This window comes from Pseudoalteromonas rhizosphaerae (genome assembly GCF_902498845.1).
Lineage (GTDB): Bacteria > Pseudomonadota > Gammaproteobacteria > Enterobacterales > Alteromonadaceae > Pseudoalteromonas > Pseudoalteromonas rhizosphaerae.
In genome coordinates this window covers 171,965-287,307 of record NZ_CABVLM010000002.1, presented here as the reverse complement: position 1 = coordinate 287,307, position 115,343 = coordinate 171,965, and the positions used below count along the sequence as shown (strand labels likewise).

Here is a 115,343-nt window from a genome sequence, read left to right as displayed (position 1 = left end):
GCATCAGCCTCATCAGTAGTGAAGCTAGGCCAAGGAGAAAATGGGGTATTTAACATGATGTTCCTATTAATTTCATATAGAAATGAGTGTTTAATTTATTTTGCTACTGCAGGAGAGCCAAATGCAATAACATTATCAGGTATATTTTTTAAAACTGTACTACCAGCACCAATCAAACAATTGTTACCAATTGACACTAACTGTTTTACTTGACTACCAATACCAACCCAGCTTTTACTACCCACAGTAACACCGCCTGCTAAAGCAACATTCGGGCAAATATGAGCAAAATCATCAATAATGCAATCATGCTCAACAACCGCTCCAGTATTAATAATACAACCAGCACCCACTTTGGCAAATGCATTAATCACAGCGCCGGCAAAAACTACGGTGCCTGCTGCTATTGCCGCATATTTACTTATCACTGCAGCTGGGTGAATCAAAGTAATAAGATTAAAATTATTTTGTTGTAATAATTTTATTTTTTGCAGTCGGATTTCATTATTACCAATCGCTACAACCACATCATAACCAAACGAAGCATCCGCATTATTCAATGCAATTAAATCGGCACAGGTGCCGTGTATTGGCCAATGCTCAATGTGAGTTTTAGTGGGGTAAGCATCATCATAAAAGCCAACACTGAAGCCAAGTTGTTCGGCAATATCGGCAACAACCTTGCCATGGCCGCTTGCGCCAACTATGGCTAACTGTTTAGTCATTATTAGAGCCTTTAAACGGCTCAATCGTTACATGCCCATCAGCACTAATGCCTTCTCGAACAAATACCTTTTTGACCGTGAGTAATAATATTTTAAAGTCGAGCAACAAGCTTTGGTTATCAACATACCAAACATCAAATTTAAACTTTTGCTCCCAACTAATTGCGTTACGACCATTTACTTGTGCCCAACCAGTAATACCTGGCCGTACATTATGGCGACGTGCTTGCTCAGGGCTATAAAGCGGTAAATATTGCACAAGCAGAGGCCTTGGCCCTACTAAGCTCATATCGCCTTTAAGTACATTAAATAAACCTGGCAGCTCATCTAAACTAGTCGAACGCAAAAAAGCACCAAACTTGGTCATACGTTCATCATCTGGTAGTAAATTACCTTGTTTATCTTTGCCGTCAAGCATGGTTCTAAACTTCATCATTTTAAAAATTTTACCATGTAAACCAGGGCGGTCTTGAGTAAATAAAATAGGCGAGCCAAATTTAAAACGAATAAGCACTGTAACAATAATAATTACAGGTAATAAAGTGAGTATTGCACATAGAGCTACTAAAAAATCAAAGAAGCGTTTCATTTAAATAACTCCATAAACTTATTCCCTAATGTCGAAAAAACACGCTGTTCGACTAAAAACCTATGCCCGTTTCCACCAAGTTCATTAAGCTCAGCGGCACTCATTTTTTGGTATTTTTTAATAGCGTCAACAAATGATTGTACATCCTCTGCGGGGGTAAACTCGCCACTATTAGCTTCATTAATCATGGATGGATAGCCTGAAAACATACAGATAACTGGCTTCTTAGCGTACATATAATCAATAAATTTATTTAATGAAATGCCATATCTATATATTTTTTCATTTCTTACTGAAGCAACTAAGATATTAGATAGCCTTAGAACGTGCTGAACCTGCTCTTTTTTAATTGCTGGTGCAAAGGTAATGTTATTGATGCCCCTTGCTTGCTCAATTAACTGCTCTTTTAGGTAACCATCTCCGACTAGTAAAAAATGCACATTAACTAATTGTTCGCTCTGTAAAACTTTTGCGGCACTAACTATATATTCTAGTGCATTAGCATCACCCATAGTGCCTGTGTAAGTAACGATAAATTTATTTTTAGGTATATAATTTACTATAAAATCTGAAGATAACTCTTGTTGATTCTCTGTATAAAAATCTAAATTAACACCTTGCGGAATTGATACAACTTTACCGCCTAGCCCGACTTCATTTTCAACATGATCTTTCAGGCCCGGCATTGTACCAACTATTGAATCTGAGTATTTATAACCCAACTTTTCAACTTTTGACAAAAACCAAATTAATGGGTGATTATGGGTAAATCCTTTTAGATCAATAAGTGTTTGCGGCCAAATATCGCGCACCTCAAAAATAAATTTAGCTTTGTAAAAACGTTTATAAAAACAACCTGAAAGCACAGAGAGGATTGAAAGTGACGATGCTATAACTACATCTGGTTTTTCATATTGCTTACGAAACGCCATAATCAACACAAAAAACTCAAACCAAAGCCAACTTAAAATTCGTTTGATGCTCGTCGCTTTACTGTATTTTAAAGTGTTCACCCAAGTAACTGTATAGCCATCGTTTTCCATATCCTTGTAGCGAGACTCAAACTCAGGTAAAGAACTATAAAGGTGGGACGAGTTTGAAGTAATCAGCCGTACGTTATGACCAGCTTTTGCAAACTCTTTACAAAAACTAGCTTGTCGGGTATCTGCACCGTAAGCATTAATATTTGCATATTTTGAAATATACCATAATTTTTTTTTCATAAATATCAGCCAGTTGAAAATTTCAATATTTTATATTGCTCAAAATAAAAGCTAAGGTAAATAATAACCTTGTTTCTATATTAATTTTGAATAAAGTTGAAACAATTTTTCCTCTTCAACATGCCAATTGTACTTTTTAAGAACAGCTTCTCGCCCTCTAGCCCCCATAGCCTTGGCTACTTCAAGATTACTAGCAAGGTAATTCATTGCATCAGATATCTCTTTACTTGAATAAGGGTTAACACAAATGCCGCAATCCTCACTAACAACTATCTCTTCCCATAATGTGATATTTGAGGCTATTACTGGGATACCTGAAGCCATATATTCAAACATTTTGACTGGTAATGCATCTTTATAATTTTCAATCGGATGCAATGTCACTAAACCAGCAAAAGAACGTCCTAAAACACTTTGAATGTCTTCACGGTTTAGCCAACCAAGATCATCAACCTTTTTCCAGCCACTAAGCCCTACAACATCACTTCGTACCTGCTTTTCTAAAAAGTTACCAGCTAACAATAAATCACCACGAGCTCGACTTAAATCCATCGCATCCACAATTTCATAGATACCTCGAACTTTGGTAATTCCTCCTATATAACAACAAGACTCACGTTGAGTAAAATTAGCTGTTTCTATATTGATAAATTCTTCAACCTTAGGGAAATTATTAATATCAACTGTAGTAGAGTTTATCTTTAGAAACTTATCTCGAATAAAAGGAGTTGCAGCAATAACAGCATCAATACGTTTACATAGAAAACGCTCATAAATTTCTGCTATTTTTGATATTACTTTAGCTACTCTTGACGATAAATAAGGCTTACTAAGTATTTGAATGGGCAAATCTTCATGTGCATCAAAAATTACCTTTTTACCTTTTCTTTTTAAAAGTAAAGCTACTAAAAGCAATTCCGGATCATGCATATGGTATATATCAGCGTCCAACTTAAGTGCAGTTTTATAAACCTTAAGAACTGTTTGTGTCATTCGATTAAAACGACCACCTCTTTTCGCACCAACATCTATAATTGCAACTCCGTTTTTTAATTCAGAACCTTTCCCATCAGCTACAACTAATGAAACATCATACCCTGCAGAATATAGAGAGGTACACATTTTTACAAATATTCGCGTATCGAACCTTGGATGAGCGGATGTTAAATGAACAACTTTATTATTAAGCATTAACTTCTATTTCCTTTAGCCAGTTCAAATATAATAAAAATAAAGCCAACTCCAAATAAAAAAGGAGTCGCTCCCCAAAGAAAATTTACTAGCATTGTTGAATCTACCTTAGGATAAATAAAAATGAAGCGAGCTAAGAATATAGAGTAAATCAGGAGTAATAATGGGCTACCAGACTTCATTACATGTTTATATATAAACGTAAATGCCAAACCTACGAAAAACATAAAAAGTGGGCCTGCAATATTAAAATTCACGAAAGCCTCACCAATTGCACCTGGTGTTGGCGCTCCTGAACTTTCAGGAATATAAAGTTGTTTTATTGTTAATCCTATAGAGGAAGGCTCCATACCAAAAAATTGCCCTATAGTATTTCTAATCCAATCAAAGTAAGTTAATCCTACAGCAGCCTCATTTATACTGTATGTATGAAATATAATAACTAATTGTTGAAGGTCTGCAACATTCCCACCACCGATTATAACGTCAAAAATATTTTTATCGAAAGCATCGCCCTCAACACCAATAAACAAGCTATTACTTAGCATTCTTAAAAAGTAGACCAAAAATGCAAATGACATTAGGGATACAAAATATATAAAAACCTTTTTCCGTAAATTCTCATCTTTTAGCGCGAAGAAAAACATTTGAGAAAACAAAAATGTAATAGCTAAAGTTATCCGGCCTTGTGATAGATTTATAATCAACCCTACGACACTACAAAATAAGAAAAACTTTGTTACACGCTCACCTTTTATATGAATTGCTAAAAGCCATAAATAAATACCGGCATAATAAAAGTGGTATGGGAGTGTACTAACCTTTGCATCTTCAACTAAATGCCTGAATGCTTGAAAATACATTAGCATATTAAGCATCCCGCCAGCTGTCACATGTGCTATCCAATACCAGTAAACTAGCCCCACAATTAAAAAAGGAATAACTAAATAATGATAATACCTTGTATAAAAACACCAAAATCCATTCGCATCGAAACTATCTTTAAATTTCACTCTTTCTTTGAATATAGTGTAACCCAAGCCAAAACAAAGAAAACAAATGATCGCGTAAACTAAACTAACCCTCATCAAATCTACAACAGTCGATGGCTGTAAATTAAGAAAGCCCACAAATTTACCAAAATAATTAGTTGCTTCAGAATAATAAAAACCGCCAATAGCATAACCAAGATACATAATAGAAAACATGGATAAAGGTGAATAGAAATCATCATTATTTAGGTAAAGGTTAAAAGTAATAATGGAGACAATAAGAATAAAACTTAATGTTGGCAAAAATAGATTTAGTGCATAAAACTCCATATAAATGGTAAGTAGAGCTATCCCCATTACAGAAGCGAGAAAAAAAACATGCTTATTATTCATTCTTATCATTTCACGGTTTCCTATAAGTACTTATAAAGCCCAAGAAAAGTTTAACCTCTTTCCAAAATAATATAATAGTGAACAATGTAAGTCCTAAATATGAAAGCAGCCTAAACTCTAAAGATATTCCTGCATATATATTAAATGTTGAAGCTAACAAAATATGTAATGATATTATTAAATACATTCTAACACGTTCAAAACGAATCCAGATGTGACTGGAGTACTCAGTTTTTATGATAAAGAAAATAAAAAACGCTAAAGCAGACGAAATCGCCGCTCCCCCGGATTGGAGTATAGGTATAAGTAAATAATTCCCGAATACATTTACAACCAAAGCCATGAATGTAGCTAGTAATGCATATATTGTTTTTCGTTTAACCCCTATACCTACACCTGTAGCCTCAGATAAGGTATATAGCAATGGGTATGCAATTACCGCAATGATTAACACATCAACTTTTGCGTATTTATCAGGTAAAATAAATAAACTTAACCACGATAGCAATCCAGTTAAAGACCATACAAGACAAATTAAAAGAGCTAGAATTTGCACTAAATTTTTGACCTTTTCTTCTCCTTCACCTTTTGCAGCCCATTTATATACTTGCGGTGCCCAAACAGTTGAAAAAATAGCTTGTAATACTAACGCAGCTCCAGAAAAGCTATAAGCCATTGAATAAATACCAAGCTCTTCAAAAGTTGATAACAACCTTAAAAAGAACTTATCTGTTGCAGCCAAGCCCCAAAACGTTAGCCCACTTCCTATCAAAGGAATTGTATATACTAAAACTCTTTTTAACAAAGTAAGATCAAAGCTTGCTTTCGCCGCCTGTATTAAAGATTCTCGAGTATTAATAATAAGAATCACAAAGGCACTACTAACTCCAACCAGTTGAGCTAAAATTAAGTATTCAAACTTAGATGACACCTCAAAGTACAAATATACTAGCAAAACTAATAAGAACACTAGTTTAGGAAGGAGTTGGCTCAATGAATATGCTAAAGCTTTTTCATTCATTCTTAGTATTAGCGCAAAAAATCGAGATGAAAATGCTAGCATAACTCCCAGTGCTATATATAAGCTAATCCATCCTGATTTGATCCCGGTAATAAGAAATGACAAATCAACAGGAAGCAAAAAAATTGCTAAAACAATGAAAAGTAGTAGCGCTACAGCTGAAAGGAATAATGTTTTAAATAATGTATCTTTTTGTCTACCAGGAGAGTCATGATATTCTCGTACATAGCCCTGATCGAGCCCCATCCCAAATAAAATAATTGAAAAGCTAACTACGAGTTGATACATAGAGAGGCGGCCAATATCCTCAGTTGTAAAAAACCATGCTGAGATAGGTAATATAAATAAACCTAAAACCGCATTACCTAATGGCCCCAGAGAAAATAGTAAAATTTTACGAAGATTCATTTACTAGTACACATTTTTTGATATATGCCGTTAAAACTAGCTACGACGCTATCGATACTATATTTTGATTTTAACCTTGATAATGCCAAGCTATTATCTATTTCAGAAGTATCTGTGACTTTATCATAAATAATATTCAACCCTGCAGACGAATAGTCAGTTAGCAGCAATCCATCATTTTCTTTTAAGAAGTCTCTGTACGATGGAAGATCACTAAGCACCGGCAAACTACCAGCTAAAGCAGGCTCAATAACACCACCGCCTAAACTATCAGAGTGTGGAATAGAAAAATGCATGTAAGTATTCTTATATAATGCATATAACTCTTGAGGGCTTAATAGTCGATTAATAAAAGTTATATTATCTATGTCAACTAAACTAGCAAACTTCCTAACACTTTCATCATTTGCAAAGCCACGAAGTACCACAAGACGCTTTGCTAAGATACCTTTAGTAATTAAATAATTAATAATTTTAGCAGCGCCTTCCGGATTGTAAACGCTCCCGAGCCCGCGTGGGAATACAATATTTTTATCTGAGGTTAATTCAAATTCATCACTCAATTTTTGGTAAGTGCTATTTAATAAGTCTAATTCAAGCTCTGGAAGTGGAAAGCCCCAATAGAAAGTAGTTATTTTTTTATGCACTTCTTTATATTGATTTTCTGCCTCTTTTGCTACGTGATTACCCGATGTATGAATAAAGTCAGCACGCTTTAAAACAAACCAATTAATTACTCTAAAAAGCTTTCTTTTGATAAATGACCCTGTTTTGGTCGAGAGCATCACATCAGATCCCCACAACGCAACTAAAAGTGGTTTTTTCTGAAAAGCAGCCATCAAACCATAATGATTCAATACATGCGCATGCACAATATCGGGCTGGTGCTCTTTAACCAATTTGTTTATTTTCCAAAAACAAAGGTAAGAAAACATTGAGCGACATGGCCCTAAGTCAATTACTCCATCTTCATTTGCTGCATCATGAGATGCAACAATAAGTTCTATACCTGCATTTTTTAATGCCGCGATTAAACTTCTTACAATTGGAGAATGTATCGGCGCTACAATTAAAACTTTCATGATAGTTATAAATATGGGTGCATAGGTAAACTAAAAACAGACTTTGCCAACTTTTCAGCAATAGGGAAGTCCCCAGCTTGATAGCCCAACAAGCTAAATGCAGTCTGCTCGTGCATACATGTGCCATAATAAATCATGGTTGGTATACCTTGCTCTTTATAGGCGGCCATATCTGCATCACGGTTCGTCGACACCAATGTATACTGTGCCCATGAGCTTACATAACCAGTAGGCACTTGTGGGGTTTGATGTTTATCTGACAGTGTTTTTTCATAGTTATCAGCCGCTTTATTACGATTAACAAGCTCGGTCGGAAATTCAGCTAATTTTTCAAGTAATATGGCAGCTTGAATGGTATCTAAGCGGCTATTCATGCCGATGCGAATGTTGTCGTATTTATCTTTACCTTTGCCGTGCACTCGGTATGACTTTAATAGTTCAGCGTATTCGTCATTGTTAGTAAAAACAGCACCGCCATCGCCATAACAGCCAAGGGGTTTTGCTGGGAAAAAGCTGGTTGTGGCAATATCACCAAAGCTACCTGCGCGCTTGCCATCAATACTGCCGCCAAACCCTTGCGCGGCATCTTCAATCAATTTTAGGTTATATTTATCGGCAATCTTTTGGATCTCAGGGTAATTTGCAGGTAAACCAAATAGATCAACAGCAATAATCGCTTTAGGGATTAATTTACCTTCAGCTATTGTTGCTTGAATACGCTTTTCTAGATCGATTGGGCAAATATTAAACGTGGCTTCATCTGAATCAACAAATACAGGGGTTGCACCTTCGTAGGCTATGACCTCTGCTGTGGCAAAAAACGTAAAAGTTGGGCAAAAAACTGCATCGCCTTCTTTAATGCCAAGCACCATCATTGCCAGTGTTAGCGCATCAGTTCCGTTTGCACAGGTAATAGCGTGTTTAACACCCACGTATTTTGCGAGCTCATCCTCAAGCTCTTGCACTTCTGGCCCCATTATATAGTTGCCGTGGTCTAAAACTGTTTTAATTCGTGCGTCTATTTTTGTTTTTAAGTGTTGGTATTGCGCAGCTAAATCTATAAATTGTATGGTCATTTTAAATTCTTTACATTAGGTTATATATTTGGTTTGCAGAAGCTTATTAAATTACAGCCACCAAACCCTAAGGGTTTGATGGCTTAATCGGCTAAAGCCAGATCTACAATTAATAATTGGCGATGTTTGAAAAGTGTATGTTATTTAATAAACAACACATCTCCTTCTAAAACATATTCTTCACCAGTATGTTCACACGTGGTACTTTCATTACCAGTTAATGGCAAGTCAAGCTGCTCACCATATTTACTAATCCAACCAATTTGCTTAGCAGGTACACCGACCATCAATGCAAACGCAGGTACATTTTTATTAATAACAGCACCAGCACCTACTAAACAATACTCACCGATTGTAACACCACATACAATAGTGCAATTAGCACCCAGTGTTGCGCCTTTTTTTACTAATGTGTCGCGGTATTCTGTTTTTCGCTCAATAAATGAACGCGGATTATACACATTGGTAAATACCATACTTGGCCCACAAAATACATCGTCTTCAATATGAACGTTATCGTAAACCGATACATTATTTTGTATTTTAACATTATTACCGATAGTCACTTTATTACCGATAAATACATTTTGACCGAGCGAGCAGGCCTCGCCTATCTGAGCACCACCACACACGTGCACAAAATGCCAAACTCGTGTGTCAGAGCCTATTTTTGCGCCGGCATCAACAATGGCGCTTTCATGTACATGGTAATTCATGGTTATAATACCTTTGAAAGTAACGGATGCGCTTTACTACCCGCTTGAGCAAGTGGCATTTCACGGATTTTTTCGACGGTTTCAATCGCTACACGGTTTTCATCAATACCAAAACCGTTACCCGCTAAAATATTTTGATAACTTTGCGTATGTAAATCAGTGAAACCACCTGAGAACTCAAGCTCCTCGGTATTATTACCGTCGTTAATGGTAATACTGCGGTAGGTTAATTTTTCACCCTTAACTGCATTTTCAGGCAAGTTATTCGCATCAATTGACAAGAACCACTTAACGCGCGCACGCTCATACTCAAGGTAGCCGCTAGAGGTTTTTTCATCTCTAAAGTGGACTTCATTATGCTTAAGGTCACCAAAAATGAAATGCAACATATCGTAAAAATGTACACCGATATTAGTTGCTACACCGCCTGACTTATGATCAAAGCCTTTCCACGATTTCATGTACCATTTACCGCGAGATGTCATATACGTTAGGTCAACATCAAATATTTTATCTGCTGGTGCGGCTGCCACTTTTTCTTTTAAGGCAATGATTGATGGATGTAATCTTAATTGCAGTATTGAGTTTACGCTTGCGCCATATTTTTCTTCATATTCTTTTAGAATATCCATGTCTTCAGAGTGCAATACTAATGGCTTTTCACAAATTACATCAATACCATTTTTTAAAGCGTACTTCATATGTGGTGCATGCAGGTAGTTAGGGCTGCATATAGCAACATAGTCAAGTTTTTGACCTTTCATTGCGCAGTCTTCAACAAAGGCGGTAAAGTCTTCAAATTCGGTAAAAAACTCAGCGTCAGGGAAATGGCTATCCATAATGCCTACGGAATCATTTATATCCATTGCCACAAGTAGATTATGACCAGTTTCTTTAATTGCTTTTAAATGACGCGGTGCAATATAACCTGAGGCACCGATAAGGGCGAAATTCTTCATGTTACAATCCTTCATTATAGTCTAATGTCTGAGTCTTTAGGGCCAAATACATGTTTAACATCGTATAGCACATGCTTTTCTTTACCCAATTTGCGAATAGCTTCTACACCCATATTTTTGAATTCACTGTGATCTACCGCTAAAACGATACCATCATAATGATTTTCTTTTAATGAGCCAATTAGAGACAGACCGTATTCATGTTCAACTTCTGCTGGATTTGCCCAGCCATCGTATACATCAACACTCATATTAAAATCATTAAGCTCATTTACGATATCGATGATTTTTGTATTACGTACATCAGGACAATCGCCTTTAAAGGTAAAACCTAATACCAATACTTTTGCCTCATCAACATGGATTTTTTGGCTTGATAGTTTTTTAACTAATTGAGTTGCAACATATTCACCCATGCCATCATTAATGCGGCGACCAGCTAAGATAACTTCGGGACGATAACCAACCTCTTGCGCTTTGTGTGTTAAGTAATAAGGGTCAACACTAATACAATGTCCACCAACTAAACCCGGTTTAAACTTTAAGAAGTTCCACTTAGTCCCTGCGGCATTAAGCACTTCTTCAGTATCAATACCAAGACGATTAAATATCTTTGCAAATTCATTAATAATAGCGATATTCAAATCACGTTGAGTATTCTCAATCACTTTTGCCGCTTCTGCCACTTTCAGTGAACCAGCCAAGTGAGTGCCTGCTGTAATTATTGAACCATATAAGTTATTTACAAACTGACCGATTTCTGGAGTAGAGCCTGAGGTGATTTTCATTATTTTTGTTAAGGTATTAACTTTATCACCTGGGTTAATACGCTCAGGTGAGTAGCCGGCGAAAAAATCTTGGTTAAATATAAGCCCAGATACTTTTTCAATAATAGGTAAGCAAACTTCTTCTGTTGCTCCTGGGTATACTGTTGACTCATAAATAACAACATCGCCCTTTTTAACAAATTCACCTAGTAATTCAGAGGCTTTACGGAGGGGTGTTAAATCTGGTGCATTACTGTCATCAATCGGGGTTGGTACAGTTACTATATAAACATTACATTCAGCTAAATCTTGCTTGTTACAAGAGAAGGTTAGGTTTTTTACATCAGCGAGTTCGTTATCACTAACTTCTAATGTGGCGTCATGACCAGCATCTAATTCATCAACACGCTTTTGATTTATATCAAAACCTAATACCTGATATTTTTTACCGAATTCAACTGCTAATGGAAGGCCTACGTAACCTAAACCTATGATGCCAATCTTTAGGTCCGTTAATGAATCGTGCATTTTTAATACTCTCTTGATGTTAAATTTAAATTAGTTCTAGGTTCTAGGTTCTAGGTTCTAGGTTCTAGGTTCTAGGTTCTAGGTTCTAGGTTCTAGGTTAATCAGTTTTCAGGTAAAAGATGAAAGGTTAAAGTTTTTACGGCTATAACCCGACCTAAAAGTCATTTTACCACCGAGGGAACAGAAGCGCTTTGCTGCACCGAAAAACCATTCGTGGCTAAAGCCGACTCCTACGTACTATCTGTGGTGATTCTTTTACTTTTATCACAACTGCGCGGCATATAGCCCCGCCTTTAAAACAAGTTCTACCACCGAGGGAACAGAGGCGCTTTGCTGCACCGAAAAACCATTCGTGGCTAAAGCCGACTCCTACATGTTCTTTGTGGTGAACCTTTTACTTTTATCACAACTGCGCGGCATAAAGCCGCGCCTATAAAAAATTTTTACCACCGAGGCGTTCGCTACATCGAGAAAAGCTAGATAAAAGTTAATTTATTAGCTCTCTAATCTCTACCTCCGTGAACTCAGTGTCCTCTGTGGTGAATTTACTTAATTTTTTACCACCGAGAACACCGAGGCGCTTTGCTGCACCGAAAAACCATTCGTGGCTAAAGCCGACTCCTACGTGTTCTTTGTGGTAAACCTTTTACTTTAATTGCAACTGCGCTGCATAAAGCCCCGCCTACATTTGAAGCCAAAGGTTTTAGGTCCTAGTTACTTACCTAGCACCTATTTAACCTTTTTAGCGATATAAAATCGCCGCTACGTTTTACTTATCCGATTTATATTCGTAATTGTAGTAACCGTAATAGCCGTAAGCGTTACTGGCTTTTTTAACTACACCATTGAACACTACGCCTTTAACATCTGTGCCATTTTGTTCAAAACGATTACGGGTAAGTTCGATCTCTTTAATATGATTTTGGCCAAAACGTGTTACTAATAATGTAGTGCCAGTATGGGCGCTAACTATTGCCGGATCGGTTACCGCTAAAATAGGTGGTGTATCAACAATTATTATATCGTATGCGCTACTTACCTCGGCAACTAGCTTACTAAAATTACTGTGCATCAGTAACTCTGATGGGTTTGGTGGTATTTGCCCACGGGTAATAACACTCAACCCTTCTACAGTGGTTGGCTTGGTTACTTGCTCAAGGTTTAAACGCCCAGATAAGTAATCACTCAAGCCATCATCCCACTTTAAACCAAACTGGGTTTGTAAGTAGCCTTTACGCATATCGGCATCGATTATCAGTACTTTTTTACCGCTTTGTGCCAATACTGCTGCTAAGTTAACTGATACAAATGATTTACCCACACCCGGGCTTGGGCCGGAAATTGCAATTAGGTTATTTTTAGCTTCCATCATCGCAAAATGTAAACTAGTACGTAGGCTTCGCAGTGCCTCAATTGATAAATCCGCTGGGTTATCAAGCGCCAAGATGGATTTAGGTTTATTCGCTTTGTTTTTAAGTGATTTACTAAAACCAGTGAGTTTATCTTGATAATCTGAGTACGGTACGCTGGCATATACTGGCAGGCCAATTGCCTCAATCTCATTTGGGTCTTCAACGCCTTTGTGCATGGCTTTTTGCACCAGCACAATTGCAACAGCTAACATACCACCTAGCATAGTAGCCATCACGACTATCAAGGCTTTTTTAGGCTTAACCGGTTTTGAGGTGTTCACCTCTGCAAAGTCAATAATACGCACATTACCAACTGTGCCTGCGCGCACTATATCAAGCTCTTGGGTTTTGCTCAGTAGTAACGTATAAATTTGGTTACTTACTTCTACATCGCGCCTTAAACGCAGCAGCTCTTGTTGAGTCTCTGGTAGGTTACCTACTTCACCCACTAGTTCCTTTTTCTGCTCATTAACTGCGTTGATTTGCTCAATTAAGCCTTGGTAAGTTGGGTGATCTTTTTTAAACTTGCGGCTCATTTCTAAGCGTTTTAACTCAAGCTCTTGTAGTTTTGTTTCAAGTTTAACTACTTGCTCTAATACGCCTTGGGTTTCAAGGGTAATATTGATTGACTGACGTTTAATTTGGTAGTCGTTAAAACGTTGCTCAGCAAACTCTAACTGCTTTTTGATCTCTGGTAGCTGCACTTCTAAAAACTCAAGGGATTTTTGCGCTTCGGCTGAATTACGCTCTACATTACGGCGTACATAAATACCCGCGACTTTATCAAGTACTTTTTCAGCATAATCTGGTTGTTCGCTCTGCAGGCTTAAGTTAATAATACCGGAGTCTTTGCCCTTTTCGCTGGCATCAATGGCGGCCTGTAAGTCTAAAATAGTGTTTAAACGGTCTTTGCGTAGTATTGTAAACTCAGTACCAGCACGGGCATTTAAGCTACGTATCGTTAAGTTAAACTTACCATTAGTGAGCTCTTGCCCTACTTTACCCGCTAATATTTGCTCACCATCACCATTTAATAATGCCACAACATTATTTTTTTGTGCTACTAAAGTAAAAGCCGAACCAATCGCTGAAGGTGGTACATCGAACCTAAATACATCAATGCTCTCACCGCCCCACGCATACGAGCTAGCGCCAAAACTCGGTTCAGCTAATTCGCCGTCACTCATTGGGCTAAATTTACGAAACGCACGGCTACCTATAAACGGGAATAATTTAGGCTCTGCAACTACATCAAGGTGCAAGGTATCAACCGCTTCACCAATGACTGAGCGTGATTTTAGCAGTTCAATTTCAGTTACCGCAGCTGAAGTACTTTCAAACATGCCCGACATATCGTCAAAACCAGGCACTGAGCCACCGCTTTCTTCAACTTGGATCATCGCTGTAGCTTGGTATACTGGGGTCGAAAACACCGCGTAAACCACACCCACAGCCATAAACGCAGCTGTTAAGGCGATTATAAAAAATTTACGATCTATCAAAGCACCTAACAGCGCCATTAGGTCAATTTCTTGGCTTGCTTGCGTGTCTTGTCTATTTTGTTTGTTTGCTGCTAATGCAGTGGGCTGAGCATTCATGTACTAGCCTATCCTTATAAATACTTTTGCCAAGCGCTACAGGCGCTGTCGATTAATGCATAAACGTGTTCAAATGCTTCAAGACTCTGCCGATATGGATCTGGCACTTCTTTATCATCCAACCATTTACCGAGTAAAAAGGTTTTGCCGCGCGCTTCGGGGTAGCGACTACACAGGTCAGTTAAGTGGCGTTGTTCCATCACTAAAATAACACTGTTTTGCGCAACTAGGCTTGATGTTAACTGCCGACCTTGGTGCTCGTCCATATTTATACCATTCGTTGCAGCAATCTGCTTTGCTGTCGCGTCGGCAGCTTTACCTTCAAGCGCGGTTAAACCAGCAGACGATACTTTGATATTTTTACCAGCTAACTTACTTTTTAATACGTATTCAGCCGTTGGACTGCGGCAAATATTACCTGCGCACACTACTAAAATAGAATCAAACATCTTTTATTAACCCTTAATTAGTGTTGGCTACATCGTTAACAGCATCTACTGTTGATATTGATGGTAGTAATAGGCTAATTACACGGTTCCAACGAGCAAGCGGTGCCGATGTTACATATACGATATCGTGAGGTTGTAATTCAAATTGCTCGGCCAATACCAACGCTGCAACATTTTTTGCATGCAGCTGGTATACATCGGCAATCACACCATCGGTTTCAAGGTTACGTTTACGTAGCACAAACACACCATTCGCATCGGCGGTGTTTTCGTTTAGTCCACCGGAATTACTGAGTGCTTCAGCAAGGTTTAAACCATAACGGTTTACATCAACTGAACCCGCTTTTTTAACATCTCCTAAAACAAAAACACGCTGTAAATCATTACGGTTTACATGCACTATATCGCCATGTTGTAACAAACGGTTTTGCGAAATATCGCCATGCGCATAAAAATCATCAAGCTTAATTACTTCAGTTTTGTCGCCGCGAGTAAACGTTACTGTGCGCCAATCAGCATTCTCAGTCAGTCCGCCGGCTTGATTTAAGGCATCAATCAATGTGAGTGGTATTTCGGTTACTGGGTATACACCAGGCTTAGTTACTTCGCCAGTTACGTAAGCTTTTTGGCTGCGAAAACCAACCACTTTGATATCAACTTGCGGATCTTCAATCACCCGACTTAAGCGCTTAACTAACTCATTATGTACTTGTTGTACTGTTTTACCTGCAGCCTGAATATTCGGCGCATAAGCGTAAGTAATGGTACCGTCTGCTTGCACGCGAAAACCATCAAACTCAGCGGTACGTTGTACTGCAGCTGGTATGGTTAATTCTGGGTGATCCCATACACCAATGGTAAGTACATCACCTACACCAAGTATGTATTCGTAATTATTAACATTTAAACCATCAAGGCTTGAAGGTGGCTTAGTTTTTTTGCGCGATTGTTTTTGCTGATAAATTAAAGATGAGTCAATAATTTGAATATTTACTTTTTCAAGGTCTTGTTCAAGGTTTTTTGTTTGTTCACCCGATTCGATTCCTTCGAAATGGCTACCGGGGATGATTGTACAACCTGTCATTGTTAGCAACGTGAGTGATGCTACAAGTGTTTTACAGCTTAGCGCCATTGTTTATTCCCAAATAATATTAAATTCTAAAACTTTCAGCTTATTTTAAATATATTGCTGTTATTTTTTGCTGGCTAATTAAAGCATGGCTATCCTTGCTTCGCAAGGTTGCTTGCACGTTTACTGTGCAAGCAGTTAACTTTTTTGTTAATTTAGTGTTCTAGGTTAATCAGTTTTAAAGCTAAAGATGAAAGGTCAAACCTTTCGCGGCTAAAGCCGGCTCCTACGAAAACCATTTTTATCACCGAGCACTGAGTAAACATTCGCGGTGGCAAGCCACTCGCCTACAAAACCATTTTTGCACAAAGAGAAGACAATGAGGGTAAATGAGAAAACATACCTATTTATGTCTTACTCTTAAGCGCAGCGTCTCTTAACCTCTTTGTGAATAAATCACTTAAAATCTTTTGCTCGAGATAAACCCACGCCTACAAAACAATTTTTACCACCGAGGGCACCGAGTCGCTTTGCTGCACTGAGAAACCATTCGCGGCTAAAGCCCGCTCCTACGAAAACCACTTTTTGCACAAAGAGAAAACAATGAGGGTAAATGAGAAAACATACCTATTTATATCTTACTCTTAAGCGCAGCGTCTCTTAACCTCTTTGTGAATAAATCACTTAAAATCTTTTGCTTGTCTAGTCCTTCGGACACGCTTCCGCCCCTAGGTTACAGTTCCTACGTTCTGGTCAGTTTAATTCAAATTGTAAAATACAAGACCTTTCGCGGTGGCAAGCCACTCGCCTATAAAACTGTTTTACCACCGAGAGCGCAGAGATGCTTCGCAACACCGAGAAAACATTTATGAAACCCTTAGGTTAACTTATTATCCCTTCCTCTGTGATCTCGGTATTCTCTGTGGTGAATATTTATTCTTTTCGGGCTAAAGCCGGCTCCTACGAAAACCATTTTTATCACCAAGCACTGAGTAAATCTTTCGCGGTGGCAAGCCACTCGCCTACAAAACCATTTTTACCACCGAGAGCGCAGAGATGCTTCGCTGCACCGAGAAAACATTTATGCAACCCTTAGGTTAACTTATTATTCCTTCCTCTGTAATTTCGGTGTTCTCTGTGGTGAATCTTTATTCTTTTCGGGCTAAAGCCGGCTCTTACGAAAACCAATTTTATCACCGAGCACTGAGTAAATCTTTCGCGGTAGCAAGCTACTCGCCTACAAAACCATTTTTACCACCGAGCTTCGCAACACCGAGAAAACATTTATGAAGCCCTTAGGTTAACTTCTTATTCCTTCCTCTGTGATTTCGGTGTTCTCTGTGGTGAATATTTATTCTTTTAGGGCCAAAGCCGGCTCATACGAAAACCATTTTTATCACCGAGCACTGAGTAAATCTTTCGCGGTGGCAAGCCACTCGCCTACAAAACTGTTTTTACCACCGAGAGCGCAGAGATACTTCGTAACACCGAGAAAACATTTATGCAACCCTTAGGTTAACTTATTATTCCTTCCTCTGTGATCTCGGTATTCTCTGTGGTGAATCTTTATTCTTTTAGGGCCAAAGCCGGCTCATATGAAAACCATTTTTATCACCGAGCACTGAGTAAATCTTTCGCGACGGCAAGCCACTCGCCTGCACGTAATTAAACACCAGAATACAATTTAACACCGTAGGCGTTAAGCTTGCTGACGCGTGTTCATTAGGTCATTGTCACTTCACTAATGCCTTTAACCTTTAACTTTTACCCTACTTTTCTTACGTCGCTGTTATCTACGCTCATTTCTATTTGTTTATTGAGTAGGTTAATTAACAGTATGCTGCGCATCTCGCCATCTGGCTCTTTAAATATTGCTTGTACGTCTTTAAATGAGCCATTATTTAGGCACACTAAATCACCGGGTTGCGGTAAATTATTACTATCTTGCGCTAGCTCGAAATTTTTTAATTCTTTAATAAGTTGTGCAGGTACTAATTGATACGATGCACCATACGACACAAAACCACTAATACCGCGGGTGTTTTTTACCGCAGCAAAGTTGCCGGTGTAGGGATTTAAGCGAACAAATAAATAATTAGGAAACACAGCAGATTGCTTAAAAGTACGACGACCCTTAATTAGCTGTTGTTTTTGTAGCTGAGGAAAAAAAGCTTCAATCCCTTGGTTTTGTAAATTAACTTGGGCACGAGCTTCTTGCCTTGATTTACAAAATAATAAGTACCAACTATCCATATCAATCCCTAAAATAGTGACTTTGCGTCTAAGAGCTGCATATTCTCATTTCAGACGCGGGGGATTATACGTGCTACTTTAGGGTGGTGTCTATAAAAAAACCGATTAAAACTTTTCAAGTTAAAATAGGGTAGAAGATCAAACTCTACTTTTAATTGCATTGATGAAATAACACATAAAGTAATACCAAATATTTATTGGTGAAATGAATTTTTGCTTCTTTAGTATTTTAAAATGCCATATCGCAGCTTTAAATTTATTTGCAGACAGGCTATTAGTATGCACTCTATAATTTGCTAAGGGGCTAGATACTCCTACAGAATCAGTTTGTGTCAAAATTCTAAGCCACATATCATAATCCTCATGTCCAATAGGCTCCTGCATCACAACACCTAACTTGCTAACGCTATATATTCCAGTCAAATTGCCAATTTGATTTCCTTTTAGCATATCTTTATAAGTAACTAACTTTTTAGCTTTTTTAAAGCCTAAAAATGCCCCCACGCTATCAACTCGGTTATAAGCAGTATGAGATGCATACACACCGTTTTCGACCATTGCTTCCAATTGTAAAACTAGCTTCGAAGGTTCCCAAGTATCATCACTATCTAAAAAAGCAACATACTCACCAGAAATGTATTTCAAACTGTTATTTCGAGCCGACCAGGCACCTGATACACCATGATTAAGATAATATTTTATTCTGTCATCTTTAGCGGCATAATTTAAAATAATATCTTTTGTACCATCTGTTGAATTATCATCAGTAACTAACAATTCCCACTGTGTGTGAGTTTGTTTTAAAATTGATTCTATACTTTGAATAATTGTGTGTTGTGCGTTGTAAGCGGGCATAACTATAGATATTAACGACATATCAAAAACCTAAAAATTAGTTGCTTTATCATACTTTGGGGATTTAATCTTAGAGTTCAAGTTCGCTTATCAAGTGACGAATACCATCACGTAGACTAGTTTTCTTATGTTCAGTTACAACAGAGGTTAAGCGTGAAACATCTAAAATATTTGATTCAATCAATGGACTTGGGGGCTTTATATAATTAATTACATAATCACACCGCCCGCTTAATTCGCCGTCTATTACCTTGATGATATCCAATGTTGATAGACCTCCTCCAGATCCAATATTATATATTGAAAAAGGTAAGTCATTAGCTTCTAATAATTGGATGAACAAATTTACAAAGTCATCTATGTAAATGTAATCCCTCACTTCATTACCAGTTCCCCAAACCTCAATACTATTAGAGTTTTTAATTCGTCCCAAAAGTACAGCAATTAACCCTTGCGTTCCTTTAATATTTTGGTGCTTCCCGTATGGATTAGCAGGCCTAACAATTAAAAATTGTTTTCCTAAACGCATACTTTCTAATTTGATAAATTCTTCTAACTCAACTTTACTTTTACCGTAAGGGCATATAGGACCCAGCTCATCAATCTCATGGTGAGGATTCTTACTATCTTTGTAAACTCGCCCACCGGATGAAAAAAATATAACTCGCTCAACAATTATAAATAATGATGTTAAGGCAGCTTTATTATTAGCAATTTCTTGCTTATAGTTATCCAGACTCCCATTTACAGGTACTGTATTGACTAAATATATTGCATCATGTATTTCTTCTGGCGATAAAAAAGCTAATTTTTCAGATATCTCATGCAACTCCCCTTTGATAAAGGTTAAATTTTCTGAAATTATACTTGGCTCAGTACGCCCATAAACAAAAATCCTATATGAATCAGAAAGAAACTTTTCAATTAAATTTAAGCCAATAAAGCTCGCCCCCCCAACTAAAATAACTTTTTTCATATCATTTCATCTCTATTACTGAATTGTATAATTTTTCAGTTATTTTTGTTACTTGCTTCCAACTATGATTATCAATAACATATTCATGGGCTTTAAGTATTTTGACTGTTAAATCTTCACGAGTATAACTACTAATTTCTAAAAGGTGCTTTGCGATTGATTCTGGTGTTCCTTCTGCCAACCAGCCAATGTCGTTTTTATTTAATATTTCCGACATATTAGCACCCGGCGTAACTAAGCATGCAATACCAAAATATAACGCCTCAAGAATTGCCATGGGAAAACCTTCATATCTAGACGTTAAAACAAATACATCTGATTCTTTAAAAGCGTTAATTTTCTGCTCACCAAAAACACCACCTTTAAATTTTATGTAAGGTGAATCTAAACTTTTAATACAAGATCTAACAATTGCCTCTTCTTTCTCACTTCCGATTCCATAAATATCTAAATGTATACGGTCAATCAAACCTTTTTCTTTTATCAACATTAGAGCATCAAGCAAAATATCAGTGCCTTTATGATTAAAGTCAATTCTAGAAAGGTAAATGAATCGAATAGGCTCTTCTTTACTGACCGTCTTTTCAGTCGGATTTTCATAATTAAAATCTAAAGCATTTGGCTCAATATACTCGCTGTCATTCCAGGACAAAGAATTTTTTTTCTCATCTTCATTAGTAAATATCGTTCCAGCGGCTGAAGATATAAACTTTTTATAAAATACTCTATTTGCAATCATCTTCTTTAGCTTTGACTTTTTCTGAGCCGCTTTCATCAAACTTGAATGAGGTTTTACAATATATTTAATGTTTAGAGACTTTAATAGCTTATATAATGAATAATACTTTAGATAATAAATACCATGAAAAACTACCAAATCGAAGCTTTCTAAAAATAGTGAGGGTGTTTTAATGTCAAAGAAATTAAACACCTCAATTTCTTGTGAATCGAATGAGTTATCAAAAATCAAAAGTGATGGTTTTATTAATTCACTGTGTAGGCTGTGCATTTTGATCATCTCAGGGATCAATCGACCAATACCGTTCGATGGCTCTATTTCATTCCCAACAACATGTAAAACTTTCATTACTCTTCCTTTACCTTAGCCTTTTTCTTTAAAATAAAAAAGCCGGGCATTTTAACGACAATTAAAAACACTGACAAAATAATAAAACATAACCAAGACTTGAAATACAAGAAAAATGAAAAGTCATTATTGATTGGTAATGTAAGTAGCGTGACAATATAAACGGCATGGGCATAACCGTGCAGGTATCTGCTGAATACCCCCTTCAAAATATATAAACCAACGATATTCATAGTGACAATTAAAGGAGCTATTATAAGCGATATATCGCCAAAAATAGTCCATGCATGTGATTGCATATAAGTATTCGAGTTAACCCATGCACTACCAGCTGTAGGAAAAAATATTGTAATAATTTCAGCAGCAGGATCTATTGCCGCAAACCCAAACGAGCCAGCTAATGGCATACCATAAGTTATACGCTCAAAGTCTGGGGTCAGTACATCATACATCATGTATGCGCCTTCGGCTTGGCCAATAAACATTCTTCCAGCAACTGCGTTTAAAACCTCTCCAATGGGCGTTTCATGTAAAACCATGAAGCCACCTGCCAAAAACATTAATCCTATTAGTGGTGTAATTAATACATAAAAGTAGTTAATATTTTTTGCTTTTTTTAGATACAAAACAAATAACATAAAAAATACCATTACTAATTTAGACTTTTGTAGGTCATACAAGCAATAAAAAGTCATCAGGTAAAAATTAATATAAAATATCTTTGATGTGGAGGGTAGTATCTGTTTACATATGTAGGAATAAATTAGTGATACATAAGGGAAATACATAAAAATATACCCTATAAAAAGCCCACCCATTCCTGTTTCTTGTTTAAGTATTTTTGCCTTCAGCAGAGCAGCACCTATAGCATCTCCCTTTAGAGCCAGTAGGATCGGTAGCTGCCCTATAGAAGCAACCTTAATAAACACTACAACAATTGAAATTAGCAATAACCCTACACCCATTCCTTTTGAGACAGGCACCGTTTTTAGATTAATATCTAAATCAATGTATTTAGAACAAAAAGATAGCATGAGCAATAAAGTGGCAATTGAACATGTTGTATAGCGAAATGTTAATTCTAAAAGCTCTTGCGACATTCCAGTTTGAATATTCAAGACTAGAGGGAAGGCAAAAAATGAAACTAAAATTGTACCGGGTATAATTTGAACAAATAGTGTTAAAAAAAGATATGACCCTAAAATAGAGGGTCTAAAAGAGAAAATCCTCAGTTGATAATTTGCTACAAGCGTAGCAAAAATCAAAAATATAAAAATTAGTAGATTTTCTATCACAAAAATTGACCTCAAACACTTAATTATAAAAACTTTCTAATCATTTTATAAAGTCTATATGGCCTAAATAGGCATGTTATGTAATGATAAATTAAATATGTGTTACTTCTTTTAGTGCCAACAAATTTGAGCCACAATGTTTTTTCTTTGAAAATAATATAGTCGTCCCAAATTTTGAATACATCTTTATAACTCAGCTCAGGCCAAATACAATCCTTTTGAAAGCAATAGAGTGAATTCAAGTATTTAGCATTGCCAATAAACTCGCTATGTTGACTCAATGAGTCTCCGACTCGATAGTAGACAGTCTCTTTCTCAAAATAATCAAGACCAATACCCTGCTTTAAAATTTTATACCATAATGGATAATCTTCGAGCATAGCGTATCTCTCGTCAGCGAAGCCAACACTCTCTAGCGTTTTTTTACTCATAAACGATGTTGGTGCTAAAATATTGCAACCCTTCAAGAGCATATTAAACTGCTCAGCTTGCGTCATAGCAAAAAGTTTTTGATCATTTTTTACCACTTTTTGATTTTTTAAATCACCCGAAAATAAGATGGCGTCAGAGAATAAAACTTGCGCTTCAGGATGTTCTTTTATGTAGTTAAGATTATCGCAAATGCAGGTATCTACTAATATATCGTCGGCAGCAATCGTTTTAACCCATCGTCCAGTCGCATTTCGCCAAACAATATTGCAGTTTGCTGAAACTCCTTTATTTACTTTATTTTTATATAAGGCAGCTCTGTAGAAGTGATGCTGATTCGATTGCAACCAATCACTGGCAACTACGGTAGTATTATCACTAGAGCCATCATCGCTTATTAATAACTCTATATTTTTTGCTTGATAGGTTTGCGTTAACGCACTATTAAGTGTTTCGAGAATTGTGCTTGAAGAGTTATAGGCAACAATAGCAATTGTAATTACTTCTGACATATAAAGTCACTCATAATATTAGATTTAAAAAGGCAAGTTGAAAGGTTTATTTAAACATTAGAGCTGACTTTTTATTACGCAGGTAATTTAGAGTAATAAAAGCAACAACTATAAAGTATACTGAATAATTTAAAGCATAAGCGTAAGTAACACCATTTAGGCCGTATTGACTCACAAGGTATTTTGCTAAAAGTACAAAACCAATCGAAAACACTATTTCCGTTGTTATGAATAACTTTGTCATTGCCTTTGCCAACATTACGTAACTAAGAAGCCACGAAGCCAATTTAATTACATCACCTATAAGCTGCCATTTAAAAAGCTCAGCCATGGGTATAAACTCCTTCGAGAAGAGAACTTGTATAATAAGTTCTCTAAGAAAATATATTAACATAGCCATTAAAATCACTATTGGAAGTATTATTTTATAACCATTTATCAATTCTTTTTTAATTTCTTTTTTAGATGTTAATTCAGCAAGCTTAGGTAGGTAATAGATCCCTAATGTTGTAGTAACCACCATTAAATACATACTTGAAATATACCAGATAGCTTGCCAATAACCCGCCTCTTGCCAACTTAAATTATTACCTAAGTAGTCGCGAACGATAAGGTGAGAGATAGGAGCTACTGCAGCACTTGTTAAAGTCATTGCTGAAAATTTAAATAATTTTTTAGCTTCTATTTTATCAAAGCGCTTTCGAAATGCTGACAATTTAATCAGTGCATGGTGACGAATCGCCCAAACAAGTACCAATAATATTATTGATTGATTGGTTACCATAGCAATGAATACGCCTTCTAATCCTAGCCAATAGATCATCACTAAGGTAAAAATTAAACTAAAGACGCTTTGCACTATATTTATACTAATGAAAACTTTTATCTCTTTGAGACCATTTATTATTGATAAAAGCAGTTGGTTTAATACAAAGAAAATAATACTAAAACCAAAAAGTATAAATATGTAGGTGTAATCACGATTTTTTAAGAAGTAATCGGCCAATTGTCCTGAAAAAACGCATACGATTATTCCGGCACTAACAGCAGTGAAAAAACTAATAACTGTTGCGGTACTAAATAGCGCACTTGTTGTTTTATTTTCAACTGAATACTCAGCTGTATGCTTTACAACCCCTTGGTTAATACCACCTTGACCAGCAGTCATAGCAATCTGAATAAAATTTTGAAGTTGGCCCATCAATGCAAGCCCTGAAGGGCCAACTAAAACAGCTACAGCTTTATTTATCACTAGAGCAGCGAGCATTTTCACTGCGGTAGCAATAAAACTCAAAACAGATGTTTTAAGTAATGTCATATAAAGAAACAGCGTTGATTACTTGATCTAAATCTTCACTTTCCATAACAGGAGACAACGGAAGACTTATAACTTCTTTATGGATTAGCTCGGTAATTGGAAACGATTGATTACTCCAATCCGGATAAGCACTTTGCTTATGTGGTGGCTTAGGGTAATGAATTAAAGTTTGCACACCCAGATCGTTCATATAGGCTTGAAAAGTAACTCTATCAGTAGCCCTAATAACAAATAAATGCCACACATGTGTTTCTTCAGTTGTTATATCTGTATCATCTGCAAATGGAAGTATAAACTGAGAACCCTTCAAAGCACTCATATACCTTGCAGCTACCGCACGTCTATGGGCTATTTCGTTATCTAAATAACGTAGCTTAACCCTAAGCATAGCAGCTTGTATTTCATCTAAGCGGCTATTGACACCTTGATAAACATTTTCATACTTTTCTTTACTTCCATAGTTGCCAAGCGCACGAATTGTATCGGCTAATTCTTGATCACTGGTAGTTACAGCTCCAGCATCACCAAGGGCTCCCAAATTCTTCCCTGGATAAAAGCTAAAACCACTGGCATCACCCCAACTACCCGCTTTCTTACCACCTAGGCTAGCGCCATGGGCTTGAGCGGAATCTTCCAGAACAAGTAAGTTACTGCGCTTTGCTATACCCATAATAGCTGGCATATTTGCCAATTGCCCATATAAATGAACTACCAGTATTACTTTCGTTTTAGAAGTAATTGCTGCTTCGGTTTTTACAGGACATAGATTGTAACTATGCTGCTCAGGTTCAACTAATACAGGTTTTAATTTATTTTCTGTTATAGCTAAGATACTGGCTATATAAGTATTTGCAGGAACGATAACTTCGTCACCGTCCTTTAACTTTCCTAACTCTTTCCATGCCCTCAAAGTCAACGTAAGTGCGTCTAAGCCGTTAGCAACACCAATGCAATACTTTGTGCCACAATATTGAGCAAACTCACTTTCAAATTCAGCGACTTCTTTACCTTGAACATACCAACCTGACTCTATAACTCTGCTACAAGCAGAAATTAAGTCAGCTTTGTATTGATTGTTAATTTTTTTTAAATCTAGAAAAGGGATCATTATCAACTCTATTTATTTTTTCAACAATTAACTGTAATCAAATACTAAATTCAGCAATCCACTTTTCCACTTCGGCCTGAGGATATCCGCGAGTAAAATGACTTCGCCAAGGGTAAGCATTTCGGTTGGAACCATCTTTAAGTTTTATCTTAGTAATTTCACATATAGGTTTAGCCGGATTACCAGCTACAACCCACCCTGAATTTACTGTTTTCCCGACAATACTACCTGCACCTATCAATGTATCAGATTCAACTTTTACCCCCGGTAAAATAACTGACATGGTCGCAATTACAGCAAAGTCACTAATTTCACAACCAAGTAGAACTTCACTTGGTGGGTGGGGATCATTTGTAAGTACGACATATGGAAAAATCCATACATAATTACCTATTTTTGACTTATTCCCAATATGAACATTACTATGGCACTTTACGTAATCGCCGATAGTGCAATGCCCTTGGATATCACCCAACGTACCAATTTGAAATCCAACACCTGCCGTTGTCTTCTCTCTAATAGTTACACGATGGCCTGTGACTAAATTATCGCCAAAGGTAGAAGCAGCATAAAAAATACTATGGCTACGGATATAGCTATTTTTTCCAAGAACTAATGGCAACCCTTCAGAAAATGCATTCTCGACTCCTAACTCACAGAACGATTCAATAACTGAGTTATCGCCTATAGATACATTTTCGTGAACAATAGTAAATGCTCCAATTGTTACATCTTTTCCAATTGAAGCTGTTTCACTAATAATAGCTGTTGGATGAATCAAATTCGCCATCTTGAGTTCCTTTTAATAAGAGTAAAAACCAATACCCGTTTTTCTACCTAATTTTTTTGCGCTAACCATTTTACGAAGCAAATATGAAGGTCGATACTTTGAGTCTGAAGTTGCTGTATATAGAGCCTCCATAATTGATAAGCAAACATCATTACCGATAAGATCAGCTAAAGCTAATGGCCCTAATGGGTGATGAGCACCTAATTTCATTGCCGAATCAATCTCTTCAGCACTTGCAACTTGACTACTTAAAATTTCAACAGCTTCATTAATCATAGGAATAAGCAACCTATTCACAATAAATCCAGGGCTATCTTCAACACGCACAGGTTTTTTCTGTAATAAAGTACAAAAATCCCAACACTTGTCCACTACTGAGGTTGAGGTAAGCATTGATGGTATTATTTCAACCAACTCCATACTCGCTACAGGATTAAAAAAGTGAATACCTATGAAGTTTTCTGGGTATTTATAGCCTGCAGCCATATCTGTTACAGATAAACTGGATGTATTTGTTGCCCAAATAGTATTCTCTGTTATGAAACCAGTATAATCTTGAATAATTTGCTTTTTTTGATTTATATTTTCACTAATAGCTTCAAAAACAAAATCATAACTAGCTTCGTTCGCCAACTCTTTTACGATATCAATTTTATCTAATACATCGCTCTGCGATTCTTTTAATTGCATTCGCTTTAAAGAGCGTTTAACTAATTTTTCAAGTTCAGGTTTTAGGCATATGACTTTTTCTTCACTTCTAACTAAAATGGTAACGTTAAAACCTTTTAGGGCGAATTGACTCGCAACTCCAGCCCCCATAGTACCGGCGCCTATCACCAAAATATTACTAAACATTATTTACGCCTTTTAAAAACTCATCATAATTTCGAATGTAATCAGATTCATCGTAATGTTCACTTGCTAATACAAGTAACACACAATCATCGCTAAAATCGTGCATTTCCCGCCATATCATATCTTCAATCAAAATACCTTTAGTGGCTGAATCCAACCACTCTTCTTTTCTTTGTATGCCATCATCAAGTGTCATGCGGCATTTACCTGTTACACAAACGGCTACTTGCTTTAGCTTTTTATGGGCATGAAAACCTCTAGCAACACCAGGCTTAGTTCCAAAAATGTAATACACTCGCTTGATATCAAATGGTATTGACTTATTACTTTCAAGAGAAACAAGCGATCCTCGTTCATCACCTAATGGCGGTAAGTTAATTAGTTTAATTAAGCTCATAATTATTCCTTAATTATTTCTAACAAATACTGCCCATAATTATTTTTAAGTAGTGGTTTTGCTAAATCTATTACCTGTGACTTGGTAAGCCAACCATTATTAAATGCAATCTCTTCTAAGCAAGCTACTTTATAACCTTGACGTTTTTCAATTGTTTCAACAAAGCTTGCAGCTTCTAATAAGCTTTCGTGCGTTCCAGTGTCAAGCCATGCAAAACCGCGCCCTAACATCTCTACATTAAGGTTTTTACTTTTCAGGTACATATCATTTAAGCAAGTTATTTCTAGTTCACCACGGCTAGAAGGTTTTACATTTTTTGCCATTTCCACAACTTGGTTGTCATAAAAATACAAACCCGTGACCGCAAAATGAGATTTAGGCTTTATAGGTTTCTCTTCTATTGATATGGCCTTGTTATTCTCATCAAACTCAACAACACCAAAGCGTTCTGGATCTTTTACTTGGTAACCAAACACTGTTGCACCATTTTTATTTTTTGCATTCTCAACGGCATGTTTTAGCTTTGGTGTAAAACCTTGTCCATAAAAAATATTATCACCTAAGACTAAGCACACATCATCATCACCGATGAAATCCTCACCGAGTATAAAAGCTTGAGCTAACCCATCAGGACTTGGTTGGATAATATAAGAGAAATTAACACCAAACTCACTGCCATCACCTAATAAACGTTCAAATCCGGCTATATCGTCTTTTGTTGTGATTATAAGTATTTCACGGATCCCAGCTAACATCAGGACAGAAATTGGATAATAAATCATTGGCTTATCATAAACAGGCAGCAATTGCTTTGAGACACCTTTAGTTATTGGATAAAGTCTTGTCCCCGAACCACCTGCTAATACAATACCTTTCATTATTTATCTTCCTTCATTTCATTCAGTGTGCCTAAACGCTCTCTTTGATAGGAACCATTTTGTACATTCTCACACCAGTTAGTATTAACCAAATACCAATCCACTGTCTTACGCAAACCAGTTTCAAACGTTTCTACTGGTGTCCAATTGAGTTCACAACTCATTTTTGTTGAGTCTATTGCATAACGCCTATCATGACCGGGACGATCTGCTACATATGTAATTTGCTCTTTATATTTCGATTTTTTAGGTACCAGCTCATCTAATATGCTGCAAATAGTTTGCACAACTTCTATATTTTTCTTCTCATTATGCCCACCTATATTATACGTTTCTCCAACTTTTCCTTCAGTGACCACTTTATAAAGAGCTCTTGCATGATCATCGACATATAACCAATCGCGAATTTGATCCCCTTTACCATAAATAGGGAGTTCTTTTCCATCTAGTGCGTTTAGAATAACAAGTGGAATTAACTTTTCAGGAAAATGATATGGACCATAATTATTAGAACAATTAGTTACTATTGTTGGTAAACCATAAGTGCGAAGCCAACTGCGGACAAGGTGATCGCTTGATGCTTTACTTGCTGAGTAAGGGCTACTCGGCGAGTAAGATGTCTCCTCTGTAAATAACGGAAGAGTGCCGCTTTGTTCATCAGGGTGTGGTAAATCACCATAAACTTCATCTGTAGAAATATGATGAAATCGAAAATCAGCTTTTACAGGATCACTTAATCGATTCCAATAACATCTAGCAGCCTCTAGCAAATTATATGTGCCAATAATATTGGTTTGTATAAATTCAGCGGACCCGGTAATTGAGCGATCAACATGGCTTTCTGCTGCCAAGTGCATAACCGCATCTGGTTCATATTGATCAAATATGCGATCTAATTCTGAACGTTCACAAATATCAACTTTTTCAAAGTAGTAGCGCTCGTTATCCTGAACGGCAACTAATGATTCTAAGTTTCCAGCGTACGTAAGTTTGTCTAAATTAATGACCGTATCGTTCGTATTTTCAATTATATGCCTAATGACTGCTGAACCAATAAACCCAGCACCACCTGTAACAAGAATTTTCAAAATATATCTCTCTAAATTTAATCTTATCGACCCATACCAAATAATACGACTTTAACAGTCTTAAATAATATTTTAATATCCAACCAAGTACTATGATGCTTGATATAATATATGTCATATTTATGCTTCCAAATGGCATCTTCTGTAGATGCACCATAAGGATAACTAATTTGCGCCAGCCCTGTAATACCTGGCTTCACAGCATGTCTAAAGCGGTAATAAGGAATTTCTTTTTCGAGGCTATCTATAAACACCTCTCTTTCTGGACGAGGACCAACAATTGACATCTCACCTCTAAAAATATTAATTATTTGAGGTAATTCATCAATACGTGTTCGCCTTATAAACTGTCCAACTCGTGTAACTCTACTATCATTTTTTGATGCCCATTGTGCACCTGATTTTTCTGCATTCTTGCTCATTGACCTAAATTTAATCACAGAGAATTCTTCGTTATATTGCCCTGTTCGCCTTTGCTTATAAAAAATAGCTCCTGGTGATTCTAATTTAATAAGTAAGGCAGTTATCAAGCCAATAGGAAGCGCAATTAACGTAAGTAAAAGTGCAGCGGCTATATCCATAACCCTTTTTGCAAACTGTGTTCGCTTATGCGATAAAATCGAAAATGCCTTCTGATGCAAAAAGTAACTACTATGAAGTAAAGCAACTTCTGTATAACCAAATCGTGCATCTAAATAACTAACGAGAGGCTCCACCCAAGCGCCTAATTCAGTCGCAACAACTAAGTAATGTCTTTGCTCTAAACTTAAATCCGCAGCTTGGTAGTGACATATTACTTGCTTGCTTAAATCTTTTAAGCTGTAGTCATTGACCTTGATATCAAAATCATAGTTACCGACAAGCTTATTAATTAACGACTCTAAACTTTCAGGGCAATATACATATATAGTTTTTTGTTTTAAAGCTTCACTACTTGCTTTAAATCTATTATGTACATGTATATCTGTATGATTTATTTTATTTTCGAACATTCGATTTCTTTCTATATTTAATTGCAACATAACTCTTAGCGTAAAAGTCTGTCTAAATAACAACACTTCATCGCTAAATAACAGCTATACTAGAAGTCAGTTTTTTTTAGAAAAATACTGCATTAGAACAAACATCACGCTCAAGGCAAAGCCTAATACGGCCCCTAGGATACATATAAGCAACCTCTTAGGTTTGAACTTTTCCTCAGGAACAATAGCTTTATCTATTGTCTTAAAAATATACTCATCTCTAACCTCAGCAAATAAAATTGTCTTCGCTTGTTCTTCTATTAATTTAAATAAAATAGTACGAATACCAGCAATCGTGGTTTCTGATATTTGTTTATTTAAAAACTCAGTGCTGCGCTTAGCCTCGAGCACATCCCTACTTTTCATTTCAGCATTAATATCTTCAACCAGCCATGTAACCCAATTCTTTGCTATATAAGGTGATACATGTTCGATTGAAATCGTCACCATTCCACTATCTTTGGCTAATGCAACAGACATTATCTTATTAAACTCTTTGTATGCTTCCTGCATCGATGGCTCAGCTTTAAATGGAAGATTAACATCTCTCACCCACTGACTTTCTGACACTAGGTAATCATCTTCATCATAACTCAAAGTATTATCAGCCATATTCCATGAATCAACTGCCATTAAATCAGGTAATATTTTATGACGCTGTATAAATTCACTAATAAATTGTCTTGACTTGATTACTTCTATAGCCATTTTAACGTTTTCATCCCCATCGTCGCCAAGACTTATCCCTGCCATACTTGCTAGGCCACCGAGCTGCCCAGCTAAAGCACCTAACCCTCCACCTGACTTATCTGTATCGGCAGGTGCAAGTAGCGCTTCTGACTTATATATATTAGGGCTATTAATCGCAAATAATGCAGCCCCTAAAGTAAATAAAGAAGTGATAATTACTATCAATATCTTTTTCTGTAAAATAGCTAATATCAGCTCATTCGGATCAATTGAATCCTCAGCTATTTCCTGCGTTTTCACACTAACTTCTTGATAATCATTCTCTGTCTTTAACATTACTTCAATTCTCTATTTACAATACATATCACGGATACTGCTTGAATTAGCTACTGAAATCCTGGAAACCGTTATATACATGACTCTAACTCATAGTAACTAGCGATTTGTGAGTTCATTACCTAAAGACTACCAATAGCTGCTACTGCAATACCTAATTGATAAACGATCTGTGTAACAGTACTCCACAGCGTGAGATTGTCCATGTAATTTGAATTAAGCGGCACTACTATTGTGTCACCAGCTTCAATCAGCTGAGAATCATTAACAGCAAACCAACTACCACTATCAGGAATTTTAACTGAACCGTTTGCTTTAATAATGTAAATCCGTTCATCATCCGCACGCTCTTTTAAACCACCACTTAGGGCTATATAATCTTCAAAGCTGGTTCCTGGTTTATATAAATGTGAGGTTGCGTAATTTACTTCACCGATGACGCTGATAGAGTCGCGTTTACTTGGTACATATAAAGTGTCACCGTCTTGCAGCACTAAGCGTTGTTTGTCTTCAACGATTAAAGGTAAATCAATAACTAATCGACCAACCGCTTCTACATTAGCTAAGTCATTAAGTAACTTATTCATCTCATCATACGAAAGTGAATTACTACCGACCGAATTTTCAAAACTCTTCTGCGCTATATCTCTGCGTAATTCTTCAGATAACTTAGCGAGTTGCTGTTGCTCTTGTTTACGAATTGATTCTCGAGTGAAAATAGCTGCTTTTTCTTCGGCAAACTCTGAAAAACCACCAGCGCGCTCTAGTAAGTTAGTTAATGTTTCACCACGACGAATTGTATACGACCCAGGAAATTTAACTTCACCTTTTAGCTCAACTTTTACATTTTCTTGCCAGTTAGGGATTGAGAATACATTTAAACTGTCTTTACTACGAAGAATGCGATTATCATCAGACTCTCCAAGTATAGCTTTATGCAAATTAAACTTAATATGCTCTACTTTTGATGCATCACCAGCTAATATACGGGTAATTTCAGCTTGCTCTGTATAAGCAGATTCAAGTAGACCACCTGCTGCAATAATAAGATCATTGACCTCACTACCTATCGTTAATGGATAAATCCCTGGATAAGTAACATGACCATTGATCTCTACCAGTTGCATTGCTTGTCTAACATTTGCTTGCAGTTTTAACTTTGCGATAACCGGCTTTAGTAAGTTATTACGACTAAACAGAGCATAATCTTCAGTCTTTAGTTTTTGCTCTTCTTCTTCAGCTTTGCGTTTTGAGATTTCAGCAATAGTTAAGTTCGAATTATCCTTGAGTTTTAATTCCATATCATCTGTAGCAACACCAATGTATTTTTCAAACTCTTTCTTTTGGTATTTATGCCATTGCTGAACTTTCACCTGCTGCGCTTGCTGTTCTTCGGTGAGGGCCATATTTTTTAAAGCTAACTCTTCAGCTTCTTTTTCTTCGTAACGACTAAAAACTAATAGTTTATCGTTTGCTTTTAACTCAAAGTCATGTGCAGTTGCTTTTACAATAGCTTGCGCTATGTCGAATTGACGCACTTCAATATCACCTGAAATATTAATTTCACGCACTAATAAAGCGTAACTAAGGTCAGCTTGTGGTAACAAATCACCACGAACTGACGTTAATACATCCGAAATATGCTTGCCTTGATACCATTGATAATTACCTGGTCGTGCAACAGCACCAATTACACTAATTGAGTTTTGATACTGCAAGCTTACAGGATTAAAGCGAATTCTATCGCCATCACGTGGGATATACGCAATATCTTTGCCGCTAAAGTCTACTGATAAAATTTCTTTAGCATTGTAATTATTAAAACGCTCTACAATTGCTTTTTGTGCATACGCTCCAGGCTTCAAGCCACCGGCCATTTTTAATACGTCTTGGGCATTTTCATTATTCTTCAATTCAAATATAGCTGGGCGCTTCACTAACCCTTCAACGGCTACTTGTGAACCAACTGGTGGAATAAATACTACATCCCCTGGCTTTAAGATGATGTCGTTGCGGCTATCACCTTTTATAAGTAGATCATAAAGATCAAAGTTTGCAACAACTTTACCAGCACGTTTAACTTGAATGTTACGCAAAGATGCAATTTCAGATACACCGCCGCTAATAAACAAAGCATGTGACACTGTGGTCAACGACGATACGCTATAACTACCCGGCTTATGTGCTTCACCCAATACTAGGATACGCATGCTGCGTAATTTTCCTAGCGATACAAACGCTTTTACACCTATAACTTCTTGTGCAACTTTGGCTTTGATAAGTTCTTTTATTTCACCGAATGTAAGCCCAGCAACTTCAACAGGGCTTAAATTAGGGATATTAATTCGGCCTTCACGATCAACATTAACTTCATAGCTTTCACTTTCTTTGCCATAAAAATTAATTTTTAATTGATCACCACGGCCAATTAAATATGTTTCTGGTACTGCCGCATTTTCACTTGGCATAAATGTAGTTGGCTCGCCAGAAAACAACTCGTAGCCAAATGGTTTTATTTCGTCTAATTGCGGCTTAAAGCGTTCTTCGTCGGTTAACTCAGGCTCTTCTTGTAATTGGCGAGGCTGAATTGTAGGCTCATCTTCTTTTATTGAGCTTGATGATGATTTACCGGTAATTGTGGATAGATCGACACCATACTGCTTAGCCAGTGCCTCTTGCTGGGCTTTTGGCAGCTTTTTAAATTGTTCAATCTGCGCTGCACTCGGTGTAAATGCAAATGCAGATGCAGTCGTTAACAGTAAAAAAGTTATTAAAAATCGTTTAAAAAGCATCACAAGTAGGTTTATCCCTAGAACTACAGCCAAAAGATTGGCTATTCTACATTATTTCACTACAAATAAAAAAGGGACTTTCGTCCCTTTATTACAGTTAAATGTCACTTAACAGAGCTAAACTGTTAAAAACTGTAAACCAGTGTCAGCGACGTTTCTGTGTCTGTACTCTCTTTATCATCAGCAACATCTGAGTTGTTGGTGATGTTGTAAGCAACTTTCATTTGTAATGAGCCATTTATCTTAGCTAAAAGTGCAGTCTCTGAGCGTGTTTTAGTGTTGGTATCACCATATTCAACTGCAACTAACTGAGTAAACTTAGCGTTGTCAGATATCTGCCAATTATAATCAAGCTTACCTAAAGCAATAACTTCACCTTCACGCTCACCAGCTAAAGAGTTGCCATTTTCATCTACTTCACTACTTGTATCAGGGTATTGAAAATATTTATAACCAGGACCAATTTCAGCATTTAGCCACATGTCAGAACGATCTAACAAGCGTTGACCATAACCAGCTGAGATAACAGACTCACTGCGATAAGCACCAAAGTAATCTGAAACATGTGAACCATAGATATATAAATGAGCATGATCTTCATTTAATTTATAGTTACCTTGTGCTGATAACGAATATTTTTCGTTAGTACGCTGCTTTTCTTTTATACCCGCTTCATTTTCAACGTTGTCTTCTTTATAAAGACCGTTAATTTTATACTCGTTATTCCAGCTTTCTAAGTTATGTAATGCCTTGATGCCACCCTTAAGAGTGGTTGTTTCAGTATTACCGCTAGTTATGATTGCACCTAGCTCACTGGTAACTTCCCATGTTCTAGCGTCTTCTGCGAATGCGTTAGTTGTAGCTGATACTGCAACTAAAATTGATAAAAGCTTTAATTTCATTAAAAATAACCTTTGTTACTTGTATATTGATTAATCTTGCTTGTGCAAATGAACATCCATTTGCGGAAACGGAATAGTGATATCCGCATCATCTAATGCGATTTTAATGTTCTCAATTAAAGACCAATAAGTTGGCCAGTAATCGCCTGAGTTAACCCACGGACGCACAATGAAATTTACGCTTGAATCTGCGAGTTCAGACACTGATACGTTATAAGCTGGATCTTTAAGAATGCGTGACTCTTGATCTAGTACTGATTTAAGTACTTCTTTTGCTTTGCGTAAGTCTGCATCGTAACCAACACCAATAACTAGATCGATACGGCGAGTTGATTCGCGCGAGTAATTAATAATTGAGTCAGACATAATTTTAGAGTTTGGCATGATGATAACTTTGTTATCTGGTGTGCGTAGTTCAGTAGAGAAAATTTCGATTTTTTTCACTGTACCAGCTTTACCGCCAGCTTCGACATAATCACCCGATTTGAAAGGACGAAGTAAGATAATAAGTACGCCAGATGCGAAGTTAGATAATGAACCCTGCAGTGCCAAGCCAACTGCTAAGCCTGCAGCACCTAAAATAGCGATAAATGAAGTGGTTTCTATGCCTATTTGTGACAACGCCATTAAGATTGTTGCCATAAATACGATGGCATAAACAATGCTTGATACGAACGAACCTACAGCTTTATCTACTTTCTTTTTATCGAATGCTTTTTCAGTTAGGTTAGAGCAAAATTTTGCAACACGACCGCCCAGTAAAAAGATCACCAATGCAATCACAGCTTGAATGCCATAATGCAAAATCAAACCTGAGTTTTCGTTTATCCAGTTAAGTATTGTATCCATTATCACTCCTGATATTCAGTATTAAGCAGTTTGCTGGTTAAATTATATCTGATTTCAATTTATTATTTAATTAATTAATCTATTTATCTTTAAAAGAACGTCTTCAGGATTAACTTTTATTTTACCCAACCAGATAAAAACGATTTAAACATTCATTCTCTGGCTGCTTTATGAACAAAAATATTCAATTTTAAATTTTTTTCACTTTTTTTGCTCTTAACCCTTCACAAGATTTATTATTTTATGTATTATCCGCGCCACACCAAACAAGGTGTGTTGTGGCGGTTGTAGCTCAGTTGGTAGAGCCCCGGATTGTGATTCCGGTTGTCGCGGGTTCAAGCCCCGTCAATCGCCCCATCTTTTCCCTTCTTATCTCAATATCAAATACGCTCTTAAAATTCCATTTTATTAATTAATATTAAGCACAAACCAAAAATAATGGCTGAAGCCTGTTCCCACAAGAAAAATACACATGCATTACTCGTATGAGAGCGCTTTAGCGCCGATTGGTTGTTGCATATAACCTAAGCCTAAACACAATCACGGCTGAAGCCAGTTCCCACAATAAATACACGCATGCATTATCCCGTAGCAGAGCGCTTTAGCGCCGATTAGCGTACCCTCGCTAACTTTACTCTCGCCAGCTCGCAAGCTGCTTTCTTGCAGACAAAAAAATGCCACCTTTCGGTGGCATTACACACGGGATTATTTCTACATTATAGAAATTCTTTTCAAAAATCAGGTTCTAGGTTCTAGGTTCTAGGTTCTAGGTTCTAGGTTCTACAAAGCTAAACTTTTACCTTGAACCTTTCAACTTTAATCTTATTTCCAGCTTTTCATCTTGTGCCCTTTTACAGCATAGAAAAGAATGAATAAATAACAAGGTAACATTACGATATAAGCGCCCTGCTGAGCCGCGGCAGAATCCACACCACCACTTGCTAGACCCCAAAATAGAGGACCAAATGCCCCACCGGCGATGCCCATTACAAGCAGACCAGAACCAACACTGGTTAATTTACCTAACCCAGACAACGCTAACGGCCATACCGCAGGCCATACAATAGCATTAGCAAATCCTAACACAGCTATCATCAATAGTGTATCTGGTAATTGCACTTCTAGACCAAGCGCTGTTGCGATCACAACTGAACTAGTATCGCTAAATACCACGGCAAGGGTTAGTACACAGCCTAAAATTGCAGACACACTTAGCGCTGCTTGCTGCGAAATAACACGCGGAATAAGCACAATACCGACTATATAACCTAACACCATGCAGCTCATGGTATAAGAGGTCATGACACTATATTTTTCAATACCTAGCGACAATGCAAAAGTACCAATGGTATCGCCTGCAATAACCTCTACGGCTACATAAACGAATAATGCAACCACACCTAATGCTAGGCTTGGGTGAGAAAGTGCTTCTTTTACTTGTCCTTTAGCACCTTGCTCCTCATCATCAATAAGCTCTGGTAATGGCATTTTTGTCACTGCAAATGCCAATGCACCAATAAATAGCGCTAACCCTAAATAAGGATAAATTAAACTATTTGCCATTGAATCAATTTCAGCTTGTGATAAATCTTTACCAACAAGGCCGGTGAAATCGCTTAGAATTAATGCTGTAAATACGATTGGCGCAATCACGCCAGCGCCTTTATTCAATATCCCCATGATGCTGACACGTGCTGCGGCCGATTCCTCAGGCCCAATCCGAACAACATACGGGTTAACTGCAGTTTGCAACAAGGTTTGCCCTGCCCCCATAACCAACTGCGCAAATAAAAACAGCACAAACACTTGAGTTTTTGCAGCTGGAATAAATAATAAACCTGCCACCATCATGGTTGCCATACCGAGTGCCATGCCATTTTTATAACCGACTTTACGAATGATCATCGCCGACGGTACAGCAGTAAACGTCACCGCTATATAAAACGAGAATAAAATCAGTGAGGCTTGAAATGGACTCAGCTGTAATACTTGTTTTAAGTATGGCATTAGTGAACCATTTAACCAGGTTGCAAAACCTAGGATAAAAAATAAAGTGGCAACAATGGCCATGGGTATAAAATTACTTTGTTTATTTATTTTTGACACTGTGGCTTCCATAAAACTTCTTCTTGTTGCGAGCTATCGTTATAATTATTTATTGCAATTAAGTTCAAAAAACTTAAATCGACGATTAGCGTTGCTGTATTTTATAACACCTTGGCGACATTTAAATGACAATGTAGAAACAAAAATGACAGCGCTGCCATAAAACTTTACGTTAATTACCGCCATATTACTAGTAACAATTTATTTTACAACGGCACAAAAAAGGGCCTTTATGGCCCTTTCAAAACGTAATTAGTTACTAATATATTAATTTATATGAGTAATTCTGCTTTTTAGTTTGCTATCTAAGCTACTACGTAATGCTACAGACTGCTGTTCAGAAACACTGATCGGAGCTGTATATTGCTGCCAACTCGCGCCATTATCTAAACTATACTCGGTATTTAAATATGTAAATGGCGTATTAACCTCAAGCTGACCATTGTTAATCACGCCACCAGGTACCGGCAAATGTAAAGTTATGCCTGCATTGGCCAATTTAGTAAGCTCTTTCAAACCAACTGCAGCAGAGAATTGTGCCCAGTCTTGTTCTTGGCTTTTACGATCAACCTGCTCGCCTTCCCATGGTGCTTTATGCCATGCACGCTCAGCAACAGACAGAATACGCGGGAATATCATTGCCAATACTTGATCTTCGGTTCGAATAGTTTCAGACCAAACTTGTCCTTGCATACCTAAGATGTTTTCTGGCTTTTCTAATTTTGGTAGTGGACGACCAACTAAAGCTTCAAGGTTATCTATCGGCTCCCGTGTTCGGGTGTAATCGGCATTTGCATACACATCGTCTGGCATATAATTAAATGCTTTTTTAGTATCGGTATAGCGAGTTGCCCAATAATACCCACGTTCTTCTGGGTGAGCTTCATAAGGATGGTCAAAGTATAAGTGTGTACCATGCGATAGAATCACTTGGTAGCCAGCATTGGCAAGGCGATAAGCTCTGTCTGCAACACCCCACTCCCAAATATTGTCCCAGACGTTTGCTGTAAAGGTTTTGTTTGGAAACTCGTCGCGCTTAAATGGGTTTGTTTGGTCATACATTAAACCGTCTTCCCATGCGCCAGGCGAAATCCCGCGTTTTTCAAGTAACTTGGCCACACGTTGTGTAAAGTAAGGTTTAAGATCTGCTGCACCGGCAACACCATTATTTGGATCGGCAAACATTGCTTGGCATATTGGCGAGCCAACCCATGAACCGGCACCCACTTCATCGCCACCAAAGTGTAAGTTAGTCAATTGCACACCGGCTTCGCGGTACATTTGTTGTAATTCGTAGGTAACCTTATCTAAAAAAGCATAGGTTGAATCCATGCATACGTTCATCGAGTTATCTTTGTAGTTTTGCACCGTCATATAAACCGAGGTGTCTTTTGGATCACTCAATAAATACTGGGTTGCAGCACTGATATCGACTTGCTGCGTTTCTTTCCCCGCATTCTTTTTATTAACAAGCTTATTTTTGGCTACTCGTTGCGCCTCATCGGCAAGCTTATGATAACGTGCTTCCATTGCTTTAATTGATGCGCGAGCATGCCCCGGCCCTTCAATTTCTGGAATGATTTGAATATGGCGGTCTTTAGCAAACTTTAATAATTCAACAAACTCACTACGAGTTAAGTAACCGTTACCTGAGCCGGATTTAAATGGCCCGGTGCCTAACTGGGTTAATAAACATTCTCTTTCTTCAAGGTCAAAACAGCGATAACCACCAATATCAGTTAACTCTGGTAATCCTGGAATTTCTAAGCGCCAACCTTCATCTTCGGAAAAGTGCCAATGTAGTTTATTCATTTTATAACGCGCCATTTGCTCAACCAATTTGAACATAGCGTCTTTACCGTGATAATTACGGCCATTATCATAGTGCATGCCACGCCAGCCATAGCGTGGGCTGTCTTCAATCTCAAGTTGTGGAATGTCTACAGTCCCTTGGCTATTTGCCGGGAGTAGATTAAGTAAGCTCTGCATGGCATAGAATACACCGGCATTATCACTACCAACAATTTCAATACGATCGTCATCTATTTCAAGAGTGTAACTTTCTGATTTACCATCGGCCAACTGTGGATTTACTTTTAAGCTGATCAGTTTTTCTTTTGCTAGTTTGATGTGATCTGGCTGGGCTTTTAAGGTCAGGCCATAGTCATCTTGCAAATCTTGCATAAACACCATGACTTCGTTCTTTAACTGACCTTGGAAAGTGATCTGCCAGCTGCTATCAAGTGTCGCAGTGCCGCGATTAAACTCTACTTTTTGTGGCTTTGGAATGATCCGCTTTAATGCGTCTTGTTGCGATACTTGACTTGTCGTTTGTTGATTACGCTCAAAACGCACTTGTGGGGTGACTAATACCGTTAAATCTTTTGGCTCGTTATAACGGCGCAGTTGATTTTCACGCTCAAACGGTGCAACAAACTGGGTCATATCTTCACTGTCAGTATTTGCAAAAATAGCCGGTTTATTATCACCAGAGACAAAAAAAGCACGTGGCATAAAGTCAGAATAAGCAACCACCCAAACTTGAGCGTCAAACTCAAGTACTAAGCTTTTACCTGAAGCTAACCCTGTAAAGTTTTTAGTTGGGGTAATGCGGTGTAAATCGCCATTTACGTGTTCAATATTTAAACCCGCAACTAGCTCAGTACTGATCTTACGAACTGAGTGAATATACAACTGCCAGTCACTTTCACCAGCTGGAAGTGCAACATCAGATTGGTTGTTTAATGTAATTGTCCCTAAAAAACCAGCGGCTTTATTATGAAAGTTATCAACCACAGCAAATGTCAGGGTGGTTTCTTTGGCAAAGTTGTTCACTTCATTTTGCGAAAACTGCGCCTGTGCCATTAATGGCATTATCGCGATCAAACTCGCTAAAGTTCGCTTTTTAAAATCCATTGCTCTCTCCTCGTTGTATACCCTAAGACTACGCATTTCCCCCCACGTAATCTGTTATTTATTATTATTTATTCACCACCATCATATAAAAGATAAAATGACAGCGCTATCATTAATTGAAAGAATAGGGAATAAGCGGTAAGCGGTAAGCGGTAAGCGGTAAGCGGTAAGCGGTAAGCGGTAAGCGGTAAGCGGTAAGCGGTAAGCGGTAAGCGGTAAGCGGTAAGCGGTAAGCGGTAAGCGGTAAGCGGTAAGCGGTAAGCCAAAAAATTTGAGCGTTGCTAATTATTATGTCAACACTTAAAAAGCACTCGGACAGCTTAAAACTTATAGCTTACCGCTCTAAAGCTAAATTTTCATACACACATATTTTTCTTCGAGGTACTCGTCGAGCCCTTGGTGGCCACCTTCGCGACCAAGACCTGACTGCTTAACCCCACCGAACGGTGCGACGGGGTTTGATATTAACCCTTCATTAATACCTACCATGCCGTACTCTAATGCTTCGCTCACTCGGTATATTTGTTTCAAATCTTGGCTATAAAAATAAGCAGCTAAACCATAAGGCACATCGTTGGCCAGTGCTAAAACTTCAGGCTCTTCATCAAATACAATGATACTCACCACCGGGCCAAAAACTTCTTGATGGTAAATGTCCATCTCCGCAGTTACCCCATTTAAAATAAGCGGTGCTTGATAGTTACCACCAAGCTCAACATTATCACCTATTTGTACTGCGCCTTTTGCTTTGGCATCTGCAACCAACTCTTGTACTTTTTGCTTAGCTTTAGGATAAATCAACGGCCCTATATCTGTTGCGTCATCAAGCCCATTACCGACTTTCAGTGCTGTAACTTTTTTAGCTAATTTATCGACAACTTGATCAAGCACGCTACGCTGCACAAAAATACGGTTAGCGGCGACACAAGTTTGCCCACCATTTCTAAATTTTGCCCCCATAAGGCCCGTTACCGCTTCATCCAAATCGGCATTATCAAAAATAATAAACGGCGCGTTACCACCAAGCTCCATTGAAGTACGCTTAATAGTAGAGGCACATTGTGCAAGTAACTGCTTACCTACACCCGTTGAACCGGTAAAAGTGAACTTACGAACAAGTTCAGATTCAGTTAGTAACTCACCCACCATTTTAGCGTTTTCAGAGAGCAATACATTAAAAGCGCCTTTTTCAAAACCGGCTTGGTCAGCCAAATAAGCCAATGCTAAAGCACATAAAGGTGTATGTTCCGAAGGTTTTAGTACAAAGCTACACCCAGCGGCATAGGCTGGTGCAACTTTACGGGTAACCATAGCAATCGGAAAATTCCAAGGAGTTATGCCTGCAACCACACCAATAGGCTGTTTAAAACTAGTTAAACGATGATTGTCATCAGTGGCGGGGATCACATCACCATAGCTACGTTTGGCTTGCTCTGCGTACCACTTAATAAACCCAGCCCCATATTCAACTTCACCAAGGGCTTCTTTTAATGGTTTACCTTGCTCTTTAGTCATTAATTCTGCAAGGGTTTGTTTATGCTGCATAACCAGTTCAAACCAACGCATTAATACATTACTACGCGTTGTGGCATTGGTGGCTTTGAGTTTAATAAATGCGCCGTGAGCGGCGTTGATGGCTTTATGAACCCCATCATCATCGATATCACTTACCATGATGATGCTTTGCTGTGTAGCGGGATCATCAACACTAAAATGTTTTTCAGTGGAGTAAAACCCACCGTTAATGAAAGAGTCGTTAAATAGTAGATTATTCATAAAACCTCCAAAGCAATTATTACGGCATATAGCCAATGTTATGTTCACCACTGATAAGTGAAAGGTACTAGGTTAAAGGTTAAAGGCAAAGACTAGCTCCACCTAAAATCTAACATCTCAATACAACCGCGCGGCATAAAGCCGCGCCTACACAAATTCAAACATTGATGCCAAACCCGTAGGCGCGTGAGCGTAAATGAGAAGACATACCCTTCACTTATCTCTAAAGCGCAGCGCTCTCTTAACCTCTTTGTGAATAAATCACTTAAATCTTTCGCGGCTAAAGCCGGCTCCTACGCAAATTCAAACATTGATGCCAAACCCGTAGGCGCAAGTTTACCTCGCGCAATTTTCGACCTTTATAAACAAAAACACCGCGTTCAAATTGAGCGCGGTGTTTTCTTTAAAGCTTAAGGCTTACAACTTATAGCTGCGCTTTAAATCAATGCTCTTCATTAACGATATTGAGATTGTACTTCGGTATTTCAACTATTAAGTCTTCATCACGGATGATTGCTTGGCAACCTAGGCGTGATTCAGGCTCTAAACCCCATGCTTTATCTAGCATGTCGTCTTCAAGCTCGTCACTTTCGTCAAGTGAGTCAAAACCTTCACGAATAACTAAATGACAAGTGGTACACGCACATGACTTTTCACAAGCATGTGGAATACTGATACCGTTTTTAAGTGCAACATTAAGAACTGTTTCACCACTTGGTGCATCAATTGCAGCGCCGTCAGGACATAATTCCGGATGGGGAAGAAAAATAATTTGTGGCATTCTAACCTCTTTTAAACGTTGTCTACTGACTGCCCTTGCAGTGCTTTTTTGATCGATGCATCCATTCTTAACTCAGCAAATTTACTGCTGGCGTTATCAACTTTCTCAATGGCTGCTTTTATTTGATTTGGCTCGGTAGCTGTCTCACGAACTGTAACTAGCTTCGCTATTTCAGCGTTCAAGTTAGTTAATTCATGTTCAGCAAGTAAAGCACTGTCTGTTGCTAATGATGCATAAAGTGCTTCGATAACACGCAATGCTTCAACTTGTTGCTCTTTGAGCATACGCGCTTGCATATCATCTTTGGCATTAGTCATCGACTCTTTAAGCATATTAGCTACTTGGTCATCTGACAAACCAAACGATGGTTTAACCTGGATTTCAGCTTGTACGCCAGTTGATTTTTCCATTGCAGATACGCTAAGTAAGCCATCGGCATCGACTTTAAAGGTCACACGAATATGCGCCGCACCGGCTGCCATTGGTGGAATACCTTTTAAGCTAAATTTAGCCAACGAACGGCAATCATCAACTAGCTCTCGTTCACCTTGCAATACATGCAGAGACATTGCAGTTTGACCATCTTTAAAAGTGGTAAACTCTTGTGCTCGTGCTACAGGTATAGTGGTATTACGCGGAATAATCTTTTCCACTAAGCCGCCCATAGTCTCAAGGCCAAGCGACAGTGGTAATACATCAAGTAACAACATGTCTGAATCAGGCTTGTTGCCCACTAACACATCCGCTTGTAATGCTGCACCAAGTGCAACGACACGGTCCGGATCAATAGAGGTAAGCGGCTCTTTATTAAAAAACTCAGCGACTTGGTTACGTACGATTGGCATACGGGTTGAACCGCCGACCATAACTACTTGCAGCACTTCGTCGTTTGTAATACCAGCATCTTTAACTGCACGGCGACACGAACGGAGTGTTTTTTTCACCAGCACCATGGCTAGTTCTTCAAACTTTTCGCGAGTGACTTCAACCGTGTATTTTTCATCATCAAACTCAAGACCAACATTCACTTTAGCATATTGGCTTAGTGCTTCTTTACAAGCTTTAGCTTTATTAATAAATAAGCGTAATACTGATGGAGATAGCGTCATCACACCGGTTTCACGTTTAAAATGATCCACTAATAATGAGTCAAAATCATCGCCACCTAGGCTTGAATCACCACCGGTTGCTAGTACTTCAAATACACCTTGGTTTAAACGCAAGATTGAAATATCAAAGGTACCGCCGCCTAAATCATAAACTGCGATAATACCTTCTTGGCCTGAATCTAAACCATAAGCAACCGCGGCTGCAGTTGGCTCATTTAATAAACGCAGTACATTAATACCAGCAAGCTCTGCGGCATCTTTGGTGCTTTGGCGCTGTGCATCATCAAAATAAGCAGGTACTGTGATCACGGCACCTAAAATATCTTGCCCTGCAAAGCTTTCTTCGGCGCGTTGCTTTAATGCTTTTAAAATATCGCTTGATGCGGTGATTGGGCTGATGTTGCCAGCCGCGGTGGTAATCGCTAATGCGCCATCATGCTGACAAAAATCATACGGTAATTGGCCGTAGCTTTGCTCTATTTCAGCTTGAGTTTTACCTAAAAAACGTTTAACTGAAATTAAAGTATTTACAGGATCTTGTGTTGCAGCTTGAGCGGCAAGTTCGCCTACTGTTATACCATCAGCGGCGTAACGTACAACAGACGGTAACATGGCTGCGCCATTAACATCGGTTAATGTACGGGCTTCGCCACTTTGTACTGTCGCAACAAGTGAGTTGGTAGTACCAAGGTCAATACCAATTGCTAACTTATGTTCATGTGGTGCCGCGCTCTGCCCCGGCTCAGCAATCTGCAATAATGCCATAATGATCTTTAACTCTTGTTTGACTTACCAATGGTGCAGTAAGTTAGATAATTAATCGTCGAATAAACTGTCTTCAATACGCTCTAATTCATCTCGTAATTTATACACGAACTTTAATTTTCGAATGCTATCAGCGGCTAACTGCCATTGCTGCTCGTCATTACTTGCCAATTGCTCAGCAAGTTGCGCGCTGTATTGGCTGTCTAATTGTTTTATTTGCTTCTCGAACTGAGCAATCGCTGTGTCTGGATCATCGCTTGTGCTTAGCTCTTCAAGCTCTTCACGTAATTCCATTTGCTGCATTAAAAAGAGTGGATCTTGTAGTGTTTGCTGCTCGGCACGAATATCAACACCCAATTCACTCAGCATATATTCTGCGCGTTTTACCGGATGCTTTAAAATTTGTAAGGCATCATTAATTTCTGCGGTATTTTGTACGGCTAATAACTTATCACGGCTGCTGGCATTGGCATGGCGATCTGGATGAACGGCACGCTGGAGTTCGAGGTAATTCTTAGTTACTTTTGCCAAATCTACATTGTAATCAACGGGTATCGCAAACAATTCAAAATAGCGCATAATTCCAACCATGCCAACAATCTATTGGCTTAAAATTCAGATAGAACAAAGCCCTACAGGTGCAGGGCTTAAGAGTACAATCACTTTATTGTTTATACTGTGAAACTTTCGCCACAACCACACTCATCAGCTTGATTTGGGTTAATAAATTTAAACCCTTCGTTCAAACCTTCTTTAGTGTAATCAAGCTCGGTGCCATCAATATAAACTAAGCTTTTAGCGTCGACGATTACTTTAACCCCTTTAGATTCAAATACTTCGTCGCCTTCAGATAACTCGTCAACAAACTCAAGAACATATGCAAGACCTGAACAGCCCGTCGTTTTAATGCCTACGCGCAGGCCTAAGCCTTTTCCGCGATTTGCTAAAAATGATTCTACGCGGTTTACTGCCGCTTCTGTCAATGTCACTGCCATGATTTATCTCTTACTTCGCTTGTTTACTTTTGTAATCTGCAATTGCTGCTTGAATTGCATCTTCAGCTAAAATTGAACAGTGAATTTTCACTGGAGGCAATTCAAGCTCAGCACTGATATCAGTGTTTTTGATCATTGCAGCTTCATCTAATGTCTTGCCTTTAACCCACTCTGTTACAAGTGACGATGAAGCAATTGCGCTACCACAACCGTATGTTTTGAATTTAGCATCTTCAATTATGCCTGCAGCTGATACTTTAATTTGCAGCTTCATTACGTCACCACATGCTGGTGCGCCAACCATACCCGTTGCTACTGATGGATCATTTTTGTCTAATACACCTACGTTACGTGGGTTTTCAACATGATCGATTACTTTATCACTATACGCCATAATTCTATCCTCATTACCTGCTAGTGGATGTGCTCGTCAATTAATGATGAGCCCATTCAACTGAATCTAAATCAACACCCTCTTGATGCATTTCCCAAAGAGGAGACATCTCACGTAAGCGACCGATAGAGTTTTTCATTAAATTGACGGTATAATCAATCTCTTCTTCGGTGGTAAAACGACCAATACTAAAACGAATTGAGCTGTGTGCTAATTCATCGTTGCGGCCAAGCGCACGTAATACATAAGAAGGCTCTAAACTTGCTGAAGTACAGGCAGAACCTGATGATACAGCAATATCTTTAACAGCCATCAATAACGACTCACCTTCAACAAAGTTAAAGCTGATGTTAATTATTCCTGGTACTGATTGGTCCGGCGTACCGTTAAAGTACACTTCATCCATATCAGCCATAATGCCATCAATTAAACGCTTACGAAGCGCGCTGATGTGAGCATGATCTTTTTCGAAATCTTGTTTGGCAATTCTAAATGCAGCACCCATACCAACCAACTGGTGAGTCGCTAGCGTACCAGAGCGCATTCCACGCTCATGACCACCACCATGCATTTGTGCTTCTAAACGAGCACGCGGTTTACGGCGAACATACAATGCACCGATACCTTTCGGGCCATATACTTTGTGCGCTGAGAAAGACATAAAATCAACTTTAAGCTGTTGCACGTCGATTAAAACTTTACCGGCACTTTGTGCAGCATCAACGTGGAACATGATTTTACGTTCGCGACACATTTCGCCAATAGTCGCGATATCTTGAATTACACCTAGCTCGTTGTTTACATGCATAATGCTCACTAATACTGTGTCATCGCGCATTGTGTCGGCTAATTTTTGTAAATCAAGTAGGCCGTTTTCTTCAACGTCCATATAGGTTACTTCAAACCCTTGACGCTCTAGCTCACGACAGGTGTCGATCACTGCTTTATGCTCAGTTTTAGCGGTAATAACGTGCTTACCTTTCTTTTTATAAAACTGTGCTGCGCCTTTAATTGCAAGGTTGTTTGATTCTGTCGCACCCGAAGTGAAAACGATTTCACGTGGGTCTGCGTTAATTAAATCTGCGATATCAGTACGAGCTTGATCAATCGCTTCTTCAGCTTGCCAACCAAAACGGTGTGAACGTGATGCAGGGTTACCAAAATTGCCATCCATTGTTAGGCATTGCATCATTTCTTTTGCTACACGCTCGTCAACTGGCGTGGTTGCTGCGTAATCTAAATAAATCGGTAACTTCATTTCTTTCTCCGCTGGACGCCAACTTATAGTTGGCAGCTTACTTGAATATTTTCCAATTGCTTAAGTGCATTATTAACGCTGTTATCTTGGCGAGATGAAACTTCCTTCACATCTGACTTTTCCACCAATTCAGCAAGGGTAATACCGTTTAAAAAGTCTTCTATTCTGGTACTTAGATCAGACCATAGGGTGTGAGTTAAACACCGCATTCCGCTTTGACAGCCGCCCGTTGCACCATGGCATCGGGTTGCATCTATTGATTCATCAACGGCGTTGATCACATCACCAACCGAAATTGCATGCGTTTCTCGACCGAGTAAATAACCACCACCAGGTCCACGCACAGAGCTGACTAAACCACTTTTACGTAACCGGGCAAATAACTGCTCTAGATACGACAAAGAAATTTCTTGTCGTTCTGAAATATCAGCAAGGGGAACTGGCCCTACATTTGTATGTAGCGCAACATCCAGCATCGCTGTGACGGCATACCTGCCTTTTGATGTTAACTTCATGGAGCCCCCGCACTAAAGAGTGCAAATTTTAATTACCAGAGTAAAATAGTCAAGTATTAAATAAAGTCTAGGTTCTAGGTTCTAGGTTCTAGGTTCTAGGTTCTAGGTTCTAGGTTCTAGGTTCTAGGTTCTACAAAGTTTATATAGCTCGATTCTAGTCAAGCTATTCCTAGTGCCTATATCTTCCTAGCCCCTCAATTAACTTCAATACCCGACTGTTTTAGTCAAGTACTGTGTTCATTGTAATTACCTGAGTAATTTAGTCAAGTATTAGCGGCAAATAGTCTTATAACTTTCGCTTATTTAGTAGACTTATTTATTGAGGTTAAAATACCGCGCAAGATATTTAGCTCTGCATCTTCTGGGCGTGCACGGTTAAATAAACGACGTAGCTTAGTCATTACCATGCCCGGATGCTGCTTAATAATAAAGCCTGTTTCCAGTAAGGTTTGTTCTAAGTGTTCGTAAAATAACTCGGTTTGTTTTGAGCTTGGATACACAGCATCATCTACTGGCGTGGCTTTTGGTTGTTGATTTAAAAATGCCATACGCGTTTCGTAACATAAGGTCTGCACAGCCATTGCTAAATTAAGCGAGCTGTATTCAGGATTAGCCGGAATACACACATGGTAGTTGCACAGTTGCAGTTCTTCATTACTTAAGCCACTGTTTTCGCGGCCAAAAACTAATGCTACAGGACCAGTAACAGCTTCGGCAACTAGCTTCTCACCACATTCACGTGGTTCCACCATAGGCCACGATAAAGTACGTGAACGGGCGCTAGTACCAATAGTTAGAGCACAACCTGCAATCGCTTCAGCAACTGTGTCAACTATCACCGCATTACCTAGCACATCAGTTGCACCAGCCGCTAATGCGCTGGCGTGGCTATCAACTTCACACGCTGGATCAACTAAATACAGTTTTGATAAGCCCATGGTTTTCATCGCGCGCGCCGCTGAGCCGATGTTACCTGAATGCGAGGTGTTTACTAAAACAATGCGGATGTCATCTAAGATCATTACTGTTTAACTCATACCAAAAAATTGCGCGAATTATAACATAGAGAAAAGCTGTAAGCAGCAAAGATTCTAGGTTCTAGGTTCTAGGTTCTAGGTAATAAATATGGGGAATTTTATGTATCAACGATCAATGCTGGCTTTTGTCTTGTAATTTTTACCTTGCAACTCAACACAGTACAAAAAACACTCAAAAATTTTTGGGGTTTATTGTTTACTTTGTGTCAAAAATCGCTAGAATACGCCGGCTGAAATATATAGAAATATATACACGTTCTTTTACAACCCAAAGGTAATACCATGCATCCAATGTTAAACATTGCGGTTCGCGCTGCGCGTAACGCAGGCAAAATTTTACTTCGCGCTGGCGAAGATTTATCAAAAGTTGAAGTGCAACAAAAAGGCACTAATGATTTAGTAACGAATATTGATAAAGAAGCCGAAGCCGTAATTCGCGACACTATTTTACAATCTTACCCTACTCACTCTATTGTTGGTGAAGAGTTAGGTGAGCACGTAGGTAAAGATGCAGATTACCAATGGATTGTTGATCCTATTGATGGCACTACAAACTTCATCAAAGGCATCCCTCATTACGCGGTTTCTATCGCACTTAAAGTTAAAGGTCGTCTAGACCAAGCTGTTATCTACGATCCAATTCGTGGCGAGCTTTTCACCGCTTCTCGTGGTCAAGGCGCACAGCTAAATAGCAAACGTCTTCGTGTAAGTAAAACTACCGTTCTTTCTGGTACTGTTCTTGCCACTGGTTTCCCATTCAAAAACAAACACCATATGGATGCGTATACTGAAGCATTCAAAGCATTGTTTGTTCACACTGCTGATATTCGCCGTGCCGGTTGTTCTGCACTAGACATGGCATACGTGGCAGCTGGCCGTGTTGATGGTTTCTTTGAAATTGGTTTGAAACCATGGAACTCAGCTGCAGGTGAACTAATGGTTAAAGAAGCTGGCGGTATGGTTGTAGATTTTGCCGGTGGTAATAATTACGCTCACAGCGGTAATATTATCTGTGGCGCACCGAAATTAACACAAGCGATGATCCGTGAAATTCGCCCAGTATTAACTGAAGCGTTACTTCGCTAATAGCGAGTTATACTCAGATCGATACTAAAAGGAGCCTAGGCTCCTTTTTTAATGATTAAAATAAGGGTTCTCTAATTTGATCTCAACAGTGTTTTGCGGATCAAATGGCAAGGCCTTTAAATCATCGCCAAAATACTGGTTAAATAGCTCATCAAAACTACCGTTCTTTTGCATAATAGCTAAGCCATCGCTGAGCGTTTTTGCAAGTTCTGGCTTGTGTTTGGCCACAAAGTAATAAAAAGCACTCGGGTAGCTAATATATAAATTTGGCACAATAACCAGCGCTTGCTTATTAACTTCTTTTAACTCTGAGCTTACTTCTATGAAGGAGCGAGGAAAGTAATCAACTCGTCCGGTCAAAACGATATTAAACATCGCTTGATAATTTGCAAACGGTCGCACCGATAAATCATTATATGCCAATATTTTGGTATCGGGCCAGTCATGCCCTTGAATTGCAGTAAACCCTTTTAGTTGCTCTTTACTCTTGATATCAACAAAGCGATTAAGAAACGACTGCCTAGTTACTAAGGCTCGCTTACCAATATAATCTTTAAATAACGGCACTTTTATCGGTATTGCTAAGGTTTCTCGTTCTGGGCTGGTCATACTCCAATATAGGTCAACGCTATTATCGCCAAGGGCTATGAGCGCCCGCTGTTGGTGAGGATGTACCACGACAGATTCTAACTGGGCTGAATAATTAGCAGCATCAAGCGCACGTTGCAGTAACTCTTTTAAGTATGCATCTCGTTTATATAATGTTCGAGGTTCTTGAGCGATTGTGACCGTTTCTTTTGCTGCAGTTTTAGCACTGCATACGGTACTAACAATAAGTACCGAGAGCGAGATGAGTGAAAAGAAATACCTAGTCATAATTATTATTTTCTAGTGTTTTAGTAAAGCTACACGCTGAGCAATAAATACTCAAGAAAAACAGCCCTACTTAACGTTATTTTATATGACTTGTTTCTCAGGACTTAAACGCACAACCGCCAAAGCAGGACCACGTCGTTTACATAAAAATAGATAGCTGTGGCGATAGCGTTTTGCTTCTTTTTTAGCATCTGTTGCCAATGCAGCAATTTGATGGCTATTAGTACACTGCTCTAGATCGGGTTCAACAACGCCAATCGATAAAGTAAGTAAAGGTACAAATTGCTTTTCACCTTCACGATTAGTTGCCCAATAACCACCACTGGCAATATGCTCTGGAGTAAAGAATGCACGAGATTTCAGCTCAAACTCAGTTATTATGTTGTTACATACTGTAGCCGCATCATCACCATCAAAGACCACCATAAAATCATCGCCACCAATATGACCAACAAAACTGGGCACATTACTACAAGCTTGGGTGGTTACATCGGCCAATAATTTGATAACGCTATCACCACTGGCGTAACCATATAAATCGTTGAACTGCTTAAAGTGGTTTAAATCAATATAGGCTAATGCAAAGCTGTGTTTAGCTCTTAATCTATGCTCAATTGCTTCGTTAATTGCAACATTCCCCGGCAGCATAGTTAGTGGATTAGCATGCTGAGCATGACGAATTTTCTCTTCCGTAATATGTTTTAAAATATCCCGCAGTGGCGCGAGCCCTAAGTACTGCTCAGTGCGAGTGATCACAATATGACGGCGAATATCAAAATCATTTTCGGTAATTTGCTGACTAACAGTATCAAGTAGCTGATTTTCATCAACTACCAAGGGTTGCTTATGCATTAGTGCCGTAACCGGTTGTTTGTCATATAAAGCATGGCCATAAGGAGCCGCAAATACTTCTGTCAGTTGATCTTTGTGTAATAAGCCTATCGGCTGTAAGTTTTCGTCTACAACCGCAAGACTGATAATCGATTTATCTTTTTCAAAAATATTATGCGCATCTTTACAACGGGTATGACTGTCGATGGGGGCTTGTTCGATTGCTAGCCAACCTATCGCCATTGATTGCTCAAACTGATTGTTAAGTGGAGTAAAACTTAATTGCTGTAATTGAGCTGAGTCAAACGCTAAACTAGGCTTTAAACTTGGTCGTTCCAGCAAAAAGCCTTGCGCATTCACAATGCCTAGCCCTTCAAGTAAACTGAGTTCTTCAACCCGCTCTATGCCCTCTGCTATCACCGCTGTTTTGGTAACTTTCGCTAACTCTATAATTGATTTTAAAAATTCTTTTTTAACCACGCTTTCATCACAATGGTCAATAAAATAACGATCAATCTTCACATAGTCAGGACATAATTCTGACCATTGCTTTAATCCTGAGTAGCCTGCACCTAAATCATCGATGGCAATCGAAAAACCGAGCTGGCGATAATGAGCAATTGTTTTCAGCAATAAAAAGCCATCATCGACCTTTTCTTGTTCGGTAACTTCAATCACCACTCTATTAGCGGCCAAACCAAACTGCTTAATTAGGTGTAATGTTTCGCCTTTCGGATGGCAGGGATCAAGTAAGGTTTTAGGGCTTACATTTAAGAATAATTTGCCTTGTAGTTTTAACCTTACAAAATTTTCGATCGCTTTTGAACGGCATAACAATTCAAGCTCTGAGATTTTATCGTGCACAATTGCAGCACTAAAAAGCGTATTTGGCATCTCTAGTGCACAATTTTTAGGACCGCGACTTAATGCTTCGTAACCTAATATTTGCTGCCCAGCGATATCAAAGATGGGTTGAAACAGTGTCGTTATTTCACTATTTCGCAATATATTGTCTAATATACTTAGCTGAGCACTCACTTATCAATAACCCATTACTTCATTAAGAGGCAGTTAAAGTAGCAAGCTGGTATGACAATTTTATGGCAATTGAGTTTAAGCTATTTACTTTAATGCTTGTTCAACCTGATCAAAATGAGCAATTACCTCAATAATCTCAAGTTCCGCATATTCATAAGCTTGTTGATCAACAAATCCTAAACGAGCAATCGCTTGTACAGTCGCAGGATGAACCAATAAATCCTTACCGTGATAACATATGGGCTCGTCAAACTTAGGTAGCTTACCATCGCTATGATAACCACTTTCAATTTCTTCTAGGGGCAATGAAGGGAGTAAATCAGCAACAGTAATAAGCGCATTTAAATATTCAGCACATTGTGGATAATTAACTATCAAGTCACTGAGGATAGTCTGCGATAGCGCGACTAAATCAGCAGATTGAGTTTCTAAATTAGCCGCATCTTTTTGCACTCTAATACTGCGAAGTAAGTTGTTAGCTTGATGCTGATAATGCTCAAGTGTTGTTAATTGATAAGGTTGTACAGCAGCCTTTGATTGCTTAGGTTTAACGTTGTCATCACATCCGCTAACAATAATTAGACTACTAGCGACTACAAGTTGCTTTAACATTAGTTGGTTACATCAATACTTAATCAATAATTACTATTATAGGAAATATTTAATTTCATAAATAGCAATAATTAAAATTCGCCATGATAAAACCCCGCTTACGTATAGCCTTACACCAATGCCAACCCGCAGGCTTCCCAAAACCCTAGCACCTTTAACTTTATCCCTTTAATCTCTTCCTCTGTGAGCTCTGTGCCCTCTGTGGTGAATTAATCATTTAAACAATTTGCACCACAGAGGACACCGAGGCGCTTCGCGCAACACAGAGAAAGTAAGGTTAAGCCGAACCCTATTACCTTCCTTTACCTCTTTGTGAATGAAAAACTTAAAATATTTTTCACAAAGAGAAGACATTTGAGTCACGCGGCACAAAGCCCCGACTACGCAAATCCAAACACCAATGCCAACCCGCAGGCGGAATTACTTGACCACGGTACCTCGCGCAATTTTAAATTCACCAGTTAGACAGAGAGTTGTGAAAAACCTTTCGCGGTGGCAAGCCACTCGCCTACAAGTTAATAAGCACCAAAGTAACTTTAAACTCCCGTAGGCGTTAAGCTTGCTGACGCGCGTCTCTTAACCTCTTTACGAATGAATAACTAAAAATATTTTGCACAAAGAGAAGACATTAGAATATTTTTAATAGCGCGGTGGCAAGCCACTCGCCTACAAGTTATTAAGCACCAAAGTAACTTTAAACTCCCGTAGGCGTTAAGCTTGCTGACGCGCGTCTCTTAACCTCTTTGCGAATGAATAACTAAAAATATTTTGCACAAAGAGAAGACATTAGAATATTTTTAACAGCGCGGGGGTGGCAAGCCACTCGCCTACAAGTTATTAAGCACCAAAGTAACTCTATACTCTCGTAGGCGACACAAACACTTAAAAGCAAAAAACCGCTCAATGAGCGGTTTTTTAAACGTAAACTTAGATTTATACCTATGGCATAGCGTCTAAATCTGCGCCTTCTTTTTCGATAACTTCTGGTATTAAGTCTTCTTTACTTACGCCCATCGCAATCGCAACGGCACTAGCAACATAAATCGAAGAATAAGTACCAATAAACACACCAAATAACAGCGCTGTAGCAAAACCATGAATAGTTTGACCACCCCAAGCAAACAAGGCAATTAACACTAAAATAGTGGTAATTGAAGTTACTAGAGTACGGTTAAGTGTTTGCGTTAATGAAATATCAATTATCTCAACAGTATCGTCGATACGCACTTTGCGGAAGTTCTCACGAATACGGTCAGACACAACGATAGTATCATTAAGAGAGTAACCTATTACCGCCAGTATTGCCGCCAATATGGTTAAGTCGAACTCTAACCCTAATACTGAAAACAAACCTAAAGTAATAATTACATCGTGTAAAAGTGCCGACACTGCACCTACCGCAAAACGCCACTCAAAGCGAAATGCCACATAGATCAAGATACAAATAAGCGCAGTTAACATGGCAAGGCCACCCTGCTCTTTTAAGTCTTCACCTACGCTTGGGCCAACAAACTCAATTCGACGCATTACTACGCTATCATCGGCTTTTTTAAGTGCATCAATTACTTGGTTACCAATTACTTCGGCTTTAACATCATCACCACGTGGTGCTAAGCGAACCAAAATCTCTTGGCTTGAACCAAATAATTGTACTGATGCATCTGCAAAACCATTTTCAGCTAACACTGAACGTACTTTCTTTAAGTCTGCTGGTTGTGCAAAACCGACTTCTACCGCTGTACCGCCCGTAAAATCTAAGCCAAAGTTTAAACCTTTAACGAAGAACGATGCGAACGATGCCAAAATAAGTAGCGTTGAGATGCTCATAGCAACTTTGCGCAGCGACATAAACCCTAAAGTTCTGCCGCCTAATTTTAAAATTTGCATATCTGCTCCTTAAATTGACAGCTTATCAATGCGCTTACCACCAATACATAAGTTGATTACCGCACGGGTACCAACAATGGCTGTAAACATTGAGGTGATAATACCTATCGCAAGTGTCACTGCGAAACCAGCAATTGGGCCTGTACCCACTGCGAACAAGATAATCGCAGCAATTAAGGTGGTAATATTGGCATCAAAAATCGTACTAAAAGCACTATCATAGCCATGATGAACAGCCTGTTGCGGACTACGTCCATCGGCCAGCTCTTCGCGAATACGCTCAAATATTAGTACGTTGGCATCAACTGCCATACCTACCGTTAGTACGATACCAGCAATACCTGGCAGTGTTAGTGCAGCGCCTGGGATCAACGACATAACACCCACAATCAATACTAAGTTAGCTGCTAAGGCAATATTAGCGACTAAGCCAAAACCTTTGTAATAAACTAACATAAAGATCAGTACAAACAGGAAGCCTAAAGCAACCGCCGTCATACCTGCTTCGATATTTTCTTGACCTAAGCTTGGACCTACCGTGCGCTCTTCAACAATTTGAATTGGCGCAACAAGTGCTCCCGCACGTAGTAATAAGCTTAAGTTATGTGCTTCTGCAGGGTTATCAATGCCGGTGATGCGGAACGAACGATCAAGACGCGCTTGTATAGTTGCAACGTTGATCACTTCTTCCACCTTAATTGGTGGTAGCGCTTTACCGTTTTCGTCTGTTTTACCAGAGGGCTTATACTCTATAAATACCGTCGCCATACGCTTGCCAATAGCACGCTTAGTGAAAGCATTCATTTTCGCGCCGCCTTTGCTATCAAGGCTAATACTTACTTGCGGACGTTGGTATTCATCGGCACCCGATTGCGCACCAGTAATGTGACTACCTTCGAGAATAATGCGTTTTTTAAGTACCACTGGGTAGCCGTCACGGCTCATGATCATTTCAGTACCAGGCGGAATACGCCCTTGCGCTGCTGCCGTTGGATCGGCATTCTCGTCTACTTCACGAAACTCAAGCGTTGCTGTAGCACCCAAAATCTCTTTCGCACGCGCAGTATCTTGCACACCTGGTAGCTGCACAATAATACGCTCTGCACCTTGACGTTGTACGTTAGGCTCAGCAACACCGATTTGGTTAATACGGTTACGGATAATGGTTTCGTTTTGCTTGATAGCATAGTCACGAATTTCTTTGAGTTTTTGCTCGCTGATGGTGGCATAAAACGCGTTATCGTTAGAGCTATCATCAATGTAGTTATGTAATGGGTAGCGTGACTGTAAAAAACGCTCTGCCGCATCTTTATCTTCTGCGCTGCGCATTTCCACACGAATACGTTCAGTACCGGCTACACGACGTACCGTGCGATAGCGTAGTTTTTCTTCACGTAAATCACTTTTATAGTCTTGATCCATTTGTTCCAGCGCGTTATCAACCGCTGTCACCATATCAATTTCCATCGTAAAGTGAACACCGCCACTTAAATCCAAGCCCAATTTCATTGGGTTGCCGCCAAGGGCTTTTAACCAATGAGGTTGCGCCGGGGCCATGTTAATGGCTGAGATGTAATCGTCACTCAATGAATCACGCAATAAATCTTGCGCTTTAAGCTGCTCTTCAACATTTTTAAAGCGGACCAATACTTGGCCGTTCTCTAACTTAACTGATTTTACGGTAACGTTGTGCTCTTTGAGGGTCGCATTTACTTTGTCTACTACAGCTAGATCTGCATCAGTTCCTTTAGTACCTGAAATTTGTATGGCCGGATCACGACCATACAAATTAGGAGAGGCATATAAAAGACCTACCGCAATCACAGCTAGAACAAGTAAATACTTCCATAATGGAAACTTGTTTAACACGTGGGCGTCCTTATTATTATTATAGCGACTTCATTGTGCCTTTAGGCAATACTGCTGACACTGCTGATTTTTGTACAGTTACTTCAGCTTGATCGTTAAGTGAAATAACGATGAAATCTTTATCTTCAGAGATTTTAGCGATTTTACCCACTAAACCACCTTGAGTAAGAACTTCGTCGCCTTTTGCCATCGCATTCATCAGCGCTTTATGCTCTTTTACACGCTTAGCTTGTGGACGGTAAATCAAGAAGTAAAATACTAAGCCAAAGATAGCTAGCATGATCAACATCTCATAACCACCACCGGCTGGCGCTGCACCTGCCGCACTTGCGTGGGCGTTTGAAATAAATAAACTCATAACACTTCCTCTTTAATTTTTAAATTTAATTTGTGGTATCTGCAAGCTCTGGCACTTCTTGGCCGCGGCGTGCATAAAAATCATTTACGAATTCATCTAACTTACCGTCACCGATCGCATTACGTAAACCTTCCATAACGCGCTGATAGTAACGTAAGTTATGAATTGTGTTTAGTCGTGCACCTAAAATTTCGTTACATTTATCAAGATGATGTAGGTACGCGCGCGAATAATTCTTACAAGTATGGCAATCACACTCAGGATCAAGTGGGCCGGTATCTGTTTTGTGCACAGCATTACGAATTTTCACAATGCCACCGGTTATAAATAAATGACCATTACGCGCATTACGAGTTGGCATTACACAGTCAAACATATCGATACCGCGACGAACGGCTTCAACTAAGTCTTCAGGTTTACCTACACCCATAAGGTAACGGGGTTTGTTCTCTGGCATTTTATAAGCACAGTGATCAAGAATGTTAATCATCTCATTTTTTGGCTCACCGACCGATAAACCACCGAGTGCGTAGCCATCAAAACCAATTTCTTCAAGACCTTGTTGTGACTGAGCACGCAACTCCGGGTACATACCACCTTGGATAATACCAAATAAAGCTGATGGATTGTCACCGTGACCTTCTTTTGAACGCTTAGCCCAACGAAGTGATAACTCCATTGAATCTTTAGCTTCTTTTTCGGTGGCAGGATAAGGCGTACATTCGTCAAAAATCATTACGATGTCTGAACCTAAATCACGCTGCACTTGCATGGCTTTTTCTGGTGAAAGCATAATTTTTTCACCGTTAACAGGCGAGCTAAACAATACACCTTCTTCGGTAATTTTACGCATTGCGCCTAAGCTAAACACTTGAAAACCGCCTGAGTCGGTTAAAATTGGTTTATCCCAATTCATAAAACCATGTAATCCACCATGCTGCTTGATGATTTCAGTACCAGGGCGAAGCATTAAATGGAAGGTGTTACCTAGGCAAATATGCGCACCAGTGTCTTTGACTTCATCTGGGGTCATACCTTTGACAGTACCGTAAGTACCTACTGGCATAAATGCTGGCGTTTCGACTACGCCTCTATCAAAAATCAAGCGGCCGCGGCGGGCTTTACCGTCTGTACGGTCTAATTCAAACTTCATATCATCCTCAAATGTCAGAAAAACAGTCCAACAAGCTATAATTTAACCGCTCGATTCTACCCTTTTTGTAAAACCATTACTATTAATTGGGCTCAAAGCTGAAATTAAAAGTGCAAAAATCAAAACTAAAAAGCCCAACGCAAGGCTGGGCTTTAAGTGCTTTTATAGAAAAAACTATTTACGGGTTAAAAACATCGCATCGCCGTAGCTAAAAAAGCGGTATTTTTGTGCAATTGCAGTTTGGTATGCACTCATAATATTATCTTGCCCAGCAAATGCACTAACCAACATGATCAATGTCGATTCTGACAAGTGAAAATTAGTGACCATGGCATCAACTACATTAAATTGATAACCTGGGTAAATAAAAATATCGGTGTCACCAAAGTAACTGGCTAATTGGCCGCCATGTATCTTAGCTGCTGATTCCAGTGAACGTACCGAAGTTGTGCCTACCGCAATCACTCTGCCGCCGTTAGCTTTGGTTGCAGCGACTGCTGCAACAACATCATCAGGCACTTCAATATATTCGGAGTGCATTATATGATCATCAACCGAGTCTACGCGCACCGGCTGGAATGTGCCAGCGCCAACATGCAAGGTAACAAATGCCATGTTTACACCCTTGGCTTTTAATGCAGCCATGAGCGTATCGTCAAAATGTAGACCGGCAGTTGGCGCTGCAACCGCGCCAGGTTTTTCACCGTAAACTGTTTGATAGCGTTTGCGGTCTTCGTCAGTATCTGGACGGTCAATATAAGGCGGCAGTGGCATATGACCAATATCGTTTAAAATTTCCAGAACGTTTTGCTCACCTGTAAACTCTAGTTCAAACAATTCGCCATGACGACCCACCATAGTCGCCTGCGCTTTACCTTCGAGAATAAGTTCTGTACCTGGTTTTGGTGATTTACTGGCGCGTACATGAGCCAGCACGCGATGCTCATCAAGCACTCGCTCCACTAAGACTTCAACTTTGCCACCTGACGCTTTTTGGCCATACATACGAGCAGGGATCACTTTGGTATTGTTAAATACCAACAAGTCATTTTCATTTACTAAATCAATAATATCGCTAAATATTTTATGTTCTACAGCGCCACTTGGGCCATCTAAGGTTAATAAGCGACTGCTGGTTCGATCCTGTTTAGGAAAACGAGCAATTAATTCATCAGGTAAGTCAAAGCTAAAATCAGCCACGCGCATAGGATATATCCAGATCAAAAAAGTCGCGCCAAGTTTAACTGCATCGCGCTATTAGCTCAACCAACGGCTTTAATTAAAATACAATGGAATGTTCTCTTGTGGTTCGAGACAAATGGCATTATTCTACTCAACTTAATTAGATCTAGGTTTATAAGAGGTGTGACATAAATGGCTAAGCAGCTAACTTTGCTGATCTTAAACGCCAGTGTCGCTGAGCGTCAGGCTGTTAAGTCAACCTTAAATCGGCTCAATGTATTTACTTTCCTTGAAGTAGCCGATAGCCAACAAGCCCTCGAAATTCTTAAATCTCAAGCGGTCGATGTCATTATTACCGGTCTTAATGTTGGTAAAATAGATGGTTGGCGATTTTCTCGGATGATCCGTTCAGGGTTATTAAAAACCCCAAAAAACACACCAATTGTGCTTACTCCGCCTATCTATTGTGAGCGAATAGCCGAAACGACAGCACGCAGTTATGGCATAGATGCGGTATTACCATTTGAACGCCAAGATATGCTGCCACAGGTACTGGCAAATGTATTATCAACGCATTTAGAAAAAAGCAGTCGCTTAGATTTGTTGCTGCTCGAAACCGACAGTAGTAAAGCCGCCGAAATAACGCAACAACTACAGCTAAACTTTGCCTGCACCCATGTTTCTAGTAATAAGCAAGCATTATCAATCTATTTGCAGCAAAAGTTTGCCATTGTGTTACTTGATGCAACCGCAGCACACGCAGGAGCTGCCAGTCAATTAGTTGAAGAGATTTTACAACACAACCCAAAACAAGCCATTGTAACCATTATAGACACGAAAGATGCCGATCATGCTGAACAACTATTGCTTTCAGGGGTTACTGATTTTATTCGTGCACCGTATGAACAAACCTTGTTAAGTAAAGTATGCGACCATGCTGCGCGCCGTGAAGATTTTATGGTCAGTTATGCAGAGTTTGCACAAAAAGTAGAACAACTAAGTCAAAGTCAAAGCCGCTATAAGGAGCTATTTTCAGCCCATCAGCGGATACTATTACATCTTAATACTGTGGTGCTTGAATTTGATGAACAAGGCCGCATTCGTTTTATCAACCCTGCGTGGGAAGCACTCAGTGGGTTTGGCATAAAACAAACCTTGAGCAAAGCACTCTCTGACTTTTGTATCAATGATTGCAAAGATAAACTACTGCAAACAATTAGCAGTATTTTGCATGGCGGTGCCTTGCAACAGCAGGTTGAAGTGCAAATTATTCATAAAGATGGTCAAGCTATTTGGGTTGAGTGCCGCTTACAACTAATCAAAAACAGCAGTAATGCTGCCACGATCACCGCCACAATAGATAATATTCATGAGCGCAAACAAGCTGAATTACAGCTGCGCCATTTAGCGCTACATGACACCTTAACCGGCTTACATAACCGCTATTATTTTGATCAACAACTCAATCGAATTTGCCAGCCGCAACGCACTAATGGCGACATAGAGCACGCTTTAATTTATATTGACCTCGATCATTTTAAAATAATTAATGACAGTAAAGGCCATCAACAAGGCGATATAGTTCTTAAAGAAGTTGCGCAACTATTTAACGCCAATATCAGTGATGAACACTTAGTGTGTCGCATTGGTGGTGATGAATTTGCGGTGATCTTAAATAATATGAATCTGCTTGATGCACACTTAATCGCAGAAAGCATCTGTATGGCGATTGAAGGTCATCAGTTTAAATCTGAAGAACAAGTTTATTCAATTAGCTGCTCAATTGGCTTAACGCAAATAACAGCAGCGAATCATGATCCGAGTGAATGCTTAAAACAAGCTGATATTGCCTTGTACGTTGCTAAAAGCTTAGGCCGTAATTTGGTTCATTGTTACTCTAAAGAAGATGCCAGCCATAACACCTTGCAAGCTGGATTAGAGTGGGGACACAGTATTCGCCAAGCATTGCAACAAAACCAAATTGAATTGCATTACCAGCCGATTTGGGACTTTAAACATGGTGGTGTAGCTTATTTTGAAGCACTGTTACGCTTAAAACTAGACGGTGAACTGGTTTATCCAAACCAATTTATTCCGTCACTTGAATTATTGAACGACACTTACTTAATGGATCAATGTGTGATCAGCAATGCAATTTCTGCCATTGCCGCTAACCCTGAGCTAAATCAAGTTGCAATAAACCTATCTGCGCAATCGTTTTTAGATGAACGCCTATTACCGCATATCGAATCGACCCTTGAAAAGTGCGATATCAGCCCTACCCGGGTTATTTTTGAGATCACCGAGTCCGCCAGTATCAATAATTTAACTGCCACTCGTGCGATGATCGAAAAGCTCAATCGCCTGGGCTGTCATTTCTCAATTGATGACTTTGGCACTGGCTTTAGTACCTTTAATTATCTTAAGCAACTGCCAGCTCAACACGTAAAAATAGACGGTTCGTTTGTTCGCGATATGCTCAATGATCCAATCGACTTGGCGTTAGTTAAAGCAATAAACGATATTAGTCGCTCGCTCAATAAGCGTTCAGTTGCTGAATATGTTGAAAATGAAGAGATCTTTTTAGCACTAAAAGAAATAGGTGTTGATTATGGCCAAGGCTACTTTATTTCACGCCCAGTGCCCGTAGAAAAAATCAAACATCAGTTACAAAAAATTTATCAAAACAAAACTTTTTACGAACAACCACCTAGCTAAAATAGCGAACTTTTCATACAAATCTACGCATTTTTTTACTTCCATCTTGTGATAACTCATCTATACTTTGCTCATCGGGCGATAAATGTCTTGTGATTATGATGATAATCAAAATTTCACATGACATCGCTAAATCGTAGCAACATGCCACTTACAAACTAACATGTTGTTATTAGTATCATTGTCAATTTATGGAGTGAATTATGATGCAATTAATAGTGTTACTATTAGCGGTAAACTTAGGGATAACTTACCAATGCTATCGATATGCCAGTATCAAAGGTTACCCGGTTGTAACTTTTACCTGCTTAGGTTTGATCCCCTACTTTAACTTAGTGGTGTGGGTTTATTTGTTATTTTTACCAGATATTACGCCATTCAATAAACAGTTTGAATATGAAGGGCATAACGAAAAGCAGCCTTTATAATACGGCTGCTTGTTGGTCAGGGATAAGTTATTAATTGAGCTCAGTTAATATCAGCTCGGCTAATTAAAATTGGTAGCTAATAGCTTTTTTAGTCAGTTCGCTGGCTTTGATATCGCCGGCGACACACTTTTTAATATCTGATTTATTAAATACTTTTATTAAACTCGTATTTTTATCGCCGAGCCCTTTGAGAACAAAACTCACATGCTCGTCGTTTGGTAAACTACGTAAACCACTACCGTAATCACATAACGTAAGACTGATACTTGTACTTACTTGCTCCAGTAACTGTTGTTGCTCTGCGGCTTGTTGTTGCTCACGCTCGGCTTGCTTTGCATTGATATTTTGGCGTAGCTGTTGCTGCTGTTTAGTGAGTGTAGTTTGTTGTTTTTCCAGCTTCGCGATATCTTTTTCTAACGCTTTTTTGCGTTGTTCAAGCTGTTTTTCTTCGGCGCTATTATCATGGCGGCTGGCAAACTCTAAATCGCGCTTTTCACGCTCTAAATCCCGCAACTTTCGGCCCACATCACGCTCTTGCTCTGCAATTTCGCGCACTTGTTCTGCGCCTTCACGCATTAGTTCCATCGCTTGTTGATAAGCTTCTCGTGATGATTCAACAACATCTTCGGTAATAAACTCTACTTGATCACTGATAATTTCAATATCCATATTAGCAAAATCAATTTCAGGCAGTGGTGGTAACGGCGCATTAGGTGCGTTACTAAAAATAGTCTGCCAGCGGCTAGAGCCTCTTACGTCCAGCTCAAATACCACTCCCTGCTTAACAAAATAGTTGGCTTGAATCGCACGGATCCTTTTATTGGTATCTTGCTTTAACGCGCTGCTTAAAATGTTTTCCATTATTGCTACTTCACGCTGTATTGATGCCAACTCCGCTGGGGCTTGCGCAGATACATTAGCACTTAAACACCCAAGTATGGCCATTATGGCGCTGCTGATAAGTTTTTTATTCATGCTCTATACTCCTAATTTTTCGCAATCGCGGCTGTTGGCTGCTCTTGTACTTGTTCGGCTAAATCATTTAATTGCATCCGTAGATACGCTTGATCTTGAGCTCGCTGGGTTTTGATGTAAGTAATTAAACTGGCAATATCTTCTTGGCGTTCAACTCGTCCTGTTGCAATGGCCTCTTTTGCTAATTGATACATCTGCTGTTGCTGCAATTGATTTTGCGCAGTAATAATTTTTTGCATTTGGTCAATTTGCTTTTGTTGAGACTGCAATAAATGTGTTTGTTTCGTTACTTGTGCAAGTAACCCCTGCGCATCTGATTGCGGTAAAACTAAAAAGATTAACGAACAAACCAATACTGATGCTGCAACAGCCCACGCTCCAGCGACGCTAAACACACGCACAGCAGAGAACTGCGATATTGTTGATTGGCGATCCCAGATTGGTACAGGTACAGCCTTATAGTCACGGCTATGCTGTTGCCATACTTGCGCTTGGCTCATCAACGCTGCATATTCGGGATCGTTTTCGAGCTGCTGCAATTGTTTATCGCTCAAAACTTTACCATCTAACCATTGCTCAAAAAGCGACTCTAAACTAGCCATCTACGGCCTCCAAATGAACTTTTAATTTTCCTAATGCACTGTATAACCGCGACTTAGCAGTATTAGTTGAAATATCTAATTGCTCAGCAATCTCTTCAAAGGTGCAATGCTGGAAAAATTTCAACTCCACCACTAAACGCTGCTCCCACGGTAACTTATTCAACATACTTTTTAATTGCTGATGCTGGGCCTGAGCTACACTATTGACTTCTAATTCACTGTGTTCACAGGCCTGTTCTGGCACATCATCTAAGCTCTGATAATGCTTGCGACGGCGGTAGTATTCAACGCTACGCCGATGCACAATTTGAAATACCCAAGTATTAAAACTCGACTCACCACGAAAGTTCGGCAGACTTTTATACACCGAAATAAAAACCTCTTGCATTAAGTCCATGGCATCATCTGGGTTACTTAGCATCCGCAAACAATAGTTATAAACTTGGCTTTCATGCTGCTTAACCAGCTTAAGCCAGGCGCGCTTATTTCCTTGTTGTGCTTTGGCGATTAATGTTTCTATTGATTGAAAAAACACGATTCTCGATGCTTAGTTATTTTACTTATGAGGTTAGTCGATAGAGTGAAGCAGATAGTTTGGAAAAGATAAAAATAAATGAAAATAAATAAAAAAGCTCACCTAAATGAGCTATTCATCCGCCATTAAACGGCATTGTTGCTTTAAAAAGCTTTCTAGCATTTGGCTAAATAAACGAAAATCTCGAATACGACCGGTTGTTTTGCGCCACAGAATGCCAATATCCCGGTAAGCGTCACTTTGTGAAGGAGTGGCAAGCATATTTTTGTTCGCTAAAATACCCGCGTTAATCGCCATTTGCGGTAAGAAAGTCACACCGAACTGGTGCTCAACCATGCTAAGTAAGGTGTGTAAGCTCGCCGCTTCAAACGGATTGATACAGCTTGAACGATTTAAATGACAAGCACTTAATGCGTGCCCTGTCATACAATGTTCTCGCTCTAATAAGAACACGCTGGCTTCCGGTAACAAGTTAAAATCTTCTATATTCTTAGCAGGTAAATAGTCTTTATGATGTACTAAGCAAAAGTGATCTTGCGCGAGTACTTGAGTATGAAATTTATCAGTATCGTAAGGTAGTGCCAATAGCGCCATATCGATATGGCCATGCTCGAGTTTATCTAACAAGCTATCACTGGTGTCTTCAACCAGTACCAACTCTAAATCAGCAAACTGTTGCTGACAAAGGTGATATAGAGGTGCCGCAATAAAACTAGCAATCGTTGGAATAACTCCGAGGGTGAGCGTACCGCTTAGCGGTGTTAAATGGCTTTTAGTCAGCTCTCTAACACTTAGCGTATCGTCAATAATTTTGCGTGCCCGCTCTACCACTTCTTCGCCGATGGCTGTGAACATCAAACTACGATTTTCACGCTCTATGAGTTGGCAACCGAGTGTTTCTTCAAGGGTTTGAATTGCACTGCTGAGTGTTGATTGACCAATAAAACACGCACTTGCAGCGCGGCCAAAATGCTGATGCTGATGAACTGCCAATAAATACTGCAGCTGTTTAATACTTGGTAAGTTCGTCATACTTTTTGTACCCACAAATAAAAAGACCCCAACACCAAGGGCGTTGAGATCTTTTCAAGCTAAAAGTCTGTAATACTTAAAGACTGCTGGATTTAAACTCCAAAGGCAGTTCTCAGTATGTAGAAAATAACAATAGCAAGGGCAGCGCCAACTGGCAATGTAATTACCCAAGAAACTACAATGTTTCTGATCACACCCATATTAAGTGCAGCAATTCCACGTGCCATACCTACCCCTAATACCGCGCCAACTAAGGTTTGTGTAGTAGAAATTGGCAAGCCTGTTCCCGATGCAATTACAACTGTAGAAGCAGCAGCTAATTCAGCAGCAAAACCACGACTTGGTGTTAAATGCGTAATGCCTTCACCAATCGTTTTAATTACTTTTTTGCCTAAAATTGCAAGGCCTGCAACAATACCGAAACCACCTAGTGGTAAAATCCACCATGCGATTGTCGCTTGCTTAGCTATCTCACCGTTATTTTCAACAATGTTTACAACTGCAGCCAACGGACCAATAGCGTTAGCCACGTCATTAGAACCATGAGCAAATGCCATACAACATGCGGTTAATACCATTAAGATAGCAAACACTTTCTCAACGTTATTAAATTGCATTTTCTTATCGGCTTTTGGATCAATCTTTAACCGAGAAATAACGATTTTACCAATAATACCAACAATAACAGCAATACCGATTGCTAATGCATAACCTTCAACAGCACCTAAATTAATACCAATGTGCTTTAAACCTTTCTTGATGGTTACTAAAGACATGATAAAACCGGCTAAACCCATGTAAATAGGCACATAGCGTTTGGCATTATTAAGTGGCGCATCGGTGTCAAAAATTAACTTTTGCGCACTCATAAATATTAAGTAGGCAATAAACCCTGAAATCGCCGGGGTAACAATCCAACTCCCCACAATACCTGCAACTTTGTCCCATTGAATCGCTTCGCTGCCAACTGCAACTAAGGCAAATCCGATGATAGCACCAATAATTGAATGCGTGGTTGATACCGGCCAACCTAAGAATGAAGCTATTAGCAACCAACTACCCGCTGCAAATAATGCCGAGATCATCCCTAATACCATAAGTTCTGGCAGGTCTAAAAACGGCGTAGAATCGATAATGCCTTTACGAATTGTCGATGTTACTTCGCCGCCAGCTAAGTAGGCGCCTGCAAATTCAAAAATCATCGCTATAAAAATAGCTTGTTTAATAGTTAATGCTTTTGAACCTACCGATGTGCCCATCGCATTAGCAACGTCATTCGCGCCAATACCATAAGCCATAAAAAAACCGACTGCTGCGGCAATTAAAATTAATACCGTGCCATAAGATGCAATGATATCCATTGTGTAACCCTAATCTTTCGTTATTGAACTGAGTGTAAATTACCGAGCTAACATCAGCTCAAGACGCGAACCAACGCGTTCTGCGATATCCGCAAGCTCGCCGACCCATTCGATGATTTTATATAAAAACATTACATCTACAGGATTGAGTTCATCTTCGACGTCACGTAATTGGCGACGTATTATGATTTGCATATCATCCGTGTCTTGTTCAATTGCATCCAATTCAACGAGCATTTTTTCTACTAAGGTCACTTCACGACCTTTAAAACCAGTTTCTAGTAACTCATCCAACTCATTGATTGCGTTTGATGCTTGTTTAGTTGCATCAACACAGCGAGTTACATAGGCTAAAAAGTTAACTTGAATTTCTTTTGGAATGGTCATCTCACGACCAATTACACGACCAGCAATGTCTTTTGCTTTATTAGCAATTTTATCTTGCTGGGTGACGAGTTCGAGCAGATCTGTACGCTCTACCGGCATAAATAAACCGCGCGGTAACTGTAAACGTATATTTCTTTTCATGTCGTCGGCTTCACGTTCTAAAGTACGAATGTTCAAGCGAATCTCTTCTGCTTGTTGCCACTCTTCTTTAAATACATGATTGAAAAAAGGGATCAAAGCTTTACTTGCTTGATGTACCTTCTTGATGTGATCTTCCATTGGCTTTATAGGAGATTTTGCGAATACCCCTAAAAATGCGTTTGTAGGCATAACTGACCCTTAAATCAAATTAGTATGCTTTGCGGCGTGAATTTTACAGCATTCACCGCGATTGTGAATGCTTTTATTACATCACAGCTGCCGCTACAGCATTATAATTATAACGAAAACATGAAAAGCGACCATTGGCCGCTTTAATAAAACAAGACGGTATCAAAAAATCTATAACGATTTTTCTATATCCTCTTGAGATGTATGACGAATATCTTTGCCATTAACAAAGTAAATAATGTATTCAGAGATATTTTGACAACGGTCGCCAATACGTTCCAATGAACGTACTGACCAAACTAAATCCATAATTTTTGGAATTGAACGTGGGTCTTCCATCATATAGGTCATAATTTGACGAGTAATTGCTTCATACTCACGGTCAACCTTGGCATCTTCTTTGTGCACTTCAAATGCTTTTTGTACATCCATACGTGCAAAAGCATCTAATACATCATGCAGCATTTTTGAAACTTGGCGACCCATATTTTCGATGTTAACTAATAAATCTTGCTGATCTTTAGTAAATGAATCTAACGCAACTTTAGCAATACGCTCAGCCTCATCGCCAATACGCTCTAAATCGGCAATGGTTTTAGCAATCGCGACCACTAAGCGTAAATCACTTGCAGCTGGCTGACGACGAGCAATGATACGGGTACATTCCTCATCAATATTTACTTCCATGGCGTTTACTTTATAGTCGTTTTCACGCACTTTACGCGCTAACTCAGCATCGCCATTACTTACCGCATCAAGCGCGCTATTAAGTTGCTGCTCAACTAAACCACCCATGCTTAATACATGATTACGAACGTTTTCTAGCTCTTGGTTAAAGCGGCCAGAAATATGCTTATTAATATTGTGTTCCATTGTTTACCTTCTTATCAAAATCGCTAACGTCACCCAAAAACAGTTTGACTCAGCCTAGCCATAACGACCGGTGATATAATCTTCTGTTTTCTTTTTCGTTGGGGTAGTAAATAACGTATTGGTATCTGAGTACTCTATTAATTCACCCATGTACATAAAAGCCGTTTGATCAGAAACCCGCGCTGCTTGTTGCATGTTGTGGGTTACGATAACAACGGTAAACTTATTTTTTAAATCGTTGATAAGCTCTTCAATTACCAGTGTTGAAATAGGATCCAATGCTGATGTTGGCTCATCAAGTAATAATACTTCAGGCTCGATGGCGATAGATCGCGCAATCACTAAACGTTGCTGCTGACCACCTGACAAACCAAATGCGCTATCGTGCAACCTATCTTTTACTTCATCCCACAGTGCCGCGCCTCGCAGTGACTGTTCAACCACTTCGTCTAATTTACGTTTTTCTTTGATACCTTGTAAGCGTAGGCCATAAACCACATTTTCGTAGATTGATTTAGGAAACGGGTTCGGACGCTGGAATACCATACCAACATTGCGACGCAGCGCTGCAACATCTACCTTTTTATCATAGATGTTTTGCCCGTGTAGTAAAATTTCACCTTCAATACGGCAAATATCAACCAGATCATTCATACGGTTAATACAGCGCAATAACGTAGATTTACCACAGCCAGATGGTCCGATAAATGCGGTTACTTGGCCTTTGGGAATATTCATATTCACTGAGCTAAGCGCTTGTTTTTCACCATAGTAAAGATCTAAGTTTTTGATCTCGAGTGCCGTTTGCTCGGTGCTTAAATTGTCTAAGTCCAATTTCAAACTGGTGCTTGATTGGTTTACTTGTGGAGCGACTGTAATCATGTTTGTTACCTATAGAATCTTTACTAATTATTGATCAAGCGATCTAAATTTTTCACGTAAATGGTTACGTATGCCTATCGCGGTGATATTCAGTGTAATAATTACTGATACCAGTAAGAATGCGGTGGCATACACTAGCGGACGTGCCGCTTCAACATTTGGGCTTTGGAAGCCAACATCGTATATATGAAAACCTAAATGCATGAACTTTCGATCTAGATGAAAATACGGGAAGTTACCATCAAGCGGTAATGTCGGTGCCATTTTCACCACACCCACTAGCATCAATGGTGCAACTTCGCCGGCAGCACGCGCCACCGCTAATATTAAACCGGTCATAATCGCAGGACTAGCCATTGGCACGATAATACGCCATAACGTTTCAGCTTGCGTTGCGCCCAGTGCTAAAGAGCCATGACGAACCGTACTTGGGATACGTGATAAGCCTTCTTCGGTTGATACAATCACCACAGGCAACGTTAAAATAGCAAGCGTTAAGGCAGACCAAAGTACCCCTGGAGTACCAAATACTGGACTAGGTGAGGCTTCTGGATAAAACAATTGATCCAAACTGCCACCTAATACATAAACAAAGAATCCTAAACCGAATACACCGTAAACAATTGAAGGAACACCAGCCAAGTTAATGACCGCGATACGGATCATCTTGGTAACCGCATTTTTAGCCGCATATTCATGTAAGTATATAGCTGCTACAACCCCAAACGGCGTTACAATTACAGCCATCAACATTACCATAAAAACAGTACCAAAGATTGCCGGGAATACACCACCTTCAGTATTAGCTTCACGCGGATCATCTGAAACAAATTTACCTAGTTGTACAAAGTAGTGACCTAGCTTTGCAACAAAGCTCATGTCATTAGGAAACCAAAAATCCAAAACCTGATATAAAGGCAAAGTAACAATTTCACCGCGCATATCTTTTACGGTTACCTGATCACGCTTAGCTTGTTTGCGCAGTGCAAACAATTGCTTTTCAAGTACGCCATACTCGGCTCTTAGATCTGCACGCTGTTGCGCAAGCTCAGCCACTCGTTCATCGGTCAGAGCATCATCGAGTAAATACGATTTCTCTTGTAAACGTAAACGCTCTAATTGATAGTTAATATGACCAATGTCACCGTTTTGCAAATCAAGCGCTTGCTCATTAAGCTCAACGGCACGTTCAACTAATTCTTCTAATACTTCAGTTTTATTATCGGTGATCACTTGGCCGTCTTTTATTACTTGTTCGACGTAGCCATAAAAATTACCGTTTTTACTGCGTTCAAACACCGCTATAGCCGCAGGCATGGTATTTGATTTTATGTCGGTTTCTATTACCCAACGAAAATCTAAATCAACGTATTCACGGTTACCGGTTTTAATTAAATAACGCTCTAGTTGCTCTTTATCATAACCAGATAAATCAACACCGGTTGCCTCAAGGCGCGATTTAGGCACCATTTCACGGTCGTATATTTCACCAATTACAGTTTGCTGCGCAACCGAGCCCTGTAGCTCTAGTTGCACGACTTGTGATGGCCAGAAAAAGCTCAACCCTTTCCAAGCAATCATTGCTAATAAACCTAAGACAGAAATCAAACTGATACTTACTGCACCACCTGTCATCCATATCCAAGGAGAACCTGACTTAAACCACTGCTTTAACATGTCGTGTCTCCCACTTACATCGAGCTGTATTTATCACGCAACTGCTGACGCACAAACTCAGCAATTGTGTTGAAAATAAAGGTGAATATGAACAATACAAAAGCGGCTAAGAATAAGATCCGATAGTGTGAACTACCCACTTCCGATTCTGGCATTTCTACTGCGATATTAGCGGCTAAGGTACGCATACCTTGGAAAATGCTCCAATCCATTATTGGCGTATTACCTGTTGCCATTAGTACAATCATCGTTTCACCTACGGCGCGGCCTAAGCCCATCATCACAGCAGAGAAAATACCAGGGCTGGCGGTTAATAACACCACACTAACCAATGTTTGCCATTGTGTTGCGCCTAGCGCCAATGAACCGTTTGATAAATGCTTAGGCACACTAAATACAGCATCTTCTGCGATAGAGAAAATAGTCGGAATAACCGCAAAACCCATCGCAATACCGACTACCAGTGAATTACGTTGATCGAAAGTCAGACCCAATTCGTTAGTCAAATACTGGCGAACATTACCGTCAAACATCCACAACTCAACCACCCCGCTCATCGCAAAGGCTAACCAACCAATCAGTAACAATACTGGTATTAGTAAGATTGAGTGGGCCCCTTCAGGAACTCGGTGACGAAAGCTTTCTGGTAATTTAGTCCACGCAAATGCGGTCGCTAAAATCCCCAGCGGCAGCATAAACAACAAGCCAACAATCGCAGGTAAATGCTCTTCTATCAACGGCGCAAGCCATAAGCCCGCTAAAAACCCTAAAATTACGGTTGGTAATGCTTCCATTATTTCAACCGTTGGTTTGACTACTTTACGCAATGGACCTGACATAAAATAAGCGGTATAAATTGCTGCAGAGAGCGCAATCGGCACTGCAAATAGCATCGCATATAAAGCAGCTTTAATAGTACCAAATGAAATTGGCACTAAAGAAAATTTAGCCTCAAAGTCATCACCAGCAGACGTTGATTGCCAAATATAACCCGGCTCTGGATAACCCTCATACCACACTTCTTGCCACAAGGCTGACCATGTCACCTCAGGGTGTTCATTGTGAATTTCAATCACAGTTAATTTGTCATCAGCTAGAATAAGTGCCGCATTTGAGCGTGGTGCAATAGCAAAGTTTTCAATCGGACCTTCACTGATTTTACCTTGCCATAGTTTTGCTTCACTGGTGGTGTAATACACGCCTAACTCACCATTAGAACTGGTGGTAAAGAACGTACGACGATAAAACTCAGTGAATATATCTAGCTTAGGCTGCTTTGAGGTTTCAAACGCACGTATTTTTTGATATTCACGGCCATCGTCAGTATTAATTTCAAACCACTGCGAAACTTCACCATTATCATTCGCTAGCATCAGCGAGTTAGCACCGGCTAATAATTGCGCCGAAACCAAGTTGGCATTTTCTTCATTCGCCGCAAGCATTTGGATCAGCTCAACCTCGCTTGGATTGCGAGTATCGTAAACATAAATTTGATTTGCTGAGCGCACAAAAGTACGGGTGGTATCTGGCGACATTAGTAGTTGGTCTACGCGCCCTTCAACATCAAGTTCAGTGCGTTCAACAACCCATTCAACTTCACCGCTGAACATGTTTTCTTCAGCAACAAAACTGCTAAAAATTACACGCTTATCAGCCGTTTGTGCCACAACAGCGGTTTTATCTTCATAATGGCTAAATGCAAATTGTTTAATGGCAGCACCATTGTCGTCAACCAGCAATGTTTTTTCACCAAGTGGATAACCCAAACGCGGGGTTAATTTACGTTCGTTATTAGGAAAGGTAACTAAGAATTTAGGTGACACTATCATCACCGAACCATTTTCTAGTCCGTATGCGTAATGTCCTTGAAATGGCGCGCTGGATGCAAAACTACTCACTTCGCTGTCAAGTGGCACAACTAAGCTAGCAAGCTTTTTACCAAAGCCCTTTTTCTCAACACTGTAATAATCAACCTTACCTTGTTTGCTCAGTAAAAAAGCAATTTCAGTTTGCTCTTCAATACCTAGGCCAACAATTTGTTCAGCATTACTAAGCGCAAAGCTATCGCGCGTTTCTACTTTCGCTGATTCAAAAATAGGTTGCACAACATACAATAAATAGAAGAATATCAATAGCAAAGCTATCAATACCATAATACCGCCAGCGGTAATGCTAAATTTGGCAAACCGATCTTTAAATAGACGGCTTCTATCCGTATTAAAAGACGGTTTATTCGGATTGGAAGTCATCAAAACACCTATAAATCTTAACGTTGGGTAGATTATATTTCACCAAGATGACAGTATTGTTACAAACGTCATAATTGCTAAGACTTTGTTGTGGTATTCATCATAACAAAACAAACAATGTTTATATTCAATAACTTGAAAAACTTTCAACTTAGTGCTTTATTATTGATAAACAAAAGTTTAGATAATTCAGACTGTAAACTCACACTATTTTACTGTTTTTAAATTGAACTATTGGCAAAAAAATTGGACAAATTTGGGGACTGAGTCAATACTCAATCCGGTTCTTTTTAATCATTCAATAATTTCATGCCTGGGCATTTATTATTTAATTACGGCACTCTTTAGGAATTATCTATATGAAGCAATTGGTTATAACTATTTTGGGACAAGATCGTCCGGGACTTGTAGAAGACATCTCATCTGCAATTTTAAATCATAATGGTAACTGGTTAACCAGTAACTTAAGCCATTTAGCCGGTCACTTTGCTGGCATCATTGAAGTAGCTGTGCCAGCAGAGCATCTGCAAGAATTACAAGATGCATTACATGGCTTACCACAATTAGAAGTACGGATTGAAACAGGCGCGCATGAACTACCAGACACACCTGCTGAACAGCTTAATTTTGTGATAACTGGTAATGACCGACCAGGTATTATTCAAGAACTTGCAGGAGTATTGCGTCACAAAGGGGCTAATATCACTCACTTAAACTCTAAGCAGCAAAGCGCACCAAACTGGGGGGTACCAATTTTCAGCGCCGTAGCAACAGTTGCTTTGCCAACGGGCATGAATAAAGACGAAGTTGTTGCTGCACTAGAAGCAATTACATCCGACTTAATTGTTGATATTGAAGACGCTTAAGTCACACCTCACAGCCATCTTCTATAGCAAGACAAACATGTAATAAAAGTGACATGTTTGTCATTTTTATGTCATCTAAGTGTTCTATATTTTGTTCAGTTGCTGTCCAAGGAATAGAATATGAACGCCTGCGCTGATGTGTCTCAAACGATTAATTATTTTGCCCCAGAGTTAAGTTGGCTGTCTTTTAATGATCGTGTTTTACAAGAAGCTAAAGATAAAAATAACCCGATTATTGAACGTATTCGTTTTTTGGGGATCTTCTCAAACAATTTAGATGAATTTTTCAGAGTTCGGGTTGCCGATGTAAAACGACGTATTCTATTAAATAAACTACCAGATACTAATTTTGATGAAGATGAAATTTTACTGACCCAAATTCAGCAAAAGGTTTTGCAGCTTGGTAAAAAATTTAACGTTATTCATCAGCAAATTCTCGATGATTTAAATACCCACAACATTCATGTTGATCGTCCCGAGCAGCTTAGTGAATTTCATATTAACTGGCTAAAAATATTTTTTCACGACAATGTATTACAGCATATATCGCCTATAATGCTAGATGAAAATAAAGACTTCTCAGATCATATTAACGATACAATGACGTACTTGTTTGTCGAAATGTTTAACGACAAAAGTCATTATGCGATGTTAGAAGTCCCTACCGATCGCGTACCACGCTTTGTAATTTTACCACCCGAAAAAACCCGTCGTCATAAAACTATTGTGATGTTAGATGACATTATTTTGTTTTTTTTAAGTGACGTATTTAGCAGTTTTTTTAGTTTCACTGAGATCCAAGGCTACGCAATCAAGCTGACCCGTGATGCAGAATATAACCTAGATGACGAACTAGAAGAAGGCATTTTAGATAAGATGTCTAAGGGCCTAAAACAGCGTATTTATGCCGAGCCAGTGCGCTTAGTATACGACCAAGCGATGCCCGAGCCAATGCTTAAAGTAATGAAAAAACGCTTAGGTGTTACTCATCACGATGCGTTGATCCCCGGTGGTCGCTATCGTAACTTTAGAGACTTTATTGGTTTTCCCAATGTTGGTCGGCAATATTTAGAAAACAAATCATTACCGGCTTTGCAAAGCACAGCATTTAATAATCATGCCAGTGTGTTTGCTGCAATTAGTCAGCAAGATATTCTACTTTATTATCCATATCATACATTTAATCATCTACTGGAATATGTTCGCCAAGCAGCATTTGACCCTCGAGTAACACAAATTAAAGTAAACATTTATCGTGTTGCGAGTAAATCTCGATTAATTTCATCACTGATCAACGCGGCAAAAAATGGCAAAAAAGTCACCGTTATGGTGGAGCTAAAAGCACGCTTTGATGAACAAAATAATATTGAGTGGGCAAAAGTACTCAGTGGCGCAGGTATTAAAGTTATTTTTGGTATACCAGCTCTTAAAGTACACAGTAAGTTATGTATTATTCATCGTCGTGAAAAAGGTCAAATAGTAAAGTACGCGCACATTGGCACTGGTAATTTTCACGAAAAAACCGCCAAAATTTATACAGACTTTAGTTTATTTACTAAACATCAAGGTATTTGTGACGAAAGTGATAGCGTATTTAAGTTTATTGAAAGCAGTTATAAACCGTTTATGTTCGAACATTTGATGATTTCGCCAGTGAACGCTCGACAGCTGTTGCTTGGTTTAATTCACCAAGAAATAACCCATGTTGAAAATGGCCACGCTGGTAAAATAACATTAAAAATAAATAACTTAGTAGATAAAGAACTGGTTGATTGCTTGTACTTGGCCGCTCGTAGCGGTGTTAAAATTCGCATTATTGTCCGTGGTATGTGTTCCTTAGTGCCAGGACTCAATAATTTTAGCGACAACATTCGGGTAATTAGTATCGTCGATCGCTTTTTAGAGCACCCACGAGTTATGATCTTTGGTAATAATGGGGATGAAAAAGTCTATATTTCATCTGCAGATTGGATGACACGTAATCTTGATCATCGAGTTGAAGTTGGCGTGCCTATTTATGATGAAAAACTAAAACAACTCATTGTTGACGTACTTGAACTGCAATTTAAAGATCGTACCAAAGCGAGAATCATTGATAGCGAACAGAAAAATCATTATGTTAGACGCGGTAATCGTAAAAAAATACGTTCGCAAATAGCTATTTATGATCACTTAAAAAAATGGGAAGGCAATTACAATAATGAATGATTACCCCTCAATAGCTGCGGTTGACTTAGGGTCAAACAGCTTTCATTTAGTGGTCGCAAGAGAAGTGGATGGCTCTTTGCAAATTCTCCACAAAGAAAAGCAACGCGTTTACTTAGCCGATGGCTTAGATGAAAAAAACCAATTAAGTCAAATGGCTATCGATAGAGCATTAACGATATTAAAGCAGTTTGCTACTACGCTACAAGACTTCCCTGCGAGTAATGTAAAAATTGCTGCAACTTATACATTACGACGAGCTAAAAATATTAATTCATTTTTAACTCAGGCAAATAGAGTTTTTCCTTATCATATTGATGTGATCTCAGGTCAAGAAGAAGCGCGCTTAATCTATCAAGGTGTTGCTCATTATGTTCATCACGATGAAAACCGTTTAGTTATTGATATTGGCGGCGGTAGTACCGAGCTAATTATTGGCAAGCATTTTAAACATAAGCTGCTCTCTAGCCGTAATATGGGCTGCGTAAGCTATACCAAGCAATTTTTTGCCGATGGTATTATTAATGATAAACGCTTTAGCAAAGCACAAATAAAAGCAGAGCAAGAACTTGAGGTTATTTTTGCCAATTACGTCAGCGCAGGCTGGCAATCGGTAGTGGGGACGTCAGGCACCATCAAATCAATATTAGCCATGATCAACGCTAATGACCCTGAACAAAAAAATATCACACAGGAGCGATTGCTCGAACTTAAAACTCAGTTTATAGCCGCTAAAACTATCGATAACTTACTTATTGAAGGTTTAAGCCCGGAGCGTCAAGTAAGTATTTGCGGTGGCTTAGCTATTTTACTCGCGATTTTTCAGCTGTTTAATATTACCGAAATGGATTACAGCGACTTTTCACTACGTGAAGGTTTACTGCATGAAATGCAGCAAAAGTTAGCGCTTAAAGATATACGCACCAATACCATAGCTAATTTAAGCGAAAGAAACACAATAGATAAAGTACATGCACAACGTGTTGCAAATACTGCCGATTGGTTATTCCTACAAGTACAAAAAGAATGGCAGCTCGACTCATTAGATAATCATCAATTATTAGTGTGGGCAGCGCAATTACACGAAGTGGGTTTAGGTATTAACTCATCAGGCTTACACAAACATAGTGCTTATGTTGTTGAAAATAGTCAGCTGCCAGGATTTACTCAACAACAGCAAACATTATTAAGCTGTATGATACGGTTTTACCGTAAAAAAATTCGTTTAGAAGAATTTCCAACTTTACTCTCGGTGCCCCACTTTCAAATATTACAATTAATTGTATTACTCAGACTAGCTATATTATTAAATCAAAAACGCCTTAACGATCAACATCAAGAGTTAGCAGTGTCAGTAAAAGGCAATAGTATGCTATTGCAGTTCCCAGCTGATTGGCTCAATGAACAAACCTTGCTTCATGCTGATTTACAACAAGAGCAAAAATATTTGAAGAAAGTAGGCTTTTTAATCGACTTTGTGTGATTTACAGACATGGCTGAATTTGGATAGCATGCGCTATCCAAATTAGATCTTCTATTACATATCCATATGGCGATTAGCACTTTGCATCATTTGCTTTAATCCTTGATGTTCAAGCTCCAGCAATTGAGATAGTTTCTCTTTACCTGTTGGCGTTTCTGCACGACTAAGTAAGTATTGATAAAGATTGATCACCTTTTGATGCTGATCTGATATATAACCTTGCATGGCTTGCTCATCAACACGCGTATCACGGTTTAAATCTGTAAAATTAATCAGTTCAGAGTTTTCAGCAAAGTACTCGTAACAATAAGTATCTAAGGTATTGATCTCCGTGATAGCTTTAAAGCCAACTAAATCCTCAGCCAACTTTTTTTCGTACTTAACAAAATAGTCTGCCAGCATTTGGTTATGCTCTGCTAAATCGTCTCTGAGACTAAAAAAATTTGCCGCCATTTGGGTATGAAATAGTACAGTCCAGTCGTACACTTCTTGTATTGTTTTAACTTGCATGTGCGTTCCTTAATTAACCCTAGTAACCATACTCTTGCGTAAAACGTGCCAATAAAAAGTTAAATTAAAACAGAGAGATATTGAAAGTAAATCACCCAAACTCGTATAAGTTACAAGTCATAGGGTAATTTTTATAGAGTGGCGGTAAAAAGCGGTGGCTCCTATTTTATTTAAACTATGGCTAAGTGAAATACCGAGTCAATAACAGGCATTATTCAGATAAATCAATATATGTTCATTACAGACTTTTCATATCCTAGCCGTAGATAAAATACGCGCTGCTAAATATAAAAAGGCAATAACAAAGAGCTGAGCTATTCTTGCTATTTATACTGATGTTGAAGTGAGGCTGGTTTACCCCTCTTCAAACTCTTTATAAATAAGCCACTTTGGAAGGTAGGGGGTGTCGTGTACCTGCCAGCCATGCTTATCATAAGCAAGGCTAGCCACTGCGCTTATCAGTAGCGCTACATCGCCTTTCCAGGTCACTGCGCCCTCTGGTGGATCATTGTAGAACTTGTAATGCAACTCAATGGCTGTGTGGATTGCCCGTTTATAATGCGCTTCATCGTTTGATAAAAGCGCCACCCACACATCCAAGTAAGGCAAGAAAAGTTTGTTTACATAAGGCGCTCTAAACTCATCAACATGCTCAGGGCCTGATTTTTCCATTACCTCGCGTAATAACACTGTTTGGTCTGCGTCTTGTATAAATATATTTCGCACAAACTTGAGGAGTGCGAAGTCAAAGGCATCAGGGTACTCAAGCCAATCTTCTTCGCACCGGCAGATTAACTCAACCGCATCAGCGTCTCTTAAGCAAAGCGCTAAACTCAATTGCAATAACCAATTATCAACCATTATAGAGCGATGCTCAGCACGACCCTCTAAGCGAAACACGTGCTCTTTTAAGGTAAAAATATGGCGCTGCCCTGGGTTCGACACTAAATTATAGTGCGCATGTAATAAATCTAGGCCAAAGCGCATAATAGGCACGCCCTCAAGCCCTTTCTCTGCATTTTGTGCATGAAAGCTTAGACTTATACAATCCATTGCGTCAGAGTTTAACCGTGCCTGCGGCTCCTCATAAATCGCGGGCTCTAGCTCGAGATAACGCTGCCACCTATTGTTATAAGTATCTAAATGAATTTGAAAGGCATTTTGCAAGTTCACTAATTTATAGTGGTCATTGTGGTACTTTAAATCGCTCATAACTGAATCTTTCCAATGGTGTAATTTGTCACGTCAAACGTTGGCTTTAAGGTGCTGCAAGTTTGAAACTTCTGTTGCACTTTACGAAACTCAATTTTATCAGAATAATTATCAAATGCTTGTAAAGTATTACCTAGCGCTTTTATTTCGGCGCTGTTATTGCCTGCATCAATCGCTTTTTGGTACTCACGCTGCATGTTTTCAACCACTGACTGCACATAAGAGGTACTGCCTTGCTCAACGCGTTTACCTTTATCTTGCAATGCTGCTCGCAGCGACTTTGCATCAGGCAGCTTGTTACCATACAAAAGCGCAATGGTCAGGTCTTTCTTTTTGCCACTATCTTACTCATTCGAGAATAATGCAGCTGAAAATAATCGCCAACCTCTTTCAATGTATGCCCACCGGATGCATAAAGAAATAATAGGGGTCAGATCACTTGCTTCATAATACTCTGTCATGGTTGTTCAGGTACTGGCATATGAGTAGTGTTGTGAAGCAACGAACCTGACCCCTGTGTACATTTAATGCGAAACAAGAAAAACTAGCTAAATCTGTAAAAAATACATAACGAATTTAATGATATAAGTACAATTGCTGGTGTCGATGTTGCCTATAACGAACAATCATCTGAAGTTGTTGGCGCAATTACAGTACTGAATGCTGATACATTAGAAGTACTTGAAGTACAAACCAGCATTGAACCTATTAGCTTCCCTTATATTCCCGGGTTATTTTCTTTCCGCGAACTCCCACCACTTTTAAGTGCATTTAATAAACTCACAACTGTGCCAGATTTGATCGTTTGCGATGGTCATGGCCTTGCACACCCAAGACGTTTCGGCCTTGCTTGTCACTTAGGTGTCACCTTAGATATCCCCACTATAGGCTGTGGCAAGAGCAAGTTATTAGGTGAGTTTAAAGAACTTGCAAAACACCGTGGCGCAACGTCTGATTTAATAGATGACGATGAGATTATTGGCAAAGTGCTACGTACGCAAGATAATATCAAACCCGTTTATGTATCCATTGGCCATAAAGTATCACTAGATACTGCAGTGAAGTGGGTGTTAAAACTAGCGTCTAAATATCGACTCCCAGAAACCACTCGCCAAGCAGACCAATTGGTTAATAGTACTTTAAAAGAGCATAGAGAAAAGACTTATGAAAAACCATAAGTCTCACATACTCATTAATAAGTTTTATTTTCGTATGAAATATTTACCTCCTTAAAATTATCATTTCGAAAAGCAATGACTTCATCTAGTGCTAAATTAACTAAATGGTGAAAGCTTAGTTCTTCTAGCTCCAGCCAAGCATGTTTGTTAAGCTCATATAAAATATTCCTGCTAATATTTGAGACAAAAAGCGTATTAACTGGGAATTCTAACAGCGACGGCAGTAATTCTGTAAATTTTATATCCGTTACGTCTTGTAAGCTAAGCTCTATAACATTATCAGAAGGCAATTTTTTTATATCGTTAAAGCTAGTAATTTTTAGCGGTGAATTATCAACTGCAGCATTCAAACAAAAAATATCGTCAATACTTTTATAGATATATATACCACGAAGCCTGTTTTCTTTACTAAAAGCTAACTTTAAACTTCTTTTATCCTCTGCTTGAAACCTAGCTTCATAATGAGATAACACTGAAGGCTCATTCCATTCATATTCATACTGAAGAGGCCCTGCGCCATAAAATAATTCAGAGTAGCAATCATGCTTTTGAAAGTGTTGTGCTATTGCATCAGCAATCCATCCATTAACGATGCAACGTACATCACACACCCATCCATAGGCAGTCTCATAGACAACACCATTAAAAGGTTTGCCTTCATGGATAAGCTGAAAATTTCCATCCCATTCTTGATCAATGGCCGCATCTAAAAGCTCAAGCCCTTTAATGTCTATAAAAGGTAAATCGTAATCACCCAATTTTTGACCATTAAGAAATTGCATTTTACTAACAACAATCCCGCTTTCAGCGAAAATAGCAACGCCGGTAAAGGGCGTTCCTTTAAAAAAGTACGTATTATCTTGGTTCACTAGCGCATCAAACACAACAAGTGGTGGAGCTTCACATTTCATTATTCAACTTTTCCCGTGAGAATTTCAAACTTTTTTAATATACCAGAACAATTCATACAAGCAGGAAAGTTTGTTCCAGCGTCACCGCCTTTTAACTTCACAGTTGCAATCGAAATATCTGAAAAACTAACTGTGGGATTCTCTTTTAATATTTTATTTACTGCTCGAACTTCAGCATGAAGCCCAGGAGCACCTGCTCTTCCATGAGGTATTTGAATTTCATGTTTATAAGCAAAATCTAAATATGATTCTATTTCTGTAATTAATCGCGTATCTAACACTTCTAAATTTCCATTGTAGAAGTTTTTTAGAAATGACATATATGATTTAGGATTAGTTATTATCAATGTATCATTTGATGAGCCATAGCCAATTCCATTAGTTCCGTCATTTACTATATTCGATACTTTTGCTGGCCTTCCAGTAAAGTTAAAGAAAGCACCTGTTTTACTTGAAGCTTTCCCAGCTATAAAAAATAATAGGGGTCAAAAAATAATAGGGGTCAGATCACTTGCTTCATAATACTTTGTCACGATTGTTCAGGTACTGGAATATGAGCAGTGGTGTGAAGCAACGAACCTGACCCTTGTGTACATATATTTGCCCCAGCATAAAAATAATAAATTAAAGTATTAGAATAAAGGAGTCAGGTAGTTAGCCCACTCCTTTTTATTATCTGCTTTACAGATCCCGCTTTCGCCATAACAAATAAACGGCTGGCAGTACCAACAATGTTAATATAATGGCGCTGAACATACCGCCGACCATCGGTGCGGCTATGCGGCTCATTACTTCACTGCCGGTGCCTGTGCCGTAAAGTACGGGGAGCAAACCGATTATAATAGTGGCGACTGTCATCATCACTGGGCGTACTCGCAGGCCTGCGCCTTCGACTATGGCTTGTTTAAGCTCTAAAAAACTAAGCACTTTACCTGCTTGTTGTGCTTGCACGCACTTTTCATAATAGGCTTGGTTTAAATACACTAGCATGATCACGCCAATTTCCACCGCAACCCCGGCAAGGGCAATAAAGCCCACTCCCACTGCGACTGAGAAGTTAAAGCCTTCTAAATACATGAGCCAGATGCCGCCGATCATCGCCAGCGGTAAGGTTGCTATTATAATTGCCACTTCTACAAAGCTTCGAAAGTTGAGGTACAACAACACAATTATAATCGCTAAGGTCAGTGGTAATACATAGGCGAGCTTTTCTTTCGCACGTTCCATGTATTCATATTGCCCTGCCCAGGTTATTGAATAACCTGCTGGTAGCACTAGTTTTTCGTCAAGCACTTTGCGCGCATTGTCGACATAACTACCAATATCAATGCCATCAATATCAATAAAGCTCCAGCCGTTTAAGCGGGCATTTTCGCTTTTTATGCCCGGCGGACCATCTTCAATAAATACGTCAGCCACATCGGCAAGAGCAATGCGTTGCCCTGCTGGGGTGACTATTGGCAATAGCATCAGTTCTTCGGGCGAATCCCGATAGTCTTGCGGATAACGTAAGTTTACCGGGTAACGCTCTTGCCCTTCGACCGTTTCGGTTACATTCATGCCGCCAATTGCGGTGGCAACCACTTGCTGCACATCGGCAATATTTAAGCTGTAACGGGCGGCTTTTTCACGGTTGATATCGACCTTTATATAACGCCCACCCGCTACTCGCTCAGAGTAAACGGAAGCCGTGCCGGGTACATCTTTAAGTAACACTTCAATCTGCTGGCCAATTTTTTGAATCTCGCTCAAATTTGGTCCCGCAACTTTAATGCCCACAGGGGTTTTAATCCCAGTTGCCAGCATATCAATACGAGTTTTGATCGGCATCACCCATGCATTAGTCAGGCCTGGAAACTTCACTAAGCCGTCGAGTTGTTTTTTCAATTTGTCTAAGGTCATGCCTTCGCGCCACTGATCTTTTGGCTTGAGCTGAATAAAGGTTTCAATCATGGTCAGTGGCGCAGGATCGGTTGCTGTTTCTGCCCGGCCGACTTTACCAAACACGGTTAACACCTCTGGAACTGTGGCGATAAGTTTATCGGTTTGTTGTAAAATCTCGCGCGCTTTCCCAATCGATAAACCAGGATAAGTCGTCGGCATATACATTAAATCGCCTTCATCCAGCGGCGGAATAAACTCACTGCCAATTTTATTGACCGGATAAAAGCCAATAACAGCGACCACCACAGCCAGTACTAAAGTCATTTTAGGGAACCGCAAAACCGTGTTCAGCAGCGGCTTGTAAGCATTCACTAGCAAGCGGTTTACTGGGTTGTTTTGCTCAGAAATAACTTTGCCGCGTATAAAGTAACCCATTAATACAGGTACTAAAGTGATTGCCAAGCCCGCAGATGCGGCCATGGCATAGGTTTTAGTGTACGCTAACGGAGCAAACATCCGGCCTTCTTGGGCTTCTAAAATAAACACTGGCATAAAGCTCACGGTAATGATCATTAAGCTAAAAAACAGCGCTGGACCGACTTCACTGGCAGCATCGGTGACAACTTGCCAGCGGTTTTCATCGGTTAGTGGCGTTTTTTCCATGTGTTTATGCATGTTTTCGATCATTACAATCGCGCCGTCGGTCATCGCGCCAATGGCGATAGCAATACCACCGAGCGACATTATATTGGCGTTTATGCCTTGCCAATACATGATGATAAATGCCGTTAATATTCCCAGCGGTAAAGTGATAATTGCCACCAAGGACGAGCGTACATGGAACAAAAATACGATGCATATAAGCGCCACTACCACTAGCTCTTCAAATAGTTTGCTGGTGAGGTTATCCACTGCATTTTTGATCAGATTAGAGCGGTCATACACAGGCACAATTTCTACCCCATCGGGTAAGCCTTTGCTGAGTGATTCAAGTTTTGCTTTCACCAGCTCTATGGTTTTTTGTGCGTTTTCGCCATAGCGCATCACCACTACGCCACCAGCTACTTCGCCCTCGCCGTTTAGCTCAGCAATGCCACGGCGCATTTGTGGCCCAAGGCGAATATCGGCTACATCGCGTAATTGCAGCGGTGTGCCGTTGGCATTCACCCCAAGTGGAATTGCCTCTAAATCAGCGACGCTTTTTATATAACCGGTGCTGGTTACCATGTATTCGGCTTCGGCCATTTCCACCACCGAAGCGCCCATTTCTTGGTTACCTTGCTTAATTGCGGTTTGAATTAAACTCAGTGGTATACCATAAGCACGCAGTTTATCTGGATCTACATTGACTTGATATTGCTTCACCATACCGCCCACTGAGGCCACTTCTGACACCCCTGGTACAGTTTGCAATTCAAACTTTAAAAACCAATCTTGCAAGCTGCGTAACTGGCTAATGTCGTGTTGATTGGTTTTATCCACCAGCGCGTATAAATAAATCCAACCTACACCGGTGGCATCTGGGCCCAGCTCTGCGGTTGCGCTGTCGGGCAAGCGGCTTGCTACTTGACTTAAATACTCTTGCACTCGACTTCTAGCCCAGTAAAGATCGGTGTTTTCATCAAAGATGACATATACGTAGGAATCACCAAAAAATGAAAAACCACGTACCGTTTGCGCCCCGGGTACTGAGAGCATCGCGGTGGTAAGTGGGAAAGTAACCTGATCTTGCACCACCTGTGGCGCTTGCCCTGGGTATGAGGTTTTTACAATCACCTGCACATCGGATAAATCAGGTAAGGCATCAACTGGGGTATTTTTTACCGCAAATAAACCACTGCCAATGAGTATTGCTGTTAGCAATAATACAAAAAAGCGATTGGTAACGGACCAACGAATAACTGCTGCTATCATAAAGCCTCCTAATGTCCGTCATGCGATGACATGGCGCTATTGTCACTAGTTCGCATGCTTGATTCAGTATCGATAAGCTGGATCACGAACTCACCATCTTGCACACTAAAAGTAAATGTCAGCTGTTGCTTCGGCTCAAGGCTAATTAAATCAATATGTTCAGCAAACATAAAGTCCATAGTGGCCGGATCTCGGTGCCATTTCTCAATTGCACCACGGCTAATATTGGCAGTGCGCTGGGTTTTATCAATGCTGTTGATAGTACCGGTTACGGTCGCCATATTTTGCGCTTCGCTCATCATATGGGTGGAATCCATAATATGAATGCCGCTAATCATATAACTGCTATCAGTTTTTTTAGTCAACTCAAAATGCAGTGTTTGCCCAGCTTGCAGCGCTTGAAAATCAACGCTATCGGCAACCGTAAAGTCCATTTTCATACTAGGCCAATCGAGCTCTTCAATAGGGTCATGGCTGATATTCACCATACGGTGACTTGCCATTACACTATTAACGACTCCTTTGCCCCACACGCTAGTGGTAGCTTCTGGTGTTTGCATGCGCTTAAAATCAGAGCTTTTGCTGGATTCTGAATCTAACAAGAATTGCGCTGACGTCACCACTTCATCATCGGCTTTAACGCCCGCTAAAATAACGGCGTTATGGCTATCACTGCGGCCCAGTTCGACTGCCACCGATTTAAAGCGTCCTTCGCCTAAAGCGATAACAACACGGTCTTGGGAACCGGTGCGGATCACCGCTTCTTTAGGTACTATAAGTTGTTGCTCAGCAGCTTTAGCATGGATGCTTACTTGCGCAAACATATTCGGTTTTAGTTGATGATCTTGATTATTAAAGCGTAAACGCACCCGCAAAGTACGGTTTTTGGCATCCAATGTTGGGTAAATATAATCGACCTTACCGCGCCAGCTTTGTCCGGCAATATAATCTAGAGTCATAGTCACCGGTAAACCGACTTCAATAAGCTGCGCTTGCCGCTCGAATACTTCGGCTTCGACCCAAACTTCATCAAGTTGAGCGATACTCATCATTGAGGTGCCTGGCTTGACATAAAAACCTTCGCGCACATTAAGTTCATCAACCACACCACTTTGGCGAGCATAGAAGGTAATATTTTGCATCACCTTTTTATTAACTTGTAGGCGCTCGACAAAACCATCCGACACATTCAATGCTTTTAAGCGCGCTTTGGCTGCACGAATAAGCACGGTGTTATTACGATCAACAGCCAGTACAAATTCTTCTTGAGCATTTACCAGTTGCGGAGAATATAAGGTATACAGCGGTTCCCCTTGTTTTACCTGATCGCCAGCGGCTTTAACGTACAGCGTTTCTATCCAGCCTTCTACACGCGGGTGAATATGCACTAACTGATCTTGATTGTATTGTACGTAGCCCACCGTTTTTACTTCACTTTGCAGTGCCTTGAGCTGTACTTTAGCCGTTCTAACCCCTAAATTATTAACAACAGCAGGGGAAATTGTCACTGCACCGGGACCATCTTGATTGTTGTTAGCTCCTTCACTATACACAGGTACTAAGTCCATCCCCATTGGTGAAAGCCCTGGTGCATCACGGCGATAATTACTATCCATAGGCGCAACCCAATATAATGGTTTTTTCTCTGCGCTGATCACCTCAGGCTCTGTACTATTACCGAAAAAATACAAGCCACTAGCAGATATTCCTGCACCTATAAGTACTGCGATAAGCAATTTTAAATTAGTGTTCACGGTGCTCTCCTGCTAATTGCTCAACCATCACAGCAGCATCTTTGCTACTAGCGTAATAATTCAGGCGAGCAATAATAATTTGTTGATCAATCTCTATGTTTAACGCATCAATTTTGGCATTCAGTTCGCTGATACGGGCGCGCATTACATCTGAAAAGTCACCGTCATCACGGGTATAAGCATTTAATGTAGCTTGTGCTTGCTCCGCCATTTGTGGCAATAATTTAGTTTGATAAAGTGCATCACGCTTTGCTAATTGGGGCAACTGACTAAACTCTTTAAAATACATCCCTTGTAGCTTTTGTAATGCAATTAGTTTTTGAGTTTTCACCGCCTCAGCCATAGCTATCGCCGCATTAACTTGTTGGTCTTGGCGGTTATCAGTAAATAGTGGTAAATCAACACTCACACCAACTGAAAACAGATCCGCTCGGGAATCCCCCATTGGCGTATCATCGCGATAACCATAGCCCATATTTACCCCAAACTGCGGTTTATAGCCTTGTTTTGCCACCTCAACTTCTGTTTGTTTAGCCGCTACTGTTTTATCAAGCGCGACAATCGCTGGATGCGCCATTAATAATGGCATCAACTGTGCAAATTCAAGCTGCGCAAAATCAACTAAAGGCGCTATATCATGACGTTTTGCGCTGACAGGCTGAGTTAACATGTTGATTGGTAACCATTGCGATAAACGCTTTTTCGCGCTTTCGAACTGCTGCTCTAACATCACTAATTTATCTTCAAGGCGGGTTAACTCTAGCTGCGCTCGAATAATATCTTGTTGGCGGGTGTTACCTACTGAGCTGGCATAACTCGATTCAGTAATATCAATAAGCTGCGAGAACAATGCTTTATCTTGCTCAATTAACGCAATACTTTGCTGGGCACGATATGCATTGAGCCAAGATTCAATAACAATGGTTTTTACTTGAGCGAGTCTGTCGGCTCGTAGCCAAGGATATTGCTGCGCTGACTGCGCTAACGCATGCTGCTTAAGCGCTAAGCTATCGCCACGGCTAAACATTTGGCTCACGCCAACTTTTAATTGGGTCATGCCTTCTTGGTCAAAAGCAAAACCGTCGGTGGGTAAATTCATTAAGCCCACCGTTAATACTGGATCCGGCAGTGTGCCTGCCGCTAAACTTTGTGCTTGTATAGCAGCTTGTTGATATTTGCTGGCGGTTAGCCATGGCTCATTATCAAGTGCATAGCTGAGCGCTTCATCAAGGCTTAATTCATTACTGTGTGCTGGAATTGCAGTTGTTAGCATAAGCGCTAAAAAACTGACTTTAAATACTGCGAAGTGATTCATCACTTACTCCACTAAAATTAAAAGACAACTAAATTTAGGGGCAGAAAAGGTGATTTAGGTAAATTTTAGACGCACCTATCCTGCAATTAAGCAGGCATAGGGGGGCGATACAGTGAACTGGCTATACGATGTTGATTTTGCGGGATATAAAGTTGTACTTTTTCAGACGTCGTCAGTATAACGGTAACTAACACACTCATGTTTAACATTGAGTGGGTACTGCAGGCGCTCATTGGACAACCACACTCTTGATTAGCGCTTGCGTCATCGTCACAACAATCCATGTTCATCATACCCGCAGACATGTCGTGATGCATATCACTACTATCAGCCATAGTTGCATGCGGTTGACTCATGTGTGGCATATCACAACTCATAGTTACAGACGCAACCGCTTGACCCACTAAAGTGAGCAATAAAACGACTGTGAATAAACTAATATAAATGCGTTGCAAAAAAGTGCCTTTTATAAATTAGGTTCTAGGTTCTAGGTTCTAGGTTCTAGGTTCTAGGTTCTAGGTTCTAGGTTCTAGGTTCTAGGTTCTAGCGAAGTTTATGATAACTATTTAGTTAACACAAACGTTTAGCTATTTTTTGGCGTAACTTTAATTAAGCTGCTGGCGGCGATGGCAAATAAGCAATAACCGGTAAAGTACCAAAAACCTGTACCAAATTCGGCATGCATGTTGATCAGTTCTCCCATCTGGCCATCGGCGTTACCAGCAAGGTAGGCCACAATCAAAGCAATGACAAATACATCTACCATGCTCCATTTACTCAAGCCTTGTATAACTTGACCGAGTATATGTTTTAATTTGTTCATCGGTATTAAACAATAAACTAATTGCATCAACAGTTTTAAAGCTGGCACCACAATTGAAAACAATGCTACCAATGCTGCGACTAGGTAATTTTTATTATTGGCAAGTTCGTTAACCGTGCCCCAAATGCTCCGTGTTTTTTTATAAGCACTAATTTCACCTTCGAGTTCATCAAGGCCCAACATGCTCGATGCCATCATTAACATACTGCGGGTATGACGGTCACCTTCATCAGCAATCATAGCAATGCCCGTTTTGGCGAGCTTTGATTTATCAATTTTCCCCTCAAGGGTTAGCACAGGCTGAGTAACGCCAGGTAATAACAACGCCAGAGCAATTAAAATAGTCGTGATCGGCAGTAATAAACGCATAGTCGTCTTTTAAAGTATATTGATGATGGCGCATCATACTCAAGGTATTAAGTATCTTCAATAATTGAGGCTAAAACCTCATCGCCGTATTGCCGTGCTACGAGCATGGCATTATAAACAATATCAATGGCAGAAGCTGGGCGAATAGTTTCTAACAATTTAACTGCTAATGGCCAATTATCTTCCTCTACCGCGCGAGCTAACTGCAAAGTAGCACCTAACATACCGTTAAAGTTAAGCAGTGCACTCGATAAATCATCGCCTAAACAAAACTCTTTTGCGATAACATCCAGTTCCATATTTAAAATAGCATCGAGCACTGACATCAAGCCAACTAAGTAACCACGCTGAGACATTTCCTTACCGCCAGGCTCTAGCATTAACTGCATGAAATGCGCACGAGTTAACCCCAACTTAGTTAGTTCACTAGGTTTATCAACCCCTAGTTCACTAAGCGCCAACACTCTTACAAATTGACGAATTGCATCTTCACCTAAATAAATAACCGCTTGTGAAATAGAGGTGATCACTAAATTTTGGTTACCAGAGCGGGCATTCACTAATTTAAGAATACGGGCAGTTAAACCGACGTCTTTCGCTACCCGCTGGTGGACTTCATCAAAATCGAGATCTGGGCGCGACGTACAGCGCAGCAAATCAAAAACAGCAAATTTAGATGGCTCAACATTATGGTAGCTGAGCATTTCTGGACGCGCGAAAAAGAAGCCTTGAAAGTAATCGCAGCCGGCACTTTTTAGCAGCATAAATTGTTCGTGCGTTTCAATTCGTTCAACTATGATTTTTACATCAGGAAAACGGCGTTTAAGCTTTTTTAACAGCATATTGGTTTTAATGATGGGCTCTTCAACTTCAAGCTTTATATAATCAACTAAATGTAATAATGGCTCCCATTTTTCATCTCCATCATAATCATCGAGAGCAAAAGTATAACCCTCTTTTTTTAGAGCCGTAACTCGATTGGTCACTTTATCAATGTTGTCGGCTCGTTCAACAATTTCTATTACTGCGCTATCGGGTTGCAATAATTTAGGGAAATCATCTAGTAGGGCATCTGAAGAAAGGTTTATAAAAGCGCGTTGGTTCGCAGTAAGTTTATTTATACCAATAAGCATTAAAGCGTTAAAAAACAGCCGCCCAGTAGCCTGACCATCTGTTGTGCCAATAGGGAATGCGTTATTTATCGAATCTCGATACAGTAATTCGTATGCATAAATGCCTGTTTCAGCATCAAAAATTGGCTGCCTAGCAATGTATTGTGTAACAAGTTTTGGCACCTCGGCGGTTATTTGCGTATCAAGCATATTATTTCCTGCTAATAACTATAGTGACTCATGCCAGCTAAATTGTTGTTATTTTATGTACTCAGTATAGTAAGGTTTTTGCGCCTTGCCTAAGCAATAATGCTCCTTTTACTGAATGTCTGCAAACGACCTGTAAAACCAAAGTTTTCACTATACCCACACTAAAATAATGGATAAGTTCTAATTTGACTGATGATTGAGTATAATAAGGGCTTACTTTTCTGTTAACCCCCAAAAGAGCCTTGATATGAGCATTGAACAAGCCTTAGTTGAACGCAGTAATAACCAATGTGAGTTATGTACTGCAACTGAAAACCTTTCTGTATACGAAGTGCCACCTGTCACTGAAGCTCATTCAGATAAATGTATTTATACCTGCCAGACGTGTAAAGACCAAGTTGAAGGCACTACTGATATTACCCCTACTCATTGGCATTGTTTAAACGATAGCATGTGGAGCCAAACACCTGCGGTACAAGTGGTGGCGTACCGTATGCTGACCCGTTTAGCTGCTGATAATGGCTGGGCACAAGATGCGCTAGACATGATCTATCTTGAAGAAGATACGTTAGCATGGGCTAAAAAAGTACTTGCTGAAAATGATGATATTAAACATGTTGATAGCAACGGCGTGGTACTGCAAGCCGGCGATACAGTCACACTTATTAAAGATTTAGATGTTAAGGGCAGTAGCTTAACGGCTAAACGTGGTACTGCTGTGCGTAATATCGGCTTAACCAGCAACCCTGAACATATTGAAGGACGTGTTGACGGTCAGCGCATTGTTATTTTGACCAAGTTTGTGAAGAAGTAAATATCTCTGTGCCTACAAAAAGGTGCATTTATGCGCCTTTTTTTGTTCCTAAATATAATTAAGCTATGATTAAGTAATCGCGCTGTAAACTACCCATAGATTAAAAATCAACCGATTCATTTATTTCAAGGAATAAACCATGCTATCGAACAAACCTTATTCAGTTTTAAAATCGATTGCCAGCATTAGTTTATTGGCCAGCAGTGCAATGGTACTTAACGGGTGCAAGAGCCTACCTGATCCACAAACTAAACAAACCACTGAAGATGCAGCCATGGCCACTTTAACAACTCAAGTTAGCTACCTTGATCGCAGCATGTTAGGTCCTGGATCACAACTCACAGTGACTTTAGCTGATGTGTCAAAGATGGATACTGAAGCAGAAATAATTAGTCAACAAACTATTGATATCAATGGCGCACCACCTTATACGGTAGAGCTTAGCTACGACGCGAGCAAAATGGATCAACGTCATCGCTATAGCGTAATTGCACGTATCACTAATCAAGATCAGTTATTGTACGTTAGTACTACACATAACAATCCATTTGAGCAATCACAACAAGCACCTTATGAAGTAGTCGTGTCTAAAGTTGCGCCGCAAAAGCCTAATGTCGATTTAGTAAATACGTATTTTAAAGCTGTTACTATAAATGGCGTGCAAGTCACTGTTGAAACAAAAGAACCCTTTATTCAATTTAGTAAAGATAACAAAAGCCATGGCTTTTTAGGCTGCAATAATTTTGCTGGTAGTTATCAAGTAGATCAACAAGCACTGACATTCAGCCCGCAAGCTAGTACTAGAAAAATGTGCTCTCAAGGTATGGAACAAGAAACTGCAATGTCTGGCGTACTAGAAAATACTGCGACGTGGAATATTAATGGTGAATCACTCACCTTAAAAGATAAGCAAGGTAAAGTACTGGCAACCTTTAAAGCCGTGTATTTTAATTAACTCTAATCACTCTCTGTAATTAAACGCCCAGTGAACTGGGCGTTTCAATGTTTATTCGGCAACTAATTGCTCGCTGCGATAAAAGCCTGATGAATCGCTTAATAAGGTAACTAGTTCAGGTAATACCTTATCCATAGTTTGTTTTAACTTCCACGGTGGATTAATTACTATCATCCCCGATGCAGTCATGCCATGCACGTCGGTATCGGCTTCAGTCGCTAATTCAAATAACTGAATATTACGCATACCTGAAGCAATCAATCCCTCTTCCATACGCTCAATTCTTTCTCTGTCGACCACCGGATACCAAATCATGTAAGTGCCAGTAGCAAAGCGTTGATAAGCCTTCGTTAATGTTTTTACCACAGTGTCGTAATCGTCTTTAATTTCATAAGGTGGATCAATGAGTACACATGCTCTGCGCGAAGCGGGGGGTAATAACCCTACTAGACCCGTAAAGCCATCCTCGCCGCGGACACGAATTGAGCGCTTACCGCTCATGTTTTCTTGTAGTAATGCCAAATCTCGCGGATGTAGCTCAAAAAACCAACCTTTGTCTTGGCGACGTAAGAAATGCTCAGCAATTTTCGGCGAGCCCGGATAAAAAGCTAATTGTTCTGTATCATTAAATGATTTAATTAAATCAATATAATCATTTAGTTCCTGATGCTCACTGCGATGTTGATAAAGCTTAGCAATGCCATTTAGGTATTCTTGCGTTTTTTGTGCATCAGCACTGGCTAATTCAAAAAAGCCAGCTCCTGAGTGAGTATCGATATAGTCCAATGGCTTATCTTTGAGCGTCTGGTAACTTAATACCTGAGCTAATACCAAATGTTTAACGACATCGGCTGGGTTTCCAGCATGAAATGAGTGTCTGTAACTGAGCATAATATAATTTCGCTTAAATAAACTCATTGAAGTTAGTTATATTCTACAACATAAAACGCCAAGGGTCATAAATTGCTGGCCATTAAGTGAACCACTTATGAACAAATTAGTCGCTAGCCTGAACAGCTTATTAACATTAAATAAAAATCAGCCAAAACACACGTAAATGCTGGCATATAAAGCAACTTTGCTTTACATTTGCATGACAATAATCACAGTTTTATGAGCGCCTTTATGAATAACGATACCCTTTCTCAACTAGAACAATTGATCGACCAATTAATTAGCCAAAATTCACAGCTACAAACTCAGGTTAGCGAGCTTAAAGATAAAAATAGTAAGCTAATCGATGAAAATGAAATTCTTCAACTTGAAGTACTTGAAAGTGAAGAAAAACAAAAAGACACCAGCACAACTTTAACGGGTTTACTTGAGAAGCTACAAAGCGCCCAACAGGCTAACTAATGTCTGAGCTGCAAAACCAGCGAGTCACAGTTGAGTTGCTTGGTAAAGAGCAGCAATTTGCTTGCCCAGCTGGGCAAGAGGATGCACTCATTGCATCAGCTAAATACTTAAATGATTTGGTTGATCAAATGAAGCAGCGCTCAACAGTGCGCAATGATCAAAAAGCCTTATTAATGGCAGCCTTGAATATTAGCCATGAGTTACTCGAAGCAAAAACACAGCAAAGCGTTACCCAACAGCAGCAGGATCAACTCATCGATAAGCTCAGTGCTTACTTAGGGCAATCGTCAGCCGAATAAAAAAAAGCGCACTCGCGCTTTTTTTATTATCTCGTGGATTCCAGTATCAATTAAAAACAAAATCAGCTAACTTGCCTATTTTATTTTCTCTATTTTGGCAATACTGTTATGACTCACCCTTTTTATATCCCCACTCAGTTAACTGCACTTTTATTGCTAAGCTTTAGTCTTGTTGCACCCCGCTCTGCTGTTGCAGCAACACAGTGGCAAACAATCTCCCCTAACGTACAATTTTTAGAGCAGCAACGAGCCCTACGCTTTTATGACTCAAACCAAGTGCTCATTGAAGGTGATAAATGCGCGCTAATGTTTGATGCCAGTGGCGACTTTGCCGCTGTTGAAGCAACCGTTAAGCAACTAAAAAGCACCTTAAAAACCCCCTTGTGTTACTTAGTTGCTAGTCACTTCCACGACGACCATTTACTGGGCATGGCTATTTTGCAGCATCATTTCCCCGATGCTCAATTAATTGTCCATCAACAGCTTGCTACTGAATTTAGTCAACTCCAACAAACCTATACTAATAAACTTGATAGTTATGAAAAAAGTATCGAATTGAGTTTACAGCGTTTAGCCCAGCAGCCCGAAGCGCAACAACAGCACTGGCAAAACAAACTCAACTTAGCTAAGCAGCGATTATTACGATGGCGCCAATATCAACTACAACCACCACAAACTTACGTTGTTGATAGCTTAACCATTGAACTTGGCAACTACCCAGTCACGATTAACGCACACCAAGCCCATACTAATGGTGATTTAACTCTCAGCGCCGAAAATCATCGCATTTTAGTCGGTGCTGATGTGGTTGATTGGCTACCTTATCCCGGCCATGGTAATTTTAATAACTGGTTGCAAATACTCACACAACTTCACTCAGATCAGCGCATCAAGATAATCCTGCCTGGCCACGGAAGCGTACTAAAACGAGACGATTTACAGCAACCATTAAACTTTTTGCACGCGATACAACAGCATGTAACAAACTATCCAGAGCAAGATTTAGTGCAATTACAGCAAAGCTTTAATCAGCAGTTTGCGAAAGACTACCAAGTTGATGAGATAGCACGAAAAGCTTACCCGCTGTTTCTAGAGGCTGGACTTAAACGAGTTAAACAGTCAAAATAGCGCTCGCACGTGGATGTGCTAGACTTTTAAAAGGATATTAATTTAGTGATGTTTATGCGCAGTTACCTCTTAGCCCTGTTTGTGACTTTAATTTTACTATCCGGTTGCCAAACAACTGAGCCACATTCAGCGCCAAGTGATACTGTGCAAGCTCCGGTTATTTTTAATCACGTTAAACCGTCATCAAATAGCTCAGCACAGCCCACAGATACCAAGCATAAAAAACAAAAAATAACATTAACAGCTCCAGCGCAACAAGCCGCTACATCACCTCAAGCGCACACTCGCAATAAAGATTTATGGCGACATATAGCCGACAACTTAACCATTCAAATTTACCTAAACAAAGCACTAAATAAACGGATTACCTGGTATACCAAGCAACCAAAATACTTACAGGTTGTCAGTGCCCGGGCTGCGCCTTATCTTTATCATATTGTTAGTAAAATAGAGCAACGTAAGTTACCCATGGAATTAGCTTTATTGCCTTTTGTAGAAAGTGACTTTCGCCCGACTATTAGCTCCTCAGAACAAGCTGTTGGGGTATGGCAATTAGTCGGTGCGACGGCTCATCACTTCGGCATAAAATCAGATCAATGGTATGACGGGCGCAAAGATGTTCTCGCTTCAACAGATGCCGCTTTGGCCTATTTAGAGTATTTACATAAGCGCTTTGATGGCGACTGGCTACATGCATTAGCGGCTTATAATAGTGGCGAAGGACGTGTAAAGCGCGCCATCGCAGAAAATAAAAAGCGCGGCAAAAGCACTGATTACTGGTCGTTGAAATTACCCAAAGAAACCTCTGAATACGTGCCAAAGCTAATGGCATTAAGCTACTTAATACAAAACCCTCAGCGCGGATTATACCGCCCTAAACTTGCCAACAAAGCCCTTACAACTGAGCTTAACGTTGGCCAGCAATTTGATTTTTCGGTGATCGCCAATTTATCTGGTATTGGTCGCAGCCAACTACACAAACTCAATCCTGGCTATTTAAAAAACCAAAGCTCACCTAATGGTCCTCATACTTTATTACTACCACTGCAACAGCAAAGCTTATTAAGCAGCCAGTTCTTTAAAAATAATTTCACTGGCGAATATACAGTGAAAAAAAATGATACTTTGTACTCGATTGCCCGTCGTTTTGGATTATCAGTTAACAAACTAAAAGCGATGAATAACAAAACCTCTAATTTAATCGGTATTGGTGAAGCATTGATGGTTGGCCAACCTCGCACCATGCCAGACTCGTTAACTATCAATTATAAAATCAGTCCTTACCTTGAACAAACTGAAATAGCGATCCCCACTATCGCAATCCAATACCAGGTAAAGCCTGGTGATACTATCTGGGGAATCAGCCAACTTTATGATGTGCCGCATAGTGATTTAGCCCGGTGGAATAAACTTAGTGCCTCGAGTATTTTAACGCCTGGCACGCAGCTGGTGCTACATTTGCCGCAAGCAACAAAGGCCGTGTCACAATTGCATGACGAAGGTTTACTTTCAGAGCTTGCAAGAACCTTAAAGCAACCACACTAACCGAACCAGTAGTTTATAATCCGGCTTATTTAGCGTAAAATTAGCTTTTCATTACAGTTAAATTAAAGAGATCGGCATGCAAATTAGCAAAAACTCGGCAGTTGAATTTCACTACACATTAAGTGAAGCGGGCGAGCAACTAGAAACAAGTACTGGCAGTGAGCCGCTAACCTATATTCATGGTTTGGAAGGTATGCTTCCTGGTCTTGAAACAGCTCTTGAAGGCAAGGCTGCTGGCGATAGCTTCAGCGTGACACTTACACCGAGTGAATCTTACGGTGAACGTGTTGATGATCTTATTCAACGCATTCCTCTTAAACACCTTCAAGGTGACACTAAAGCATGGAAGCCAGGCATGACAGCAATGGTTAGCTCTAATCAAGGCCGTCATCAAGTAACGATCGTGAAAGTAGGTCGTTTCAATGCTGATTGTGATTTAAACCACCCATTTGCAGGCAAAACTCTAACGTTTGATGTACAAGTACTTAGCGTACGTGAAGCAACCAGCGAAGAAGTATCACACGGCCATGTCCATAGCGAAGGCGGTTGTGGTCACAACCACTAAGGAAATTCCATGTCAAAGGTTGCTATCGTTACAGGCGGCAGTAAAGGTATAGGTCGTGCTGTTGTTAAGCGTTTTCTAAATAATGGTTACCAAGTACATAACCTTGATCTAGAACCTGCAGATTTAGGCACTTGGCACCACTGCGATGTGAGTAATGTTAGCGCAGTAAAAAAGGTTATTGCAAAGATTGCCAGTAATGGCAAATGTATAGATGTGTTGGTATCGAATGCCGGCCGTCATCTAAGCGCGACAATTGAAGACACTGACGAAGCAACCTTCGATAGCTTGTTTGCACTTAATGTAAAAGGTGCCTACGCGGCAATTCAAAGCGTGTTACCAAGCATGAAAGCGCAACAAAATGGGGTGATTATTTTAATTGCCTCAGATCAAGCCATCATAGCTAAAAACAACTCGTTTGCGTATAACCTGACCAAACATGCGTTAGCCTCAATGGCAAAAACCACCGCATTGGATTATGCCCAGTTTAATATTCGCACCAATGCAGTGTGCCCAGGCACCATAGAAACACCGCTTTTTCATAATGCTATCGACGCATATTGTGCTCGTAGTGGCGCCGATAAAGCCACTATAGTTGCCGAAGAAGGCGCATTACAGCCACTCGGACGATTAGGCCAAGCTGATGAAGTCGCAGCATTAGTTACGTTTTTAGCCAGTGATGATGCCAGCTTTATTACCGGCAGTTTGCAAACTATTGATGGTGGTTATACCGCGCAATGAGTGAACGCATTATTGACCCTCACGTACACTTTTTTAATTTAGTCCAAGGGCAATATGATTGGCTACAAGGTAACAATCCTGTGCCTTGGCCAAATTTAGATACGATTAAAGCGCCCATAAGTGTTAACCAATTACAGCATATAAGTCAGTTTGAAATTGCTGGCCTAGTACACATTGAAGCAGGCTTTGATAACCAGCACCCCATCAATGAACTACACTGGCTAGCTGAGCACTTAGGTGGCCACAATTATAAAGCTATCAGCTTTGCCAATATTAATAGTCATCCCGACGATTTTAATAATGCAATTACCGCTTTATCACACCCAAGCTTAGTGGGCATTAGAGATATCACTGAAGGCGCTGATGCCATGCGCTTAAGCCATGCTACATGCCATGATAACTTAGCGCTATTAGCCAGTAAGCAGCTGATATTTGAAGCTCAATTTGAAGTTGAAAAGCTCACGATTACCCAACAGCTAATCAACTACTGCCAACAACTTCCGCATTTACAATTAATAATAAACCATGCGGGTTTACCCAATAATCTGTCAATTTGGCAGCAGGGGATCAGCCAATTAGCGCAACTACCTAACTGCTGGATTAAATTTTCAGGCTTTGAGCTACTCACCGCGCAGCTGCAAACTCAGCAACAGCAGTGTTTTAACTTTATCCTGCAACACTTTGGTCAGCACCGCGTTATGTTTGCTAGTAATTTCCCTGTGTGTCAAATCAACGCGAGTTATCAACAGCGTTGGTCAAACCATTTTGAGCTGTGTAATACTCATAGTGTATGGCAACAACTTAGCTACAAAAATGCGCAGCACTGCTACCAAGTTTAATTAAAAACCGCTATATTGAGTTTATATTGTATAAAAAATAGATCATCACTATGGCTGTTTCCTCTATTCAAAAGCTCACTATTGGGCTTTTCAATGTTTCTTTTCTAGCGCTTCTTTCTGGCTGTGGTGGCGGTAGTACAATGACCGACAACAACAATAACAGCAATGGTGATGGCGACACTGGTAACAGAATCAATTGGACACAAGGTGTATTTCAACCCTCAAGTAATTTTTATCAACAATGCCAAGCATTAAACGAAAAGCACTGGCTGCGCTCATGGAGCAATGAAACCTACCTTTGGTATGACGAAATTATCGATCGTGATCCAGCGCTGACCCCTGCTGTAAATGAATATTTTAAATTACTAAAAACCGAGCAAATTACCGAGTCAGGCGCAAACAAAGATAACTTTCACTCTAGCCTACCAACCGCACAATGGGAAGCCCAAAGCCAATCAGGAGTGACTTTTGGTTACGGTTTTAAGGTTAAATTAATCAGCCCTACAGCACCACGTCAAGGTGTGATCAGCTATACAGAGCCCAACTCACCTGCAAGTGCGCAAAATCTTGCCCGCGGCTTTGAAATTTTAGAAATCGATGGTGTTGATTTTATCAATGCCAGCACGCAAGCAGAGGTCGATATCCTCAACGCGGGTTTATATCCAACTCAAACCGGTAAAAGTACTACCTTCGTATTCAAAGATATTAATACCGATGAAACCCGCGAAGTTATTTTAAACTCACAAACGATTACTTCTAGGCCAGTCACAAACGTGAAAACCCTGGCTGATGGCACTGTTGGTTACTTTCAATTTAATAGCCACAATGCAATTGCTGAAAAACCGCTTTATGATGCCTTTAATAATCTCAAAGCAAGTAATGTCACTGATCTGATTATTGATATTCGTTATAATGGCGGTGGTTTTTTACAAATGGCCAGTCAAGTTGCTTATATGATCGCAGGCCCCGCGAACACCAACGGTAAAGTTTTCGAAAAAACCATTTTTAACGATCAACACCCAACCTTTAACCCTGTTACTGGGCAGCGTTTGGAGCCTGTGATGTTCACCGATGAATTTGTTGGCTTTGCCGAGAACCCGGCATTAATACCAGGTACACCATTACCAAGCCTTAACTTAAAACGCGTTTATTTACTAACCACTAGTAGCACTTGCTCTGCCAGCGAAGCGATAATAAATGGCTTACGCGGTGCAGATATTGAGGTAATTCAAATTGGCTCTGGTACCTGCGGTAAACCATACGGTTTTTATCCCACCGATAACTGCGATACAACTTACTTTAGTATTCAATTTACCGGTGAAAACAATAAAGGTTTTGGTGAATATTCAGATGGTTTTGCGCCGCAAAACACCACTGACAATGCCCGCTTACCAGTACGCATAGCCGGTTGCGCCGTTGCTGATGACTTTAGCCACCAGTTAGGCGATCCTGAAGAAGCGGTACTAAAAGCCGCGTTGGGTTATAGTGATAATGGTCGTTGTCCAGCAGCCAGTTCAATAGCCAGTAAGCAAGGTTTTGCACCTGCACGCTTTGGCGATACCCCTGCAGTATTAGATACACGGGCTGGATCTCTTGCTGAGCAAAATAAAATACTGCCTTCGCATTAAGCGTTAGCATTAAACTCAAGGCAGAATTGTTATGCTAAAAGAATGTTCATTATCAATACTAACCGCGCTCTTGATCAGCGGCTGCTCTGTGCAAAGCAGTGAACCAACACCAAAATTACAGCATGCATTACTAACAGAGCCACAAGGGGAACTGATTGCTCAAGGAATTGCTCGCCTAATGCGCTCAGAGAAGATTGCAGTAGCTAATGATGTGTTTATGAAGCGCAGCTTGATGGTCGTTGATAACGTCACTAAAACCGACGAGCTTGGCAACCCTATTATGGGTAAACAGCTAAACATGCCAGACCGTTTTGAATTACTGATAAAAAACAACCTATGCTTTGTACGTCATCTCGATAGCAAAGCCACCGAGCCGCTACCGGATGTACAATGCAAGGTGAATGATATCTAGGTGCTAGGAAAATTTTAACGTTTTGAATTAGTAAGAAATAGTTTTAAATTTGCAAAAGCCAAAGTAGATAAACTTAATGAATAGCGAGCTGAAATTAGCTCGCTACTCATAGCTCGTAGCCTATGATTTTATTTGATCTCAACACGCTGAGAGCGCATCACGATTTCGTCGTTAAGTTCAATACCAATACCTGGCTCTTCAGACACTTCAAAGAAACCATTTTTAGGCTGTGGATCTTGCAAGCATAACTCACGGTTCCACTTTTTAATTGCATAAGTGTGATGCTCATGAATTAAGAAATTTGGAATAGCCGTTTCTAAATGTAATGATGCTGCGGTTGCAACGGGGCCGCCACAGACGTGAGCCTGAATACGCACATCAAAAATATCAGCGTAATCACACACTTTTTTAGTTTCAGTAAAACCACCACATAAACCGATATCTGGCTGTAATACATTAATACTTTGATCTTCTAAGTAAGGGCGCACACCCCAACGATTATATAAACGCTCGCCACCAGCAATTGGCACTGATACTTTATCTGCCACTTTGGCATGTAACGAATGATTTAAGTAGTTAACTGGTTCTTCATAAAACATACAGTCAAATTCTTTAGCGATTTCACCGATTTGAATAGCAGAGGTAACACCCGGTAAACTGTGGCATTCAAAAATGATATCGACTTCATCACCAACAGCTTCACGAATTGCCTGCATACGGGCGCGATATAGCTTCATTTCAGCACGTGAAATAATGTTAGTGCGGTCGTAATAGGTATTGCCGTCTTTATCATATTGGATCGGATCAACTTTAACGGCATCGTAGCCTTCAGCCACTGCTTTTAACGCCGCTTCTGCGTATTCTTGTGGATGTACCAGAGCTTTAAACTCAGTGTCCCAGTCAAACTGTAATTGCGAAGCATAAGTACGCAGCTTGTCGTTAACTTTACCGCCTAACAACTGATACACAGGTAAACCTAATGCTTTGCCCTTAATGTCCCATAAAGCGGTGTCTATCGCGCTCATTGCTGCATAGACTACTGGGCCCCCACCTAAACCCCAAAAGCTTTCACGCAGCATACGCGACCATAACTTTTCGGTTTGAAATGGGTCATGACCAATTAAGAAAGCATCAGCCATTTCTTTGATCATAGCAGCGGCAGCACTGTGTCCTAAATCATAAGCAAGGCCAGCTTCGCCAACCCCGCTAATACCTTCGTCAGTATGAATACGGACAAATACAGGAGTCCAAGCAGGTCTGTCTGGACAGTGGATATCAAAAACTTCAACGCGATTAACTTTCATGACAATTCCTTATTAACCAAGGCTTAGGTTATTTTGCAAAACTAGGATCAAGACGATGGGCCTTACGTAACATCGCAGGCCAAGCTAATTGCCCACCGGTACTACCGCTGTGCACTACATTCGCTTGATTATAAATATTATCGATTATGGCTTGAGGTACTGGTGTAACAGCTTGGCCACTGGCTTGTAAAGCCAGCTGTATTTCACAAGCACGCTGTAAGTCATAAAAACGCATAAATGCATCACCCACCGTTGGCCCCACAGTTAAACCACCATGGTTTACTAACAACATATGATTAGTATTAGCGAGATCATCTTGTAAACGTTTTTTCTCATCGCTATTAACTGCTAAGCCTTCATAGCCGTGATAAGACAATGACGGCAGTGAAAACATTGAATATTGACTAAGTGGCAGCAGACCATTTTGCTGCGTGGCAACGGCAATCGTTTCTTTAGTATGTAAGTGAATAACACAATGAGCGTCATCACGCACTTCGTGAATCGCGCTGTGAATCGTAAAACCAGCAGGGTTGATTGCAAATGGCGTGTCATCTAAAATATTTCCGGCCAAGTCCACTTTGACTAGGTTAGAAGCTGTTACTTCATCAAATGTGAGGCCAAACGCATTCACTAAATAATGGTCAGTACCCGGCAAACGCGCCGATAAATGTGTGTAAATCAAATCACCCCAACGAAAATGCTCAACCAACCGATAACAGGCGGCTAAATCAACTCGTAACTGCCATTCTTGTGCAGAGACTTTATTTTTTAAATCAAGTTGTGGTAAATCAAACATTATGGGGCCTTATTTAAACGCGTTAAAAGCAAAACACGATATAGATGGATAGAAGTCTAAAGTAGTGTGCGTGGATGATCAATATTTAAAACAAAACAGCCACACCAAATTGGTGTGGCTGTTTTCTGTGAGCCCAGTGATAACTCACACTCAGCAAAAATTATTTTACGTTTGCTAAGTAATCGGCAATAGCAACCATTTCTTCTTCAGTAACAGTCGCAACCATCGCTTTCATCGCTGCAGTCATGCCATTGTTGCGCGCACCTGATTTAATGTCTTTCATTTGTGCCACTAAGTAGTCTTTATTCTGACCATTTAGTTTAGGATACATTGCCATGATCGGTGCCTTACCTTCAGGACCATGACATGTTTGGCACATTTTTGCTGTATAAAGCGCAGCACCATCGGCAGCCATGCTGTTAAATGACATACTAGCAACCATTGAGAGGCTTGCACCTAAGAGTAATTTTGTTATCTTGCTCATTGTATTTTCTCTTCTTTTTGACGGTTTATAAAAATTATTAGCTTAATTGTAGACCATAATAACGGATCTTTGTACATCACATATGTACGTAATTTATACACCAAGTAGATCACCAAACACGCTGTTCAAGTCATCTCTTAGGCTACCATACTAAATCATCTGGTACTTCAAAATCAGCGTATGGGTCATCAGCATCTTTGCCTTTGTCTTCTGGCTCTACATGAAACACGATGTACTTTTCATCAACTTCTGCCACTTTACGGGCTGGCTCATCTTCAAGTACAAAAAACTGCCCTTCCAACACACAAATTGCCAGTCGGCCACCTGACAAGGCTTTTTGCGTTTGTTCATTTACGTCGAGCTCTTTGACTTTATTTTCGTAAGTAAAATTGAAAGTCCGCTCACCACGAATCGAATCTTGATTATGATGTTCTAATATCTGCTTTACGCGGGCAACTTGCTCACGTTGCTTTAACTCACCTTGGCGAGCTTGATTTAATTCTTCTGCTTTTTTCTGCTGTTCTAACTTTGTTTGCTGAATATGCTTTTGCAGATCACTAGGGTTACTGGTCGCCCCTTTTTTTGGCTTTTTTTGTTGCTTACGCTTTTCACTTTTAGCAACTTTAGCTTTATGTGATGTGGTTAATCCTGCTTGTAGCAATTGGTCTTGTAATGAACCCATAGCTTTGTTCCATTAAAAACTGATATTAGCTTTATTTTATACCCAAACCACCCCAAGATGCGAGTTTCAGTTGGAATTAAAAGCGATTTAGACAAGGCATTGATTGCAAGTAATAGTGGGTCTATTGCTAAAATCAATAACGTAGTATAAATCGCTTTTAAACCAACCCGTTGGGCGTTTCACAGGAACTTACTCTCAGCGTTGTTACTTCTTAAAAGGGACTGTCATTCTTGCAAAGTAACGCCTTGATATTAAGCCCCTGTGAAACGCTGAATTCTGCATCTTGAGGTGGCTTGGGTATAATCACCAATTAAAACAAATCATAGTGCTGTGACCATTAATCTAGCAAAGTGTTGTGATTGAAAACCTGATTTAGCGCAATAAATACTTATTTCTAGAATAAAAGTAACCACTTAAAGAACGCGTTGAGGTTGAATTTAATATCAATCAGGTTAAGCTGTGGTTTTTGTAGTAGGGCCAATAAAATGCGTTTCGGTCATTTATTAGTTTGCTCGCTGTTTATCTTTTTCGTGCTCTATGCACCGCAGCCATTATTAAGTTTATTTGCAGAGCAATTTTCAGTTAGTCCTGCAACCGCAGGTAGCTTGATGACGGCAACTATGCTCCCTTTGGCGATTGCTCCTTTGGTATACGGCTTATTACTAGCTAAACGTAACCCTTTAACAATTCTTCGCTACGCGATGCTAGTACTAGCTGTTACCTGTATTGCTTTTGCCTACGCCCCCAGTTTTGAGTTATTACTGTTACTACGATTTTTACAAGGTTTAACCTTGCCTGCCACACTCACCGCAATGACCACTTACATAGGCAGCACTTATCAAGCTGATAGTTTGCAAAAGAATATGACCTTCTATATTGGCAGTACAATTGCTGGGGGTTACTTTGGCCGAGTGTTAGCGGCTATTTTTGCTGATTTATGGACTTGGCAAAGCTTCTATTTTGTTATTGCCGCAGGTTTAATTAGCTTTGCACTGAGTATTCCACGTAATCAAACAGCCATTGTTAACAGCACTCTTTCCCCATTAAATTATTTAAAACAGCTCGCGAATGCTGCGGTATTAAAATTATATGGTGCGGTGTTTTGTATGTTTTTTTGCTTTGCTGCGTTATTAAATTATTTACCGTTCATTTTACAAGACACTTTTTTAATTACTAATACCCGTGATATTGGCTTAGTTTATAGCGGTTACTTGATTGGCGCCCTCGCCTCTATTGCGACTCCTTGGTTATTAAAAAAGAGTATTTCACCGTGGCATTTATTGTCTGCTATATTTGCTTTTTACAGCACTACACTAGTATTTTTGATGAGCTCACAATTAGTGATTTTTTTACTGGCATTCACTGGTTTTTGCGGCGCAATGTTTATTATTCATTCAACCGCAGCGCCACTGGTTAATAAAATAAGCAGTGCACCACCGAGTGTCACTAATGGTGCTTATGTGTCGTTTTATTATAGTGGCGGGGCTTTAGGCTCTTTTGTACCAGGCTTGGTATATCAACAACTTGGCCATATCGCATTTATGGCCTCGTTATTATTAGTCTGTATATGCGGATTAATTTTAGTAAGTTCGGCTTATCTAGCAGGTAAAAAAACCACTTTAGGCTGATGCCCTGTGGTGGCAAAAAAAGCGTCTAAATCGGCTTTTTTTAATAACCATGTTTGGGTGTTCTCAAATGGATGACAATGAAATAGATCACCAAACCATATGTCTTGGTCAAGCCATAAAGTGACATCATTTTGCTTATCATTCATCAAAGCAAGCATAGATACACATCCAGGTGCGACTTTTAAAAAGCGTGCTAAGCGCTCATCGGAGGCAAACCCTAAGCGTGACAAGCCTTGATATTTAGCCAATGATTTTAAGTCTAATTGCTTGTCATGTGCGGTGATCACTAAAAAATGCTTTTTACCTTCGTTATCACGCAAAAATAAGTTTTTTAATCTTGTTCCGGGGCGTTCCACCATTAATTCATCTGCAGCAAGACTACTATGTAATGCAGGGTGTTCGATAACGTCATAATTGATATTTAAATGCGCTAACAGCGCCGCTAATTTACTTTTATCCGCTAACATTTATAAACAACGCCCCATCAAGCGTACACTTAAATCTCGCCACAATACTTCATTTATCTCATATTTATCGTTGCGACAATATTTTTTGTCATGCAGCTCTTGTTTTAATAAGTGCACGGCTTGATCTTCTAATTCTAATTTTAAGCTATTTGATTCTTCAAAATATTCTTGCTCTGCAAAGTTTTTAAATTGCTGGCGTGTCAGTGGTCGATCTAAGTTTAAATTTGCGCGACTATTGGCTTTAACCGATACCACATAAGCAAAAATCTTATTACCTTGCTCATCTAATTTAGTGTGTAACTGTTTATTATTAATTTCAAAAGGCGGCTCATCACTTTGGCTAGCACAACCACAGAGTAAAACGAGTAACATCAACGCGTATTTTTTCATTATTAGTATCATTCCTGTTATCCAGTGACCGTTAGTCTACCAAAAATTCATTGTTTGCGTAAAAATTCAAAAAATATATAAATAATACTTGACCAAATTTAGAAATCTCATTAAAGTTCGTCCCGCTTGAAACGGAACCTCAAGTAGGTTACGAAATTCGTAACTTTAGGAATGTGGGGCTATAGCTCAGCTGGGAGAGCGCCTGCCTTGCACGCAGGAGGTCAGCAGTTCGATCCTGCTTAGCTCCACCACTTTCCTACTCTTCAATTTTTATCACTATGGCTCTCATGCCAAATTCAATTTTTAAATCTTTCTCATTTTAATCAAAAAACTGTTTATTTTATGTTAGTTATTTTTTAGCTATCAGTTGTGCGCTGCATGGTATTTACGATCAAAAATGCCGAGCATAAACTCGGCATTTTAATTTGGTTATTCGACTACCAATTATTCGCGAATTTGACCTACACCATTGACGAGGTATTTCTCCGTCGTTAATGATTCTAAGCCCATTGGGCCGTAAGCGTGTAATTTTGACGTTGCGATACCAATCTCTGCACCTAAACCTAACTGTGAGCCATCAGAGAAGCGTGATGAGGTATTAACCATCACTACTGAGGCATCAACACTGCGCTGGAACAATTCAGCCGCGGCTTGGTTTTTAGTGCAAATAACTTCCGTATGGTTTGAACCAAATTGCGCAATATGCTCAATTGCACCAGCAAAATCTGGTACTACACGAATCGCGATTTCTAAATCTAAATATTCTTCGCCAAATTCCTCTGGCGCAAGCACTGTTGCATCATCAAAATATTGTGCGGCTTGGCTATCTGCATTTATTTTTACACCTTCTTGGCGTAATACAACAGCACATAAATTTAAAAACTCATCGGCAACATCCTGATGAACGACAAGGCCTTCTAATGCATTACATACGCCAGTACGCTGAGTTTTACCGTTCAGTAGCAAGTTAATCGCCACTTCTAAGTCAGCGTCTTTATCTACGTATAAATGACACACACCTTTAAAATGCTGGATCACAGGAATTGTACTGTTATCTGTTACAAAGTTAATTAGCCCTTCGCCGCCGCGTGGAATAATTAAGTCAATGCTGTCACGTTGCTGCATCAATTCCATTAATAATCCGCGGTCTGGATCTGGAATAACGGAGATTAACGCTGCCGGTAAATTATGCTGCTCTAATACTTGATGCATGACACTCGCAATTGCTTGCGAGCTTTTAAGCGCCTCTTTACCACCACGTAAAATAACCCCATTACCTGATTTGAAGCATAACGCTCCAGCATCAGCGGTTACATTTGGACGCGCTTCATAAATCATACATACCACACCAAGTGGTACGCGCATTTTACGAATTTTAATCCCGTTAGGACGTTCAGTAATATCGCGTAATTGACCCACAGGATCATCAAGGCTTACAATCACTTCAATGCCTTCAGCCATCGCTTCAATACGTTCGTCATTGAGCGTTAAACGGTCAATCATAGCGGCTGCTAGATTGTTATCGCGGGCTGCGGCTAAATCACTTTCGTTCTCTTTAATAATAAATGCTTTTTGTTGGCGTAATGCTGCAGCCATATCCAGTAGCACCTGATTTTTGGTCTCGGTATCGAGTAAGGCTAACTGATGTGCCGCTTTTGCTGCCTGACGTGAAATATCTGTAATTAAACTCATGACTTCTCCAATAATGCGATATCTTTCTCTGAAATAACGGGACCAATCGAATCTTGCATCTTGTCGCTAAATTCGCTTTGTTCGTTATCAGCTATAAAATTCAATAAACAACTACTGTAATTTGCAGTTGCTTTGGCTAATCGAGTGCCGTCGCTGCTACGTACCAAAATGGTATCGCCAATTGCAAACTCACCATGCACTGCGACAATTTCATCGCCACGGATACAGCCAGTTTCACCTTCTAAAGACTCATCGTATGAACCTGCGACAACGACTTCACCTTGCTCACTTGCAGTATGAGTCATCCAGTGAACAGCTTCTTGCATCGGTTTTTCGTACGGTAAGAAAATAGTACCTGGGTTCTCACCTTCCAGCAGTTTTGTAAATGTCTGCTCTTTAAAACCATTAATTATATAAGTAGTAATACCATGTGAAGTCGCTTTTTCAGCTGCTTCAATTTTAGTTTTCATACCACCTGTACCAACCGCACTGGTAGCAGATCCTGCCATAGCATAGATTGATTCATCAATTGATTTAATTTCAGGCAGTAATATTGCATCGTCGTGCAAATTAGGGTTTTTATCATAAAGCCCATCCACATCTGAAAAAATCATCAATGCATCAGCATCTGCTGCTGCAGCGACCATTGCCGATAAGTTATCATTATCACCGACTTTTAAATCATCAGTTGTCACCGTATCATTTTCATTCATGATTGGCAGCACACCATGATCCAACAAAGTGAAAACAGTTTCTCTAATACTCTCATAACGCTCACGGTCACGTAAGTCACCATGAGTTAATAAAATCTGCGCCGATGGGAAATCAAAAAAGCGGTCCCACATAGCCATCATTTCGGTTTGCCCTGCTGCTGCCATGGCCTTTTTCATTGCCACAGTGCGCTCTTGTGTCTTCGGAAATAAATGCGCGCCAGCGGCAACTGAGCCTGACGAAACTAAAATAACTTCAATTCCTTGACTACGACAACGAACAATAAACTGAGCGATGGTTAATAAATAGCGTGAGCGACAACCATCTTGATCAGGTGCAATCAATGCGCTACCTACTTTTAATACGATACGTCGCCAATTTAACTTTTGCATAAATGTTCAACTTTCCATTTTAACTGTGACTTACCCTAGTTTGGATAAATCTGAAAACAACCACCTAGTGTTTACCTAGGTTACGAGTTAACAATTTGCACTTGCTTTTGCTCACTTTCTTTAGCCATCACTTTTTAATACTCAGCCGGAAACGCTCACTTAGTTAATTAACAAAGTGCGTTAGATATAGCATAACTTTGGCTCAATCATTAAGACTGAACAGTTATAAAGTAAATAAAAAGTGTTGTTTATGCATCGCTGTAAAAAGCTGTGTGAAGCTTTTTTATTAACAACATACATAGAGCCTCTAAAGTCTGGTACACCAACAGATAGGGTGATGACTCAAGGACCGAGATTTGCTCACCACGATGGGTGTCAAATATTGAGTAAGTAACAGTTCAACTCAAACAATATGAATCACAATAAAATGTAATTTATGTTCAAATTAACTAATTACTAAAAATGAGTAAAATTGTACAAACTGCATTCAAAACAATTAACAAATTGATTTTTAAGCATATAAATATAGTGACCTCAATCTAAGTTGTTGTAATTTAAAGCAACTTAAAAATAACTATATGTATTCGCTTAGACCTAACAAGTAACTAATTAGATGACTAATTGTTTGAACACTAACTATATTACGCTACTTTTAGCCTAAAGATCAAGACTATATTTTATTCACTCGGCTTACTATTGCAGCCAATAAATTTTAAAGTCTTTAAGATTCAGTTGGTTAAACAGAGTTTAATTTGTTTCAAATATTTTAAAACCAATAAATTATCATTTCTTCTACAAATAAGTTCGTAAACAGCTAAAATTCTATTAGGAAAAATTAACATACACGTGTATACCCCTGTATTATAAGTATCGAAAGGTTTACTCCTAACTGTTGTAATAAATAAGGAATACTTCATCTATGTCAGCTATTTATATCGCAGGGATCGCTCTATGTTCGGTTCTCGCCCAATGGATAGCATGGGGTTTTCGTGTCCCAGCTATTTTATTTTTGTTACTTACAGGCCTATTGCTTGGCCCTGCTACGGGTTTACTTGATCCAGATGCACTGCTTGGTGATTTACTCTTTCCTGTCGTCTCGCTCAGTGTTGCGGTGATCTTATTTGAAGGTTCTTTAACTCTACACTTTCGAGAACTCAAAGGTATTGGCAAGGTAGTCCGTAACTTGTGCTCTATTGGCATGATTACGACTTGTATAGTGATAAGTCTCAGTGCCTATTGGATTTTAGAACTCAACTGGCGTGTAGCAGCGGTGCTCGGTGCGGTATTGGTTGTTACTGGCCCAACAGTTATTGCACCGCTATTAAACTCAATGCGGCCAACCCAAGACATTGATCGCATACTACGCTGGGAGGGCATTGTTATTGACCCAATTGGTGCTTTATTTGCGGTTTTAGTATTTGAAGCGGTAATGCTAGTTGGTCAAGGTGAAGTGTTTATCCATACCGTAATCGCCTTGTTTAAAACCTTAGGAGTCGGTTTATCTATTGGCGTGGTCGCAGGTTGGCTTACAACGTTACTGATCCGCCGCGAATGGCTACCATTTGAATTACATAAATTCGGCATCTTAGCTCTGGTACTTATTAGCTTTACAGTCTCAAATCATTTGAGCCATGAGTCAGGTCTATTAGCGGTTACTGTATTTGGTATTTGGTTAGCGAACCAAGACGATTTAGAAATTGATTCTGTTTTAGAGTTTAAAGAAGATCTGTCTATGATCTTAATTTCAACCTTATTCATTTTGCTTGCTGCGCGTTTAGAATTAGCTGATTTAATGATGCTTGATGCCGATGTGTTTATCTTTTTGGCTATCGTATTATTTATCGCTCGCCCATTGTGTATTGCGATCTCCACTTTCGGCACTGAGCTACCAATTAAATCTCGCTTAGTACTCGCGTGGATTGCTCCGCGCGGTATTGTCGCAGCAGCGGTAGGCTCTGTTTTTGCTATTAGTATGATGGAAGCTGGTGTTGCTGATGCCGAGAAAATGGTGCCACTGATTTTTACCGTTATCATTATCACAGTAGTTCTGCAAAGCTTAACTGCGATTCCGATTGCGAAGCTATTAGGGGTTCGTCAGCCTTCACCGAATACTATTTTGATCATTGGTGCAAACCATGTCGCTCGTGCCATTGCTTGTGGGCTAAAAGAGCAAAATATTCAAGTACACTTATCAGATCCAGCTTGGGAAAACTGCCGCATGGCACGTATGGATGGGCTGCCTTGTTATTATGGTAACCCGCAATCAGAACATGCTGAACGTTACTTACCCCTGACAACTCTACGCAGCGTAATGGCGCTTTCGCCAAACCGCCATCATAACGCGCTAGGCGTGCAGTATTTTTCACATTTATTGAATGAAAAGAACGTCTTTTCATTGCGTTCTTCGACCTCTCACGCCAAAGCAAACAAAGACAGCGCGACGTTTCTATCTCGGCAAATTTTGTTTGGTGACAGCGGCTCTTATGCACGTTTAAGTAGCTTAATTGCCAAAGGCGGCAAGGTCAGTGTAACGCGAATTTCTGAAGAGTTTAACTGGGGCAAATACCAAGAGATGAACAGCGATGCAATTCCGTTATTCATCCTCAATGGTGACAAAGATAGTGATGATGATAGCCCTATTAAACTGCGTCCGTTTACTATTAATATGGAAAAACCGCCGCAAGAAGGTGAACGTGTCGTCGCGATGCTGCCACCAAAAATGTCGGTATTGAAAGATCCTAATAATGGTAAAAACAAAGAACCGAAAGAAATAAAAGAGTAAAACGAAAAGGGCTAGGTATCGCACCTAGCCCTTTTACTTTCAACTCGCTAGTTTTCTAACTCGCTAACTAATCTACTCAAACCTACAATGGCAATCGTGCACGCGCTACTACACTATCGGGCATTTTTTGCGCCAATTGGGCTAGTGAGCGTTCAATCTTTTTATGGGTTGCTTTATCTGCAACCATGCTATGAAATAACCAACGATACGCGTCTTCGTAATCACGTGGACTACCATAGCCTTGATTAAATAAATTAACTAACCGCAATTGTGCTTTTAAATTTCCTTGTGATGAAGCTTCACGTAGGTAAGTCACAGCAAGCGCTTTATCCTTTTGCACCAATCGGCCCGTGTCATAGTATCGCCCGAGTTGCTCTAATGCCGCCGCTAAGCCTTGCTGTGCTGCTTGACGCATATAATACACACCAAGCTCTACATTACGATCAACACACACCGCATACGCCAGCATATCGCCATATAAAAATTGATAAGAAGGCAGTGCCATTTTATTGGCTCGTGCTTCGATATCTTGTACTAACTGGCAGTCATCTGCCTTTACTCGCGCAAGATGTGTATTACTATTGATCAAAGCAAGCAGCTCAGTTTCTGTATATAGTGGCACGGCAGCTATGGTCTCTTCAGACTTGGCGTGGCTTGCCAGCAAAAACGATAACGGCACTAATGATAAACAAGTTAACAAACGCATTTAGGTCACTTTAAATTAAAAACCATCTTGCTAAAGTTTATACAAAGATCGTTCCATAATG

Annotated in this window: 104 protein-coding genes and 2 tRNA genes (1 of these 106 cut by a window edge); 22 read left to right on the top strand and 84 right to left on the bottom strand. The window is 39.6% G+C overall.

The window, feature by feature from the left end:
* The 33 genes from PSR9079_RS04350 to PSR9079_RS04190 form a co-directional block, all read right to left on the bottom strand.
* A protein-coding gene (locus tag PSR9079_RS04350; protein ID WP_149980573.1) for a DegT/DnrJ/EryC1/StrS family aminotransferase crosses the window boundary here: on the bottom strand, positions 1–56 show its 5' end (the start). 1,120 nt of this gene lie to the left of the window's left edge; 56 of the gene's 1,176 nt are visible here — the first part of the coding sequence; its start codon is at positions 54–56; its stop codon lies beyond the left edge, outside the window.
* Between the two features lie 39 nt (positions 57–95).
* Complete coding sequence (locus tag PSR9079_RS04345; RefSeq protein WP_149980572.1) at positions 96–725, bottom strand: acetyltransferase; 630 nt, start codon at positions 723–725, stop codon at positions 96–98.
* Positions 718–1,314, bottom strand: a complete 597-nt coding sequence (locus PSR9079_RS04340) for a sugar transferase (protein WP_149980571.1) — start codon at positions 1,312–1,314, stop codon at positions 718–720. The genes PSR9079_RS04345 and PSR9079_RS04340 overlap by 8 nt, the downstream gene beginning before the upstream one ends.
* Positions 1,311–2,537: a glycosyltransferase family 4 protein gene (locus PSR9079_RS04335; RefSeq protein WP_149980570.1), complete on the bottom strand. Its 1,227-nt coding sequence runs from the start codon at positions 2,535–2,537 to the stop codon at positions 1,311–1,313. The genes PSR9079_RS04340 and PSR9079_RS04335 overlap by 4 nt, the downstream gene beginning before the upstream one ends.
* A gap of 75 nt (positions 2,538–2,612) precedes the next feature.
* Entirely contained in the window at positions 2,613–3,728 is a 1,116-nt protein-coding gene (locus PSR9079_RS04330; protein WP_149980569.1) for a glycosyltransferase family 4 protein, read from the bottom strand.
* Positions 3,728–5,122 (bottom strand): O-antigen polymerase, encoded by a 1,395-nt coding sequence (locus PSR9079_RS04325; protein ID WP_149980568.1) that lies wholly within the window; start codon positions 5,120–5,122, stop codon positions 3,728–3,730. Before PSR9079_RS04325 ends, PSR9079_RS04330 begins: the two co-directional genes overlap by 1 nt.
* Position 5,123: 1 nt before the next feature.
* A complete protein-coding gene (locus tag PSR9079_RS04320) occupies positions 5,124–6,542 on the bottom strand; it encodes a lipopolysaccharide biosynthesis protein (protein ID WP_149980567.1) in 1,419 nt (472 codons plus the stop codon).
* Entirely contained in the window at positions 6,539–7,624 is a 1,086-nt protein-coding gene (locus tag PSR9079_RS04315) for a glycosyltransferase (RefSeq protein ID WP_149980566.1), read from the bottom strand. Before PSR9079_RS04315 ends, PSR9079_RS04320 begins: the two co-directional genes overlap by 4 nt.
* A gap of 5 nt (positions 7,625–7,629) precedes the next feature.
* The gene (locus PSR9079_RS04310; protein WP_149980681.1) at positions 7,630–8,694 is read right to left on the bottom strand and encodes a DegT/DnrJ/EryC1/StrS family aminotransferase; all 1,065 of its coding nucleotides are present in this window, start codon (positions 8,692–8,694) and stop codon (positions 7,630–7,632) included.
* Between the two features lie 146 nt (positions 8,695–8,840).
* Entirely contained in the window at positions 8,841–9,416 is a 576-nt protein-coding gene (locus PSR9079_RS04305; RefSeq protein WP_149980565.1) for an acyltransferase, read from the bottom strand.
* Positions 9,417–9,418: 2 nt separating this feature from the next.
* The gene (locus PSR9079_RS04300) at positions 9,419–10,375 is read right to left on the bottom strand and encodes a Gfo/Idh/MocA family oxidoreductase (protein ID WP_149980564.1); all 957 of its coding nucleotides are present in this window, start codon (positions 10,373–10,375) and stop codon (positions 9,419–9,421) included.
* A gap of 14 nt (positions 10,376–10,389) precedes the next feature.
* Positions 10,390–11,670, bottom strand: coding sequence for a Vi polysaccharide biosynthesis UDP-N-acetylglucosamine C-6 dehydrogenase TviB (tviB, locus tag PSR9079_RS04295; RefSeq protein WP_149980563.1), 1,281 nt, complete (start codon positions 11,668–11,670; stop codon positions 10,390–10,392).
* Positions 11,671–12,439: 769 nt separating this feature from the next.
* Positions 12,440–14,680, bottom strand: a complete 2,241-nt coding sequence (locus tag PSR9079_RS04290) for a polysaccharide biosynthesis tyrosine autokinase (RefSeq protein WP_149980562.1) — start codon at positions 14,678–14,680, stop codon at positions 12,440–12,442.
* Positions 14,681–14,694: 14 nt separating this feature from the next.
* The gene (locus tag PSR9079_RS04285) at positions 14,695–15,129 is read right to left on the bottom strand and encodes a low molecular weight protein-tyrosine-phosphatase (RefSeq protein WP_149980561.1); all 435 of its coding nucleotides are present in this window, start codon (positions 15,127–15,129) and stop codon (positions 14,695–14,697) included.
* A gap of 13 nt (positions 15,130–15,142) precedes the next feature.
* Positions 15,143–16,261, bottom strand: coding sequence for a polysaccharide export protein (locus PSR9079_RS04280; RefSeq protein WP_149980560.1), 1,119 nt, complete (start codon positions 16,259–16,261; stop codon positions 15,143–15,145).
* Between the two features lie 1,701 nt (positions 16,262–17,962).
* Positions 17,963–18,451 carry a transcription/translation regulatory transformer protein RfaH gene (rfaH, locus tag PSR9079_RS04275; RefSeq protein WP_149980559.1) on the bottom strand — a complete coding sequence of 163 codons (489 nt, stop codon included), beginning with the start codon at positions 18,449–18,451 and terminating at the stop codon, positions 17,963–17,965.
* A 138-nt stretch (positions 18,452–18,589) separates the two neighbouring features.
* A complete protein-coding gene (locus tag PSR9079_RS04270) occupies positions 18,590–19,327 on the bottom strand; it encodes a glycosyltransferase family 2 protein (protein WP_149980558.1) in 738 nt (245 codons plus the stop codon).
* Positions 19,328–19,376: 49 nt separating this feature from the next.
* On the bottom strand, positions 19,377–20,282 hold the full coding sequence (locus PSR9079_RS04265; protein ID WP_149980557.1) for an NAD-dependent epimerase/dehydratase family protein: 906 nt from the start codon (positions 20,280–20,282) through the stop codon (positions 19,377–19,379).
* A gap of 1 nt (position 20,283) precedes the next feature.
* Positions 20,284–21,369, bottom strand: coding sequence for a glycosyltransferase family 4 protein (locus tag PSR9079_RS04260; protein WP_149980556.1), 1,086 nt, complete (start codon positions 21,367–21,369; stop codon positions 20,284–20,286).
* The gene (locus tag PSR9079_RS04255; RefSeq protein WP_149980555.1) at positions 21,369–22,664 is read right to left on the bottom strand and encodes a hypothetical protein; all 1,296 of its coding nucleotides are present in this window, start codon (positions 22,662–22,664) and stop codon (positions 21,369–21,371) included. The genes PSR9079_RS04260 and PSR9079_RS04255 overlap by 1 nt, the downstream gene beginning before the upstream one ends.
* A gap of 23 nt (positions 22,665–22,687) precedes the next feature.
* Positions 22,688–23,605: a glycosyltransferase gene (locus tag PSR9079_RS04250; RefSeq protein WP_149980554.1), complete on the bottom strand. Its 918-nt coding sequence runs from the start codon at positions 23,603–23,605 to the stop codon at positions 22,688–22,690.
* Between the two features lie 46 nt (positions 23,606–23,651).
* Positions 23,652–24,923: an O-antigen translocase gene (locus PSR9079_RS04245; protein WP_149980553.1), complete on the bottom strand. Its 1,272-nt coding sequence runs from the start codon at positions 24,921–24,923 to the stop codon at positions 23,652–23,654.
* Entirely contained in the window at positions 24,910–26,031 is a 1,122-nt protein-coding gene (locus PSR9079_RS04240; RefSeq protein ID WP_149980552.1) for a DegT/DnrJ/EryC1/StrS family aminotransferase, read from the bottom strand. Before PSR9079_RS04240 ends, PSR9079_RS04245 begins: the two co-directional genes overlap by 14 nt.
* 37 nt (positions 26,032–26,068) lie before the next feature.
* A complete protein-coding gene (locus PSR9079_RS04235; RefSeq protein ID WP_149980551.1) occupies positions 26,069–26,821 on the bottom strand; it encodes an acyltransferase in 753 nt (250 codons plus the stop codon).
* Positions 26,822–26,833: 12 nt separating this feature from the next.
* Positions 26,834–27,676, bottom strand: a complete 843-nt coding sequence (locus PSR9079_RS04230; RefSeq protein ID WP_149980550.1) for a 3-hydroxyacyl-CoA dehydrogenase family protein — start codon at positions 27,674–27,676, stop codon at positions 26,834–26,836.
* Positions 27,669–28,073, bottom strand: a complete 405-nt coding sequence (locus PSR9079_RS04225; protein ID WP_149980549.1) for a sugar 3,4-ketoisomerase — start codon at positions 28,071–28,073, stop codon at positions 27,669–27,671. Before PSR9079_RS04225 ends, PSR9079_RS04230 begins: the two co-directional genes overlap by 8 nt.
* A gap of 2 nt (positions 28,074–28,075) precedes the next feature.
* Positions 28,076–28,951, bottom strand: coding sequence for a glucose-1-phosphate thymidylyltransferase RfbA (gene rfbA / locus PSR9079_RS04220; RefSeq protein WP_149980548.1), 876 nt, complete (start codon positions 28,949–28,951; stop codon positions 28,076–28,078).
* On the bottom strand, positions 28,951–30,039 hold the full coding sequence (gene rfbB, locus PSR9079_RS04215) for a dTDP-glucose 4,6-dehydratase (RefSeq protein WP_149980547.1): 1,089 nt from the start codon (positions 30,037–30,039) through the stop codon (positions 28,951–28,953). Before rfbB ends, rfbA begins: the two co-directional genes overlap by 1 nt.
* A 23-nt stretch (positions 30,040–30,062) precedes the next feature.
* The gene (locus PSR9079_RS04210; protein WP_246175487.1) at positions 30,063–31,031 is read right to left on the bottom strand and encodes an exopolysaccharide biosynthesis polyprenyl glycosylphosphotransferase; all 969 of its coding nucleotides are present in this window, start codon (positions 31,029–31,031) and stop codon (positions 30,063–30,065) included.
* 96 nt (positions 31,032–31,127) lie between these two features.
* The gene (locus PSR9079_RS04205; RefSeq protein ID WP_149980545.1) at positions 31,128–32,087 is read right to left on the bottom strand and encodes a Wzz/FepE/Etk N-terminal domain-containing protein; all 960 of its coding nucleotides are present in this window, start codon (positions 32,085–32,087) and stop codon (positions 31,128–31,130) included.
* 122 nt (positions 32,088–32,209) lie between these two features.
* Positions 32,210–34,879 (bottom strand): SLBB domain-containing protein, encoded by a 2,670-nt coding sequence (locus PSR9079_RS04200; RefSeq protein WP_149980680.1) that lies wholly within the window; start codon positions 34,877–34,879, stop codon positions 32,210–32,212.
* Positions 34,880–35,004: 125 nt separating this feature from the next.
* The gene (locus PSR9079_RS04195; RefSeq protein WP_149980544.1) at positions 35,005–35,781 is read right to left on the bottom strand and encodes a DUF481 domain-containing protein; all 777 of its coding nucleotides are present in this window, start codon (positions 35,779–35,781) and stop codon (positions 35,005–35,007) included.
* 30 nt (positions 35,782–35,811) lie between these two features.
* Entirely contained in the window at positions 35,812–36,630 is an 819-nt protein-coding gene (locus PSR9079_RS04190; RefSeq protein WP_145236563.1) for a mechanosensitive ion channel family protein, read from the bottom strand.
* A gap of 281 nt (positions 36,631–36,911) precedes the next feature.
* Here PSR9079_RS04190 and PSR9079_RS04185 point away from each other — a divergent pair.
* Positions 36,912–36,987 (top strand) — tRNA-His (locus PSR9079_RS04185).
* Between the two features lie 465 nt (positions 36,988–37,452).
* Here PSR9079_RS04185 and nagP read toward each other — a convergent pair.
* From nagP to trmJ, 12 genes are all read right to left on the bottom strand, one after another.
* Positions 37,453–38,748: an N-acetylglucosamine MFS transporter NagP gene (gene nagP / locus PSR9079_RS04180; RefSeq protein WP_149980543.1), complete on the bottom strand. Its 1,296-nt coding sequence runs from the start codon at positions 38,746–38,748 to the stop codon at positions 37,453–37,455.
* 255 nt (positions 38,749–39,003) lie between these two features.
* Positions 39,004–41,652: a family 20 glycosylhydrolase gene (locus tag PSR9079_RS04175; RefSeq protein WP_149980542.1), complete on the bottom strand. Its 2,649-nt coding sequence runs from the start codon at positions 41,650–41,652 to the stop codon at positions 39,004–39,006.
* A gap of 68 nt (positions 41,653–41,720) precedes the next feature.
* Positions 41,721–41,918, bottom strand: a complete 198-nt coding sequence (locus PSR9079_RS04170) for a hypothetical protein (protein WP_149980541.1) — start codon at positions 41,916–41,918, stop codon at positions 41,721–41,723.
* 82 nt (positions 41,919–42,000) lie between these two features.
* Entirely contained in the window at positions 42,001–43,428 is a 1,428-nt protein-coding gene (locus PSR9079_RS04165; RefSeq protein WP_149980540.1) for an NAD-dependent succinate-semialdehyde dehydrogenase, read from the bottom strand.
* Positions 43,429–43,870: 442 nt separating this feature from the next.
* Positions 43,871–44,209: an ISC system 2Fe-2S type ferredoxin gene (gene fdx, locus PSR9079_RS04160; protein ID WP_145236547.1), complete on the bottom strand. Its 339-nt coding sequence runs from the start codon at positions 44,207–44,209 to the stop codon at positions 43,871–43,873.
* Between the two features lie 11 nt (positions 44,210–44,220).
* Positions 44,221–46,083: a Fe-S protein assembly chaperone HscA gene (hscA, locus tag PSR9079_RS04155; protein WP_145236544.1), complete on the bottom strand. Its 1,863-nt coding sequence runs from the start codon at positions 46,081–46,083 to the stop codon at positions 44,221–44,223.
* A 51-nt stretch (positions 46,084–46,134) separates the two neighbouring features.
* Positions 46,135–46,662 carry a co-chaperone HscB gene (gene hscB, locus PSR9079_RS04150; RefSeq protein ID WP_149980539.1) on the bottom strand — a complete coding sequence of 176 codons (528 nt, stop codon included), beginning with the start codon at positions 46,660–46,662 and terminating at the stop codon, positions 46,135–46,137.
* Positions 46,663–46,754: 92 nt separating this feature from the next.
* A complete protein-coding gene (iscA, locus tag PSR9079_RS04145; protein ID WP_145236536.1) occupies positions 46,755–47,078 on the bottom strand; it encodes an iron-sulfur cluster assembly protein IscA in 324 nt (107 codons plus the stop codon).
* Positions 47,079–47,088: 10 nt separating this feature from the next.
* Complete coding sequence (gene iscU, locus PSR9079_RS04140; RefSeq protein WP_145236533.1) at positions 47,089–47,472, bottom strand: Fe-S cluster assembly scaffold IscU; 384 nt, start codon at positions 47,470–47,472, stop codon at positions 47,089–47,091.
* Positions 47,473–47,512: 40 nt separating this feature from the next.
* Entirely contained in the window at positions 47,513–48,730 is a 1,218-nt protein-coding gene (locus PSR9079_RS04135) for an IscS subfamily cysteine desulfurase (protein WP_149980538.1), read from the bottom strand.
* A gap of 23 nt (positions 48,731–48,753) precedes the next feature.
* The gene (iscR, locus tag PSR9079_RS04130; RefSeq protein ID WP_145236527.1) at positions 48,754–49,245 is read right to left on the bottom strand and encodes a Fe-S cluster assembly transcriptional regulator IscR; all 492 of its coding nucleotides are present in this window, start codon (positions 49,243–49,245) and stop codon (positions 48,754–48,756) included.
* A 299-nt stretch (positions 49,246–49,544) separates the two neighbouring features.
* Complete coding sequence (gene trmJ, locus PSR9079_RS04125) at positions 49,545–50,267, bottom strand: tRNA (cytosine(32)/uridine(32)-2'-O)-methyltransferase TrmJ (RefSeq protein WP_145236524.1); 723 nt, start codon at positions 50,265–50,267, stop codon at positions 49,545–49,547.
* Positions 50,268–50,564: 297 nt separating this feature from the next.
* Here trmJ and suhB point away from each other — a divergent pair, with 297 nt between their 5' ends.
* A complete protein-coding gene (gene suhB, locus PSR9079_RS04120) occupies positions 50,565–51,368 on the top strand; it encodes an inositol-1-monophosphatase (RefSeq protein WP_145236520.1) in 804 nt (267 codons plus the stop codon).
* A 48-nt stretch (positions 51,369–51,416) separates the two neighbouring features.
* On the opposite strand, the gene PSR9079_RS04115 is transcribed toward suhB, so the two are convergent.
* The 8 genes from PSR9079_RS04115 to queA all read right to left on the bottom strand — a co-directional run bounded on the left by PSR9079_RS04115 (position 51,417) and on the right by queA (position 61,198).
* Positions 51,417–52,244 (bottom strand): substrate-binding periplasmic protein, encoded by an 828-nt coding sequence (locus PSR9079_RS04115; protein ID WP_149980537.1) that lies wholly within the window; start codon positions 52,242–52,244, stop codon positions 51,417–51,419.
* 81 nt (positions 52,245–52,325) lie between these two features.
* Entirely contained in the window at positions 52,326–54,113 is a 1,788-nt protein-coding gene (locus PSR9079_RS04110) for a GGDEF domain-containing protein (RefSeq protein ID WP_149980536.1), read from the bottom strand.
* Positions 54,114–54,197: 84 nt separating this feature from the next.
* Positions 54,198–54,725 (bottom strand): hypothetical protein, encoded by a 528-nt coding sequence (locus PSR9079_RS04105; RefSeq protein ID WP_149980535.1) that lies wholly within the window; start codon positions 54,723–54,725, stop codon positions 54,198–54,200.
* Positions 54,726–55,664: 939 nt separating this feature from the next.
* Positions 55,665–56,612 (bottom strand): protein translocase subunit SecF, encoded by a 948-nt coding sequence (gene secF, locus PSR9079_RS04100; RefSeq protein ID WP_149980534.1) that lies wholly within the window; start codon positions 56,610–56,612, stop codon positions 55,665–55,667.
* A gap of 9 nt (positions 56,613–56,621) precedes the next feature.
* Positions 56,622–58,481, bottom strand: a complete 1,860-nt coding sequence (secD, locus tag PSR9079_RS04095; RefSeq protein WP_149980533.1) for a protein translocase subunit SecD — start codon at positions 58,479–58,481, stop codon at positions 56,622–56,624.
* A 19-nt stretch (positions 58,482–58,500) separates the two neighbouring features.
* Positions 58,501–58,839: a preprotein translocase subunit YajC gene (yajC, locus tag PSR9079_RS04090; protein WP_016709184.1), complete on the bottom strand. Its 339-nt coding sequence runs from the start codon at positions 58,837–58,839 to the stop codon at positions 58,501–58,503.
* 25 nt (positions 58,840–58,864) lie between these two features.
* Positions 58,865–59,992 (bottom strand): tRNA guanosine(34) transglycosylase Tgt, encoded by a 1,128-nt coding sequence (gene tgt, locus PSR9079_RS04085; RefSeq protein WP_145238250.1) that lies wholly within the window; start codon positions 59,990–59,992, stop codon positions 58,865–58,867.
* Between the two features lie 174 nt (positions 59,993–60,166).
* Entirely contained in the window at positions 60,167–61,198 is a 1,032-nt protein-coding gene (gene queA, locus PSR9079_RS04080; RefSeq protein WP_149980679.1) for a tRNA preQ1(34) S-adenosylmethionine ribosyltransferase-isomerase QueA, read from the bottom strand.
* 168 nt (positions 61,199–61,366) lie between these two features.
* On the opposite strand from queA, the gene PSR9079_RS04075 reads away from it, so the two are divergent.
* Both PSR9079_RS04075 and PSR9079_RS04070 read left to right on the top strand, forming a co-directional pair.
* On the top strand, positions 61,367–63,892 hold the full coding sequence (locus tag PSR9079_RS04075; protein ID WP_149980532.1) for an EAL domain-containing protein: 2,526 nt from the start codon (positions 61,367–61,369) through the stop codon (positions 63,890–63,892).
* A 203-nt stretch (positions 63,893–64,095) separates the two neighbouring features.
* Positions 64,096–64,320 carry a hypothetical protein gene (locus PSR9079_RS04070; RefSeq protein ID WP_145238241.1) on the top strand — a complete coding sequence of 75 codons (225 nt, stop codon included), beginning with the start codon at positions 64,096–64,098 and terminating at the stop codon, positions 64,318–64,320.
* A gap of 63 nt (positions 64,321–64,383) precedes the next feature.
* On the opposite strand, the gene PSR9079_RS04065 is transcribed toward PSR9079_RS04070, so the two are convergent.
* The 10 genes from PSR9079_RS04065 to PSR9079_RS04020 form a co-directional block, all read right to left on the bottom strand.
* Positions 64,384–65,295, bottom strand: coding sequence for a hypothetical protein (locus PSR9079_RS04065; protein WP_149980531.1), 912 nt, complete (start codon positions 65,293–65,295; stop codon positions 64,384–64,386).
* 11 nt (positions 65,296–65,306) lie between these two features.
* Positions 65,307–65,897: a hypothetical protein gene (locus PSR9079_RS04060; RefSeq protein ID WP_149980530.1), complete on the bottom strand. Its 591-nt coding sequence runs from the start codon at positions 65,895–65,897 to the stop codon at positions 65,307–65,309.
* Positions 65,890–66,432: an RNA polymerase sigma factor gene (locus PSR9079_RS04055; RefSeq protein WP_149980529.1), complete on the bottom strand. Its 543-nt coding sequence runs from the start codon at positions 66,430–66,432 to the stop codon at positions 65,890–65,892. The genes PSR9079_RS04060 and PSR9079_RS04055 overlap by 8 nt, the downstream gene beginning before the upstream one ends.
* Positions 66,433–66,543: 111 nt before the next feature.
* Positions 66,544–67,464 carry a hydrogen peroxide-inducible genes activator gene (locus PSR9079_RS04050; protein WP_149980528.1) on the bottom strand — a complete coding sequence of 307 codons (921 nt, stop codon included), beginning with the start codon at positions 67,462–67,464 and terminating at the stop codon, positions 66,544–66,546.
* Between the two features lie 92 nt (positions 67,465–67,556).
* Positions 67,557–68,825, bottom strand: a complete 1,269-nt coding sequence (locus tag PSR9079_RS04045) for an inorganic phosphate transporter (protein WP_145238225.1) — start codon at positions 68,823–68,825, stop codon at positions 67,557–67,559.
* A 39-nt stretch (positions 68,826–68,864) separates the two neighbouring features.
* The gene (locus tag PSR9079_RS04040) at positions 68,865–69,542 is read right to left on the bottom strand and encodes a TIGR00153 family protein (RefSeq protein WP_145238222.1); all 678 of its coding nucleotides are present in this window, start codon (positions 69,540–69,542) and stop codon (positions 68,865–68,867) included.
* A gap of 171 nt (positions 69,543–69,713) precedes the next feature.
* On the bottom strand, positions 69,714–70,415 hold the full coding sequence (gene phoU, locus PSR9079_RS04035; RefSeq protein ID WP_064668157.1) for a phosphate signaling complex protein PhoU: 702 nt from the start codon (positions 70,413–70,415) through the stop codon (positions 69,714–69,716).
* Positions 70,416–70,469: 54 nt separating this feature from the next.
* The gene (gene pstB / locus PSR9079_RS04030; RefSeq protein ID WP_145238219.1) at positions 70,470–71,297 is read right to left on the bottom strand and encodes a phosphate ABC transporter ATP-binding protein PstB; all 828 of its coding nucleotides are present in this window, start codon (positions 71,295–71,297) and stop codon (positions 70,470–70,472) included.
* A gap of 27 nt (positions 71,298–71,324) precedes the next feature.
* Entirely contained in the window at positions 71,325–72,974 is a 1,650-nt protein-coding gene (gene pstA, locus PSR9079_RS04025) for a phosphate ABC transporter permease PstA (RefSeq protein WP_149980527.1), read from the bottom strand.
* A 14-nt stretch (positions 72,975–72,988) separates the two neighbouring features.
* Positions 72,989–75,223, bottom strand: coding sequence for an ABC transporter permease subunit (locus PSR9079_RS04020; RefSeq protein ID WP_149980526.1), 2,235 nt, complete (start codon positions 75,221–75,223; stop codon positions 72,989–72,991).
* A gap of 359 nt (positions 75,224–75,582) precedes the next feature.
* Here PSR9079_RS04020 and PSR9079_RS04015 point away from each other — a divergent pair, with 359 nt between their 5' ends.
* The 3 genes from PSR9079_RS04015 to PSR9079_RS04005 all read left to right on the top strand — a co-directional run bounded on the left by PSR9079_RS04015 (position 75,583) and on the right by PSR9079_RS04005 (position 79,777).
* The gene (locus PSR9079_RS04015) at positions 75,583–76,089 is read left to right on the top strand and encodes a glycine cleavage system transcriptional repressor (protein ID WP_149980525.1); all 507 of its coding nucleotides are present in this window, start codon (positions 75,583–75,585) and stop codon (positions 76,087–76,089) included.
* Between the two features lie 120 nt (positions 76,090–76,209).
* Positions 76,210–78,297 (top strand): polyphosphate kinase 1, encoded by a 2,088-nt coding sequence (ppk1, locus tag PSR9079_RS04010; protein ID WP_149980524.1) that lies wholly within the window; start codon positions 76,210–76,212, stop codon positions 78,295–78,297.
* Positions 78,290–79,777, top strand: coding sequence for a Ppx/GppA phosphatase family protein (locus PSR9079_RS04005; RefSeq protein ID WP_145238204.1), 1,488 nt, complete (start codon positions 78,290–78,292; stop codon positions 79,775–79,777). The genes ppk1 and PSR9079_RS04005 overlap by 8 nt, the downstream gene beginning before the upstream one ends.
* Positions 79,778–79,831: 54 nt before the next feature.
* Here the strand turns inward: PSR9079_RS04005 and PSR9079_RS04000 are convergent, their stop codons facing one another.
* The 3 genes from PSR9079_RS04000 to PSR9079_RS03990 form a co-directional block, all read right to left on the bottom strand.
* Positions 79,832–80,287: a hypothetical protein gene (locus PSR9079_RS04000; protein ID WP_145238201.1), complete on the bottom strand. Its 456-nt coding sequence runs from the start codon at positions 80,285–80,287 to the stop codon at positions 79,832–79,834.
* A gap of 354 nt (positions 80,288–80,641) precedes the next feature.
* Positions 80,642–81,499, bottom strand: a complete 858-nt coding sequence (locus PSR9079_RS03995; RefSeq protein WP_149980523.1) for an immunity 49 family protein — start codon at positions 81,497–81,499, stop codon at positions 80,642–80,644.
* The gene (locus PSR9079_RS03990) at positions 81,496–81,807 is read right to left on the bottom strand and encodes a hypothetical protein (protein ID WP_149980522.1); all 312 of its coding nucleotides are present in this window, start codon (positions 81,805–81,807) and stop codon (positions 81,496–81,498) included. Before PSR9079_RS03990 ends, PSR9079_RS03995 begins: the two co-directional genes overlap by 4 nt.
* Positions 81,808–82,062: 255 nt before the next feature.
* On the opposite strand from PSR9079_RS03990, the gene nfi reads away from it, so the two are divergent.
* Positions 82,063–82,677, top strand: a complete 615-nt coding sequence (gene nfi, locus PSR9079_RS03980) for a deoxyribonuclease V (RefSeq protein WP_149980521.1) — start codon at positions 82,063–82,065, stop codon at positions 82,675–82,677.
* 14 nt (positions 82,678–82,691) lie between these two features.
* On the opposite strand, the gene PSR9079_RS03975 is transcribed toward nfi, so the two are convergent.
* From PSR9079_RS03975 to PSR9079_RS03940, 8 genes are all read right to left on the bottom strand, one after another.
* A complete protein-coding gene (locus PSR9079_RS03975) occupies positions 82,692–83,588 on the bottom strand; it encodes a hypothetical protein (protein ID WP_149980520.1) in 897 nt (298 codons plus the stop codon).
* Positions 83,588–83,869: a YwqJ-related putative deaminase gene (locus PSR9079_RS03970; RefSeq protein WP_179959139.1), complete on the bottom strand. Its 282-nt coding sequence runs from the start codon at positions 83,867–83,869 to the stop codon at positions 83,588–83,590. The genes PSR9079_RS03975 and PSR9079_RS03970 overlap by 1 nt, the downstream gene beginning before the upstream one ends.
* A 400-nt stretch (positions 83,870–84,269) precedes the next feature.
* A complete protein-coding gene (locus PSR9079_RS03965) occupies positions 84,270–87,386 on the bottom strand; it encodes an efflux RND transporter permease subunit (protein ID WP_149980518.1) in 3,117 nt (1,038 codons plus the stop codon).
* A gap of 8 nt (positions 87,387–87,394) precedes the next feature.
* Positions 87,395–89,140, bottom strand: a complete 1,746-nt coding sequence (locus PSR9079_RS03960; protein WP_149980517.1) for an efflux RND transporter periplasmic adaptor subunit — start codon at positions 89,138–89,140, stop codon at positions 87,395–87,397.
* Positions 89,130–90,455: a TolC family protein gene (locus PSR9079_RS03955; RefSeq protein ID WP_149980516.1), complete on the bottom strand. Its 1,326-nt coding sequence runs from the start codon at positions 90,453–90,455 to the stop codon at positions 89,130–89,132. Before PSR9079_RS03955 ends, PSR9079_RS03960 begins: the two co-directional genes overlap by 11 nt.
* Before the next feature lie 86 nt (positions 90,456–90,541).
* Complete coding sequence (locus PSR9079_RS03950) at positions 90,542–90,910, bottom strand: hypothetical protein (RefSeq protein WP_149980515.1); 369 nt, start codon at positions 90,908–90,910, stop codon at positions 90,542–90,544.
* Positions 90,911–91,038: 128 nt separating this feature from the next.
* On the bottom strand, positions 91,039–91,647 hold the full coding sequence (locus PSR9079_RS03945; RefSeq protein ID WP_149980514.1) for a paraquat-inducible protein A: 609 nt from the start codon (positions 91,645–91,647) through the stop codon (positions 91,039–91,041).
* 47 nt (positions 91,648–91,694) lie between these two features.
* Entirely contained in the window at positions 91,695–92,969 is a 1,275-nt protein-coding gene (locus PSR9079_RS03940; RefSeq protein ID WP_149980513.1) for an EAL and HDOD domain-containing protein, read from the bottom strand.
* Positions 92,970–93,216: 247 nt separating this feature from the next.
* Here PSR9079_RS03940 and PSR9079_RS03935 point away from each other — a divergent pair, with 247 nt between their 5' ends.
* Both PSR9079_RS03935 and PSR9079_RS03930 read left to right on the top strand, forming a co-directional pair.
* The gene (locus PSR9079_RS03935; protein ID WP_145238171.1) at positions 93,217–93,783 is read left to right on the top strand and encodes a PhnA domain-containing protein; all 567 of its coding nucleotides are present in this window, start codon (positions 93,217–93,219) and stop codon (positions 93,781–93,783) included.
* A 139-nt stretch (positions 93,784–93,922) separates the two neighbouring features.
* Positions 93,923–94,738, top strand: coding sequence for an META domain-containing protein (locus PSR9079_RS03930; RefSeq protein WP_145238168.1), 816 nt, complete (start codon positions 93,923–93,925; stop codon positions 94,736–94,738).
* Positions 94,739–94,789: 51 nt separating this feature from the next.
* Here PSR9079_RS03930 and PSR9079_RS03925 read toward each other — a convergent pair whose 3' ends face one another.
* On the bottom strand, positions 94,790–95,629 hold the full coding sequence (locus tag PSR9079_RS03925) for a 23S rRNA (adenine(2030)-N(6))-methyltransferase RlmJ (protein ID WP_149980512.1): 840 nt from the start codon (positions 95,627–95,629) through the stop codon (positions 94,790–94,792).
* Between the two features lie 234 nt (positions 95,630–95,863).
* Here PSR9079_RS03925 and zapB point away from each other — a divergent pair, with 234 nt between their 5' ends.
* The 9 genes from zapB to PSR9079_RS03880 all read left to right on the top strand — a co-directional run bounded on the left by zapB (position 95,864) and on the right by PSR9079_RS03880 (position 103,248).
* On the top strand, positions 95,864–96,094 hold the full coding sequence (gene zapB, locus PSR9079_RS03920) for a cell division protein ZapB (protein WP_145238165.1): 231 nt from the start codon (positions 95,864–95,866) through the stop codon (positions 96,092–96,094).
* Positions 96,094–96,393 (top strand): cell division protein ZapA, encoded by a 300-nt coding sequence (locus tag PSR9079_RS03915; RefSeq protein ID WP_149980511.1) that lies wholly within the window; start codon positions 96,094–96,096, stop codon positions 96,391–96,393. Before zapB ends, PSR9079_RS03915 begins: the two co-directional genes overlap by 1 nt.
* Positions 96,394–96,501: 108 nt before the next feature.
* Positions 96,502–97,521, top strand: a complete 1,020-nt coding sequence (locus tag PSR9079_RS03910) for an MBL fold metallo-hydrolase (RefSeq protein ID WP_149980510.1) — start codon at positions 96,502–96,504, stop codon at positions 97,519–97,521.
* Between the two features lie 54 nt (positions 97,522–97,575).
* Complete coding sequence (locus PSR9079_RS03905; protein ID WP_149980509.1) at positions 97,576–99,066, top strand: LysM peptidoglycan-binding domain-containing protein; 1,491 nt, start codon at positions 97,576–97,578, stop codon at positions 99,064–99,066.
* 76 nt (positions 99,067–99,142) lie between these two features.
* Positions 99,143–99,631 (top strand): FKBP-type peptidyl-prolyl cis-trans isomerase, encoded by a 489-nt coding sequence (locus tag PSR9079_RS03900; protein WP_149980508.1) that lies wholly within the window; start codon positions 99,143–99,145, stop codon positions 99,629–99,631.
* A gap of 9 nt (positions 99,632–99,640) precedes the next feature.
* On the top strand, positions 99,641–100,369 hold the full coding sequence (locus PSR9079_RS03895; protein WP_149980507.1) for an SDR family NAD(P)-dependent oxidoreductase: 729 nt from the start codon (positions 99,641–99,643) through the stop codon (positions 100,367–100,369).
* Positions 100,366–101,208, top strand: coding sequence for an amidohydrolase family protein (locus PSR9079_RS03890; RefSeq protein ID WP_149980506.1), 843 nt, complete (start codon positions 100,366–100,368; stop codon positions 101,206–101,208). Before PSR9079_RS03895 ends, PSR9079_RS03890 begins: the two co-directional genes overlap by 4 nt.
* 50 nt (positions 101,209–101,258) lie before the next feature.
* Positions 101,259–102,836: a S41 family peptidase gene (locus PSR9079_RS03885; RefSeq protein ID WP_149980505.1), complete on the top strand. Its 1,578-nt coding sequence runs from the start codon at positions 101,259–101,261 to the stop codon at positions 102,834–102,836.
* Between the two features lie 31 nt (positions 102,837–102,867).
* Positions 102,868–103,248, top strand: coding sequence for a hypothetical protein (locus PSR9079_RS03880; RefSeq protein ID WP_149980504.1), 381 nt, complete (start codon positions 102,868–102,870; stop codon positions 103,246–103,248).
* A 128-nt stretch (positions 103,249–103,376) separates the two neighbouring features.
* On the opposite strand, the gene PSR9079_RS03875 is transcribed toward PSR9079_RS03880, so the two are convergent.
* The 4 genes from PSR9079_RS03875 to PSR9079_RS03860 all read right to left on the bottom strand — a co-directional run bounded on the left by PSR9079_RS03875 (position 103,377) and on the right by PSR9079_RS03860 (position 106,514).
* Positions 103,377–104,552 (bottom strand): mandelate racemase/muconate lactonizing enzyme family protein, encoded by a 1,176-nt coding sequence (locus PSR9079_RS03875; protein WP_064668182.1) that lies wholly within the window; start codon positions 104,550–104,552, stop codon positions 103,377–103,379.
* A 28-nt stretch (positions 104,553–104,580) separates the two neighbouring features.
* On the bottom strand, positions 104,581–105,348 hold the full coding sequence (locus PSR9079_RS03870) for a class II aldolase/adducin family protein (RefSeq protein WP_145238137.1): 768 nt from the start codon (positions 105,346–105,348) through the stop codon (positions 104,581–104,583).
* A gap of 160 nt (positions 105,349–105,508) precedes the next feature.
* Positions 105,509–105,832: a c-type cytochrome gene (locus PSR9079_RS03865; protein ID WP_145238134.1), complete on the bottom strand. Its 324-nt coding sequence runs from the start codon at positions 105,830–105,832 to the stop codon at positions 105,509–105,511.
* A 142-nt stretch (positions 105,833–105,974) separates the two neighbouring features.
* A complete protein-coding gene (locus PSR9079_RS03860; protein WP_149980503.1) occupies positions 105,975–106,514 on the bottom strand; it encodes a DUF2058 domain-containing protein in 540 nt (179 codons plus the stop codon).
* Positions 106,515–106,999: 485 nt separating this feature from the next.
* Here PSR9079_RS03860 and PSR9079_RS03855 point away from each other — a divergent pair, with 485 nt between their 5' ends.
* Positions 107,000–108,142: an MFS transporter gene (locus PSR9079_RS03855; protein WP_149980502.1), complete on the top strand. Its 1,143-nt coding sequence runs from the start codon at positions 107,000–107,002 to the stop codon at positions 108,140–108,142.
* Here PSR9079_RS03855 and PSR9079_RS03850 read toward each other — a convergent pair.
* Together PSR9079_RS03850 and PSR9079_RS03845 are read right to left on the bottom strand one after the other, a co-directional pair.
* Positions 108,109–108,609, bottom strand: coding sequence for a prolyl-tRNA synthetase associated domain-containing protein (locus PSR9079_RS03850; RefSeq protein WP_145238125.1), 501 nt, complete (start codon positions 108,607–108,609; stop codon positions 108,109–108,111). The genes PSR9079_RS03855 and PSR9079_RS03850 overlap by 34 nt on opposite strands.
* Positions 108,610–108,999: a hypothetical protein gene (locus PSR9079_RS03845; RefSeq protein ID WP_145238122.1), complete on the bottom strand. Its 390-nt coding sequence runs from the start codon at positions 108,997–108,999 to the stop codon at positions 108,610–108,612. It lies immediately after the preceding gene.
* A 175-nt stretch (positions 109,000–109,174) separates the two neighbouring features.
* On the opposite strand from PSR9079_RS03845, the gene PSR9079_RS03840 reads away from it, so the two are divergent.
* Positions 109,175–109,250: transfer RNA gene (locus PSR9079_RS03840), tRNA-Ala, on the top strand.
* 193 nt (positions 109,251–109,443) lie between these two features.
* Here the strand turns inward: PSR9079_RS03840 and PSR9079_RS03835 are convergent.
* Together PSR9079_RS03835 and proB are read right to left on the bottom strand one after the other, a co-directional pair.
* The gene (locus PSR9079_RS03835) at positions 109,444–110,691 is read right to left on the bottom strand and encodes a glutamate-5-semialdehyde dehydrogenase (protein ID WP_145238119.1); all 1,248 of its coding nucleotides are present in this window, start codon (positions 110,689–110,691) and stop codon (positions 109,444–109,446) included.
* Positions 110,688–111,794 (bottom strand): glutamate 5-kinase, encoded by a 1,107-nt coding sequence (gene proB, locus PSR9079_RS03830; protein ID WP_145238116.1) that lies wholly within the window; start codon positions 111,792–111,794, stop codon positions 110,688–110,690. Before proB ends, PSR9079_RS03835 begins: the two co-directional genes overlap by 4 nt.
* 919 nt (positions 111,795–112,713) lie before the next feature.
* Between proB and PSR9079_RS03825 the strand changes: the two genes are divergently transcribed.
* Positions 112,714–114,576, top strand: a complete 1,863-nt coding sequence (locus tag PSR9079_RS03825) for a cation:proton antiporter (protein ID WP_145238113.1) — start codon at positions 112,714–112,716, stop codon at positions 114,574–114,576.
* 82 nt (positions 114,577–114,658) lie between these two features.
* Here PSR9079_RS03825 and PSR9079_RS03820 read toward each other — a convergent pair whose 3' ends face one another.
* Positions 114,659–115,282 (bottom strand): tetratricopeptide repeat protein, encoded by a 624-nt coding sequence (locus tag PSR9079_RS03820; protein WP_149980501.1) that lies wholly within the window; start codon positions 115,280–115,282, stop codon positions 114,659–114,661.
* Positions 115,283–115,343 lie beyond the last annotated feature (61 nt).

Bases quoted from the DNA above. Each gene is read 5' to 3' on its own strand.
- PSR9079_RS03925 (WP_149980512.1), bottom strand. From the start codon at position 95,629: ATGCTCAGTTACAGACACTCATTTCATGCTGGAAACCCAGCCGATGTC.
- rfaH (WP_149980559.1), bottom strand. From the start codon at position 18,451: ATGGATAGTTGGTACTTATTATTTTGTAAATCAAGGCAAGAAGCTCGT.
- PSR9079_RS04290 (WP_149980562.1), bottom strand. From the start codon at position 14,680: ATGAATGCTCAGCCCACTGCATTAGCAGCAAACAAACAAAATAGACAA.
- PSR9079_RS04115 (WP_149980537.1), bottom strand. From the start codon at position 52,244: ATGACTAGGTATTTCTTTTCACTCATCTCGCTCTCGGTACTTATTGTT.
- PSR9079_RS03860 (WP_149980503.1), bottom strand. From the start codon at position 106,514: ATGGGTTCATTACAAGACCAATTGCTACAAGCAGGATTAACCACATCA.
- proB (WP_145238116.1), bottom strand. From the start codon at position 111,794: ATGCAAAAGTTAAATTGGCGACGTATCGTATTAAAAGTAGGTAGCGCA.
- iscA (WP_145236536.1), bottom strand. From the start codon at position 47,078: ATGGCAGTGACATTGACAGAAGCGGCAGTAAACCGCGTAGAATCATTT.
- hscA (WP_145236544.1), bottom strand. From the start codon at position 46,083: ATGGCATTATTGCAGATTGCTGAGCCGGGGCAGAGCGCGGCACCACAT.
- PSR9079_RS04015 (WP_149980525.1), top strand. From the start codon at position 75,583: ATGAAGCAATTGGTTATAACTATTTTGGGACAAGATCGTCCGGGACTT.
- PSR9079_RS03855 (WP_149980502.1), top strand. From the start codon at position 107,000: ATGCGTTTCGGTCATTTATTAGTTTGCTCGCTGTTTATCTTTTTCGTG.
- PSR9079_RS04070 (WP_145238241.1), top strand. From the start codon at position 64,096: ATGATGCAATTAATAGTGTTACTATTAGCGGTAAACTTAGGGATAACT.
- ppk1 (WP_149980524.1), top strand. From the start codon at position 76,210: ATGAACGCCTGCGCTGATGTGTCTCAAACGATTAATTATTTTGCCCCA.
- iscR (WP_145236527.1), bottom strand. From the start codon at position 49,245: ATGAAGTTAACATCAAAAGGCAGGTATGCCGTCACAGCGATGCTGGAT.
- PSR9079_RS04325 (WP_149980568.1), bottom strand. From the start codon at position 5,122: ATGATAAGAATGAATAATAAGCATGTTTTTTTTCTCGCTTCTGTAATG.
- secF (WP_149980534.1), bottom strand. From the start codon at position 56,612: ATGCAAATTTTAAAATTAGGCGGCAGAACTTTAGGGTTTATGTCGCTG.
- tgt (WP_145238250.1), bottom strand. From the start codon at position 59,992: ATGAAGTTTGAATTAGACCGTACAGACGGTAAAGCCCGCCGCGGCCGC.
- PSR9079_RS04040 (WP_145238222.1), bottom strand. From the start codon at position 69,542: ATGCCTACAAACGCATTTTTAGGGGTATTCGCAAAATCTCCTATAAAG.
- PSR9079_RS03975 (WP_149980520.1), bottom strand. From the start codon at position 83,588: ATGAAATGTGAAGCTCCACCACTTGTTGTGTTTGATGCGCTAGTGAAC.
- PSR9079_RS04230 (WP_149980550.1), bottom strand. From the start codon at position 27,676: ATGTTTAGTAATATTTTGGTGATAGGCGCCGGTACTATGGGGGCTGGA.
- PSR9079_RS03995 (WP_149980523.1), bottom strand. From the start codon at position 81,499: ATGAGCGATTTAAAGTACCACAATGACCACTATAAATTAGTGAACTTG.
- PSR9079_RS04205 (WP_149980545.1), bottom strand. From the start codon at position 32,087: ATGTTAAAGACAGAGAATGATTATCAAGAAGTTAGTGTGAAAACGCAG.
- phoU (WP_064668157.1), bottom strand. From the start codon at position 70,415: ATGGAACACAATATTAATAAGCATATTTCTGGCCGCTTTAACCAAGAG.
- PSR9079_RS03965 (WP_149980518.1), bottom strand. From the start codon at position 87,386: ATGATAGCAGCAGTTATTCGTTGGTCCGTTACCAATCGCTTTTTTGTA.
- trmJ (WP_145236524.1), bottom strand. From the start codon at position 50,267: ATGATCTTAGATGACATCCGCATTGTTTTAGTAAACACCTCGCATTCA.
- PSR9079_RS04210 (WP_246175487.1), bottom strand. From the start codon at position 31,031: ATGTTCGAAAATAAAATAAATCATACAGATATACATGTACATAATAGA.
- PSR9079_RS04075 (WP_149980532.1), top strand. From the start codon at position 61,367: ATGGCTAAGCAGCTAACTTTGCTGATCTTAAACGCCAGTGTCGCTGAG.
- PSR9079_RS03910 (WP_149980510.1), top strand. From the start codon at position 96,502: ATGACTCACCCTTTTTATATCCCCACTCAGTTAACTGCACTTTTATTG.
- PSR9079_RS04315 (WP_149980566.1), bottom strand. From the start codon at position 7,624: ATGAAAGTTTTAATTGTAGCGCCGATACATTCTCCAATTGTAAGAAGT.
- pstB (WP_145238219.1), bottom strand. From the start codon at position 71,297: ATGATTACAGTCGCTCCACAAGTAAACCAATCAAGCACCAGTTTGAAA.
- PSR9079_RS03870 (WP_145238137.1), bottom strand. From the start codon at position 105,348: ATGTTTGATTTACCACAACTTGATTTAAAAAATAAAGTCTCTGCACAA.
- hscB (WP_149980539.1), bottom strand. From the start codon at position 46,662: ATGCGCTATTTTGAATTGTTTGCGATACCCGTTGATTACAATGTAGAT.
- PSR9079_RS04000 (WP_145238201.1), bottom strand. From the start codon at position 80,287: ATGCAAGTTAAAACAATACAAGAAGTGTACGACTGGACTGTACTATTT.
- PSR9079_RS03930 (WP_145238168.1), top strand. From the start codon at position 93,923: ATGCTATCGAACAAACCTTATTCAGTTTTAAAATCGATTGCCAGCATT.
- PSR9079_RS04020 (WP_149980526.1), bottom strand. From the start codon at position 75,223: ATGACTTCCAATCCGAATAAACCGTCTTTTAATACGGATAGAAGCCGT.
- PSR9079_RS03825 (WP_145238113.1), top strand. From the start codon at position 112,714: ATGTCAGCTATTTATATCGCAGGGATCGCTCTATGTTCGGTTCTCGCC.
- PSR9079_RS04050 (WP_149980528.1), bottom strand. From the start codon at position 67,464: ATGACGAACTTACCAAGTATTAAACAGCTGCAGTATTTATTGGCAGTT.
- PSR9079_RS03885 (WP_149980505.1), top strand. From the start codon at position 101,259: ATGGCTGTTTCCTCTATTCAAAAGCTCACTATTGGGCTTTTCAATGTT.
- PSR9079_RS04195 (WP_149980544.1), bottom strand. From the start codon at position 35,781: ATGAAATTAAAGCTTTTATCAATTTTAGTTGCAGTATCAGCTACAACT.
- yajC (WP_016709184.1), bottom strand. From the start codon at position 58,839: ATGAGTTTATTTATTTCAAACGCCCACGCAAGTGCGGCAGGTGCAGCG.
- PSR9079_RS04190 (WP_145236563.1), bottom strand. From the start codon at position 36,630: ATGGATACAATACTTAACTGGATAAACGAAAACTCAGGTTTGATTTTG.
- PSR9079_RS04300 (WP_149980564.1), bottom strand. From the start codon at position 10,375: ATGAAGAATTTCGCCCTTATCGGTGCCTCAGGTTATATTGCACCGCGT.
- PSR9079_RS03850 (WP_145238125.1), bottom strand. From the start codon at position 108,609: ATGTTAGCGGATAAAAGTAAATTAGCGGCGCTGTTAGCGCATTTAAAT.
- PSR9079_RS04305 (WP_149980565.1), bottom strand. From the start codon at position 9,416: ATGAATTACCATGTACATGAAAGCGCCATTGTTGATGCCGGCGCAAAA.
- PSR9079_RS03900 (WP_149980508.1), top strand. From the start codon at position 99,143: ATGCAAATTAGCAAAAACTCGGCAGTTGAATTTCACTACACATTAAGT.
- PSR9079_RS03905 (WP_149980509.1), top strand. From the start codon at position 97,576: ATGCGCAGTTACCTCTTAGCCCTGTTTGTGACTTTAATTTTACTATCC.
- suhB (WP_145236520.1), top strand. From the start codon at position 50,565: ATGCATCCAATGTTAAACATTGCGGTTCGCGCTGCGCGTAACGCAGGC.
- PSR9079_RS03820 (WP_149980501.1), bottom strand. From the start codon at position 115,282: ATGCGTTTGTTAACTTGTTTATCATTAGTGCCGTTATCGTTTTTGCTG.
- queA (WP_149980679.1), bottom strand. From the start codon at position 61,198: ATGCGCGTGGCTGATTTTAGCTTTGACTTACCTGATGAATTAATTGCT.
- PSR9079_RS03835 (WP_145238119.1), bottom strand. From the start codon at position 110,691: ATGAGTTTAATTACAGATATTTCACGTCAGGCAGCAAAAGCGGCACAT.
- PSR9079_RS04285 (WP_149980561.1), bottom strand. From the start codon at position 15,129: ATGTTTGATTCTATTTTAGTAGTGTGCGCAGGTAATATTTGCCGCAGT.
- PSR9079_RS04340 (WP_149980571.1), bottom strand. From the start codon at position 1,314: ATGAAACGCTTCTTTGATTTTTTAGTAGCTCTATGTGCAATACTCACT.
- PSR9079_RS03945 (WP_149980514.1), bottom strand. From the start codon at position 91,647: ATGCGTTTATTACTGCCGATCACGACTATTTTAATTGCTCTGGCGTTG.
- PSR9079_RS04065 (WP_149980531.1), bottom strand. From the start codon at position 65,295: ATGAATAAAAAACTTATCAGCAGCGCCATAATGGCCATACTTGGGTGT.
- PSR9079_RS04235 (WP_149980551.1), bottom strand. From the start codon at position 26,821: ATGGCGAATTTGATTCATCCAACAGCTATTATTAGTGAAACAGCTTCA.
- PSR9079_RS04060 (WP_149980530.1), bottom strand. From the start codon at position 65,897: ATGGCTAGTTTAGAGTCGCTTTTTGAGCAATGGTTAGATGGTAAAGTT.
- PSR9079_RS04240 (WP_149980552.1), bottom strand. From the start codon at position 26,031: ATGATCCCTTTTCTAGATTTAAAAAAAATTAACAATCAATACAAAGCT.
- fdx (WP_145236547.1), bottom strand. From the start codon at position 44,209: ATGCCACAAATTATTTTTCTTCCCCATCCGGAATTATGTCCTGACGGC.
- PSR9079_RS04250 (WP_149980554.1), bottom strand. From the start codon at position 23,605: ATGTCAGAAGTAATTACAATTGCTATTGTTGCCTATAACTCTTCAAGC.
- tviB (WP_149980563.1), bottom strand. From the start codon at position 11,670: ATGCACGATTCATTAACGGACCTAAAGATTGGCATCATAGGTTTAGGT.
- PSR9079_RS04005 (WP_145238204.1), top strand. From the start codon at position 78,290: ATGAATGATTACCCCTCAATAGCTGCGGTTGACTTAGGGTCAAACAGC.
- PSR9079_RS03890 (WP_149980506.1), top strand. From the start codon at position 100,366: ATGAGTGAACGCATTATTGACCCTCACGTACACTTTTTTAATTTAGTC.
- PSR9079_RS04280 (WP_149980560.1), bottom strand. From the start codon at position 16,261: ATGGCGCTAAGCTGTAAAACACTTGTAGCATCACTCACGTTGCTAACA.
- PSR9079_RS04045 (WP_145238225.1), bottom strand. From the start codon at position 68,825: ATGGATATCATTGCATCTTATGGCACGGTATTAATTTTAATTGCCGCA.
- PSR9079_RS04175 (WP_149980542.1), bottom strand. From the start codon at position 41,652: ATGGATTTTAAAAAGCGAACTTTAGCGAGTTTGATCGCGATAATGCCA.
- PSR9079_RS04260 (WP_149980556.1), bottom strand. From the start codon at position 21,369: ATGAAAGTTTTACATGTTGTTGGGAATGAAATAGAGCCATCGAACGGT.
- PSR9079_RS03875 (WP_064668182.1), bottom strand. From the start codon at position 104,552: ATGAAAGTTAATCGCGTTGAAGTTTTTGATATCCACTGTCCAGACAGA.
- PSR9079_RS04245 (WP_149980553.1), bottom strand. From the start codon at position 24,923: ATGACATTACTTAAAACATCTGTTTTGAGTTTTATTGCTACCGCAGTG.
- PSR9079_RS03845 (WP_145238122.1), bottom strand. From the start codon at position 108,999: ATGAAAAAATACGCGTTGATGTTACTCGTTTTACTCTGTGGTTGTGCT.
- iscU (WP_145236533.1), bottom strand. From the start codon at position 47,472: ATGGCGTATAGTGATAAAGTAATCGATCATGTTGAAAACCCACGTAAC.
- PSR9079_RS03865 (WP_145238134.1), bottom strand. From the start codon at position 105,832: ATGAGCAAGATAACAAAATTACTCTTAGGTGCAAGCCTCTCAATGGTT.
- PSR9079_RS04320 (WP_149980567.1), bottom strand. From the start codon at position 6,542: ATGAATCTTCGTAAAATTTTACTATTTTCTCTGGGGCCATTAGGTAAT.
- PSR9079_RS03935 (WP_145238171.1), top strand. From the start codon at position 93,217: ATGAGCATTGAACAAGCCTTAGTTGAACGCAGTAATAACCAATGTGAG.
- rfbA (WP_149980548.1), bottom strand. From the start codon at position 28,951: ATGAAAGGTATTGTATTAGCAGGTGGTTCGGGGACAAGACTTTATCCA.
- PSR9079_RS03915 (WP_149980511.1), top strand. From the start codon at position 96,094: ATGTCTGAGCTGCAAAACCAGCGAGTCACAGTTGAGTTGCTTGGTAAA.
- PSR9079_RS04165 (WP_149980540.1), bottom strand. From the start codon at position 43,428: ATGAATAATCTACTATTTAACGACTCTTTCATTAACGGTGGGTTTTAC.
- pstA (WP_149980527.1), bottom strand. From the start codon at position 72,974: ATGTTAAAGCAGTGGTTTAAGTCAGGTTCTCCTTGGATATGGATGACA.
- PSR9079_RS03880 (WP_149980504.1), top strand. From the start codon at position 102,868: ATGCTAAAAGAATGTTCATTATCAATACTAACCGCGCTCTTGATCAGC.
- PSR9079_RS04270 (WP_149980558.1), bottom strand. From the start codon at position 19,327: ATGTCGTTAATATCTATAGTTATGCCCGCTTACAACGCACAACACACA.
- PSR9079_RS04135 (WP_149980538.1), bottom strand. From the start codon at position 48,730: ATGAAGTTACCGATTTATTTAGATTACGCAGCAACCACGCCAGTTGAC.
- PSR9079_RS03895 (WP_149980507.1), top strand. From the start codon at position 99,641: ATGTCAAAGGTTGCTATCGTTACAGGCGGCAGTAAAGGTATAGGTCGT.
- PSR9079_RS03940 (WP_149980513.1), bottom strand. From the start codon at position 92,969: ATGCTTGATACGCAAATAACCGCCGAGGTGCCAAAACTTGTTACACAA.
- PSR9079_RS04200 (WP_149980680.1), bottom strand. From the start codon at position 34,879: ATGCTTTTTAAACGATTTTTAATAACTTTTTTACTGTTAACGACTGCA.
- PSR9079_RS04330 (WP_149980569.1), bottom strand. From the start codon at position 3,728: ATGCTTAATAATAAAGTTGTTCATTTAACATCCGCTCATCCAAGGTTC.
- PSR9079_RS04335 (WP_149980570.1), bottom strand. From the start codon at position 2,537: ATGAAAAAAAAATTATGGTATATTTCAAAATATGCAAATATTAATGCT.
- PSR9079_RS04225 (WP_149980549.1), bottom strand. From the start codon at position 28,073: ATGAGCTTAATTAAACTAATTAACTTACCGCCATTAGGTGATGAACGA.
- PSR9079_RS04105 (WP_149980535.1), bottom strand. From the start codon at position 54,725: ATGTTAAAGCAACTTGTAGTCGCTAGTAGTCTAATTATTGTTAGCGGA.
- nagP (WP_149980543.1), bottom strand. From the start codon at position 38,748: ATGGAAGCCACAGTGTCAAAAATAAATAAACAAAGTAATTTTATACCC.
- PSR9079_RS04265 (WP_149980557.1), bottom strand. From the start codon at position 20,282: ATGAAAAAAGTTATTTTAGTTGGGGGGGCGAGCTTTATTGGCTTAAAT.
- PSR9079_RS04345 (WP_149980572.1), bottom strand. From the start codon at position 725: ATGACTAAACAGTTAGCCATAGTTGGCGCAAGCGGCCATGGCAAGGTT.
- zapB (WP_145238165.1), top strand. From the start codon at position 95,864: ATGAATAACGATACCCTTTCTCAACTAGAACAATTGATCGACCAATTA.
- PSR9079_RS03955 (WP_149980516.1), bottom strand. From the start codon at position 90,455: ATGAATCACTTCGCAGTATTTAAAGTCAGTTTTTTAGCGCTTATGCTA.